This window comes from Defluviimonas sp. SAOS-178_SWC, from assembly GCF_039830135.1.
Classification (GTDB): domain Bacteria; phylum Pseudomonadota; class Alphaproteobacteria; order Rhodobacterales; family Rhodobacteraceae; genus Albidovulum.
Map to the genome: position 1 here is coordinate 3,407,054 of NZ_CP156081.1, position 110,495 is coordinate 3,517,548.

At 65.1% G+C, this 110,495-nt stretch carries 111 protein-coding genes, 3 tRNA genes, 2 pseudogenes and 1 riboswitch (2 of these 117 running past the window's edge); of the genes and pseudogenes, 48 read left to right on the forward strand and 68 right to left on the reverse strand.

Translation table 11 applies throughout. The features are described from left to right. Positions 1 to 688: the 3' portion of a tRNA (guanosine(37)-N1)-methyltransferase TrmD gene (gene trmD / locus V5734_RS17595; RefSeq protein WP_347310909.1), read on the forward strand. It extends 128 nt beyond the left edge of the window; the window shows 688 of its 816 coding nt (coding positions 129-816); its start codon lies off the left edge, out of view; it ends in the stop codon at positions 686 to 688. A 33-nt stretch (positions 689 to 721) separates the two neighbouring features. Here trmD and V5734_RS17600 read toward each other — a convergent pair whose 3' ends face one another. Beyond that, complete coding sequence (locus tag V5734_RS17600; protein ID WP_347310910.1) at positions 722 to 1,018, reverse strand: antibiotic biosynthesis monooxygenase family protein; 297 nt, start codon at positions 1,016 to 1,018, stop codon at positions 722 to 724. Between the two features lie 301 nt (positions 1,019 to 1,319). Between V5734_RS17600 and V5734_RS17605 the strand changes: the two genes are divergently transcribed. The 4 genes from V5734_RS17605 (at position 1,320) to V5734_RS17620 (ending at position 3,519) form a co-directional block, all read left to right on the forward strand. Next, complete coding sequence (locus tag V5734_RS17605; protein WP_347310911.1) at positions 1,320 to 1,715, forward strand: hypothetical protein; 396 nt, start codon at positions 1,320 to 1,322, stop codon at positions 1,713 to 1,715. A gap of 272 nt (positions 1,716 to 1,987) precedes the next feature. Beyond that, the gene (gene rplS / locus V5734_RS17610; protein WP_347310912.1) at positions 1,988 to 2,371 is read left to right on the forward strand and encodes a 50S ribosomal protein L19; all 384 of its coding nucleotides are present in this window, start codon (positions 1,988 to 1,990) and stop codon (positions 2,369 to 2,371) included. Positions 2,372 to 2,382: 11 nt separating this feature from the next. Further along, positions 2,383 to 2,604, forward strand: a complete 222-nt coding sequence (gene rpmE / locus V5734_RS17615) for a 50S ribosomal protein L31 (protein ID WP_347310913.1) — start codon at positions 2,383 to 2,385, stop codon at positions 2,602 to 2,604. Between the two features lie 105 nt (positions 2,605 to 2,709). Next, entirely contained in the window at positions 2,710 to 3,519 is an 810-nt protein-coding gene (locus V5734_RS17620) for a division plane positioning ATPase MipZ (RefSeq protein ID WP_347310914.1), read from the forward strand. A 6-nt stretch (positions 3,520 to 3,525) separates the two neighbouring features. Here V5734_RS17620 and V5734_RS17625 read toward each other — a convergent pair whose 3' ends face one another. The 15 genes from V5734_RS17625 to V5734_RS17695 all read right to left on the reverse strand — a co-directional run bounded on the left by V5734_RS17625 (position 3,526) and on the right by V5734_RS17695 (position 24,023). Further along, entirely contained in the window at positions 3,526 to 3,687 is a 162-nt protein-coding gene (locus V5734_RS17625) for a hypothetical protein (RefSeq protein WP_347310915.1), read from the reverse strand. Between the two features lie 148 nt (positions 3,688 to 3,835). Further along, positions 3,836 to 7,036, reverse strand: coding sequence for an efflux RND transporter permease subunit (locus V5734_RS17630; protein ID WP_347310916.1), 3,201 nt, complete (start codon positions 7,034 to 7,036; stop codon positions 3,836 to 3,838). Next, positions 7,033 to 7,995 (reverse strand): efflux RND transporter periplasmic adaptor subunit, encoded by a 963-nt coding sequence (locus tag V5734_RS17635; protein WP_347310917.1) that lies wholly within the window; start codon positions 7,993 to 7,995, stop codon positions 7,033 to 7,035. The genes V5734_RS17630 and V5734_RS17635 overlap by 4 nt, the downstream gene beginning before the upstream one ends. 13 nt (positions 7,996 to 8,008) lie before the next feature. After that, entirely contained in the window at positions 8,009 to 8,209 is a 201-nt protein-coding gene (locus V5734_RS17640) for a YgaP family membrane protein (protein ID WP_347310918.1), read from the reverse strand. A 136-nt stretch (positions 8,210 to 8,345) separates the two neighbouring features. Continuing rightward, positions 8,346 to 8,903 carry a carboxymuconolactone decarboxylase family protein gene (locus V5734_RS17645; RefSeq protein WP_347310919.1) on the reverse strand — a complete coding sequence of 186 codons (558 nt, stop codon included), beginning with the start codon at positions 8,901 to 8,903 and terminating at the stop codon, positions 8,346 to 8,348. A 26-nt stretch (positions 8,904 to 8,929) separates the two neighbouring features. Continuing rightward, positions 8,930 to 10,600, reverse strand: coding sequence for an FMN-binding glutamate synthase family protein (locus V5734_RS17650; protein WP_347310920.1), 1,671 nt, complete (start codon positions 10,598 to 10,600; stop codon positions 8,930 to 8,932). Between the two features lie 12 nt (positions 10,601 to 10,612). Then, complete coding sequence (locus tag V5734_RS17655; protein WP_347310921.1) at positions 10,613 to 11,932, reverse strand: aspartate aminotransferase family protein; 1,320 nt, start codon at positions 11,930 to 11,932, stop codon at positions 10,613 to 10,615. Between the two features lie 65 nt (positions 11,933 to 11,997). Next, positions 11,998 to 13,404: a magnesium transporter gene (mgtE, locus tag V5734_RS17660; protein ID WP_347310922.1), complete on the reverse strand. Its 1,407-nt coding sequence runs from the start codon at positions 13,402 to 13,404 to the stop codon at positions 11,998 to 12,000. 28 nt (positions 13,405 to 13,432) lie between these two features. Beyond that, positions 13,433 to 14,422, reverse strand: a complete 990-nt coding sequence (locus V5734_RS17665; protein ID WP_347310923.1) for a C45 family peptidase — start codon at positions 14,420 to 14,422, stop codon at positions 13,433 to 13,435. After that, complete coding sequence (locus tag V5734_RS17670) at positions 14,422 to 15,882, reverse strand: biotin carboxylase (RefSeq protein WP_347310924.1); 1,461 nt, start codon at positions 15,880 to 15,882, stop codon at positions 14,422 to 14,424. Before V5734_RS17670 ends, V5734_RS17665 begins: the two co-directional genes overlap by 1 nt. An 11-nt stretch (positions 15,883 to 15,893) precedes the next feature. After that, on the reverse strand, positions 15,894 to 18,626 hold the full coding sequence (locus V5734_RS17675; protein ID WP_347310925.1) for an aminotransferase class I/II-fold pyridoxal phosphate-dependent enzyme: 2,733 nt from the start codon (positions 18,624 to 18,626) through the stop codon (positions 15,894 to 15,896). A gap of 68 nt (positions 18,627 to 18,694) precedes the next feature. Beyond that, complete coding sequence (locus V5734_RS17680; protein ID WP_347310926.1) at positions 18,695 to 19,672, reverse strand: carbon-nitrogen hydrolase family protein; 978 nt, start codon at positions 19,670 to 19,672, stop codon at positions 18,695 to 18,697. A gap of 54 nt (positions 19,673 to 19,726) precedes the next feature. Continuing rightward, on the reverse strand, positions 19,727 to 20,158 hold the full coding sequence (locus V5734_RS17685; RefSeq protein ID WP_347310927.1) for a universal stress protein: 432 nt from the start codon (positions 20,156 to 20,158) through the stop codon (positions 19,727 to 19,729). Between the two features lie 10 nt (positions 20,159 to 20,168). Then, positions 20,169 to 22,931 carry a TRAP transporter permease gene (locus tag V5734_RS17690; RefSeq protein WP_347310928.1) on the reverse strand — a complete coding sequence of 921 codons (2,763 nt, stop codon included), beginning with the start codon at positions 22,929 to 22,931 and terminating at the stop codon, positions 20,169 to 20,171. Positions 22,932 to 23,060: 129 nt separating this feature from the next. Continuing rightward, positions 23,061 to 24,023: a TAXI family TRAP transporter solute-binding subunit gene (locus V5734_RS17695; protein ID WP_432759640.1), complete on the reverse strand. Its 963-nt coding sequence runs from the start codon at positions 24,021 to 24,023 to the stop codon at positions 23,061 to 23,063. Between the two features lie 328 nt (positions 24,024 to 24,351). On the opposite strand from V5734_RS17695, the gene V5734_RS17700 reads away from it, so the two are divergent. Then, on the forward strand, positions 24,352 to 24,969 hold the full coding sequence (locus tag V5734_RS17700) for a cupin domain-containing protein (protein ID WP_432759641.1): 618 nt from the start codon (positions 24,352 to 24,354) through the stop codon (positions 24,967 to 24,969). 23 nt (positions 24,970 to 24,992) lie between these two features. Here V5734_RS17700 and V5734_RS17705 read toward each other — a convergent pair whose 3' ends face one another. From V5734_RS17705 to V5734_RS17725, 5 genes are all read right to left on the reverse strand, one after another. Next, positions 24,993 to 25,556, reverse strand: coding sequence for a PqiC family protein (locus V5734_RS17705; protein WP_347310931.1), 564 nt, complete (start codon positions 25,554 to 25,556; stop codon positions 24,993 to 24,995). A 1-nt stretch (position 25,557) separates the two neighbouring features. Next, positions 25,558 to 27,642, reverse strand: a complete 2,085-nt coding sequence (locus tag V5734_RS17710) for an MlaD family protein (protein WP_347310932.1) — start codon at positions 27,640 to 27,642, stop codon at positions 25,558 to 25,560. Then, entirely contained in the window at positions 27,639 to 28,274 is a 636-nt protein-coding gene (locus V5734_RS17715) for a paraquat-inducible protein A (protein WP_347310933.1), read from the reverse strand. The genes V5734_RS17710 and V5734_RS17715 overlap by 4 nt, the downstream gene beginning before the upstream one ends. Beyond that, positions 28,241 to 28,897, reverse strand: coding sequence for a paraquat-inducible protein A (locus V5734_RS17720; protein WP_347310934.1), 657 nt, complete (start codon positions 28,895 to 28,897; stop codon positions 28,241 to 28,243). Before V5734_RS17720 ends, V5734_RS17715 begins: the two co-directional genes overlap by 34 nt. A 292-nt stretch (positions 28,898 to 29,189) precedes the next feature. Continuing rightward, complete coding sequence (locus V5734_RS17725; protein ID WP_347310935.1) at positions 29,190 to 30,740, reverse strand: caspase family protein; 1,551 nt, start codon at positions 30,738 to 30,740, stop codon at positions 29,190 to 29,192. A gap of 168 nt (positions 30,741 to 30,908) precedes the next feature. On the opposite strand from V5734_RS17725, the gene hisF reads away from it, so the two are divergent. From hisF to V5734_RS17740, 3 genes are read left to right on the forward strand one after another with little or no spacing between them, the layout of a single operon-like run. Then, complete coding sequence (gene hisF / locus V5734_RS17730; RefSeq protein WP_347310936.1) at positions 30,909 to 31,670, forward strand: imidazole glycerol phosphate synthase subunit HisF; 762 nt, start codon at positions 30,909 to 30,911, stop codon at positions 31,668 to 31,670. Further along, on the forward strand, positions 31,667 to 32,209 hold the full coding sequence (locus V5734_RS17735) for a YcxB family protein (RefSeq protein ID WP_347310937.1): 543 nt from the start codon (positions 31,667 to 31,669) through the stop codon (positions 32,207 to 32,209). Before hisF ends, V5734_RS17735 begins: the two co-directional genes overlap by 4 nt. Next, complete coding sequence (locus V5734_RS17740; protein WP_347310938.1) at positions 32,206 to 32,517, forward strand: phosphoribosyl-ATP diphosphatase; 312 nt, start codon at positions 32,206 to 32,208, stop codon at positions 32,515 to 32,517. Before V5734_RS17735 ends, V5734_RS17740 begins: the two co-directional genes overlap by 4 nt. A 60-nt stretch (positions 32,518 to 32,577) precedes the next feature. Here the strand turns inward: V5734_RS17740 and V5734_RS17745 are convergent, their stop codons facing one another. From V5734_RS17745 to rlmB, 3 genes are all read right to left on the reverse strand, one after another. Further along, complete coding sequence (locus V5734_RS17745; protein ID WP_347310939.1) at positions 32,578 to 33,054, reverse strand: CoA-binding protein; 477 nt, start codon at positions 33,052 to 33,054, stop codon at positions 32,578 to 32,580. Positions 33,055 to 33,216: 162 nt separating this feature from the next. Next, positions 33,217 to 33,681, reverse strand: coding sequence for a YHS domain-containing (seleno)protein (locus V5734_RS17750; protein WP_347310940.1), 465 nt, complete (start codon positions 33,679 to 33,681; stop codon positions 33,217 to 33,219). 127 nt (positions 33,682 to 33,808) lie between these two features. Further along, positions 33,809 to 34,618, reverse strand: coding sequence for a 23S rRNA (guanosine(2251)-2'-O)-methyltransferase RlmB (rlmB, locus tag V5734_RS17755; protein ID WP_347310941.1), 810 nt, complete (start codon positions 34,616 to 34,618; stop codon positions 33,809 to 33,811). A gap of 258 nt (positions 34,619 to 34,876) precedes the next feature. Between rlmB and V5734_RS17760 the strand changes: the two genes are divergently transcribed. The 3 genes and pseudogenes from V5734_RS17760 (at position 34,877) to V5734_RS17765 (ending at position 36,338) form a co-directional block, all read left to right on the forward strand. Then, positions 34,877 to 34,960: transfer RNA gene (locus V5734_RS17760), tRNA-Tyr, on the forward strand. 66 nt (positions 34,961 to 35,026) lie between these two features. Continuing rightward, positions 35,027 to 35,383 (forward strand): DUF6538 domain-containing protein, encoded by a 357-nt coding sequence (locus V5734_RS21630; protein WP_432759642.1) that lies wholly within the window; start codon positions 35,027 to 35,029, stop codon positions 35,381 to 35,383. A gap of 23 nt (positions 35,384 to 35,406) precedes the next feature. After that, positions 35,407 to 36,338: pseudogene (locus V5734_RS17765) on the forward strand (IS5 family transposase). On the opposite strand, the gene V5734_RS21635 reads toward V5734_RS17765, so the two are convergent. The 3 genes from V5734_RS21635 to V5734_RS17775 all read right to left on the reverse strand — a co-directional run bounded on the left by V5734_RS21635 (position 36,319) and on the right by V5734_RS17775 (position 38,187). Then, positions 36,319 to 36,543: a DUF6538 domain-containing protein gene (locus tag V5734_RS21635; protein WP_432759643.1), complete on the reverse strand. Its 225-nt coding sequence runs from the start codon at positions 36,541 to 36,543 to the stop codon at positions 36,319 to 36,321. The pseudogene V5734_RS17765 and the gene V5734_RS21635 overlap by 20 nt on opposite strands. A gap of 78 nt (positions 36,544 to 36,621) precedes the next feature. After that, positions 36,622 to 36,698 (reverse strand) — tRNA-Arg (locus V5734_RS17770). 79 nt (positions 36,699 to 36,777) lie between these two features. After that, positions 36,778 to 38,187, reverse strand: a complete 1,410-nt coding sequence (locus V5734_RS17775; RefSeq protein ID WP_347310942.1) for a sensor histidine kinase — start codon at positions 38,185 to 38,187, stop codon at positions 36,778 to 36,780. Between the two features lie 295 nt (positions 38,188 to 38,482). Between V5734_RS17775 and rpmH the strand changes: the two genes are divergently transcribed. The 9 genes from rpmH (at position 38,483) to yihA (ending at position 46,390) form a co-directional block, all read left to right on the forward strand. Then, positions 38,483 to 38,617, forward strand: coding sequence for a 50S ribosomal protein L34 (rpmH, locus tag V5734_RS17780; protein ID WP_073061402.1), 135 nt, complete (start codon positions 38,483 to 38,485; stop codon positions 38,615 to 38,617). A 23-nt stretch (positions 38,618 to 38,640) separates the two neighbouring features. Further along, complete coding sequence (gene rnpA, locus V5734_RS17785) at positions 38,641 to 39,060, forward strand: ribonuclease P protein component (RefSeq protein ID WP_347310943.1); 420 nt, start codon at positions 38,641 to 38,643, stop codon at positions 39,058 to 39,060. After that, entirely contained in the window at positions 39,057 to 39,287 is a 231-nt protein-coding gene (gene yidD / locus V5734_RS17790; protein WP_347310944.1) for a membrane protein insertion efficiency factor YidD, read from the forward strand. The genes rnpA and yidD overlap by 4 nt, the downstream gene beginning before the upstream one ends. A gap of 65 nt (positions 39,288 to 39,352) precedes the next feature. Then, positions 39,353 to 40,447: a PLP-dependent cysteine synthase family protein gene (locus V5734_RS17795; RefSeq protein ID WP_347310945.1), complete on the forward strand. Its 1,095-nt coding sequence runs from the start codon at positions 39,353 to 39,355 to the stop codon at positions 40,445 to 40,447. A gap of 2 nt (positions 40,448 to 40,449) precedes the next feature. Continuing rightward, the gene (ttcA, locus tag V5734_RS17800; RefSeq protein ID WP_347310946.1) at positions 40,450 to 41,328 is read left to right on the forward strand and encodes a tRNA 2-thiocytidine(32) synthetase TtcA; all 879 of its coding nucleotides are present in this window, start codon (positions 40,450 to 40,452) and stop codon (positions 41,326 to 41,328) included. A gap of 74 nt (positions 41,329 to 41,402) precedes the next feature. Next, positions 41,403 to 42,941 carry a putative bifunctional diguanylate cyclase/phosphodiesterase gene (locus tag V5734_RS17805; protein WP_347310947.1) on the forward strand — a complete coding sequence of 513 codons (1,539 nt, stop codon included), beginning with the start codon at positions 41,403 to 41,405 and terminating at the stop codon, positions 42,939 to 42,941. A gap of 226 nt (positions 42,942 to 43,167) precedes the next feature. Further along, on the forward strand, positions 43,168 to 44,991 hold the full coding sequence (yidC, locus tag V5734_RS17810) for a membrane protein insertase YidC (RefSeq protein ID WP_347310948.1): 1,824 nt from the start codon (positions 43,168 to 43,170) through the stop codon (positions 44,989 to 44,991). Continuing rightward, a complete protein-coding gene (locus V5734_RS17815; protein WP_432759644.1) occupies positions 44,988 to 45,743 on the forward strand; it encodes an MOSC domain-containing protein in 756 nt (251 codons plus the stop codon). Before yidC ends, V5734_RS17815 begins: the two co-directional genes overlap by 4 nt. Next, positions 45,740 to 46,390, forward strand: coding sequence for a ribosome biogenesis GTP-binding protein YihA/YsxC (gene yihA / locus V5734_RS17820; protein WP_347310950.1), 651 nt, complete (start codon positions 45,740 to 45,742; stop codon positions 46,388 to 46,390). Before V5734_RS17815 ends, yihA begins: the two co-directional genes overlap by 4 nt. A gap of 50 nt (positions 46,391 to 46,440) precedes the next feature. Here yihA and V5734_RS17825 read toward each other — a convergent pair whose 3' ends face one another. Then, positions 46,441 to 47,175 (reverse strand): SDR family NAD(P)-dependent oxidoreductase, encoded by a 735-nt coding sequence (locus V5734_RS17825; protein ID WP_347310951.1) that lies wholly within the window; start codon positions 47,173 to 47,175, stop codon positions 46,441 to 46,443. Between the two features lie 139 nt (positions 47,176 to 47,314). Here V5734_RS17825 and argB point away from each other — a divergent pair, with 139 nt between their 5' ends. From argB to V5734_RS17840, 3 genes are read left to right on the forward strand one after another with little or no spacing between them, the layout of a single operon-like run. Then, positions 47,315 to 48,193 (forward strand): acetylglutamate kinase, encoded by an 879-nt coding sequence (gene argB, locus V5734_RS17830; protein ID WP_347313661.1) that lies wholly within the window; start codon positions 47,315 to 47,317, stop codon positions 48,191 to 48,193. Beyond that, positions 48,190 to 48,846: a ferredoxin gene (locus tag V5734_RS17835; protein ID WP_347310952.1), complete on the forward strand. Its 657-nt coding sequence runs from the start codon at positions 48,190 to 48,192 to the stop codon at positions 48,844 to 48,846. The genes argB and V5734_RS17835 overlap by 4 nt, the downstream gene beginning before the upstream one ends. After that, a complete protein-coding gene (locus tag V5734_RS17840) occupies positions 48,843 to 49,361 on the forward strand; it encodes a SixA phosphatase family protein (RefSeq protein ID WP_347310953.1) in 519 nt (172 codons plus the stop codon). The genes V5734_RS17835 and V5734_RS17840 overlap by 4 nt, the downstream gene beginning before the upstream one ends. A 60-nt stretch (positions 49,362 to 49,421) precedes the next feature. On the opposite strand, the gene V5734_RS17845 is transcribed toward V5734_RS17840, so the two are convergent. From V5734_RS17845 to V5734_RS17885, 9 genes and pseudogenes are all read right to left on the reverse strand, one after another. Next, positions 49,422 to 50,216: an amino acid ABC transporter ATP-binding protein gene (locus tag V5734_RS17845; protein ID WP_347310954.1), complete on the reverse strand. Its 795-nt coding sequence runs from the start codon at positions 50,214 to 50,216 to the stop codon at positions 49,422 to 49,424. Positions 50,217 to 50,226: 10 nt separating this feature from the next. After that, entirely contained in the window at positions 50,227 to 51,702 is a 1,476-nt protein-coding gene (locus V5734_RS17850; protein ID WP_347310955.1) for an amino acid ABC transporter permease, read from the reverse strand. A gap of 1 nt (position 51,703) precedes the next feature. Next, positions 51,704 to 52,981 (reverse strand): amino acid ABC transporter permease, encoded by a 1,278-nt coding sequence (locus tag V5734_RS17855; RefSeq protein WP_347310956.1) that lies wholly within the window; start codon positions 52,979 to 52,981, stop codon positions 51,704 to 51,706. Positions 52,982 to 53,109: 128 nt separating this feature from the next. After that, on the reverse strand, positions 53,110 to 54,126 hold the full coding sequence (locus V5734_RS17860) for an amino acid ABC transporter substrate-binding protein (RefSeq protein WP_347310957.1): 1,017 nt from the start codon (positions 54,124 to 54,126) through the stop codon (positions 53,110 to 53,112). Between the two features lie 212 nt (positions 54,127 to 54,338). Beyond that, positions 54,339 to 55,055, reverse strand: coding sequence for an ATP12 family chaperone protein (locus tag V5734_RS17865; RefSeq protein WP_347310958.1), 717 nt, complete (start codon positions 55,053 to 55,055; stop codon positions 54,339 to 54,341). Beyond that, positions 55,052 to 55,726: an HAD-IA family hydrolase gene (locus V5734_RS17870; RefSeq protein WP_347310959.1), complete on the reverse strand. Its 675-nt coding sequence runs from the start codon at positions 55,724 to 55,726 to the stop codon at positions 55,052 to 55,054. Before V5734_RS17870 ends, V5734_RS17865 begins: the two co-directional genes overlap by 4 nt. After that, positions 55,723 to 56,769, reverse strand: coding sequence for an RluA family pseudouridine synthase (locus tag V5734_RS17875; RefSeq protein WP_347310960.1), 1,047 nt, complete (start codon positions 56,767 to 56,769; stop codon positions 55,723 to 55,725). Before V5734_RS17875 ends, V5734_RS17870 begins: the two co-directional genes overlap by 4 nt. Next, complete coding sequence (gene crcB, locus V5734_RS17880) at positions 56,766 to 57,143, reverse strand: fluoride efflux transporter CrcB (RefSeq protein ID WP_347310961.1); 378 nt, start codon at positions 57,141 to 57,143, stop codon at positions 56,766 to 56,768. Before crcB ends, V5734_RS17875 begins: the two co-directional genes overlap by 4 nt. A 282-nt stretch (positions 57,144 to 57,425) precedes the next feature. Further along, positions 57,426 to 57,710, reverse strand: a pseudogene (locus V5734_RS17885) (integrase core domain-containing protein); the annotation flags it as partial. Positions 57,711 to 58,052: 342 nt separating this feature from the next. Here V5734_RS17885 and V5734_RS17890 point away from each other — a divergent pair. After that, positions 58,053 to 58,334 (forward strand): hypothetical protein, encoded by a 282-nt coding sequence (locus V5734_RS17890; protein ID WP_347310962.1) that lies wholly within the window; start codon positions 58,053 to 58,055, stop codon positions 58,332 to 58,334. Between the two features lie 312 nt (positions 58,335 to 58,646). On the opposite strand, the gene V5734_RS17895 is transcribed toward V5734_RS17890, so the two are convergent. From V5734_RS17895 to V5734_RS17905, 3 genes are all read right to left on the reverse strand, one after another. Continuing rightward, a complete protein-coding gene (locus V5734_RS17895; RefSeq protein WP_347310963.1) occupies positions 58,647 to 58,919 on the reverse strand; it encodes a hypothetical protein in 273 nt (90 codons plus the stop codon). A gap of 17 nt (positions 58,920 to 58,936) precedes the next feature. Next, positions 58,937 to 59,176 (reverse strand): hypothetical protein, encoded by a 240-nt coding sequence (locus V5734_RS17900; protein WP_347310964.1) that lies wholly within the window; start codon positions 59,174 to 59,176, stop codon positions 58,937 to 58,939. 205 nt (positions 59,177 to 59,381) lie between these two features. Beyond that, positions 59,382 to 59,457, reverse strand: a tRNA-Ala gene (locus V5734_RS17905). A 174-nt stretch (positions 59,458 to 59,631) separates the two neighbouring features. Here V5734_RS17905 and V5734_RS17910 point away from each other — a divergent pair. Together V5734_RS17910 and V5734_RS17915 are read left to right on the forward strand one after the other, a co-directional pair. Then, on the forward strand, positions 59,632 to 60,738 hold the full coding sequence (locus V5734_RS17910; RefSeq protein WP_347310965.1) for a hypothetical protein: 1,107 nt from the start codon (positions 59,632 to 59,634) through the stop codon (positions 60,736 to 60,738). Then, positions 60,735 to 61,040, forward strand: a complete 306-nt coding sequence (locus V5734_RS17915; RefSeq protein ID WP_347310966.1) for a hypothetical protein — start codon at positions 60,735 to 60,737, stop codon at positions 61,038 to 61,040. The genes V5734_RS17910 and V5734_RS17915 overlap by 4 nt, the downstream gene beginning before the upstream one ends. Before the next feature lie 18 nt (positions 61,041 to 61,058). Here V5734_RS17915 and trxC read toward each other — a convergent pair whose 3' ends face one another. The 5 genes from trxC to gcvT form a co-directional block, all read right to left on the reverse strand. Beyond that, positions 61,059 to 61,505, reverse strand: coding sequence for a thioredoxin TrxC (gene trxC / locus V5734_RS17920; protein ID WP_347310967.1), 447 nt, complete (start codon positions 61,503 to 61,505; stop codon positions 61,059 to 61,061). Between the two features lie 60 nt (positions 61,506 to 61,565). Then, positions 61,566 to 61,883: a DUF3775 domain-containing protein gene (locus V5734_RS17925; protein WP_347310968.1), complete on the reverse strand. Its 318-nt coding sequence runs from the start codon at positions 61,881 to 61,883 to the stop codon at positions 61,566 to 61,568. 175 nt (positions 61,884 to 62,058) lie between these two features. Next, entirely contained in the window at positions 62,059 to 64,908 is a 2,850-nt protein-coding gene (gene gcvP, locus V5734_RS17930; protein ID WP_347310969.1) for an aminomethyl-transferring glycine dehydrogenase, read from the reverse strand. A gap of 11 nt (positions 64,909 to 64,919) precedes the next feature. Further along, entirely contained in the window at positions 64,920 to 65,279 is a 360-nt protein-coding gene (gene gcvH, locus V5734_RS17935) for a glycine cleavage system protein GcvH (protein ID WP_347310970.1), read from the reverse strand. An 18-nt stretch (positions 65,280 to 65,297) separates the two neighbouring features. Then, positions 65,298 to 66,422 (reverse strand): glycine cleavage system aminomethyltransferase GcvT, encoded by a 1,125-nt coding sequence (gene gcvT / locus V5734_RS17940; RefSeq protein ID WP_347310971.1) that lies wholly within the window; start codon positions 66,420 to 66,422, stop codon positions 65,298 to 65,300. A 145-nt stretch (positions 66,423 to 66,567) separates the two neighbouring features. After that, positions 66,568 to 66,664: riboswitch (glycine riboswitch) on the reverse strand. A gap of 118 nt (positions 66,665 to 66,782) precedes the next feature. On the opposite strand from gcvT, the gene V5734_RS17945 reads away from it, so the two are divergent. Both V5734_RS17945 and pepT read left to right on the forward strand, forming a co-directional pair. Continuing rightward, complete coding sequence (locus V5734_RS17945; RefSeq protein WP_347310972.1) at positions 66,783 to 67,352, forward strand: gamma-glutamylcyclotransferase family protein; 570 nt, start codon at positions 66,783 to 66,785, stop codon at positions 67,350 to 67,352. 15 nt (positions 67,353 to 67,367) lie between these two features. Beyond that, a complete protein-coding gene (pepT, locus tag V5734_RS17950) occupies positions 67,368 to 68,609 on the forward strand; it encodes a peptidase T (protein WP_347310973.1) in 1,242 nt (413 codons plus the stop codon). Between the two features lie 60 nt (positions 68,610 to 68,669). Here the strand turns inward: pepT and V5734_RS17955 are convergent, their stop codons facing one another. Then, positions 68,670 to 68,957, reverse strand: coding sequence for a hypothetical protein (locus tag V5734_RS17955; protein ID WP_347310974.1), 288 nt, complete (start codon positions 68,955 to 68,957; stop codon positions 68,670 to 68,672). 123 nt (positions 68,958 to 69,080) lie between these two features. Between V5734_RS17955 and V5734_RS17960 the strand changes: the two genes are divergently transcribed. Continuing rightward, entirely contained in the window at positions 69,081 to 70,043 is a 963-nt protein-coding gene (locus V5734_RS17960; RefSeq protein WP_347310975.1) for a LysR family transcriptional regulator, read from the forward strand. Between the two features lie 10 nt (positions 70,044 to 70,053). Here the strand turns inward: V5734_RS17960 and gltX are convergent, their stop codons facing one another. Next, a complete protein-coding gene (gene gltX / locus V5734_RS17965) occupies positions 70,054 to 71,376 on the reverse strand; it encodes a glutamate--tRNA ligase (protein ID WP_347310976.1) in 1,323 nt (440 codons plus the stop codon). 80 nt (positions 71,377 to 71,456) lie between these two features. Here gltX and V5734_RS17970 point away from each other — a divergent pair, with 80 nt between their 5' ends. Then, a complete protein-coding gene (locus V5734_RS17970) occupies positions 71,457 to 71,864 on the forward strand; it encodes a metallopeptidase family protein (RefSeq protein ID WP_347310977.1) in 408 nt (135 codons plus the stop codon). An 8-nt stretch (positions 71,865 to 71,872) separates the two neighbouring features. Here V5734_RS17970 and V5734_RS17975 read toward each other — a convergent pair whose 3' ends face one another. The 9 genes from V5734_RS17975 to V5734_RS18010 all read right to left on the reverse strand — a co-directional run bounded on the left by V5734_RS17975 (position 71,873) and on the right by V5734_RS18010 (position 77,348). Continuing rightward, positions 71,873 to 72,817, reverse strand: a complete 945-nt coding sequence (locus tag V5734_RS17975; RefSeq protein WP_347310978.1) for a 1-phosphofructokinase family hexose kinase — start codon at positions 72,815 to 72,817, stop codon at positions 71,873 to 71,875. Positions 72,818 to 73,010: 193 nt separating this feature from the next. Then, entirely contained in the window at positions 73,011 to 74,225 is a 1,215-nt protein-coding gene (locus tag V5734_RS17980; RefSeq protein ID WP_347310979.1) for an HPP family protein, read from the reverse strand. Between the two features lie 113 nt (positions 74,226 to 74,338). Continuing rightward, entirely contained in the window at positions 74,339 to 75,049 is a 711-nt protein-coding gene (locus tag V5734_RS17985) for an RNA polymerase sigma factor (RefSeq protein WP_347310980.1), read from the reverse strand. Then, the gene (locus V5734_RS17990) at positions 75,046 to 75,576 is read right to left on the reverse strand and encodes a cupredoxin domain-containing protein (RefSeq protein ID WP_347310981.1); all 531 of its coding nucleotides are present in this window, start codon (positions 75,574 to 75,576) and stop codon (positions 75,046 to 75,048) included. The genes V5734_RS17985 and V5734_RS17990 overlap by 4 nt, the downstream gene beginning before the upstream one ends. Further along, positions 75,573 to 75,992 (reverse strand): hypothetical protein, encoded by a 420-nt coding sequence (locus V5734_RS17995; protein ID WP_347310982.1) that lies wholly within the window; start codon positions 75,990 to 75,992, stop codon positions 75,573 to 75,575. The genes V5734_RS17990 and V5734_RS17995 overlap by 4 nt, the downstream gene beginning before the upstream one ends. A gap of 129 nt (positions 75,993 to 76,121) precedes the next feature. Continuing rightward, on the reverse strand, positions 76,122 to 76,394 hold the full coding sequence (locus V5734_RS18000) for a DUF6522 family protein (RefSeq protein WP_347310983.1): 273 nt from the start codon (positions 76,392 to 76,394) through the stop codon (positions 76,122 to 76,124). Further along, entirely contained in the window at positions 76,391 to 76,624 is a 234-nt protein-coding gene (locus tag V5734_RS18005) for a hexameric tyrosine-coordinated heme protein (RefSeq protein WP_347310984.1), read from the reverse strand. Before V5734_RS18005 ends, V5734_RS18000 begins: the two co-directional genes overlap by 4 nt. Continuing rightward, entirely contained in the window at positions 76,621 to 76,809 is a 189-nt protein-coding gene (locus V5734_RS21640) for a DUF2189 domain-containing protein (protein WP_432759645.1), read from the reverse strand. The genes V5734_RS18005 and V5734_RS21640 overlap by 4 nt, the downstream gene beginning before the upstream one ends. Before the next feature lie 122 nt (positions 76,810 to 76,931). Then, entirely contained in the window at positions 76,932 to 77,348 is a 417-nt protein-coding gene (locus tag V5734_RS18010) for an RrF2 family transcriptional regulator (protein ID WP_347309711.1), read from the reverse strand. Between the two features lie 85 nt (positions 77,349 to 77,433). Between V5734_RS18010 and V5734_RS18015 the strand changes: the two genes are divergently transcribed. Beyond that, a complete protein-coding gene (locus tag V5734_RS18015; protein WP_347310985.1) occupies positions 77,434 to 77,715 on the forward strand; it encodes a group III truncated hemoglobin in 282 nt (93 codons plus the stop codon). 2 nt (positions 77,716 to 77,717) lie between these two features. On the opposite strand, the gene V5734_RS18020 is transcribed toward V5734_RS18015, so the two are convergent. Further along, positions 77,718 to 78,509 (reverse strand): IclR family transcriptional regulator, encoded by a 792-nt coding sequence (locus V5734_RS18020; RefSeq protein ID WP_347310986.1) that lies wholly within the window; start codon positions 78,507 to 78,509, stop codon positions 77,718 to 77,720. A 183-nt stretch (positions 78,510 to 78,692) separates the two neighbouring features. On the opposite strand from V5734_RS18020, the gene V5734_RS18025 reads away from it, so the two are divergent. From V5734_RS18025 to V5734_RS18065, 9 genes are all read left to right on the forward strand, one after another. Further along, a complete protein-coding gene (locus V5734_RS18025; protein ID WP_347310987.1) occupies positions 78,693 to 80,669 on the forward strand; it encodes an alpha-ketoacid dehydrogenase subunit alpha/beta in 1,977 nt (658 codons plus the stop codon). Between the two features lie 22 nt (positions 80,670 to 80,691). Beyond that, positions 80,692 to 80,898 (forward strand): tautomerase family protein, encoded by a 207-nt coding sequence (locus tag V5734_RS18030; protein ID WP_347310988.1) that lies wholly within the window; start codon positions 80,692 to 80,694, stop codon positions 80,896 to 80,898. 21 nt (positions 80,899 to 80,919) lie between these two features. Beyond that, the gene (locus V5734_RS18035) at positions 80,920 to 81,825 is read left to right on the forward strand and encodes a sugar phosphate isomerase/epimerase family protein (protein WP_347310989.1); all 906 of its coding nucleotides are present in this window, start codon (positions 80,920 to 80,922) and stop codon (positions 81,823 to 81,825) included. Further along, on the forward strand, positions 81,780 to 82,871 hold the full coding sequence (locus tag V5734_RS18040) for a zinc-dependent alcohol dehydrogenase (protein ID WP_347310990.1): 1,092 nt from the start codon (positions 81,780 to 81,782) through the stop codon (positions 82,869 to 82,871). The genes V5734_RS18035 and V5734_RS18040 overlap by 46 nt, the downstream gene beginning before the upstream one ends. 71 nt (positions 82,872 to 82,942) lie before the next feature. After that, positions 82,943 to 83,716 carry an SDR family NAD(P)-dependent oxidoreductase gene (locus V5734_RS18045; protein ID WP_347310991.1) on the forward strand — a complete coding sequence of 258 codons (774 nt, stop codon included), beginning with the start codon at positions 82,943 to 82,945 and terminating at the stop codon, positions 83,714 to 83,716. A 51-nt stretch (positions 83,717 to 83,767) separates the two neighbouring features. Further along, positions 83,768 to 84,715 (forward strand): Bug family tripartite tricarboxylate transporter substrate binding protein, encoded by a 948-nt coding sequence (locus tag V5734_RS18050; protein ID WP_347310992.1) that lies wholly within the window; start codon positions 83,768 to 83,770, stop codon positions 84,713 to 84,715. A gap of 64 nt (positions 84,716 to 84,779) precedes the next feature. Continuing rightward, positions 84,780 to 85,241 (forward strand): tripartite tricarboxylate transporter TctB family protein, encoded by a 462-nt coding sequence (locus V5734_RS18055; protein WP_347310993.1) that lies wholly within the window; start codon positions 84,780 to 84,782, stop codon positions 85,239 to 85,241. Between the two features lie 10 nt (positions 85,242 to 85,251). Next, positions 85,252 to 86,769, forward strand: coding sequence for a tripartite tricarboxylate transporter permease (locus V5734_RS18060; RefSeq protein ID WP_347310994.1), 1,518 nt, complete (start codon positions 85,252 to 85,254; stop codon positions 86,767 to 86,769). A 391-nt stretch (positions 86,770 to 87,160) separates the two neighbouring features. Next, positions 87,161 to 87,325, forward strand: coding sequence for a helix-turn-helix transcriptional regulator (locus V5734_RS18065; RefSeq protein ID WP_347310995.1), 165 nt, complete (start codon positions 87,161 to 87,163; stop codon positions 87,323 to 87,325). Positions 87,326 to 87,357: 32 nt separating this feature from the next. Here V5734_RS18065 and V5734_RS18070 read toward each other — a convergent pair whose 3' ends face one another. Both V5734_RS18070 and V5734_RS18075 read right to left on the reverse strand, forming a co-directional pair. Then, the gene (locus tag V5734_RS18070; RefSeq protein WP_347313662.1) at positions 87,358 to 88,422 is read right to left on the reverse strand and encodes a hybrid-cluster NAD(P)-dependent oxidoreductase; all 1,065 of its coding nucleotides are present in this window, start codon (positions 88,420 to 88,422) and stop codon (positions 87,358 to 87,360) included. Between the two features lie 13 nt (positions 88,423 to 88,435). Then, positions 88,436 to 89,671, reverse strand: a complete 1,236-nt coding sequence (locus V5734_RS18075) for an aromatic ring-hydroxylating oxygenase subunit alpha (RefSeq protein ID WP_347310996.1) — start codon at positions 89,669 to 89,671, stop codon at positions 88,436 to 88,438. A 361-nt stretch (positions 89,672 to 90,032) separates the two neighbouring features. Between V5734_RS18075 and V5734_RS18080 the strand changes: the two genes are divergently transcribed. The 7 genes from V5734_RS18080 to V5734_RS18110 all read left to right on the forward strand — a co-directional run bounded on the left by V5734_RS18080 (position 90,033) and on the right by V5734_RS18110 (position 102,125). After that, positions 90,033 to 92,435 carry a glycogen/starch/alpha-glucan phosphorylase gene (locus V5734_RS18080; RefSeq protein ID WP_347310997.1) on the forward strand — a complete coding sequence of 801 codons (2,403 nt, stop codon included), beginning with the start codon at positions 90,033 to 90,035 and terminating at the stop codon, positions 92,433 to 92,435. A gap of 18 nt (positions 92,436 to 92,453) precedes the next feature. After that, positions 92,454 to 94,655, forward strand: a complete 2,202-nt coding sequence (gene glgB, locus V5734_RS18085) for a 1,4-alpha-glucan branching protein GlgB (RefSeq protein ID WP_347310998.1) — start codon at positions 92,454 to 92,456, stop codon at positions 94,653 to 94,655. Between the two features lie 22 nt (positions 94,656 to 94,677). Then, a complete protein-coding gene (gene glgC / locus V5734_RS18090; protein ID WP_347310999.1) occupies positions 94,678 to 95,949 on the forward strand; it encodes a glucose-1-phosphate adenylyltransferase in 1,272 nt (423 codons plus the stop codon). Between the two features lie 22 nt (positions 95,950 to 95,971). Beyond that, positions 95,972 to 97,405 carry a glycogen synthase GlgA gene (gene glgA, locus V5734_RS18095; RefSeq protein ID WP_347311000.1) on the forward strand — a complete coding sequence of 478 codons (1,434 nt, stop codon included), beginning with the start codon at positions 95,972 to 95,974 and terminating at the stop codon, positions 97,403 to 97,405. 80 nt (positions 97,406 to 97,485) lie between these two features. Then, a complete protein-coding gene (gene glgX, locus V5734_RS18100) occupies positions 97,486 to 99,519 on the forward strand; it encodes a glycogen debranching protein GlgX (protein ID WP_347313663.1) in 2,034 nt (677 codons plus the stop codon). A 54-nt stretch (positions 99,520 to 99,573) separates the two neighbouring features. Next, entirely contained in the window at positions 99,574 to 101,178 is a 1,605-nt protein-coding gene (locus V5734_RS18105; RefSeq protein WP_347311001.1) for an alpha-amylase family glycosyl hydrolase, read from the forward strand. Positions 101,179 to 101,420: 242 nt separating this feature from the next. Further along, positions 101,421 to 102,125, forward strand: a complete 705-nt coding sequence (locus V5734_RS18110) for a Crp/Fnr family transcriptional regulator (protein WP_347311002.1) — start codon at positions 101,421 to 101,423, stop codon at positions 102,123 to 102,125. 12 nt (positions 102,126 to 102,137) lie between these two features. On the opposite strand, the gene V5734_RS18115 is transcribed toward V5734_RS18110, so the two are convergent. From V5734_RS18115 to V5734_RS18155, 9 genes are all read right to left on the reverse strand, one after another. Continuing rightward, entirely contained in the window at positions 102,138 to 102,404 is a 267-nt protein-coding gene (locus V5734_RS18115; RefSeq protein ID WP_347311003.1) for a hypothetical protein, read from the reverse strand. 3 nt (positions 102,405 to 102,407) lie between these two features. Beyond that, the gene (locus tag V5734_RS18120; protein WP_347311004.1) at positions 102,408 to 102,971 is read right to left on the reverse strand and encodes a cytochrome c oxidase subunit 3; all 564 of its coding nucleotides are present in this window, start codon (positions 102,969 to 102,971) and stop codon (positions 102,408 to 102,410) included. Then, positions 102,968 to 104,920: a nitric oxide reductase activation protein NorD gene (locus V5734_RS18125; RefSeq protein ID WP_347311005.1), complete on the reverse strand. Its 1,953-nt coding sequence runs from the start codon at positions 104,918 to 104,920 to the stop codon at positions 102,968 to 102,970. The genes V5734_RS18120 and V5734_RS18125 overlap by 4 nt, the downstream gene beginning before the upstream one ends. A 9-nt stretch (positions 104,921 to 104,929) precedes the next feature. Next, a complete protein-coding gene (locus tag V5734_RS18130) occupies positions 104,930 to 105,736 on the reverse strand; it encodes a CbbQ/NirQ/NorQ/GpvN family protein (protein ID WP_347311006.1) in 807 nt (268 codons plus the stop codon). Between the two features lie 5 nt (positions 105,737 to 105,741). Then, complete coding sequence (locus V5734_RS18135; RefSeq protein ID WP_347311007.1) at positions 105,742 to 107,139, reverse strand: cbb3-type cytochrome c oxidase subunit I; 1,398 nt, start codon at positions 107,137 to 107,139, stop codon at positions 105,742 to 105,744. A gap of 12 nt (positions 107,140 to 107,151) precedes the next feature. Next, positions 107,152 to 107,604, reverse strand: a complete 453-nt coding sequence (locus V5734_RS18140) for a c-type cytochrome (RefSeq protein ID WP_347311008.1) — start codon at positions 107,602 to 107,604, stop codon at positions 107,152 to 107,154. Positions 107,605 to 107,694: 90 nt separating this feature from the next. After that, positions 107,695 to 108,570 (reverse strand): FAD:protein FMN transferase, encoded by an 876-nt coding sequence (locus V5734_RS18145; RefSeq protein ID WP_347311009.1) that lies wholly within the window; start codon positions 108,568 to 108,570, stop codon positions 107,695 to 107,697. 3 nt (positions 108,571 to 108,573) lie between these two features. Further along, positions 108,574 to 109,749, reverse strand: a complete 1,176-nt coding sequence (locus tag V5734_RS18150; protein ID WP_347311010.1) for an NnrS family protein — start codon at positions 109,747 to 109,749, stop codon at positions 108,574 to 108,576. Further along, positions 109,746 to 110,495 carry the 3' portion of a 4Fe-4S binding protein gene (locus V5734_RS18155; protein ID WP_347311011.1) on the reverse strand. Its footprint extends 1,290 nt past the window's final position, so 750 of the gene's 2,040 nt are visible here — the last part of the coding sequence; the start codon falls outside the window, past its right edge — the gene reads right to left on this strand; it ends in the stop codon at positions 109,746 to 109,748. The genes V5734_RS18150 and V5734_RS18155 overlap by 4 nt, the downstream gene beginning before the upstream one ends.

Sequence of the window (110,495 nt, forward strand, 5' to 3'; positions counted from 1 at the left end):
TCCCGACGCCTTTCCCGGGACATTGGGGCTCAGCCTCACCGGCAAGGCCCTGCAGGAGGGGCTCTGGGCGCTTGAGACCATCGACCTGCGCCCCTTCGGCGTGGGAAAGCACCGCAATGTCGACGACACGCCGGCCGGCGGCGGGGCCGGCATGGTGCTGCGCGCCGATGTCGTGGCGGCAGCCATCGACGAGGCGTCCCTAGGCACGCCCAAGGACCGCACCCGCTGGCCGCTGATCTACCTCTCGCCGCGCGGCCGTCGCTTCGATCAGACCACGGCCCGACGATTGGCCGCGGCGGATGGGATCACGATGCTCTGCGGAAGGTTCGAGGGTGTCGATCAGCGCGTCCTCGATCATTACGCGGTCGAGGAGGTCAGCCTTGGCGACTTCGTGATGACGGGGGGCGAGATCGCCGCGCAGGCGATGATCGACGCCACCGTGCGGCTGATCCCCGGCGTGCTCGGCAACGCCGCCTCGACCGAGGAGGAAAGCCATTCCCACGGCCTTCTGGAGCATCCGCAGTTCACGAAGCCGGCGATCTGGGAAGGGCGCGAAATCCCGCCCGTCCTCATGTCCGGCCATCACGGCGAGATCGGGAAATGGCGTCGGGCCGAAGCGGAACGGTTGACCAGGGAGAGGCGGCCGGATTTGTGGCGCGACTATATCGAAAGAAAAAGCAGCGAGTAGCCGTGCTGATAGCCGGAAGATGGACAGCAACCGCTATCCGTCAACCAGATCATAGTGCTTGATCGTCCGAGACTCGACCAGTTCCTCCTCGGCAGGATCAATATGCGGGCTCTGATAGTCTTCGCCAACGAAAGCCTTCAGGCTGTCGAGGTCCTTCCAGACCATGACAAAGCTGAACTCCCGCGGGCTATCGGGCCGGGGTGCGCCGGGTAGGACGTTCACGATCCCTTTGGTGCCTTTCATCAGGGGAATCGCGGTGTCGTGGAAGAACGTGCCGAACTCCGCCTCCTTGCCCGGGCGGGTGACGACCTGGAATATGCGCATGATCATGGCTGGACCTTTCTATAGGCTGATGTCACAAACTGCCCTGACCGTTACCTGCCACCGCCTACCCTAGCACAGTTTGCCGTTTCCGGGCTGAAACGGCCCGGACTCCCTAGGGCAACTTGGCTTTCCCCGGTGGGAAACCACTGGATCTCAGGGCATTCACCCAATACGCCCCGCCCGTCCGGAGCTCGTCCGAGTCGGCCGGATTTGTGGAGAGAATTTTCATCCTCGGATGACTAAATCACTACCCGAAAACTTGTGCCGGCAAGGGACGGTCCGTTGCCAACAGTTAAGAACGCTGAGAATGAAGATCCGCGACAACATCTCCGAAGTCGTCCTCTACTCGGCATTCGTCTTCCTCTTCGTCGCGGGACTCACCACGGGGCTGAGCGCGAGTGCTTGCCGGAAGCAGACCTATCACGGTGAAAAAAAGCTGAGATTTTGCAGCATCTCGCTGAGCGTCGGATCGTTTTTGCCACATGACGCAGCGAAGCGTTCGATTATTTATGTTGAGCGCGGCATCGCCCTGAGTGAGCTTGGACACGCAGAGGAAGCGGTTTCAGACTTCCGACGCGCCCTCGATGACGTGGCCAGCAGTCGGGCATCTTACCGGCAGCGGATTGTCGAGCGCCTAGAGGCCGAAGAAGCCGGTTCCAAGGCACATAAGAACTTCGCCGCCGCTATGGCCCTCCGCAATTGACAGAGCCCACGCGTTTCGGCACGGAAATAGCTTGATCGCCTACCTCCTTCCCCCTATACCCCGCCCGTCCGGGGCTCGTCCGAGTCGGCCGGATTTGTCGTTTGTTGGCCCATGCCCTTCGTTTTCTTCGGCAAGGGCGGCGAGCAGCGGCAAAAGCAAGGAACGATGACCTGATCTCCGGCGGGCGCGGATGCGGACCCGATGAAGACGCGGAGCTCTGAGGCGCGAACACCATCGCGGAACCACCGCGAGCATTTGGAAAGGATCACGCGATGAACCTGATCGCGCAACTGGAGGCCGAGCAGATCGCCGAGCTTGGCAAGTCCATCCCGGACTTCAAGGCGGGCGACACGATCCGTGTCGGCTACAAGGTGACGGAAGGCACGCGCAGCCGCGTGCAGAACTACGAAGGCGTCTGCATCTCCCGCAAGGGCGGTCAGGGCATCGCCGCCTCGTTCACCGTCCGCAAGATTTCCTTCGGCGAGGGCGTCGAGCGCGTCTTCCCGCTCTACTCGACCAACATCGACTCGATCGAGGTCGTGCGCCGTGGTCGTGTCCGCCGCGCCAAGCTCTACTACCTGCGCGACCGTCGCGGCAAATCCGCCCGGATCGCCGAAGTCACCAACTACAAGCCCAAAGACGCGGCTGAGGCCTGAGGAGCGGGACCATGAAAAAAGACATTCACCCCGACTACCACATGATCGAGGTCAAGATGACCGACGGCACCACCTTCAAGGTCCGCTCGACCTGGGGCAAGGAAGGCGATCAGATGTCGCTCGACATCGACCCGTCCGTGCACCCGGCCTGGACCGGCGGATCGGCCAAGCTGATGGATACCGGCGGCCGCGTGTCGAAGTTCAAGAACAAGTACGCCGGCCTCGGATTCTGAGCCGGTTGCGCTTCCCAACCGGAAGCGCACAACATATAGTAGAGGCGCGCTGGGAACAGCGCGCCTTTTGATTCCGTGGCAGTCGGAAAATACGGGGACAGAGACGTGGCGCATATCATCGTTGTCGGAAACGAGAAGGGCGGGTCCGGGAAATCGACGACCTGCATGCACGTCGCGACCGCCCTCGTCCGCATGGGCCACAAGGTCGGCGCGCTCGACCTCGATCTTCGGCAGCGGAGCTTTGGCCGCTACGTCGAGAACCGCCGCGCGTATTCGCGGAAGGAAGGCCTCGACCTGCCGATGCCGGACTACCGCGACCTGCCCGAAGTGGACCAGGCGAGCCTCGGCGCGGGCGAGAACGTCTATGACCGGCGTCTGTCGGCCGCTGTTGCCGGGCTCGAGAAGGATGCCGAATTCATCATCATCGACTGCCCCGGTTCGCATACAAGGCTGAGCCAGGTCGCGCATTCGCTGGCCGATACGCTGATCACGCCGCTGAACGACAGTTTCATCGACTTCGACCTTCTGGCGCGGGTCGATCCGGATACCAGCCGGGTCATCGGCCCGTCGATCTATTCCGAGATGGTCTGGAACGCCCGGCAGCTGCGGGCGCGGGCCGGATTGCCGCCGATCGACTGGATCGTTCTGAGGAACCGCCTCGGCGCGCAGCAGATGCACAACAAGCGGAAGGTCGGCGGCGCGCTCGAACAACTGTCGAAGCGGATCGGCTTCCGCGTGGCGCCGGGTTTCTCGGAGCGGGTGATCTTCCGCGAACTCTTTCCGCGGGGTCTCACGCTCCTCGATCTGAAGGATGTCGGGGTGGAGCGGCTCAACATCTCCAACGTGGCCGCCCGGCAGGAAGTGCGCGATCTCATGCGCGAACTGCGCCTGCCCGGCGTCGACGTCGCGATCTGAGCAAGATCAGGCGGCGCTGCGCCCGGCGCGGATGAAGAGCGTCGGCAGGACCGTCCTGTTGCGGCGGGAGAACTCGGACCCCATCGACATCAGGCGCGTTTCGAATGCGTCCGGCTGTTCGGCCTTGGAGCGCGAGAAGCGATTGAGGATTGCGGCTGCGATTTTCATTTTTCGACCCTGTGACTTCGTGCCCCGTTGTTAAAACTTGCCCAAGGTCCGTGTCCGAATCGTGGCATGTGCGGGGATTTTCAGAGGATTTCTGGCGACGGATTGGGGGCCGCCCGGCGCGCAGGTGCGCGATCCGGGCGACCGCCGGTCAGGTCCGCAGCACCCGGTAGACCGCCGGGATCACCAACACCGTCAGGAGCGTCGACGACGCCAGGCCGAAGAGGAGCGAGATCGCGAGGCCCTGGAAGATCGGGTCGGTCAGGATCACCGCCGCCCCGATCATAGCGGCGAGCGCGGTCAGGAGGATCGGCTTGAAGCGGATCGCCCCGGCCTCGATCAGCACCTCGGTCAGCGGCCGGTCCGGCCGTTGCGCATGGCGGATGAAATCGACGAGCAGGATCGAGTTCCGGACGATAATCCCGGCAAGTGCGATGAAGCCGATCATGGACGTCGCCGAGAACGGCGCGCCGAAGGCCCAGTGACCGCCGAGGATGCCGATGAAGGTCAGCGGGATCGGCGTCAGGATCACCAGCGGCACCTTGAACGAGCCGAACTGCGCGACAACGAGGATGTAGATCCCGAGAAGGGCAATGCCGAACGCCGCCCCCATGTCGCGGAACGTGACCCAGGTCACCTCCCATTCGCCGTCCCAGAGGAGCGTCGGCACCGTCTCGTCGTCTGGCTGGCCGTGGAGCGAGATCTCGGGCTTCGGCAGCCCGGTCCAGTCCTGCGCGTCGATCGCCTCCTGCACGGCGAGCATGCCGTAGAGCGGCGCTTCGAAATCGCCTGCGAGTTCCGCCGTCACCATCTCGGCAGCGCGGCCATTGTGGCGGAAGACCGGGAAGGACGCGCGCTCCTCGGTCACCTCGACGACGTCGCCAAGCTCGACCACGCCGCGCGCGCCCGGCAAGACGTTGGCGGGGATCGGCGTCGTCAGGAAGCGTTCGTCGAGCGTGCGTTCGCCTTTCGGCCGCTCGATGCGGATCGGTATCGGCGGGCGCCCCTCGCCACGGTGCGAATAGCCGATGGTCGTACCGCCGTTGAGGATGGCGATCGTATCGAACACGTCGCCTTCCTGGACCTGGAAGAACTCTGCCGCGTCGGTCGAGACGGTGGTGCGCAGTCGCCGTGCCGGGTCGCCGTAGGAATTGTCGACGTCGACGATGAAGGGGACGGAGCGGAACGCCTCTTCGACCTTCGCGGCGACGGTGCGGCGGGTTTCCGCGTCAGGGCCGTAGATCTCGGCCAGAAGCGTGGCGAGGACCGGCGGCCCCGGCGGCGGTTCGACGGTCTTGAGGCTGGTGCCCGCGGGCACCGGCAGCGCCATGATCCTTTCGCGGATCTCCAGCGCGATCTCGTGGCTGGTGCGGTCGCGGTCGCCCTTGGGCAGGAGGTTGATCGCCACCTCGCCCATCTCGGGCGATGCCCGCATGTAGGAGTGCCGCACGAGACCGTTGAAGTTGAAGGGTGCCGCCGTGCCGGCATGGGTCTGGACGGAGCGCACTTCGGGCAGGTCGAGGACGGTCTTCGCGACCGCCTGCGCCACCGCGTCCGTCGCCTCGACCGAAGACCCTTCGGGCAGGTCGATGGTCACCGATAGCTCCGACTTGTTGTCGAAGGGCAGGAGCTTGACCGTCACATGCTTGGTGTAAAAGAGCGCGAGCGAGCCGACGGTCAGGACAAGGACGACGCCGATGAAGGCCCAGCTGCGCGCCTTCGACGCAAGGATCGGCCGGGCGACGGCACTGTAGGCGCGGCCGAGCGCGCCCCCATGGCCACCGTCCTCATGCCCGTGCGCGGGCGCCTTGCCGGCGACCTTCAGCATCAGCCAGGGCGTGACCATGACCGCGACGAAGAAGGAAAAGATCATCGCCGCCGAGGCATTGGCGGGGATCGGGCTCATGTAGGGGCCCATCAGACCGGAAACGAAGAGCATCGGCAGAAGCGCCGCGACCACGGTCAGGGTGGCGACGATGGTCGGGTTGCCGACCTCGGCCACGGCGTCGATGGCGGCACTCCGCCGGTCGCGCCCGTCGCCCATGCCCCAGTGGCGGGCGATGTTCTCGATCACCACGATGGCATCGTCGACAAGGATACCGATGGAGAAGATCAGCGCGAAGAGCGAGACGCGGTTCAGCGTGTAGCCCATGAGGTTCGACGCGAAGAGGGTGAGAAGGATCGTCACCGGAATGACGATGGCGACGACAAGCGCCTCGCGGCGGCCGATGGCGACCCAGACGAGCGCGATGATCGATACCGTCGCAAGCGCGAGGTGATAGAGCAGTTCATTCGCCTTCTCGTTCGCGCTTTCGCCATAGTCGCGGGTGACTTCCAGGCCGATCTCCTCGGGGATGAGCGTGCCTTCGAGCGCGTGGGCGCGGTGCAGGACCTCCTCGGCCACCGTCACGGCGTTTGAGCCGGCACGCTTGGCGACAGCGAGCGTCACGGAGGGAATGCGCTCAATTCCCTCTTCAGTCTTTGAGACCGTGGCGACGAGTTGTTCTTCCCCGTCCGGAGCGAAACTCACATCGGCCACGTCGCGGACATAGACGGGCCGGCCATCGCGCGTCGTCAGCAGGAGGTTCGCGATCTCTTCCGGAGAGCGCAGCGTTTCGCCAGCAACCAGCATGATCTGCTCGCCCGCGTCGCGGACCTGCCCGGTCGGGAAAGTGGTGTTGGCGCCGGTGACCTTACCCGCAAGCTGCTGAAGCGTGACGCCGTAAAGCGCCAGGCGCTCCGGGTCGGGCGCGATCCGCAGCCGCTCGCTGGTTTCGCCGACGATATAGGTCAGGCCGACATCGGAGATCTTCGCGATCTCGGTCCGAAGCTCGCGGGCGATGCGGGTGAGGTCGTTGGCGGTGACACGGCCCGTCGCGTCCGGTTTCGGCGCCAGGGTCAGCGACAGGATCGCCACGTCGTCAATACCGCGCCCGACGATCTGCGGTTCGGGGATGCCGACCGGGATGCGGTCCGCGTTTGCCCGGACCTTGTCATGGACACGCAGGATCGCGGCGTCGGACGGGGTGCCGACGAGGAACCGCGCGGTGACCATGACCCGGTCGTCCGAGGTCTGCGAATAGACATGCTCGACCCCGTCGATACCCTTGACGATGGTCTCCAGGGGCTCGGTGATCAGCTTCACCGCGTCCTCCGCCCTCAGCCCATTGGCCTGAACGTGGATATCGACCATCGGGACGGAAATCTGCGGCTCCTCCTCCCGCGGAAGCGAGATGAGCGCCACGATGCCAAAGACGAAGGCCGCCATCAGGAACAAGGGCGTCAGCGGCGAGGCGATAAAGGCCCGCGTGAGCCCCCCGGCAATGCCGAGTTTCTGCGCTTCGCCGCTCACGGTGCGACCACCTTGTCGCCGGCATTGAGGCCGCTCAGCACCTCGATCAGGTCCGCGCCGTCCTTCGTGACCACTTCTCCGAGCACCACGGCGCGCTGCGCCTCACCCTCCGCCGTCTCGACCGCGACGAAGTCGAGGCCGGACCGCGTGGTGACGGCACCCGCCGGAACGAGAAGCGCCATGCGTTCGCCGACGGGCAATTCCACGAGAACACGGGCATCTACATAGGCTGTCGCAAGGCCTTCGACCTCCACATCCGCAACGACGCGGCCGTTCGAGATTTGCGGGTAGAGTTTGGCGATCCTGCCCGATTCCGCCTCGCCCGCCGACGTGATGCGGATCTCTGCCCCCTCGCTCAGCGCTTCGGCATGCCGTTCGGGCACCGCGAGGCGCAGGAAGAAGCCGCCGCCGCCGATGGTAGCCACCGCCTCACCGGGAAGGATCACGGCGCCGAGCGTGACCGGCACGGTCAGGACCAGTCCATCCCCCGGCGCGAAGACGCGGCCTTCGGACGCCTGCTGGACCGAGATGTTGCGCTGCGCTTCCGTTGCGGAGATCTGACCGCGCACGACGTCGACATTGGTGCGAAGCTGGTCGAGCCGCTGCACCGTCGCCACGCCCCGTTCCACCAGCGCCTGGCCACGCTCAAGCTCGGTCTCTGCGGTCGCGAGCTGCGCTTGCAGCGATTCGATCTGCGCATCGAGTGCCGCGATCTGGAACGCGATCTTGTCGTCGTGGATGACCGCGATTTCCTGCCCGGCCGTCACCGTATCGCCCTCGCTGACCGAAAGCGACTGAACGACCCCGCCGATCCGTGCCCTCGCGGGCACGGTTTCACGCGTCTCGACCCGCCCGTAGACCGATTTCCATTCGGTCACCGGGGACGGTTCGAGCGTGATCGTCTCAGCCAGAAGCGGACCGGACGCCAGAAGGCTGGTGATCAGCAGGACTGCGCGCATGGCAAGCGGCCTTTCAGAATGCGCAGCCGGGTTTCACGCCGAGCTTGCGGAAGATCGAGGCGGCCGGGCAGAAGCCCGTGAAGGCCGACTGTAACAGGTTCAGGCCGATGAAGACCGTGAACCAGACGAAGTAGGGCGACACCCACTGGGTGAGCGCGACCGACAGAAGAACCATGGCGCCGGCGAAGGCGAGGATAGTACGATCGAGAGACATGACGACCTCCGGGTTTGTTATACATTCACATTTATGAATGTAATGAAGGGAAATCAAGCTCCCTTCTTCGGAATTGTCCGATTCATCCCAGACCGGGGCATGAAGGCCATGACCCAGATCAATTTTCGCGGGGCGTTCAGCCTGGATCGAAGGGCTTTTCGGCCAGTTCTGCGGCGATATCGTCGTCGAGAGGCGTGGCGAAGGTATTGAGGATGAAGCCCAGCGTCGAATAGAAGCCGACGGTCGCCATCAGGTCGAGCACACCCTCCTTGCCGACGGCCCCGGCCATTTCCGCCGCCGTCGCGGAGGTCAGGCGGGCCATGTCGAAGAGTTCGTCCACCGCCTTGGCGATGAGCCCGTCTGTCGGCGCCATTGCCGAGGGGTCCCCACGGATCGTTCCGATGCGCGCATCGGTGAGACCGCATTTCCGCGCCCGCGCGACGTGCTGGTTCCATTCGTAGGACGAACCGAGCCTTACCCCTGTACGCAGGATCGCCACCTCGGAAAGTTCGCGGCCGAGGGTCGTCTGCACAACCACATGATCACGAAGTCCCGCCCAGGCGCGCAATAGCGCGGGATGATGCGCCATTGTCCGGTAGACGTTCAGCCCGCCCGCGAATCCCTTTCGCATATCGGCCACGGCCTCCGGCCAAGATGCATCGTCGAGCGGCGGAAGGTGCAGGCTATCGGCCATCTTTGTCTCCGGATCAGGTGCCCAGGTCATGCCGATGCCGGTCCGGCGGCTTTCGCGGCGGTCTGAAAGCCACGCTTGCGGCCTCCGCTCGGCATCAGCGGCGGGGCGACGAAGGGCGAGAAGCTTTCCGCCCGCGACCGGCGCCAACGCATGAGATAGCCGAACTCGTCCTCTTCCTCGCGCAGAAGGAAGCCTTCGGGCATGTAGGGGTAGACTTCGTCACCTGTCACCATGTTGCGGTCGGTCTCGCGCATGATCAGGTGATGGGGCAGGAACTCACCGGGGTGGGAAAGGCCGGCCGCCCCGGTCATCTCGGCCAGCGCCTTGAGGGTGTTCTGGTGGAAGCGGAAGACCCGCTCGGCCTTGTCGACGGGGTCCAGCGCGCGCTGGCGGAGCGGATCCTGCGTCGCCACGCCCACGGGGCAGCGGTTGGTGTGGCAGGCCTGGGCCTGGATGCAGCCGATGGAGAACATGAAGCCCCGCGCCGAATTCGCCCAGTCGGCGCCCAGCGCCAGCGCCCGCGCAAGGTCGAAGGAGGTGATGAGCTTGCCCGACGCCCCAAGCTTCAGCCGGTCACGCAAACCCGCGCCCCGAAGGGTGTTGTGCGCAAAGGTCAGCCCCTCGACAAGCGGCATCCCCATATGGTTGGCGAATTCCAGCGGCGCCGCCCCGGTCCCCCCTTCCTTTCCGTCGATGACGATGAAGTCCGGAACGATACCGGTTTCCAGCATCGCCTTGACGACACACATGAATTCCCGACGGTGCCCGATACAGAGCTTGATGCCGACCGGCTTTCCGCCTGAAAGGTCGCGCAGCCGGCCGATGAACTCGATGAGCCCGACAGGCGTCGAAAACTCCGGATGGGCGGAGGGCGAGATGCAGTCGACGCCGATCGGCACGCCTCGCGCCTCGGCGATCTCGGGCGAGACCTTCGAGGCTGGAAGCACCCCGCCATGACCGGGCTTCGCACCCTGGCTCAGTTTCAGTTCGATCATCCTGACCTGCGGATCGGCGGCCTGATCGCGAAACCGCTCCGGATCGAAGCGCCCGTCGGGCGTGCGGCAGCCGAAATATCCCGAACCGACCTCGTAGATGAGATCGCCGCCGCCCTGCCGATGATAGCGGCTGATGCCGCCCTCGCCGGTGTCATGGGCGAAACCGCCTTTCTTCGCGCCGGTATTGAGGGCGAGGATCGCGTTTGCGGACAGCGCGCCGAAACTCATCGCCGAGATGTTGTAAAGCGACGCGTCATAGGGCTGGCGGCAGTCGGGGCCACCAACTCGGACCCGGAAGTCGTGGTCGGCAATGTGCAGGGGAAGCATCGAGTGGGTAATCCACTCGTAGCCCGCGTCGTAGACGCGTTGCCGCGTGCCGAAGGGCCGCTTGTCTTCCACCCCCTTGGCGCGCTGGTAGACGAGCGACCTGTCGTCACGAGAGAACGGTTCCTCGTCCTGATCGCTTTCGATCAGGTACTGGCGGATTTCGGGCCGTATCCCTTCGAAAAGGAACCGCATGTGACCGATGACGGGGTAGTTGCGCAGGATCGAGTGCCGGCGCTGGCTGAGATCGTGCACCCCGAGCGCGGAGAGAGCGCCGAAGACCAGGAGCGGCAAGAGGAACCAGCCGCTCCAGACCAGCCCGAATAGCGACAAGATCGCGAGCGCGACGACAAGCGCCAATGGCATGTACCGTTCCATCACCCCCTCCCCTCAGATCACCGCGCTGATGGCTCGGGAAAGCTTGTCGGTCAGTTCGCCGATCTGCGCATCCTCGATGATGAAAGGCGGCGCGAGGAGGATGTGGTCGCCCGACCGTCCGTCGATCGTGCCCGACATCGGGTAGCAGATCAGCCCCTCCTCGAACGCCGCCTTCTTGATCTTGGCCGCGACGCCGCGCGAGGGATCGAATGGCGCTTTGGTCGCCCGGTCTTCAACCAGTTCGATCCCCCGGAAGAGGCCCCTGCCGCGCAAATCGCCGACATGCGGATGCTGGCCGAAGCGTGCCTCAAGCGCGGCGGCGAGCTTGTCGCCCTGTTCCCGCACGCGGGGCAGAAGCCCGCGATTCAGGATCGCCGAGACGACGGCATGGCCCGCCGCCGTCGCGGTCGGGTGGCCAATATAGGTGTGACCATGCTGGAAGAAGCCCGAGCCGTTGGCGATGGCGTCGTAGATCTCGGCCGAGCAGAGCATGGCACCGATGGGCTGATACCCGGCGCCAAGACCCTTGGCGATGCAGACAATGTCCGGGCGCACCTCGTCCTGCTCGCTGGCGAAGAGCGTGCCGGTACGCCCCATGCCGCACATCACCTCGTCGAGGATCAGGAGAATGCCGTACCTGTCGCAGATCTCGCGGATGCGGCGGAAATAGCCCGGCGCGGGCGTCAGCGCCCCGGCCGTCGCGCCGACGACAGGTTCGGCCATGAAGGCCATGACCGTCTCGGGACCGACGCGCAGCAGTTCCGCCTCCAGCGCGTCGGCGGCGCGGCGGCCGTATTCCTCAAGGCTCTCGCCCTCTTCCCTGAGCCGGTATTCATAGCAGGGGTCGATATGGCTGACATCGAGGAGAAGCGGCCCGAACTGCGCACGCCGCCATTCGTTGCCACCCGCCGAGAGGGCGCCAATCGTATTGCCGTGGTAGCTCTGCTTGCGGGCAATGAGGCGGCCGCGCTGCGGCTCGCCCTTCTCGACCCAATACTGGCGGGCTAGCTTGATCGCCGCCTCGGTCGCCTCGGACCCGCCCGAGACGAAGTAGACCCGGTCAATCCCCTCGGGCGCGTGGGCGATCAGGAGATCAGCCAGCGCCTCGGCCGGTTCGGAGGTGAAAAAGCCGGTATGGGCGAACGCCACCTTGTCGAGTTGGGCCTTGATCGCCGCCGTCACTTCCACGTCGCCGTGGCCGAGGCAGGACACCGCCGCGCCCCCCGAGCCGTCGAGATAGCGCTTGCCGGACGCGTCGATCATATAGCAGCCTTCGCCGCCGACGGCGACCGGAGGCTGCGCTTTGGTGTGGCGCGGAAAGACATGGGACATGGGTCTGCTCCTTTCGTATCAGGCGGGCTGGCACCCCGATAGGCGCACATTCCCGTTGTTCGGCTTCATACCAGATAAGGCATCATCAGGCTGGCAAGGCTGAGGACGAGGAAGAACCCCGCCATGTCGGTGATCGTCGTCAGAAGCGGCCCGGACGCGGCCGCAGGATCCTGCCCCAGCCGTTTCAGCAGCAGGGGCACCACACCCCCGATCGACACCGCGAGAACGGTGTTGAGCGCCAGTGCCACGCCGATCACCACGCCGAGCCAGGGATTTCCCTTCCAGGCCCAGGCCACTGCCGCGATCAGGAGGCCGAGAGCAATGCCGTTGATCGCACCCACCGAGACCTCCTTGAGCCAGACCCTGAACGCATCCTTGGGCTGGACGACGCCAAGCGAAAGCTCCCGCATCGTCACGCCTACCGCCTGATTTCCAGAACAACCCGACATATCCGACACCATCGGCAGGAAAACCGCGATGGCAATGACAGCCGTCAATGTCGCCTCGTAAGCCGAGATCACCGAGGCCGCGATGACGTTGAGCACGATATTGGCCGACAGCCACATCAACCGCCGGCGCGAGCGCAGCCAGAGCGGCATGGAGCGAAGCTCGTCGCCGACCTGCTGGCGCTTCAGGCTGTCGCTCTCGGCCCGTTCGAGGGCGGCGTCGCGCACGGCGTCGCGGCCCACGACACCGACGAGCCGGCCGTCCGCTTCGACCACTGGCAGGCCGAGGAAGGATTCAGCGTCGAAGATATCCTCAAGCATGTCGAGCGTGGCCGAAACGGGTACCGTCATCGGTTCGACCATGATCGTCGTCAGCTTGGTATTCTTGCGCGCGGTCAGGAGCGCACGAAGCGAGACGACGCCAATCGGCCGCCCCCCGGCATCCGTCACGTAAGGATGCTGGCCACGGTAGCGCTCGAAATCCTCGTCGCCTTCGACCACCATGCGCAGGACATCGCCCACCGTGGCGGTGTCGGCAAACGCGAATGCCTCGGCCACCATGAGGCCGCCCGCCGTGTCGTCCTCGTATTCGACGAGGCGGCGGACATCGGCGGCGTCCTCCGGCTCCATCTCGGCGAGGATCGCCTCCGCGTCCTCGGCGTCGAGATCGCCGATGAGGTCGGCCTGAAGGTCGCTGTCGAGTTCGTCGATGATCTCGGCCGCCCGGTCGCTGTCGAGCCGCTCCACAAGTTCGGTCGCGGCGGCATGCGGCGCTTCCTCGACAAGGGCGGCGGCAAGTTCCGTCGGCACGAGTTCGAGAAGGACGTCGCGATCCTCGGCCGAGAGCGCGAGGAGTTGGCGCAGGGCAGCTGAGGGGGCAAGCGGATCGAGAAGGTCCGTCAGCCGGTCGCCATCACGGTCGTCGACGGCGGCCTTGACCCGATCGCGCATCGACGCGCCCGGCGCGTCCTGCGGATCCGGCGCATCGTGCCGGGCCTCCTCGGGATCGGGCTTCGTCTCGGTCACAGGTCCCTCCCTGTCCCGCATAACCCCGTCACGAAACGCGGCTCTGCGGCTCCGGCGTTGCGATGCAGCGCGTTCCTTCGGCGAAGTTCTTCATGTCGAAGCTCCAGGCGCCGCGCGGCCAGCGCAGCTCCATCTCGCCCTTCCGGGGTCGGTAGACCGCCGTATAGAGCGTGCCGAACCCCCGCTCGAACGCGGTGGAATAAAGCGGCGGGCGCAGGAAGGCGGCGATGAATTTCTCTTCCGGTTCCACATGAAGGGTCAGCCGCTGAAGAAGGAAGCGTTCGCGTTCCACCGAGGCGGTCATGCGGGCATGGGCATCCCATTCGACCTTTTCCTGATGGTTCGTCGCCACCGCCGCATGGGTCAGGACCGCCGGCCGGTCCGGCGCCATGAAAGCGGTCAGGAAATGCCGCTTCCGGTCCAGAACCGTGACATTGTAGCTCATATGCGTCGGAATGCGGGCCAGCGCCTTGCCGGCCTCTTCCGTCGTTGCGCAGGTCTGGAGCACGTAGCGCAGGATCAGCGGCACCCCGAATCCATCGCCGACGACCCGGCGCCCGCCGAAGGTGAGGGACACCGCAAGGCCCGCATCATTCATCCCGTCGACGAGCCCCCAGAGCCCGTCCGAGGTGCCCATCACCTTCCGCCCCTGCCAGGACGAGTGCAGGACGACGCATTCGAACGCACGCGGATCATAGTCGTAGTTGCGCACGAGGACCGGAGCCTTTCCGGGCCAGATCGCCTGGCTGCATCCCGAGAGGTAGGGTGGCGGGCGATAGAAGCTGAGGAACCGCGCCGCCAGGTCGCCGCCGCCGGCCAGATCGCAAAGACGCTCATAAAGCGGCACGATTTCCGGCATGTGGGTTTCGAGCGCCCGCAGGCTTTCGAGATAGGTCGGTCGCGCATCGGCCCCTTCGCGCAGCCACCACGCCTTGTAGGCGGGCCACAACTCGGCGAAGAGCCCAGCCCATTTCGGGCCGGGCTCCGCCTCCGATATGGCGCGCCACCATAGATCCATCACATGATCTTGAAAGCCGGTTCCGCGAGGGCCGGGCCCGCCTCGGCCACCGGCAGCGGGTTGGCGGAGAACGCGGACTTGATGCCGTGGATCCAGCGCTTGGCCCGTTCATTGAGCTGGAAGCCGTTGGTCATCGACCGGCCGCGCGTGACGAGGATTCCAAGATCGGCGCCTTCGTAGCGGTAGTCGCCCGGTTTCAGGATGCGCAGGAAGAACGCCTCGTTCTCCGACTCGACCGCACGGCGGTGATAGTCGAAGCGGTCGAAGACGACACGGCCGTCCTCCAGCATCTTGTAGATGCCGGTCTGCGGCGCGTGTGACAGGATATCGACCGTATCCTCGGTGTGTTTCACGACCATCTGGCTCCAGCCGTCGATCATGTCGGGATCGGCCCAGCGCGCGTTGAGTTCGTCCACGTCGAGCTTGAACTTCGCCTTCGAAAACTCCAGCAGATGGAACAGGAACAAAGGCGCGTCGGCATGGGCGAAGGCCGCATGGTTGGTCATCGACGAGGCGCCGGTGATGCGCGGATTGAGTTCGCCGAGCCAGATGTCGCCGGTCTTCTTGTCGATGAGGAAATCGAGCTCGAAATAACCGCGATAACCTTCCTTCCTGAGCTGCTCCCCGAATTTGAAGGTCAGGTCGCGCGCCTTCTGGCGCACTTTCGGCGAGAAGGCTGTCGAGAAGATTTCATTCCCGCACCAGCCGCCGCGATAAGGCGTGAGCTCCTTGAAGCCGACAAGCTCGGTCATCAAGGGTCCGACGATCGTGCCCTGGCTCGTGGCGCACGCCTCGATGGCGGAGCCACGGCAGTCGATCCGCTTCATGATCTTGATTTCGCCCTCTCCGACGATCTCATGCTCGTGCCGGCGGAAATCGGCCTCGGACTTGATGAAGAAGGTGGTGTGGCCGCTATCGCCAAACGCCGATTGCAGCACGAGGTCATGGCCCAGCCCCGCCTTGTCGCAAGTCTTCTTCAGGTCCTCGTAGGATTTCACCTCGGCCAGCGTGTTCGGCACCGAAGGCACGCCCGCCTTGTTGCCGACGCGCACGGTCTCGATCTTGTTGTCCATCTTCGTCCTGAGCTTCGCCTTCGGGAACCAGACATCGGCGCCCAGTTCCTTGGCCAGCCGCTCGGTCTCCTCGTCGAACATGAGGAAGACAAATTTCGGCTTGCCGCCGCGGCGCTTCACGAGGTCGATCACCTCCTTGTGCTGGAGGAGGTAGTTGTTGATGTCCTCGATCGACTGGAACTCCGCATGCGGCTGCTCGGAGGGGCAGAAGACGTTCGGGTGCCGGCCGTCATAGCAATCGATGTAGCAGATATACTTGAAATTCTTGCACCATTCGTCGATGCCCAGAAGATTGAAGTTGGTCGCGGAGATGAAATAGATCGGATCCTCGTTCCGGTGGAAGAAGCGGCGGATCTCGGAAATGTTCTTCAGGTCTCTCTTGCTCATTCTTCTCTCCCCTATTCCGCCGCAGTGGCGAGTTTCTTCGTCTGTTGGGCCAGCGCCTCTTCCGTGAACACCCTGAGCCCAAGATCGGCGCGGTAGCCGTGGATCTCGCTCACGTCGAGCGCGCGCATGAAGGCGAGGATCTCGCGGCTGACCACCTGCCCCGGCACGAGGATCGGGAAGCCCGGCGGATAGGGGATGATGAACGAGGCCGACACGACCTCGCGCCCCTTTTCCATCTGCGCTTCGATCCCGCCGTCGAGCTCCAGGTAGTCGCAGTTGTTTTCGTCGTAGGCGAGGAAGAACGGCGTGCGGATATCGCCCTCGCCAGTCGCGGCATCGGCGCAGAAGGCGCGGTGGAAATAGGAAAAGTCAGGTAGCGGCGGCAGATCCTGCATCAGGTTCTTCACGCGCCGCTCGAATGCCAGACGCTCCATCTTGGAGGCGTCGTCAAGCCGGTCGTCCAACTCCTTCGCGATCTCCACCAGCACCTCGATCAGGTAGGCGACCGAGGATCGCGTGGTGCCGATATTGGTCATGAAAAGGACGGTGTTGCGCGAGGTCTTGTTGATCTGGATCCCGTACTTGTCCATCAGGACGTCGGTCTTGAACGTGTCGCCGTCCCAGCCGGTGCCGCCGACCGCGAGCGTCACCCGCGTCGCGTCGAGGACGAATTCATCCTTCTCCCAGCAGTTCCAGATATCGGTCCAGCCCTGTTCGGGATCATAGTAGCTCTCGACCCCGCTTTCGCGGAAATCGTCGGGGATCATGTCGCCCGCCGTCAGCACCTTGAAGTATTTCTGCAAAAGCGGGTGGGTGGAGATCGCCCGGCGCATCGACATCGCCGCCTCGACCTGGCGCTGGACGAATTCGAACCCTTCAAGCTCCACCTGCCGCCGCCCGACATCGAGCGAGGCGATGATCTGGTAGTTCGGGCTCGTCGAGGTGTGGGTCATGTAGGCTTCGTGGAACGAGGCCTCGACCTCCCCTTTGAAATCCTGGTCGTTCACATGGATCATCGAGCCCTGGCGGAGCGAGGTCAGCGTCTTGTGCGTGGACTGGGTCGTATAGACCCGCACCCGCGCGTTCGGCGGCGGGAGAAGCCGCGTCTTGAGGAGCGTGGCCTCATCCGCATCCTTCAGCTTTTCGGTCTGTTTCGCATACGCCTTTGCATGCGCCTCTGATTTCAGCCGTTCCCGCAGCACGCCGGCGGCGTGCATCCCGGTTCGCTGCCGGTAGGTCGGCCCGAAGCGGGCGAAGGCGAACCAAGCCTCGTCCCACAGGAAGATCAGGTCGGGCTTGATGGCGAGGCATTCCTCCATCACCCGCTCGACGTTGTAGACGATGCCGTCGAAGGTGCAGTTGGTCAGGAGGAGCATCCGGACCTGGCCGAGCTTTCCCGCCGCCTTCAGCTTCAGAAGCTGGTGCTTGATCTCATGCAGCGGCACCGCGCCATACATCGAGTATTCGTTCAGGGGATAGCTGTCGAGGTAGCGCACCTGCGCGCCTGCCAGAACCATGCCGTAATGGTGCGACTTGTGGCAGTCGCGGTCGACCAGCACGATGTCGCCGGGCCGCACCAGCGCCTGCACGACGATCTTGTTGCAGGTCGAGGTTCCGTTCGTCGCGAAGAAGGTCTGCTTGGCGCCGAAGGCACGGGCGGCAAGCTCCTGCGCCTCCTTGATCGGGCCGTGCGGTTCCAGAAGGCTGTCGAGGCCGCCCGAGGTCGCAGAGGTTTCCGCGAGGAAGATGTTCGGCCCGTAAAAGGCGCCCATGTCCTGGATCCAGTGCGACCGCGTGATCGACTTCCCGCGGCTGATCGGCATGGCGTGGAAGACGCCCGTGGGCTGCTTGGAATATTCCTTGAGCGCGGTGAAGAACGGCGTCTTGTAGCGGGCCTGAACGCCCCGAAGGATGTTCAGGTGCAACTCCATGAAGTCTTCCTGATTGTAGAAGACCCGCCGGCAGATGCCGAGGTCGAGCCCGGCAATATCCTCGACCGAGCGGTCGGTGACGAGATAGGCGTCAAGCTCGGGGCGCACCCGGCCGATCAGGCGGCAGAGTTCCGGTCCGTAATCCTCTGGCGGAATATCCTCGATCGTCTCCTCTCCGCCGGCGCGGTTGAGGTAGCGCGTCAGGATCGGCAGATCGACGTCGCTTTCCATGCGCAGACCGGGACGGACGACAATGGCCTGGATGTTGTGGTTGAACAGAACGCCGATCAGCGCGTCCTTGAGGCTTGGCACGACGACCGGCTCGTAGATGAACGCGTCCTCCGAACGGCGCATCGAGGTCATGTTGGCCTTGAGCCAACGCTCCTGATGCTCGTTCACGTCATCGACGATCATCACTTCGAAATAGGGCTTTGTCAGCGCCCGCGCCTCGGGCGGCAAAAGCGCCTCCTCGTCGTGGTCCTCGTCGAAGCCGTCGCGGTCGAGCGGGATCAGCCGGCGCCGGTAGGCGCCCGTCGTCAGGGCCCGCGTCGCGCGGCGGACGGCGAAGACCAGTTCGGCCATGTGCCCGGTCTCGAACTGCCGTCGCATGTGCTCGAAGGCCGCCACCCCCGGAAAGGCCCAATAACGTTCGATGACCGCGAGCGACTCGAACAGTATTCCGGCCTCGGCATGAACGGATTTGACGCGTTTGCCCTCTGGTTCCCGATGCAGGAGTTCGAGCTTTTCCCGAAGGGCGCTCCAGCGGTCCGCGCGCAGTTGCACGGCCGAGTAGTAATCGCTCATCGACTGCATCGGTCCTACCTTTCGTAGCGGCCGGCAGACAGATCAACGAGCGCCCGGGGGCGGTCCCTGCCGTCGGCTCAGCCCGTGGATATCCGGCCCGCCAGCGGTGGCGTGCCATCGTCGTCGCGGAACGGCGGCCCCATCGTCTTGTGAAGGGCACCCGTTGCCGAGGTGTCGCGAAGGTTGATCCCGGCCCGCGAGCCCTGCCGCGGCATCTCAAGCGGCCCGAGGTCCTGCAGATAGGCGTCCGCCCCGCTCGTCCGGTCGTAGACCGAGAAATCGACGGAGCGGTCGCGGAAGCTTTTCAGCACCTGGCCGAGGCCCTTGATGCCGGTCTCGCGCTGGCGCCGGACGAGGTCGAGATCGACTTCGATGGGGAACATGTCCTCCTGCCCCGCCGACTGGTGCAGCACGGTGGCCGAGGGATCGACGACGCAGGAACGACCGTTGCCGCCGGCACCAAGACCGTTCACGTCGAAGACATAGCACTGGAACTGCGCCGCCGTCGCCCGCGCGATCGCCAGCTCCGCGTCGCGATCGGTCGTGCCGGTCAGGACCGGATGCAGAAGCACCTCGACCCCCTGCGCGGTCAGCTGCCGCGTGGTTTCCGGAAACCAGATGTCGTAGCAGATCGACAGGCCGAAGCGGCCGACATCGGGCACATCGAAGACACAGAATTCGGTGCCCGCCTCGACCTCGGTCTCGTAGGGCCGGAACGGGAACATCTTGCGATAGCTCGCGACGATCTCGCCGTCGGGATTGATGACACTCGCGGTGTTGTAGATCCGGCCATCCTCGGCCTTCTCGAACATCGAGCCCGGGATCAGCCAGACATTGTGCCTGCGCGCGGCCGCTTGCAGCCGGGAGAGGCTGTCGTTGCGGAAAGGCAGCGCGAATTTCGGCAGGGGTCCGAACGCGGCCAGCTCCGAGAACAGCACCATCTGTGTCCACGGGAAACGCGCCATCAGGATGTCGAGCCGGTGCAGCATGCCGTCAGTGTTCGGCTGCAGCGCGTTGACGTACATCTGCACGCCGGCGATTGCGAAAGGAGTCATATGCGGTCCTGATTCGATTTCCCTACAGCCCGTCGGCGGGCCGCCTCCTGTTGCCTAGCACCGCACAACGAGGACTGAAACAGGCGAACGCCGGACGACGCGGTCCGCCTGGGAGCCGATGAGAAACTCGCGCATCTTGTCGGGCGCATGGCTGGCCATCACCACAAGGTCGGCACCGACCGCGTCGATCGCATGCAGGATCTCGTCGTGGACCGTGCCGTAGCGGATGTGGGATTCCGCCTTCAACTCGGCCGGCACCTCCGCCGCCACGAGCTTTTCGAGCGCCTCGCCTCCGTGGCGGATCGCCTTTTCGCGGAAATCGACCGGGAAGAACCCCTCGACCACCGGCAGGCCGTAATCCGGCACCACGCTGAGGACGTGCAGCCTGGAGCCCCAGCCGGTTGCCAGTTCCACCGCGCGCGGCAGCGCGTCTTTCCAGGATGCGGGTTCATTGACGTCGATCGTCAGGAGGATGGTCTTGTACATGGCGGCCTCCTCAGGCTTCGGCCCGGCGCGCGCCGGGCGCCCGTCCGCGTTGCAGCATCACCACCAGCGCCAGAAGCAGCAGCGCCGGGATGAACATCCAGTATTTCGACGGGGCCGAAACCGGCTGGAGAACGCGCAACACCTCCTGGTCCCAGTCGAGCCCGGCCTTCTGCGCGGCGGAATCGTAGGCCACGTCGTCGATGATCATCTTCTCGCCGTCCTGCCGGAAGGCGAGTCCTGCCCCGGCAAGCCGCTCCTCTCCGGTCGCACCTTCGCCCATCGGCACCAGCGCGACGAATTCGATCGGGTCGCCAAGGTCGTTGACGCCGGCGACGCGCAGCCGCAGATCCTCGCCCGCGGGTGTGCTGCCCGCCGCCTCGGCGATATTGGCCGGCGCCGCTTCGGCGAAGGGCGGGAAGACCATGTCCATCCAGAATCCCGGCCGGAAGAGCGTGAAGGCCACGAGCAGAAGCGCCACCGTTTCGTAGATACGGTTCCTGGCGAGGAACCAGCCCTGCGTCGCGGCCGCGAAGAGAAGCATGGCGATCGTCGCGATGATGAAGACGAAGACGCCTTGCGCCCAGGTCACGTCGATGAGCAGAAGCTCGGTGTTGAAGATGAACAAGAACGGCAGCGCGGCGGTCCTGAGCGAATAGAAGAACGCTACGACCCCGGTCTTGATCGGATCGCCCCCGGACACGGCGGCGGCGGCGAAACTCGCGAGCCCCACTGGCGGCGTCACATCCGCCATGATGCCGAAGTAGAAGACGAAGAGGTGCACCGCGATCAGCGGAACGATCAGCCCGTTCTGCTGGCCGAGCGTCACGATCACCGGGGCCAGCAGCGCCGAGACGACGATGTAGTTCGCCGTGGTCGGCAGGCCCATCCCGAGGATCAGCGACAGGACGGCGGTGAGGACAAGGATGGCGAGAATATTGCCGCCCGACAGAACCTCGACCACATCGGCAAGGGCCGAACCCACGCCGGTCTGGCTGACCGCCCCGACGATGATGCCGGCGGTCGCGGTGGCGATGCCGATGCCGATCATGTTGCGTGCGCCGGTCACGAGGCCGTCGATCAGGTCCGTAACCCCTTCACGGGCCGCCTCCCCCAGTTCGCCCGCCCCACGCAACATCGCCATCAGCGGACGTTGCGTCAGCAGAATGAACACCATGTAGGCCGTTGCCCAGAACGCGGAGAGACCCGGCGACAGGCGGTCGACCATCAGCGCCCAGACCAGCACCACCACCGGGAGGATGTAGTGCAGACCCGCGCGGATCGTCGGCCCCGGCAGCGGCAGCGACGTCACCGGCGCATTCGGATCGTCGAGATGCAACGGCTCCTCGCGCGACGCGACCCAGAGAAGGCCCACATAGACCGCCGTCAGGAAGGCGAAGATGATGTAGCCCGCCGTCGCCGGGAAGGCCGGGCGGATCCAGCCCATGCCATAGTAGACGGCCAGCGAGATCGCGCAGATCGCGGCGATGGTGAAGGCGATACCGATCAGCCGCTGCACGATGGGCTTCGGCGTATAGGCACGCGGCAAGCCCTCCATCCCGGCCTTCATCGCCTCGAGATGCACGATGTAGACAAGCGCGATGTAGGAAATCACCGCCGGCACGAAGGCATGGCGGACAACGTCGAAATAGGGGATGCCCACGTATTCGACCATCAGGAACGCGGCCGCGCCCATCACCGGCGGCATGATCTGGCCATTGACGGAACTGGCTACCTCGACCGCGCCCGCCTTTTCGGACGAGAAGCCGACTTTCTTCATCAGCGGAATGGTGAAGGTGCCGGTCGTCACCACGTTGGCGATGGAGGAGCCCGAGATGAGGCCGGTCATCGCCGACGACACGACCGCTGCCTTCGCCGGCCCGCCGCGCATGTGGCCCATGAGGCTGAAGGCGACCTGGATGAAGTAGTTCCCGGCCCCGGCCTTGTCGAGGAGCGAACCGAAGAGCACGAAGAGGAAGACGAACGAGGTCGAGACGCCGAGCGCGATGCCGAAGACGCCCTCGGTCGTGATCCACTGGTGGTTCACGATCTCGGACAGGTTGTTGCCCTTGTGGGCGATGATCGACGGCATCCAGGGGCCAAGGATCGTATAGACGAGGAAAACCGACGCGACGATCATCAGCGCAGGGCCAAGGGCGCGGCGGGTCGCCTCCAGAAGGATGGTGATGCCCGCGACGGCGACGATGAAATCCTGCAGGATCGGCGCACCAACGCGCGAGGAGATGTCCTTGTAGTAGATGTAGAGGTAAAGCGCGGTCAGCGCACCGACGACCGCGAGCGCCCATTCCCAGGCCGGGATGCGGTCCTTCGGCGAACCGAGCAGGATCGCGGCCACAACGGCGAGGGAGATCAGCGGAATCCACCAGACCGACGTCCCCTCCTTCGCCGAGATGAAGAAGAGGATGCCGAGGATCACGGGGACCGCAATCCCGAGGCCAAGTTGCACCGGGGTGCGGGCGGCGGGAAAGGCGGCGAAGGCGAGGAAGATCGCGAAGGCGAGGTGGATAGACCGCGCCTCGGTGTCGTTGAAGACGCCGAAACCGACCATGAACGGAACGGGCGAGGCGATCCACAGCTGAAAGAGAGACCAGGCAAGGGCAACGATGGTGATGAACAAGCCGACGTTGCCCGTGGTGCCGCGCGCACCGGTGTCGGACGACGCGACGAGTTCGTCGAGTTCGGTTTGGCTCAGCCCGCCCCTGTCAGCGGCTTCCATCTCGCCGGCGGCGGCCTGCTGCTGGTCCTTGTCTGCCATGATGTCCCCCCTGGTCGCTGACGCGAGCCACTGATCCGGTCGGAGATTGAATGCGTCCGGCGACGGGCGGACACGCTGTCCGCGCCGGAGGCGGGCCGTTCCGCGCCGGGCACGGAACGGCGGAGCGGCTTACATCCAGCCGCGTTCCTTGTAATACTTCTCGGCGCCCGGATGCAGCGGGGCAGAAAGCCCGTCCTTGATCATGTCCTCTTCCTTGAGGTTCGCGAAGGCCGGGTGCAGGCCCTTGAAGCGGTCGAAATTGTCGAAGACCGCCTTGACGACCTCATAGACCACATCGTCCGGAACGTCGGCCGAGGTCACGAAGGTCGCCTTCACGCCGAAGGTTTCGACATCGTTGTCGGTGCCGGCATACATGCCGCCCGGGATCACCGCCTTGGCGTAATAGGCATTGTCGGCGACGAGCTTGTCGATCGCCTCGCCCGTGACGGGCAACAGGATGGCATCGACCGTCGAGGTCGCCTCCTGGATCGAGCCGTTCGGGTGGCCGACCGTGTAGATGATGGCATCGACCTTGTTGTCGCCGAGTGCCGCGGCCTGCTCGGCTGGCTTCAGCTCGGAGGCCAGTGCAAAGTCGGCGTCCGACTTGCCCATCGCGTTCAGCACGACTTCCATCGTCGCGCGCTGGCCCGAGCCGGGATTGCCGACATTCACGCGCTTGCCGAAGAGGTCGTCGAAGGTGGTCGCGCCGCTGTCCTTGCGGGCGACGACGGTGAAGGGCTCCCCATGCACCGAGAAGACGGCGCGGAGCTTGTCGACCTTCTTGCCCTCGAATTCCGACGATCCGTTATAGGCGTGGTACTGCCAGTCCGACTGGGCAACGCCCATGTCCATGTCACCCGCCGCGATCGCGTTGATGTTGGCGATGGACCCGCCGGTCGATGGCGCGGTGCATTTCAGGCCGGTGGTGGCGGTATCGCGGTTTACCAGCCGGCAGATCGACTGGCCGACGACGAAATAGACGCCGGTCTGGCCTCCTGTGCCGATGGTGATGAACCGCTCCTCTGCGGCGGCACCCGTCGCCAGCGCCATCGCGCCAACGAGGGATAGGGTCTTGAGGTAGGTCATCGTCATTCTCCCTGTCACGAATCCTGTGATGCTCGATGACTCCCGGGATCTTTGTGCCCCGGCTGGTCGCCTTGTTCAGCCCTCGGGCCTTCCGAACGCACTTCCTTTCAGGCGCGGCGCTTGCCACATCCCGTTGTCGGGCCGGACGCCCGGATTTCGATTTTGCCCTTGAACGCCTGCCCCGGGCCGACCCTGGCCGCGCATGCGCGAACCGTCGAATTCAACGTGCAGACTCTTAACATCCTCGTTACGGTAGCCTCGTTTAAAATTATTATCAACCTTGTTTAGCCGAACCGTTCAGGACTAAAATTCCGCGGTGCGGCCAATTGGATCGATGACCGACAGGAAGGCACAAGTGTCCGAAAATGCGACACAACCGAAGATCGACATCGGCGCACGCCTGAAGGCCGTCCGCACGTCGCGGCGGTTGTCGCAACGCGAGCTTGCGCGCAAGTCCGGCGTCACCAACGGCCTGATTTCGCAGATCGAACAGAATCACTCATCGCCGTCCGTCGCGTCGCTGAAACGCATTCTCGACGCGATCCCGCTCAGCCTTTCGGAGTTCTTCGCCCCTGAATTCGCCGACCGCGAACAGATCTTCTTCCGCGCGACCGAGCTGCGCGAACTGAACCCCCAGAAGGTGTTCCGGAGCTTTGTCGCCTCAGACGGCATCTCGCTCCGGCAGGTCGGCGATACCGCCCACCACGCGATCCAGATGCTGCACGAATGCTACGATCCCGGCGCCGATACAGGTGTGGAGCGGTACACGCATGACAGCGAAGAGGCCGGCATCGTCATCTCCGGCCTGATCGAGATAACCGTTGGCGATCAGGTTGCCGTTCTCGGCCCCGGCGACGCCTACCTGTTCGACAGCCGCGTCCCACACCGCTTCCGCAATACCGGCGACGAGCCCTGCACCATCGTCTCGGCCTGCACCCCGCCATCGTTCTGACACGCGGGGCGCCCGCGTCCGGCTTACCGCGAGAGCGTTGCGATGATGTCGTCCGCCAGCGCGGCGATCCCCTGCCCGGTCGCCGCCGCGATAGCGGAGGCGTCGGCAGCTTTCAGCGGAATGCGAATGTCGAAGCGCACCAGCCGTTCGCGCACCACCCCGTCCGGCGCGGCGATCGCACATTGGCCCGATAGCGTGAAATGCCCGTCGGCACCGGCAACCATACGTTCGACCCGAACCGTCAACTGGACATCGGCGGGCGTGTCGAGCGGCCAGGGCTCTGCCGCAACGGTTGCAGAAGATCCGATATCGAGGCTGCGGGCCAATTCGGCGGTGATGCCGCGCACCGGTTCGTCCGCCCAGAGCGTGTCGGGGACGTTGCGCAGCGCGCCGGTCTCGTCCTGCTGCGCGATCTCGATCGCGGCGGCATAGGCGGGAAGCACAACGTCGCGGACCTCGATACTCCGCACCCTGACGTTGCGAACGCCGTCGCTCGCCGGGGCATCGACCAGGTAGCGCGCGGAATTGTTCCCGCCGCAAGCGGCGAGAAGGAGGGCGAGAAGGAGGAGACTGGCACGCATCATCATGTTACCGACCTGTCAGAAGGGAATTGGGGTTGCGTTCGATCGCGCGGGCAAGCTGGCTCACCGAACGGGCCGCGGCGCGCACCTCGCGGAGCGCCGAGACAGTCTCGTCGTTGAAATCGGAACGCTCGCCATAGGTCGCGATAAGGCCCTCGGCCTGCCGCACCAACCGCTCCAGCCGCGACGAAAGCTCCGGAAGCCCTTCTGCGGCCTCCGCGACCGCATCGGCGGCGTCGCGGGCCGAAGCCATCGTGGCATTGGCGTTTTCCACCGCGCCGCCGTCGCGAAGCTCCGCCAGCGTGGCACGAACCTGGTCGAGCGCAGAGTTCAACGCCGGCGGCAGTTCGCGCGCCGCCTCGGTGCCGATCACCCGGTCAGCGCTGTCGAGGACGCGGGTCGCGGCCGCCATCAGCTCTTCTGCTTCAAGCGCGTTCGCCTTCCTGGCCACCGCCCGCAGGTCGTCGACGAGCGCCGGGAAATCGGCCGATGCGGTTTCGAGATTGGCCGCGATCGCATCCGCCCGCTCCAGCGCCGAGGCAAGGGTCGTCAGTGTCCCGCCTTCCCTGAGTTCGGTCACGACCGAACGCAATTCGGCGACCGCGGCGCGGATGTCGCCGGGCAAAGCGCGCGTCGCCTCGTCATTCACGAGCGCGCGGGTGTCTTCCAGAAGCGCAACGACGGCATCCGGCGTTGCCCGCGTGCTTTCGGAACTCGCCAGCGTCTCGACACTCGCCATCAGGCGGATGGCCTGATCAATAAGCTCTTCGATGGGCAACTGATTGATCCGCTCCAGCACGCCCTCGGCCGTCGCGGTAAAATCGGGCAGGTTCGAGGGCACCGAAGGCAGAACCGGCAGCGGTTCGGCCGCGCGGTCGAAGCTTGCCGGATCGGCGTCCGGCACCTCGACCAGTTCGACGACCAGCGCCGAACTGAAGAGGCTCGCCGTCGCCAGCCGGGCCCTGAGCCCGTTCGCGACGGCAGAGTCGAAGAAATCGAGCACATCCTCTGATCCGGCGCCCTGCGGCAACCCGAGGCGCGAAGGGTCGATGGCGAGATTGGCCATGATCCGGATGTCGGTGCCCGCCCCCGTTTCCTGAACCTGCGCCGAGATCGCAGAGACTTCGCCTACCAGAAGCCCACGATACTGGACGGCGGCTCCGGGTTCGAGGCCGCTGACCGATTCACCGAACTCGGCCGCGATCGGCACCGTATCGGCGAATGACCGCGCAAAGAGGCTTCTGCGCGCCTCCGCCTCGTCGGGATAGATGTTGAAGACATGACCGGGGCTCACCGCCTCCCCGCCCTCGTAGACCGAGTCGAACTCGACCCCGCCGGCGACGACCGACGCGAGGCTGTCGAAGTCGAGCGTCAGCCCGGCACCGCCGAGCGAGACGGAGAAACCGGACGTGTCCCAGAACCGAGTGGCGGCGTTCAACCGGCGATCATGCGGGGCCTCGATGAAGGCATCGACGACGATGGCGTCGGAGGACACGGTCAGGCGCGGCCGCTCCAGCCGGCCGACCTCGATCCCGTGATAGAAGACCGGCGCCCCTTCGGAGATGAGGCTGCCATCGTCGGTGACAAGCGTGATGCGCTTTCCGGCGCGGCCCGGCTGGACCAGAGGCGGCTCTTCCAGCCCGTCGAACTGCCATCTCTGTTCGCCCAGTTCCTGATCCCAGGCGCCCGCGATGTAGACACCGGAAAGAACCGTCGAGAGGCCGGAGATGCCGCGTGTGCTGACCTTGGGACGGACTACCCAGAAATCGGTGGCCGCATCGAGGAAGGGTGCGACGTCCTTGTTCACCCGCGCCCGAACCAGAACCTTGCTCAGGTCTGGCGTGAAGGTCACGTCCTCCACGGTTCCGATAACCACATCGCGATAGCGCAGCGTGGTTTCCCCCGGCGTCACACCCGACGCGTTCTGGAACGTAATCTCGATCAGGACCCCGCGCTGCGAAAAGCTCTGCCACGCCAGCCCGAGCGAAATGACCAGCGCCAGGAGGGGCACCGCCCAGACGAACGACAGATTGCGCCACGGCGAACGCCTCGCGAAGGTCACGTCAAGCTCGGAGGGATGCGGTTCGGTCACGTATCGTCAGCCTCGTATGCGTCCCAGAGCAATCTGGGGTCGAAGTTCTGCGCCGAGAGCATGGTGAATGCAACCGAAAGCGCGAAGCTGACGGCGGCGATTCCGGGATTCACGTTCACCACGAAACTGAGATGCACCAATGCCGACAGGATCGCCACGACGAACACGTCGATCATCGACCAGCGGCCAATGAACTCGACGATTTCGTAAAGGCGCTGCCGCCCATGTCCGCGAATCGTCACCGGAAATCGCGTCGACAATGCGAGATAGGCGATGGTGATAAACTTCCCGATGGGGATGATCACGCTCGCGGTGAACACGATCGCCGCCACCCCCCAGGAGCCGTGCTCGAACAGTTCGATGACGCCGCCGATGATGGTGCTTTCGCGCGTCGTGCCGAAGGTCGACGTCACGAGCATCGGGTAGAGATTTGCCGGCACATAGGCGACGAGCCCGGCAACGAGCCAGGCCCAGACGCGCTGCAGGCTTGCCTCGTCGCGGCTCGAGAGTGCGCCGCCGCAGCGCCGGCAATCGCCGACGCCCGGCGCGTGCACGGCGCCGCAGCGGGTGCAGGCGACGAGACCGGCGCGGCGCGCGGTCAGGAAGTTCTGCGTTCTTCGAGCGTTTTCCATACCGTGAACTTGCACATGAGGTTGTCCTTGAGGACGGTGACGAGAACGAGCGCCGCGAACGCCCAGAAGGCCGGCCCCGGCGTGACCTTCGCGAGTCCCGCGACCTTGACCAGCGCCACCGCGACGCCGACGATGAAGATCTCGGCCATCGCCCAGGGCCGGACCGCCTCGGCCCAGCGCATGGCGGTCGCCGCGTGGGCGGCGGGAGGGGCCCCGAAGACCATCGGCGCCAGCGCGTAGGCAATCGCACAGAGGCGCGCGAAGGGCAGAACCACGATCAGCGCGCCGACGGCGACCGAAAGCGGCACCATCATCCCCTCGGAAAAGGCCAGGACCGCGTCGAAGACCGAGCTTTGCCGGCTAAGCCCGCCCGCCTGCAGTTCGAGGAAGGGAAAGAAGATCGCGGCGACCATCAGGATGGCGGCCGTCGCCGCCAGCATCACGATCTGCGTCATCGCGCTCCGGCGCGGTGCGTAAAGAAGTGTGCCACAGCGCCGACACCGGGCCCGCGCGCCCTCGGCGATCCCCACCTCGTGGTGCAGAACGTCGCAGACCGGGCAGGCGACCAGCCCCTCGCCCGAAGCGGGCAGGGGATCGGGCCGGGCCGTTGATGACGTGTGCATAGCCAGCTTCAGTCTCCGGAAAAGGATCACCCCGGCGGCACGGCACCGAATCGGCGGCCAAATTAGGCGAAGCAGCGGCCGCTTTCCAATCACGCTGCCCGACCGATCCGAAACAATCCGAATTCCCGACGCGCCCCGGCCTGGGCAACCAATCATTCCGTTGCGAGGATCCGGGCACACCAACGCCCTTGCCGGGGAGCCAACATACCGATCGGACGTCGCACTGCGCAGGGGGCAACCTTAAGGACTTGAAGCAGCGCGTTCCGGCCGACAGGCGCTGCGTTTCGCCACGTCACATCCGGTTGGCGGCGACCCTGCACCCCATCGTCGACGTCGACGTGTAGCTCTGTCCGTCCGCGCTGACGGTCCCCGTCTCCGAGAACGGCACGAGCCCGACGCTGCCCTTCACGAGGAAGGTCCGTCCCGATTGCGTGCCCCTGCTCGTGCCCCGCTGGTCAATGGAATCGTTCCAGTTGCCGATGACACCGTTTCCGCCACTGGCACGGTATGTCACCGAGCCGATCGTCTTCACGAAAAGTGGGCAGGTCGCGACGTACGCCCAGCTTCCAACGAGGCTGAGCTGCGGCGCCGTGGCCGGAGCCGGCTGCGCGGGCGCGGCCTGCGGGGGGGCCGCCCTGAGCATGGCCAGGGCCTTGTCACTGCTCAGATCGCGCTGCGCGAGCGCCGCACTGGTCTGCGCGATGAAACGCGCGAATGCGGCCTGCGTCCGCCGCCCGGCAATCCCGTCCACACCGCCGGCGTAGCACCCGAGGCGGTTCAGTTCCGCCTGGGTCGCGCGCATGACCTCGCGGCGATCGTCCGCTGACGGCTGAACGGGAGCGGGTTTCGGGGCCGGATCTGCCGTGGCCACCCGTTCCGGTGCCTCCGTGACGGACGTCTCCTCCAGCATCCGCTCAGCGAGCTGAACCGAGAAATCATCCTTACGGTCGGCATATGTTGAGAGGAACGCGCGCAAGGCCGCCTCCGTGCCGACCTGCCGCGCCAGATCGAAATCCACCCGGATCGAGGCGCTCTCGGTGAGCGGCGCGGCATGTGCTGCCAGAGCGGCACCGGTGCTGAAATAGCACTCTCCCAGCAGCTCGTCGTAATAGGCCGGAAACTGCGCGTGGTTCTCGCCAAGCGCAAGGTTGCGCACCTCGACCCGGACCTCGGAGATCATCTGCCTGAGCTCCAGCCCGGGCGCGCCGATCTTCGGCAGAAGGCTGCGCGTGAAGACGGAGTTGGTGTTACCGTCACCCGCGTTCAGCCGGTCGAGCGCCTGCTGCCCGGCCCCGGCGGAGAAAACGACGAACGTCCCCTCCGGCGCCGCGATCCGGCCAAGGCCGCGCGCACTTCCAATCGAGCGCCCGGTGCTTTCGGCGAAAGGGTTGTCCCGGCAGGCGTCAATCACCGCCAGCGTCGTGCGTGCGCCGGTGGCGCGGATTCGGTCCAGAAGCCGGGAAAGCGCGATCGATTCGCCCTCGATATAGGCCGGTCCTACCTCACTCGGCGCCGAAATATCCGCCGGCAGCAGATAGTTCTCGCCGTCGATCTCCACCCCGTGACCGGCATAGAAGACGACGGCGGTGTCGCCCGGCTGCAGCCGCGCCGTGAACTCGGCCACCGCGAGGTTCATCTCGCGCCGCCCCGCATCGGTGACGAGCTGTGTCCTGAACCCCACCCCCGACAGCCGCGCGGCCATCGCGGTCGCGTCGGCCACCGCCTTTTCCAGCATCGGCACCTCGGCATAACGGTCGTTTCCGATGACGAGGGCAACGCGGTTCTCGGCACGAAGAACCGACGGACAGAGAAGGAGCGCGAGGAGGAGGACAAGGCGGAACATGGCAATTCCGGTTTTGGGGCGATTTTCCACACTGAACCTCAGCCGTCCCGCGCACGGGGTGATGTCGTTTCAAATGCGCGGCCGGCGGGCGCAACGCTCCGGGGCGTCGTCGTTCAATCTGGCGCTGCCCCCCTGCCCGCGTTATGTAGGCGCCGAAGGAGCCCGCTCATGCTCAAGACCCGCATCATCCCCTGCCTCGACGTGGCCGATGGCCGCGTGGTCAAGGGCGTGAACTTCGTCAACCTGATCGACGCGGGCGACCCGGTCGAGGCCGCGAAAGCCTATGACGCGGCCGGCGCGGACGAGCTTTGCTTCCTCGACATCCACGCCACACACGAGAACCGTGGCACGATGTACGACCTCGTCACCCGCACGGCCGAGCAGTGCTACATCCCGCTCACCGTCGGCGGTGGGGTGCGGACGCAGGAGGATGTCCGCGCCCTCCTTCTCGCCGGCGCCGACAAGGTCAGCTTCAACTCCGCCGCCGTCGCCAACCCCGAAGTCGTGGCCGAGGCCGCCGACCGCTTCGGCAGCCAATGCATCGTCGTCGCGATCGACGCCAAGACCGTCAGCCCCGGCAAGTGGGAGATCTTCACCCATGGCGGCCGGCGCCCGACCGGCACCGACGCCGTCGAATTCGCCCGGACCGTTGCCGCAAAGGGCGCGGGCGAGATCCTCCTGACCTCGATGGACCGCGACGGCACCCGCGCCGGCTTCAACCTGCCGCTGACCCGCGCCATCGTCGATGCGGTCGATATCCCCGTGATCGCGAGCGGCGGCGTCGGCACGCTCGACCACCTTGTCGAAGGCGTCACCATCGGCGGCGCCTCCGCCGTCCTCGCCGCCTCGATATTCCATTTCGGCGATTACACGATCCGCGAGGCGAAGGAACACATGGCCGCCGCCGGCATACCGATGAGGCTCGAATGACGGAATCGCCGCTCAAACTGAGCTACCCTCTCGCCGGCTACGACTACGGCGCCGCTTGCGGCCTCCTGACCCGGAGGCTCCTGCCCGCCCGCCACCAACGCCACGCATTTCTGATCCTTCTGGCCGTCTTGCTCCTCTTCTGGGTCGGCCAGTTAATAGGAGCGCGCCTCGGATACAGCGTGGGCGGCTACGCTGTCGCGGCCTTTCTGGCAGCGGTTCTCGTCGTCTGGATCGCCGCATTCCGGCGGCGTCAGGCTCGGCTCTGGGCTGCCTTTGCGGACGCACCCGCTCGGAGGGGTACGACGACTCTGACTGTCGATGACGAGGGCATGACCTTCTCGACCGACGGTTCGCGCTCGACCCTCTTCTGGTCCGGCATCGCCGATATAGTCGAGGGCAAGGACGGACTTCTTGTCCTTCCGGGCGATATGGAATTCATCCCCATTCCGGACAGGGCCTTCGCGAGCGAAGCCGACAAACGGGCATTGCTCGCGGATCTGCGCTCGCGCCTTGCCCGCGACAAGGCAGACGTCGAATGACCCAGCTTGAAACCCTCGCCGCCACCATCGCCGCCCGCAAGGGCGCCGACCCGGACACCTCCTGGACAGCGAAGCTCCTCGCCAGGGGCCCCGAGAAATGTGCCGAGAAGTTCGGCGAGGAGGCGGTCGAGGCGATCATCGAGGCGGTGAAGGGCGACCGCGCCCGCCTCGCGTCCGAAGCCGCCGACGTCCTCTACCACCTCCTCGTCATGTGCGCTGCACGGGACGTGACACTGGCCGATATCGAGGCGGAACTTGCCCGCCGCGAAGGCCAGTCGGGCCTCGCCGAGAAAGCCGCGCGCGGCTGAATCTCCCTTCATCTTGCCGGAAATATCCCCGCCGGAGGCATCCGGCGGCGACGGCTTGGCTCAGAGTTTCGAGGAAATCAAACCGGTCGCGAATCCGCCCATCCGCAATTCGCCGAACAGCCGCTGATACTCGATCTTCGGGCAGTGGTTCTGGATGACCCTGATCCCCCGCGCCTCGGCCCTTGCCGCCGCTTCAGGATGGCTGACGCCGATCTGCATCCAGATCGTCCTGAGGTCCGGAAGCTCGGCCAGCGCCTCTTCCACGATCCCCGGCACCGCCTCGGAGCGGCGGAAGATGTCGACCATGTCCACCTTCATCCCTTTCGGAATGGACGCGAGATCGGCATAGACCTTGTGCCCGAGGATCTCCTGCCCCGCGTGGCCGGGATTGACGGGGATCACGGTGAACCCCTTCAGCGCCAGATAGCGCGCGACATAATAGGAGGGCCGCACCGGATTGGGCGACACGCCCACGACCGCGATCACGCGGGTCGTCGTCAGGATGTCACGCAGGAGAGTATCGGAATAGTCTGTCATGGCGCCATGACTTGCCAGAAAAAGGCGCCCGAACCAAGAGGCCGGGCGCCAGTGCGGAACGAGGGACAGTGAATTGAAGCGCGGCGGTTCCGAAGCCGTGCTTCCGTATCTTGATGTGGGAATGTAAAGACCACGTGAAAAGGCCGGGTCGCGGTTTTGTGATCACTTAGTGTTCAGAGCCGCCGGCCAGAAGCCGTCCGCGAGCGCGACGTTCTTCGCGACATCCTCGCTCCAGATCGCCCGCACCTCGGTCGAATAGTTGAGATAGAGACGCCCGCCCGTGACCGTGAACGCCTCCGGCGCGGTCGACGCGATGGCCCCCTTCGTCATCGCATAGGCGCAATAGCCGCCATATTGCGGCGCATAGGCGGCGGGGTTCATCTCGAATGCTTCCATCGTTTCGGCGCTCGCGAAATACCACGTCGCGCCGCGCCACATCAGCGCGTGGTCCATCTGGCCGGGAACCGGCTTGCCTTCGGTGAAATAGGCAACCGGGTCGTAGCCTGAAATCGCCACGCCGCCCGGCGCGAAGACCTCCGGTTCGTTCGCGAAGGCAGGCCGCAGGATCGTGCCCGCGACCGGAATCGCGAGCGCGGCAACGAAAAAGGCACGTCGGGTCAGGCTCATCATAACTCCATTCCGGTCGAAGGCCGGTTCTCGGGGCGGCCTCCTTGAGCAACATGACACCGCCCTGCCCGCTGCGAAAGATACCTCCCGCAAGCGTGATCCGGCGTGGGCAAAGGATGACCGACCGTCAGCGCGTCGACGCGGCGTAAAGGCCCACCACCGCGGCGTTTGACACGTTCAGCGATCCGAACGCGCCGGCGAAGGGGATCTTCACGAGCCGGTCGCAGGTCTCGCGCGTCTTCTCGCGCAGTCCCGGCCCCTCGGCGCCAAGGACGAGCGCCACAGGCCGTGTGCCGGCCTCGGCCAGCGCACCGGCGAGCGTGACGTCCGCCTCGCCGTCGAGGCCAAGAAGGACATAGCCCATCGCCCGAAGCCGCTCCATCGCCTCGGCAAGGTTGCCGACCCGGAGATAGGGCTGGCGTTCGAGGGCCCCGCTCGCGGTCTTGGCCAGGGCACCGGTCTCCGGCGCGGAATGCCGCGCCGGCGCGATGACGGCGCGCGCGCCGAAGACCTCGGCCGAGCGCAAGATCGCGCCCACATTGTGCGGGTCCGTCACCCGGTCGAGGAGAACCACCAGCGCCGCCCCTTCGCCGCCCGCGCAGACCTCTTCAAGTCCACCCCAGGCCAGCGGCTTTACCTCCAGCGCGGCGCCCTGGTGGACACTGTCCGGCGCGAGCGGCGCATGGGTGTCGAACTTCCGGGGATCGACGATCTCGGGCGCCGGTCCCAGCGAGAGCACATCCGGCCCCAATCGGTCTGCCGCATTCTTGGTCAGGACGAGCCGCAATTTATCGCGCGCCGGGTTCGTCAGCGCATCGCGCACCGCATGAAGCCCGAAAAGCCAGACCGTTTCCGCCGCGGCGGCGCGCTTGGCGCGCTCCTTCTCGATCACCCAGGTGGGTTTCTTCAACTGACCGGCCTTTCGGTTGCCAAGCATGCACGCCTCCACCTACGCGCAACTCTTGGGAATTCCAAGCCGCGCAAGCGGAACCCACCCCGGCACGGCTTACGCACGGGCCGGCATCGGGCCGTCTCGTCCTCCTCAAAGCACACAATCTCGCCACTTGTTCCGCGCAGGTTTCAAACGGATCAAGCCACGTGAAAGGCGAAGTGCCCTCGCCCGCGCCACAACCGTTTCGGATCGGTGATTCGCGGTTGACGCGTCGCGGCTGGCACAGTAATCAGCCCCGGCGTCGGGCGACGTGCTGCAAGGTGCGGCAGCGGACTGTAACTCCGCCGGGGAGACCCATGCCTGGTTCGATTCCAGGGTCGCCCACCATTCCCTTTAAGATCAAGTGCTTATAGCGTTCATCTCGCCGGTGCGACAAACTGGTGAGACAATGGCATGCGCCTTTCCGCGTATCTAAGCCCTTCCCGGCACGGCATATTCTACTTCCGCTGGCCCCTTCCGCCCGACCTTCATCCGGCAGGCAAGTGGTCGGACGTGAAGGTCTCTCTCGGGACACGTTGCCCGGAGGCAGTACGGCGCCTCGCCCGGCGCCTCGCCCTTGCTGGACAAAGGCAAACAACCGAAGCATCACTCCAACGCATTCGGTACGATGAAATCCGAGAACACGTCCGAGAGCACTTCCGACACCTCCGGCAAGACACACAGGCAAGGATTGCCAGTGACGGCCCGATGACGCCCGAAAGGCTGGATGCGGCTTTGTTGCAGAGATCGGTTGAGGGATTCACTGCGTGAATCCAGTGTGATAGCTGGATCGCATGAGCAGTTGGGCCCCGACGAAGTACAAGACCACGAACTGGTCGGCTTACAATGAGGCGCTGAAGCGACGCGGGTCGCTTACGGTCTGGTTTGATCCCGAGATGATATGGCGGCCGCCCCCAACCGGGAAGCGTGGCCGGCAGCGAAGCTTCAGCGATGCCGCGATCCAGACGTGCCTGACGATGAAGGTGCTCGTCGGTATGCCGCCGAGGCAGACGACCGGATTCGTGCAGAGCCTCCTGCGGCTGGTCGGGCTGGACTGGACCGTGCCGGACTTCAGCACCTTGTGCCGCCGCCAGCGGAAGCTGAATGTGAGCATCCCGTACCGTGGCGGCACGGGCCCGCTGAACCTGCTGATCGACAGCACCGGCATCAAGGCCGAGGGCGAAGGCGCGTGGAACGCTCGCAAGCACGGCGGCCCCAAGCGTCGCATCTGGCGCAAGATACACATCGGGATCGACGAAGAAACGCTGGAGGTGCGGGCCGTCGAAGTCACCGGCAGCAACATCGGCGATGCGCCCATTCTGCCTGACCTTCTGGATCAGATCCCCGCAAACGAGCAGATCGGGTCCGTGACAGCCGACGGCGCCTACGACACCCGCAAATGCCATGAGGCGATCGCGGCCCGAAGCGCGGTCGCAGTCATCCCTCCGCGCAAGAACGCCAAACCGTGGAAACCGACGAGCCCGGGGGCCGTCGCACGAACGAAGCGCTACGCGCTTCGAACTACCTGGGCCGTGCCATCTGGCGACGATGGAGCGGCTACCACCGCCGGAGCCGGGTCGCGTCAAAGATGAACTGCATCAAGCTGCTCGGCCAATCCCTCATGGCCCGAGACTTCGAGCGCCAGGTCGCTGAGCTGCAGGTGCGTATCGCCGTGCTCAACGGCTACACCGCCCTTGGCATACCTGTCACAGTGCCCGTAGGATAGGTCCGTCTGGGGAAAGGGAAACTGCGCAAAGACCCGGATTTGGGCAACAGCGCCTCAGCGAGACGAAAATCTGAAGCGGCTTGTTCGGATAGTAGCCTCGGATGTCGGCGGGGATTCTGCGTCTGATGTACCAGGTGTTGTCCCTGAGTTCGAGGTATTTGGCGTTCAACAAGTAAGCTCCGGATTCGCGGATCGTGACGCCCATGTGTAACCCCTTGCGTCACCCCAGCAACACAAACGAGCCATCAAGAATCTGAAAATACTAGATTATTTCAGAGATTAGTGGCGCACCCGAAGAGATTCGAACTCCTGACCCCCAGATTCGTAGTCTGGTGCTCTATCCAGCTGAGCTACGGGTGCGTCGGGTGGCATTTAGCGGCCCCCGTGGCGCATTGCAAGGGCAAAACCTGACGGCGCGTTACGCGGGCCGCCGTGGATGTCAGGCGGGATGCGCGGCGTCTGCCGGCATCAGTTCGCGCGGCAGGTGGATGATGAACTCGGTGCCCCCGGTATCGGTTTTCAGAAGCTCCAGCCGGCCGCCGTGGCCGCGCACGAGTTCCGCGGCGATCGCAAGGCCGAGCCCGGTCCCGCCCTTGCGGTACCCGCCCTGGAACGGCTGGAAGAGATGCTCGCGCGCGCGCTCCGGCAGGCCCGGGCCGGTATCGCCGACGCGGATCCACCAGCCCTGATCCTCCTCGCCGGCGCCGATTTCGATCGTGCCGGGCGCATGGGTCGCCTCGATCGCCTGGCGGGCATTGCGGACGAGGTTCGTCAGCACGCGGTGCAACTGCTCGTGATCGGCCCGGATCGAGAGCGAGCCGGGAATGTCGCTGATGAACTCGACCTCGGCATCGCCGACGGCCAGCCGTTCGCTTTCCACCACGTCGCGGACAAGGCCCGCCAGCATGAAACGCGCAAGGGACGGCGGCGGCTCCTCCGCCTTGCCGAAGGCGAGCGTGGATTCGCACAAGCCGACGGCGCGGCTGATCGAGCCGACGAGCTTCGGCGCCGCGCGCTTGACCATGGGATCGTCGCTCCGCTCCATCCGGTCGGCCAGCAACTGGGCCGTGGTGAGGATGTTGCGCAGATCGTGGCTGATCTTGGCGACACCCCCGCCCAGCTGGGCCAGGCGTTCCTTCTGCCGTAACGCTCCGGTCAGCTGGCGCTGCATGCTTTGCAGCGCCTCCTCGGCGTCTCGAAGTTCCACTACTCGGGCCTGTGGCTCGATGACGCGCCGGGCATCTTCGGGTGCCTCGGCATAGGCGCTCATGTGTTTGACGACCCGACGGATCGGCACCACCAGAAGCCGTCGCACGGCCAGGAAGAGAAGCACCGCCGTCACCGCCGAGATCAGCGCCGACAGCCCGAGAATCCTGAGCCCGTAGTCGATCATCGCCGCCCGGAGCGGCGCCGTCGCCATCGTCGCCTCGATCAGAAGTCCCGCCCGCTTCACCGGATCGCCGATCACCCGGATCACGCGGTCCTCCGGATCGACGAGGCATGCCACGGCGTCACGAATCAGCTCCCAGGCGGGGGCGTCACGCAGATCGTAGCTGCGATAGATCGGCGCCGGAATCGGAGAGGAGAGAACGAGTTGCCGCACCTCGTCCCGGCGCAGGACGACGTTGTAGACCTCGGCATTGGCGAGAAGCTCTTTCTCGAGCGTCTCGTCGATCATCTCGTCGGTGGCCAGAAGCGCGAGCGAGGCGATCTGCGCGCGCTCCAGACGCGACAGGATGTAATCCTCGCGAAACCGCGCGACCGAGGGCACGAAGATCAGCACTTCGGCCAGCATGACGAACAGCATCGTCAGAAGCAGGAAGCGGCCGGACAGTGTATTGAAGAGCATCAATTTCCCATCCCGGCGGGCGGGCGTCCCGTCACCCGGCCCATTGCAAACCCGTCTGTCCTTGCGGAGAATAATCACTCGGCTCCGGCAGTTAAACCTTCTTCGCGCGTTCGTCCGCAAACGCTGCATGAAATTCCCGGCCGCCGGGCCATGCGATCGGGACTGCAGGAGAATGCAAAAATCCGCGCTCCGACGAGTTGACTTGGCAGGCGGGCCCGTCTAATAGCCGGGCTTCGAATGACAGCGGCCTTCGAATCCGTAAGGGTTTGGGCTGCCCGAACCCGGAGTTGAAGCGATGAAGCGCACGTTCCAACCGTCGAACCTCGTTCGCGCCCGCCGGCACGGCTTCCGTGCCCGCATGGCGACCAAGGGCGGCCGCAGGGTGCTCAACGCACGCCGCGCGAAGGGCCGCAAGGTTCTCTCGGCCTAAGGCCGAAGACCGAGGCACACGGCATGACACCGCCGGAGGCGACCGTGCAAGGCCAGGATGGCCTGGGTACGGAAACGCCTCCGGCGGTTTCCGTTTGCCTGACGCTGACAAAGCGCGCTGACTTCCTGCGCGCCGCCCAGGCCCGCCGTCAGGGCATGCCCGGCTTCCTTCTGCAAGCGCGGCGCCGCCGCCCGGACGAAGCAGACGCGGACGCGATCCGCATCGGCTATACCTGTTCGAAGAAACTCGGCAACGCGGTGGCCCGCAACCGCGCCAAAAGACGCCTGCGTGAGATTGCCCGGCTGATCCTGCGCCTTCACGGACGCCCCGGCTGGGACTATGTCCTTGTCGGGCGCCCCGACGCGACGGCAACACGCGACTTCGTCGATCTGCAGTCCGACCTCGTCCGCGCCCTCGAACGCATCCACGCGGACAAGACATGAGCCCGCTCGCCCATATCGTCGCCCTGCCCGTCCGGGCCTACCGACTCATTCTCAGCCCGTGGGTCGGGCATGGCTGCCGCTATCAGCCCACCTGCTCGGCCTACGCGCTGGAGGCACTGGAAAAGCACGGCGCGTTCAGGGGCAGCTGGCTCGCCGCACGGCGCATCGGGCGCTGTCATCCGCTCGGCGGCCGCGGCTATGACCCGGTGCCCGAGCGGAAACGCTGACGCAAGTCTTGCGGCGGCGGCGCCCAAGGCTTCCAATGGCGGGCAAACCATAGGGGGAGGACCGAATGCACGCCTGGATGAACAAGGCGATCGCCAGGATCGAGGCGGATTTCCAACGCTCCGCCGACACTCATCTTTTTCGGCTCGACGTGCCGGGCATCACCGGTGTCGACATCTACCTTAAGGACGAAAGCACGCATCCGACCGGCAGCCTCAAGCATCGCCTCGCGCGGTCGCTCTTTCTCTATGCGCTCTGCAACGGCAAGCTGAAGGAAGGCCGCCCGGTGATCGAGGCATCTTCGGGCAGCACCGCCGTGTCCGAGGCCTATTTCGCGCGCATGCTCGGCCTGCCCTTCATCGCGGTGATGCCGAAATCCACGGCGCGCAGCAAGATCGCCATGATCGAGTTCTATGGCGGCCAGTGCCACTTCGTCGACAGCGCGCCCGAGATGCATGACGCGGCTGTCGCCCTCGCCGACCAGCTCGGCGGTCATTTCATGGACCAGTTCACCTATGCCGAGCGCGCCACAGACTGGCGCGGCAACAACAATATCGCCGACAGCATCTTCAGCCAGATGGCACGCGAGCCGCACCCGATCCCCGCCGCCATCGTCATGAGTGCCGGGACCGGCGGCACATCGGCAACCCTCGGCCGCTATGTCCGCTATCGCTGTCACCCGACCGAGCTTGTCGTCGTCGATCCCGAAAATTCCGTCTTCTTCGACAGCTACCGGACCGGCGACATGACGCTGCGCCGCGCCTGCTCCAGCCGGATCGAGGGGATCGGCCGGCCAAAGGTCGAGGCGTCGTTCCAGCATGACGTCGTCGATCGGATGATCCAGGTTGCGGACGCCGACAGTGTCGCGACGATCCTCTGGCTGGAGGAGGTCATCGGCCGCAAGGCCGGCGCATCCACCGGCACCAACCTCTGGGGCGCGTTTATCGTCGCGCAGGAGATGATGGCGGCGGGCCGACAAGGCTCCATCGTCACGCTGATGTGCGACAGCGGCCGGCGCTATCTCGACACCTATTACGACCCCGACTGGGTTGCACGCTGCATCGGCGACGTCGCGCCCGCGCTCGACCGGCTCCGTCACCTGGGCGACCGGCCGCTCGCCGCGGACAGCTTGCCCGTGGCGCGGCGCTCCAGTATGGCGTGAGCATGCTCGACGAGGCCGATGACATCCACCCGCTCTTCCACGGAGCACCCGCGACAACGGAGTTCAAGAAGCTCCGCAAACGCCTCGTGCGCGAGGTGCGCGAGGCGATCGACGCCTATGGCATGATCGAACGCGGCGCGCGCTGGCTCGTCTGCCTTTCGGGCGGCAAGGACAGCTACACGCTCCTGGCCGTCCTGCACGAGTTGAAATGGCGCGGGCTTCTGCCGGTCGATCTTCTCGCCTGCAACCTCGATCAGGGCCAGCCCGGCTTTCCGGCAACGGTGCTGCCGGAGTTCCTGACAAAGATGGGTGTCGACCACCGGATCGAATATGCCGACACCTATTCCATCGTCACCGACAAGATCGCGCCGGGCGGCACGATGTGCTCGCTCTGCTCGCGGCTCCGGCGCGGCAATCTCTACCGCATCGCGCGCGAAGAGGGGTGTTCGGCGGTCGTCCTCGGCCATCACCGCGACGACATCCTCGAGACGTTCTTCATGAACCTCTTTCACGGTGGGCGCCTTGCCACGATGCCGCCGAAGCTGGTGAACGAGGACGGCGACCTCTTCGTCTACCGGCCACTGGCCTTCGTGGCAGAGGCGGATTGCGAGAGGTTCGCGCGCGCGATGAACTACCCGATCATCCCCTGCGATCTCTGCGGCTCGCAGGACGGGCTTCAGCGGCAACAGGTCAAGCAGATCCTCGACGGCTGGGAAGCGCGGAGTCCCGGGCGCCGCCAGGTGATGTTCCGTGCCCTGATGAACGCCCGGCCCTCGCACCTTCTCGACCCGAGGCTTTTTGATTTCGCCGGCTTGGCCACCGGACCGGCAAACCGTGCGGATTTTAGTGAAATTCCGCGGCTGGCGCGCGACGAGGATTAACCTTCCGGTCATGACGAGACCCTAGCGTTCAGGCGACGGGGTCGGATTGCGGCCCGCACAGGAAGGGGTCCGCCATGCTCAGGCAAGACATCGCTGCCGCTCTTCACCGCGAGGCCCTGCGGCTGATCCAGCCGGAATTCCTGGCGCTTTATCCGGCGCTGGCATTCGCGCTTCTGTGGTTCGGTCCGCGCGGCGCGATCGTCGCGGGGGTCGCGGGGGTTCCGCTGGCCATTCTGGCGCAGAGACGCCGCAGCCTGGCGGGACCGATCGCTTTCCACGAAGGCGAGTATGCCGTGCCGGTGCCTCCCCGCCACCTCGTGACCGCGGCGCTCGACCGGAGCCATGAGACGCAGGAGGATACCGGGCGAAGCTCTGCCTGCCTCGTCATCGGCCTCGACGAACCGACGAAGCTGATCGAGACCTATGGCCAGGAGGCCTATGACAAGACTTTGGCGAAGGTCGGAGAGCGACTCTCCGGCGTCCTGCGCGAACGCGACGTCCTCGGCCGTGTCGATGGCGCACTGTTCGCCATCGCCCTCGCGCCGGCGCGGCGCATGGATCTCGAGGCGGTCATCCAGATTGCCGGACGGCTGAAGGCGGCAGTGGGGGAGCCGTTCAGCATCGACGCGATGACGGTCTATGTCAGCGCCTCCGTCGGCTTCTGCCTGACCGGCCGGGCGCCGGAGCACACGGGCGAGAGCGCCTTCGAGGCTGCGAGCCTTGCCTACGAGGACGCGCGGCGCAACGGACCCGGCGGCATCCGCGCGTTCTCCGCCGACATCGCCCGCGCCGCGACCGAACGCGACAAACTGCGCGACCAGGTCGAAGCCGCGCTCGAACGCGGAGAGATTGTCGCCTATTTCCAGCCTCAGCTCTCGACAGATACCGGCGACGTGGCCGGGTTCGAAGCGCTGGCGCGCTGGCAGCACCCGGAACGTGGCGTTCTGACACCCTGCCATTTCCTTCCCTCGATCCTTTCCGCCGGTCTTGGCGAGCGTCTCGGCGAAATCATTCTCGGACAAGCGCTGGCCGCCTTGTGCGGCTGGGACCGGGCGGCGCTCCGCGTGCCCTCCATTTCCGTCAACTTCTCGGGCGTGGAGCTGCGCAACCCGAACCTCGCCGCGAAACTGAAATGGGAACTCGACCGCTTCGACCTCACACCCGACCGGCTGACGGTGGAGATCCTCGAGTCGGTCGTGGCCGAGACGGACAACGACGTCGTCGTGCGCAACATAAACGCGCTCGCGAAACTTGGTTGCGGAATCGATCTCGACGATTTCGGCACCGGGCACGCCTCCCTGTCCTCGATCCGCCGCTTCGCCGTCGGACGGATCAAGATCGACCGCTCCTATGTCACGCGGGTCGACACCGACCAGTCGCAGCAGCGCATGGTCGCGGCGATCCTGTCGATGGCCGAGCGGCTGGGCCTTCAGACCCTCGCCGAGGGCGTGGAAACGATCGGCGAGCACGCGCATCTCGCGCAGCTTGGCTGCACCCATGTCCAGGGTTTCGCGATCGCCCGGCCGATGCCGCTCGCGGCAACGGAGGACTGGCTCGGAAAGCACCGTGCCAAGCTGGGCGCGACACCGGACCTCGCGCGTCGCGCGGGCTGATCGCTTCCCCCCCAAGGAATTGCTGCCAGCTGTGGGGCGCGCGCGCCGTCAAGGGGACGAAAAGCCCGCACGGCGGCATAACACCTGTTCCACGTCGCCGGTCACCGCCACGACGACGCATTCCAGCGGCCCCGCCCGGCCCCGCTCACGGGAAAACCGCTTGACCTTTCGCTGCCCGTTCTGTTGAACCTGCCCTGACTTCGGCAGGACGGGTGGTAAGTCCCTCATGGACGATCAGAACAAGAATCTCATACTGGCGACGGTGCTGTCGTTCCTCGTGATCCTGATCTGGTTCACGCTCTTCCCGCCGCCCGAGACGACGAGCGATCCCAACACGCCAGCCGCAACCACGCAAAGCGCCGATGCGCCCGCGCCCGCCGTTGGAAATGTCGAAACCGCCGCACCGGCGCCCGCAGTCGACGCCGCCGCGGCCGAGCTTGCCGCCGCGCCGCGCATCGCCATCGACACGCCGCGCCTCGGCGGCTCCATCTCGCTTCTTGGCGGCCGGATCGACGACCTGTCGCTCAAGGACTACAAGGTCTCGCTCGGCGCAGGCTCGCCGAACGTGCGCCTCCTCGCCCCCATCGGCGGAACCGAGCTGAATGCCGCCCGTCCGTACTATGCCGTTTATGGATGGCTGCCCGCAGGCGGGCTCGACGCGGCCCTCGTGCCGAACGCGAGGACGATGTGGGAGGTCGAGGCCGGAACCACCCTCGGCCCCGGTCAGCCGGTCACGCTGCGGTGGGACAACGGCGCCGGCCTGGTCTTCCACCGCCGCATCGAGGTCGACGACACCTATCTCTTCACCGTCGCCCAGTCGGTAGAGAACACGACAGGCGCTGCGGTACGGCTCGCCCCCTACGGCATCGTCGCCCGCCACGGCATTCCCGACGAGCGCCGCATCTACGTTCTGCATGAAGGTATCGTGCGACAGTCCGACGGAACGCTTGAGGAGATCAAGTACAAGGATATCCCCAAACTCGACACCGACCCGCGCGAGGGGACACCGGCCGAGAGTGTCGCCGTCGCGAGCGATGGCTGGATCGGCTTCACCGACAAGTACTGGATGACGACGCTCGTCGCCGCGCCCGGCCAGGCGTTCACGTCCGTCGCGAAATACGTTCCCGGCGCCGATATCTACCAGACCGAAGCGCGTTTTCCCGTGATGGAGGTCGCCCCCGGCACCTCTGCCGAAGCGACGACCATGCTCTTCGCCGGCGCCAAGGAATGGGAGGTCATCAAGCGCTATCAGGACGTGACCGGCATCAAGAGCTTCATCGAATCGATCGACTGGGGCTGGTTCTTCTTCCTCACGAAGCCGATGTTCCGGCTTCTTCACTGGCTCCACGGCGCCATCGGCAACATGGGCTGGGCGATCATCGCGCTCACCGTCATCATCAAGCTCATCGTCTTCCCGCTGGCGCGCAAATCCTACATCTCCATGGCGAAGATGAAGGAACTCCAGCCCGAGATGGAGGCCCTGAAGGAAGCCGCCGGCGACGACCGGCAGAAGATGCAGAAAGGGATGATGGACCTTTACAAGAAGAACAAGGTCAACCCCGCCTCCGGATGCCTGCCGATCCTTCTCCAGATCCCCATCTTCTTCTCGCTCTACAAGGTGATCTACGTCACGATCGAACTTTACCACGCACCGTGGTTCGGCTGGATCAAGGATCTGTCGGCGCCCGATCCGTCCTCCATCCTCAACCTCTTCGGGCTCCTGCCCTACGCCACGCCCGAACACGGTTCGATCTTCTTCATCTTCTCGCTCGGTGTGCTGCCGATTCTCCTCGGCATCTCGATGTGGTTCCAGCAGAAGCTGAACCCGGCGCCGACTGATCCGACCCAACAGGCGATCTTCGCCTGGATGCCGTGGATCTTCATGTTCATGCTGGGATCGTTCGCATCCGGCCTCGTCCTTTACTGGATCGCCAACAACACGATCACCTTCATCCAGCAGTACACGATCATGTCGATGCACGGGAAACGCCCCGACCTCTTCGGCAATATCCGGGCCGGCTTCAAACGTAAAAAGCCGGCGGCGAAGTGACGCCGTCGGTCGCCTCCATTCAGCGGCATCCGTTGAAGGCGCACGGACGCGAGGCGCTTTCCGCAGTTACCCTCGTGCCGGGCCGGGGCTTGCCCTGGGACCGGCACTGGGCGGTCGCGCACGAGGCGGCGAAGCTGACCGAAGGCGAATGGGGCCCTTGCGCGAATTTCTCGATCGGATCGAAGGCGCCGAAACTGACGGCGATCGACGCGCGGCTCGACGAGGCGACAGGGACGCTGACGCTCCACCACCCGGATGCGGCAGAGATCGTCTTCCGCCCGGACGACGCCGAGGATGCCGCGCGTTTCCTCGATTGGGTCGGGCCGCTCTGCCCGCCCGAGCGCGCGCGCCCGGCGCGGATCTACTCGGTTGCGGATCGCGGCATGACCGATACCGACTACCCTTCGATTTCGCTTATCTCGCTCGCGTCGAACCGGGCGCTTGGCGAATATATGGGGCTCGACCTCTCGCCGCTGCGATGGCGGGCGAACTTCTGGATCGAAGGCTCCAGGCCGTTCGAGGAACGCGGCTGGATCGGACGCCGGCTGCGGCTTGGGACCGCCGTGATCGAGGTCGTGGAACCGCAGGTTCGCTGCCTCGCAACGACAGCCAACCCCGCGACCGGGGCGCGCGATGCCGACACGCTGAAGGCGCTCCGCGCCCTGCACGACGATCAGGATTTCGGGGTCTACGCCAAGGTGATCGAGGCGGGCACGGTCTCAGCCGGCGACGTGGTGGAGCTTTTGCCGTGACCCAACCCTTCCCGCTCGCGCCGGAGCCTGAAACCGCTGCCCGCGAAGCCGGACGGCTGATGTTCGCGGGGCCGGTCGACTTTCTCAAGGGCGTCGTCGCGATGGAGGGGCTGCCGCCCGCCGACCGGCTCGAAGTCTGTTTCGCCGGGCGGTCGAATGTCGGGAAATCCTCCCTCATCAACGCGCTCACCGGCCGCAAGGCGCTCGCCCGGGCCTCGAACACGCCGGGCCGGACCCAGGAAATCAACTTCTTCGCCGCAGGTGACAGCCATTACCTCGTCGACCTGCCCGGCTACGGCTTTGCCGAGGCGCCGGTTGCGGTCGTCGCGAAGTGGCAGCGGTTGCTCAAATCCTACCTTGCCGGCCGCTCGACCCTGCGCCGGGCTTTCGTGCTGATCGACATGCGCCATGGCATCAAGGCGGTGGACGAGGAGATCCTGACCCTGCTCGACCGCTCCGCCGTGACCTTTCAGGTGATTCTGACCAAGGCCGACAAGGTGAAGAGCGCCGATCAGGAAAAAACCATCGCCCAAGTTCGCGCAGCGCTCCAGAAGCATCCCGCCGCCTTCCCCGAGCTTGTCGTCACCTCGTCCGAAAAGGGCGACGGAATCGAGACGCTGCGCGCCATCATCGCGACGCTCGAATAGCCACTCACCCTTGCGGTCGACGCACCTCGGAAGCGGCCGGGGCGAAAGCGTCAGACATGCTGCCCGGCATTCACCTCGATCTCGGTCCCGGTGACATAGGACGAGGCGTCGGAGCAGAGGAACCAGATCACGTCAGCGACCTCGGACGGCTGGCCGAGCCGGCGCAGGGGCAGGCCTTCGACGATCTTCTCCGTCCCCGGCGACAGGATCGAGGTCTCGATCTCGCCCGGCGCTATCGCATTGACGCGCACCCCCAGGGGCCCGAAATCATGCGCCATCTCGCGCGTGAGCGCCTTCAGGGCGGCCTTGGACGTCGCATAGGCGGCACCCGCGAATGGATGCACCCGCGACCCAGCGATGGAGGTGACGTTGACGACCGCTCCCTTTGCCGCCGACAGCTCCTCCCTCAGCCCCCGGGCGAGGACGATGGAGGCGAAGAAATTGACGTGGAAGACATGGCCCCAGGTCTTGAGATCCGTGTCCAGTGTGTTGAGCCGCCCGCCTCCCGGTGCCTTGGGTGAGATGCCGGCATTGTTCACGAGCGCATCGAGCCTGCCGTTCAGCTTGGCGCGGATCACCTCGATCGCCGCGATCGTCCGACTCGGATCGGCCAGATCGATCTGGATGTGATCTTCCCGCCCGCCGCCCCAGGGGCATTCCTCGGGGAAGGGCTGGCGCGAACAGGTGATTACCCGCCAGCCCGCGCGCGCGAAACGCATCACCGTGGCATGGCCGATCCCGCGCGACGCGCCGGTCAGCAGAAGGGTTTTCGTCTCGCTTGTCATCGGCTCGGCCTCCGGTCGCTTGCGGCTGAAGCTAAGCCTTCGGCGGCGGAAGGCAACAGCGCACGGGCCTTGGCAGGGGCCGGCCGAGCGGATAACACGGAAACCGCAACGAGGACCCCGCGCGATGAGAAAGCAAGACATGAACCGTGACTGGATCGCCACCGCCAAGACACTGTCCGAAGCCTTGCCCTACTTGCAGCGCTACGCCGGGGCCGTCGTCGTCGTGAAGTTCGGCGGCAATGCGATGGGCGACGAGGAAGCGATGGCCGAGTTCGCCCGCGACATCGTTCTCATGCGCCAGGTCGGCGTGAACCCTGTCGTCGTCCACGGCGGCGGGCCGATGATCAACGATCTCCTGTCCCGGCTCGGCATCAAGTCGGAATTCGTGCGCGGCAAGCGGGTGACGGACAAAGCCACCGTCGAGGTCGTCGAAATGGTGCTGACGGGCCTCGTCAACAAGCGGATCGTCCAGGCGATCATGGACGAGGGCGGACGTGCCGTCGGCCTGTCGGGCAAGGACGACGACCTCATGGTCTGTGTCGCAGACGATCCGGAGCTCGGCTTCGTCGGCAAGCCGGTGGAGATGAACGTGCAGGTCCTGCGCGATCTCTTCGCGGCCGGAATCATCCCGGTCGTGGCCCCCGTCGCCACCGGCATGGAGGCGAACGAGACGTTCAACGTCAACGGCGACACGGCCGCAGGCGCCATTGCGGCGGCGCTGAAGGCGGATCGCCTTCTGCTACTGACCGACGTGTCGGGCGTGAAGAACGAAAACGGCGAGGTCGTGACCCAGCTCACCCCCGCCGACGTGCGCGACATGATCGCGAAGGGCGCGATCTCGGGCGGCATGATCCCCAAGGTCGAAACCGCGCTCGCCGCCGTCGAGGGCGGGGTGCGCGCGACGGTCATCCTCGACGGGCGCCAGCCCAATGCGTGCCTTCTGGAACTTTTCACCGACCACGGCGCCGGCTCGATCATCCGCTCGACCGAACCGCGCGTGAAGCCGCGCGGAAAGTGACGGCTCTTGCCGAGGTCGAGGCGAAAGCCGCGCCGCACCGGCTCGCGGTCTTCGGCGGCTTTCATCCCGGGGCCGGCGACAGCCTGCCACCCGGAACCGGAACGGTCCTCCTCCTCGGCCCGGCCGAACCCGGCTTCTGGCCGCATGTGACGGCAACGCCGGAATGGCTGGACGGGCGGTCCGATCCGCTCGACCGCTGGTCGGCGCGGGTGATCGGCGATCTCGCCACGACTTTCGGCGGCTCCGCGCTCTTTCCCTTCGGCGGTCCTCCCTATCATCCCTTCTACCGCTGGGCGCTCCGGTCGGGGCGGGCCTGGGCGTCGCCGGTGACATTGCTCGTCCATGACCGGGCGGGGCTGTTCGCCTCGTACAGGGGCGCCCTCCTCTTGCCGGCGCAAATCGACCTGCCACCGCCGCCGCCGGCCTCGCCCTGCGCCAGTTGCCCCGGTCAACCCTGCCGTTCCGCCTGCCCCGCGGGCGCGCTTTCCGCGAAAGGATACGACGTTCCTGCCTGCCACGCCTTTCTGGACACTGCGCGAGGCGAAGATTGCCTTTCTTCCGGCTGCCTCGTTCGTCGCGCTTGCCCGGTGTCGCAGGCCTATGGCAGGCTGCCGGAACAATCCGCCTATCATATGAGGCTCTTTCACACATGACCCCTGCCGGCCACCGCCGACTGATCCTGACCCGCCATGCGAAGTCCTCCTGGGACGACCCGACGACCGCCGACCATGACCGGCCGCTGAACGGGCGGGGGCGCCGGGCCGCGCTCGAGCTCGGCGAATGGTTGGGGTCGCGCGGCTATGAGCCGGACCAGGTGCTCTGCTCCACCGCCAACCGGACTCGTGAAACCTGGACACGGATCGCCGCCGCCCCGCTGGAAGTCACGCCCGAGGTGGACTTTGTCGATGCGCTCTATCATGCCTCGCCGGATGTGATGCTGAACATCCTTCGAGGCGCGACCGGGGACTGTGTGCTGATGCTCGGGCATAATCCCGGCATCGCGGAATTCGCCGCGCTCTTGCCGGCGCGCCGGCCGGTCGATCCGGATTTCCAGCGCTATCCCACCGCCGCGACTCTGGTCGTCGATTTCGAGATCGCGAGCTGGTCTGACCTGCGGCCGGGCGCCGGCAGCGTTCTGGACTTCTTCGTTCCGTCGGGCCGAGACTGAGCGCCCCGGAAAGGACAAGGCCCCGGCAATGCCGGGGCCTTTCGCGTTCGCCAAGTGCCGTCAGTGACCGAGGATCTGGCTGAGGAACAGCTTCGTCCGGTCCGACTGCGGGTTGTTGAAGAACTCCTTCGGCTCGTTCTGCTCGACGACCTGGCCCTGGTCCATGAAGATCACCCGGTTCGCCACGGCCTGGGCGAAGCCCATCTCGTGGGTCACGCAAAGCATCGTCATCCCCTCTTCGGCAAGCTCGATCATCGTGTCGAGCACTTCCTTGATCATCTCTGGATCGAGCGCCGACGTCGGCTCGTCGAAAAGCATGATCCGCGGCTTCATGCAGAGCGAGCGCGCGATCGCCACCCGCTGCTGCTGACCGCCGGAAAGCTGGCCGGGATACTTGTTGGCCTGTTCCGGGATCTTCACCTTTTCAAGAAAGTGCATCGCCGTCGCCTCGGCTTCCTTCTTCGGCACCTTGCGCACCCAGATCGGCGCCAGCGTGCAGTTTTCGAGGATCGTCAGATGCGGGAAGAGGTTGAAGTGCTGGAACACCATCCCGACCTCGGAGCGCACCTTGTCGATGTTCTTGAGGTCGTTGGTCAGCTCGATTCCGTCGACGACGATCTTGCCCTGCTGGTGCTCCTCCAGCCGGTTGATGCAGCGGATCAGCGTCGACTTGCCCGAACCTGACGGGCCGCAGATGACGATCCGTTCGCCCCGGTTCACCGTCATGTTGATGTCGCGGAGCACGTGGAAACTCCCGTACCACTTGTTCATGTTGGTGATCTGGATCGCGACCTCGTCGCTGACCTGCATCTGGCTGCGGTCGATTTCACGGGTGACGGCATGTGGGTCCGACATGGGGCACTCCTTAACGGTGTTCACGCTTCAGCTTGTTTTCGAGGAACATGGAGTACCTCGACATGCTGAAGCAGATGATGAAGAAGATGGCGCCGACGAAGATGTACGGCTCCCAGTAGATGCCCTTCCACTCGATGGAAGCGCGGACGGCGTCGGTGATGCCTTTCAGGGGATCGAGGAGCGCCACGAACACCACAAGCGTCGTGTCCTTGAAGAGACCGATGAAGGACGACACGATGCCGGGGATGGAGATCTTCAATGCCTGCGGCATGATGATCAGCCGCTGTGCCTTCCAGTAGTCGAGGCCGAGCGCGTCGGCCGCCTCGTACTGCCCGCGCGGCAGGGCGGCGAGGCCGCCCCGGATCACCTCTGCGATATAGGCCGCCGAGAAAAGCGTGACCATGATGATGACCCGCAGGATGATGTCGAAGTTGGTCCCCGGCGGCAGGAAGTAGTTCAAGAGCAGCGACGCCGTGAAGAGAAGCGTGATCAGCGGCACGCCCCGGATGAACTCGATGAAGCCCACGCAAAGCGCCTTCACGAGAAGCATGTCGGACTGCCGGCCCAGCGCCAGCACGATGCCCATCGGCAACGAAATGGCGATACCGGACAGGCCGATGGTGAACGCCAGGACGAAGCCCCCGAACTCATCGGAATTCACGACGTGAAGCCAGAACGGCTGACTGCGGCCGGTCATGCCTGTCAGCGCATCGGTCAACGGCGCGGCGGCGAAGTACCACCAGAGGAAAGCGGCCACGACCCCGACCGCGAGTGCCGGCATGAGCCCGATCGCCGGCGTGGCGAACCTCAGGACAAGGCCCGCGACGACGAAGCCCAGAAGGGCCACAATCGGCAGCCAGATCGAGCCGCCCCAGAGCAGCCAGAAGGCCAGCGCCGGAAAGACCAGCGAGAACCACATCAGATTATGGGGCCAGTGGCTGCCCCTCGAGCCCATGAGCGCGGTGACGCCCGCAACGATGACCAGGATCGCCACCGGCATCCATTGACCGTTGTCGGCCGCCAGCCACAAGACCAGCGCCGCGACGACGCCGATCGCGACCATCAGTTTCTTCGACATCTCGTCGAAGAGCACAGGCGCAAGGGCGTAGAAGAGAAGCAGCAGCGCGAGGATCGGCCGCCAGTACTCGCTCGACGGATAGAAGCCGAACAGGAACTGGTTCCAGCGCTCGCGGATCATCGCCCAGCAGGCGCCATGCGCCCCCTCGCCCCAGGTCGCCGCGATGATGCTGCGGCATTCGCCGAGCGAGTTTGCGTTCCAGACCCCGTGCAGGAACCAGGGCAGCGCGAGTTGCAGCAGGTAGACCACCGCCAGAAGGCCGAGAACGGTCAGGACCGAGTTGAACACACCGGAAAAGAGATTTTCCCGGAGCCATTTGAGCGCCCCGGATTCGAGGGCCGGCGGGGCCTCGGGCGGAAGCATGCTGTCGCGGACATAGCGCGCGGAATGCGCGTGCAGATCACTCATCTCAGCGCTCCTTCAGCTTGACGGCGTTGTTGTAGACGTTCATCGCGGACGAGATCATCAGGCTGAGCGCCAGGTAGATCAGCATAAGGATGAGCATGCATTCCAGTTCGCGCCCCGTCTGGTTCAGCGTGATGCCGCCCAGCGTGCCGCGAAGGTCCATGTAGCTGACCGCGATGGCGAGCGACGAGTTCTTCGTCAGGTTCAGGTACTGGGAAATGAGTGGCGGAATGATGACACGCAGTGCCTGCGGCAGGATCACGAGGCTCATCGTGCGGCCGGGACGCAGGCCCAACGCATAGGAAGCCTCGGTCTGCCCCTTCGAGATCGCCATGATCCCGGCCCGCACGATCTCGGCGATAAAGGCCGCTGTGTAGAGCGTCAGGCCAAGCCACAAAGCCATCAGCGAGTTCGAGACGAGAATGCCGCCGGAAAAGTTGAAGCCGCCGAGCGTCGGGATTTCGAGATGGAAACCCAAGGCGAGGAGCAGCACGACGATCGGGCCGAAAATCACCAGTAGGCTCTTCCACCAGGTCGTGGGACGGACGCCGGTCGCTTCCTGCACCGCCGTCGCGTTTCGCTTGATCGCACGGTAGCCAAGGATGCTGCCGACGATGACGGCCAGAATGGCGATCGTGTTCAGGCTGATCGGCAGGAACCCGACATTGAACTCACCCAGCGACCGATCATAAAGCGCCTTCGGAATGAAGGTGCCGCGATTGGTGATGGCAACGGAATCGAAGAGAACCATCGAGGCGGCCGGTTCCTGCCCGGCCGCGATCATCTCGTCCGTCACCTTGAAGTCGCGCGGCGCCGGCGTGATCTCGGTAAAGACCGCGAAAGCGACGAGGATCCAGAGGAGCACCGGCACGTTGCGGAACGTCTCCACATAGACCGTCATAAGTTTCGAGACGAGCCAGTTCTTCGAAAGCCGGAGAACGCCGACCAGAACCCCGATCACCGTCGCGCCGATGCAGCCGAGAACTGCAACGAGGATGGTGTTGACGAGACCGACGAGCATCGCGCGGAAATGCGTGTCGTCGTTGGTATAGGGGATGAGCGTCTGGTTGATGTCGTAGCCGGCCCGATTCCACAGGAACGAGAAACTCAGATCCTTGCCACGATCCGCGAGGTTGCTGAACAGGTTGTCCAGAAGCCACCAGAGTCCGAGCAGAAAGAGGACGAGCACGATGATCTGGATCGTGATCGACCGATACCGCGTATCGTAGATAAGCATCCCGAGCCGAAAGGATTCCCTCGGCGTGTCCGCGACTATTGCCATTGCTATATCCCCATTGCCGAAGGCGTGTGCGGCTTTGCCGTCTCTTGAGGGTTGTGGCCCCCGCCTTCAGATCATTCCAGGCTGCAAAAGAGGCGCGCGGGATCCCGCGCGCCTCGAATGGTTCCAGATCAGCGGAAGGGCGGCGTGTAGAGCAGCCCGCCTTGGGTCCACTGCGCGTTCAGGCCGCGTGCCAGACCGATCGGGGTGGATTCGCCGATATTGGCGGCAAAGACCTCGCCGTAGTTGCCGGAGGCCGCGATCGCGCGCTTCGCCCACTCCTTGTCGAGCCCGAGCATCGCGCCGAGATCACCTTCGGAGCCGAGCATGCGGTTGACTTCCGGGTTGTTCGTGCCCTTGGCCAGTTCTTCGATATTGGCCGAGGTGATGCCGTACTCTTCCGCGGCGATCAGAGCGTTCAGCGTCCAGCGGGCGATATCGGCCCACTGATCGTCGCCCTGACGGACGAGCGGCCCGAGCGGCTCTTTCGAGATGATCTCCGGCAGAATGATGTGGTTTTCCGGGTCGGCGAAGATCGCGCGCGTCGCGGCAAGGCCCGAAGCGTCCGTGGTATAGGCGTCGCAGGCCCCGGCAAGATACTGCTGTTCCCCTTCCGCGTTGGTCTGGATCGCAACCGGCTGGTAGGCCATGTTGTTGACCTTGAAGTAGTCCGCCAGGTTCAACTCGGTCGTGGTGCCGGTCTGGATGCAGACCGTGGCGCCGTCGAGTTCTTTCGCGGAGGACACACCAAGATCCTTGCGGACCATGAAGCCCTGACCGTCGTAGTAGTTCACGCCGACGAAGGTGAACTTGAGGTCGGCGTCGCGCGAGAAGGTCCAGGTCGTGTTTCGCGCCAGGAGGTCGATCTCGCCCGAGGCGAGCGCGGTGAAGCGGGTCTCGCCCGTGGTCGGCACGTACTTGACCTTCGAGGCATCACCGAGAACGGCAGCCGCCACGGCCTTGCAGATGGCGACGTCGAAGCCTTGCCAGTTGCCGTTCGCGTCCGGCGCGGCAAAGCCTACGAGACCGGTGTTCACGCCGCAAACCAGTTCGCCGCGGGCCTTGACGTCATCGAGCGTCGCGGCCGCCGCGAAGCCGGCCAGCAGGGCGCTCGCCGCAAGCGTCCCGAGGAATACGGATTTTTTCATGCTTACCTCTTCCTGAGTTACCGCCCGTCCCCGGGCGGTGTGTGAGGGCCAGGTGGTCCTGGCGCTGATTTTCGGGTTTGGTCCCCAGTGGACGCAGTGTTGACAGATGAACCCTGAACGTCAAGAACGCATTCGCGGGGCGCAAGGACGCCTTCTGGAGCGCCCGGATCGGTTTCCAGACAGCGCATTTCCGCCAGCCCGACGAAATTTTGTTAGGCCCGGAGCGCGGAAATTTCCCAGAAATGACGGGCGTGTAGGAACGCATCGTGTTTCCGCGCCGCAGCATGCGCGGCTTCCTCGTCCTCGCCCCATTGCGCGGCCTGCCAGTCCTCGTCGATTCGAGACAGCCGCCAGATCGTTTCCGGCTCAAAAGCGTCGCATGTCGCGGCGAGCCCGAGGACGAGCGAACCGGTCAGGCTGACAAGATCGTGAAGCGCCGTCAGTTCGAATGCCGATGCCGAGAAGAGCGGCGCGGAGAGCCGTGTGAGGCTTTCGGGCGACTGTGCGACCGGTATGACCCCGACCGTGGTGACGAGCGGTGCGCCATAGGTGTCCGACGCCCAGTCGAGCAGCGGATCCCACGCTTCGGCTTGCGCACGGACCAGTTCTTCGGGCCCCTCAGCGCGGTAGCAGAGAAGATCGGAACCGCCATAGGCGGCGATCAGCGCCGCCACCTCGCCGAACTGGACAGCAACCTTGTCGATGGCGGCATTTGCGGAGCGGGTGACCGGCATCACGCCCGGATCGACGACCTTGTCGACCGCCGCCCATTCCGCCGCGACCGCTTCGGCCATCGCCACGGTTGGCAAGACAAGCGGACGCTTCGCGGGGCTGCGGATCGGACGCGCATCAAGATAGACGGCATAGCCGCCCTCGACCGCCTCGGTGCGCACATCCTTCCAGAACCGCTTCGCCGTCCAGCCGCTCATGCAACCTCCCATACCCGGTCGAGCGCGGGAAGCAGCGCCTCGAAGTCGTGGATCACCTGCCCGGCACCGGCGGCGATCAGGGCCTCGGCCCGGTGATACCCCCAGCTGACGCCGATCGTCGCCATTCCGGCGGCACGCCCCATCTCGATGTCGTAGGTGGTGTCGCCGATCATCACCGCGTTCGTCGCTCGGGCCCCGGTCTCGGCGAGCGCGGACAGGAGCATCGCCGGATGCGGCTTCGACGGATGATCGTCCGCCACCTGCGCGGTCGCGAAATACCCGGCGAGGTCATGCGCCGCCAGGATATGGTCGAGCCCTCGCCTCGACTTTCCGGTCGCAATGCCAAGCAAGAAGTCGGGCCGCCCCAGAAGGCGACCGAGCGCGTCGGCGGCGCCGGGGAAGAGCGGCGAGAGCGTCCCGGCCCGCAGCTTCCCGAAACTCTGCTTGTAGGCGGCGACGATGCCCGACTGCGCCTCTGCCGGCAGGTCCGGCACCAGCTGCGCCACCGCCTCCGGCAGCGACAGCCCGACGATGGAGAGGACCACGTCGCGCGGCGGCAGGACGTGACCGCCTGCGTCGAAAGCGTATTGCATCGCCGCGACGATGTGGTTCTGGCTGTCGATCAGCGTTCCGTCGACATCGAAGACGACGAGCCTCGGGTGGTCCGTCATGCCCCGTCCTCGAAGGGATCGGCGGGTACGTCCGCCTCCGACCAGCCGAGCGTCTTCCAGGTGCGCTTCATGTGATCGGGCAAGGGCGCCGTGAGCGTGATGCGCTTGCCGGTAATCGGATGGTCGAAAGAGATCGAGCGGGCATGGAGATGCAGCTTGCGGCTGATCTCACCGCCCAGTTGGGCGCCCCAGCCGTCGCCAAGGTTCTCCTGACCCGATCCGCCGTACTTGCCGTCGCCAACGATCGGGTGACCGATTTCGGCCATGTGGGCGCGCAACTGGTGAGTGCGCCCGGTGATCGGCACCAGCGCCACCCAGGCGGCGCGCGTGCCGAGCGCGTCGAGGACGGCATAGTCGGTCGTCGCGCGCTTGGCGCCTGCGGTCACATCGACCTTCGACGGGTGGACGGCGATCATCTTCTCGCCCTCGCCGCCGCCGCCGTGTCCCGGCGCCTTGACGAGGCCGAAGCGGATCGTGCCCATCTTGGGTGACGGCACCCCGGCAACCGCGGCCCAGTAGATCTTGCGGGTCGTGCGAGCCCGGAACGCCTCCGACAGGGCGCGGGCGATGCGCGAGGTGCGGGCGAGGAGCAATACCCCGGACGTGTCCTTGTCGAGCCGGTGGACGAGCTTCGGCGGGTCCTTGTAGCCGAACATCAGCGCCCCGGTCAGCCCATCCACATGGCGGTTGCCCTGGCCTGATCCGCCCTGCGACGGCAGGCCCGGCGGCTTGTTCAGCGCAATGATATGCTCGTCCTTCCAGAGGACCGCCGCCTGGATCATCTTCGCGTCGGCCGCGCTGATCCCGGGTTCGGGCTTCGGCGCCTGCGCATCGGCTTTCGGCAGCGGCGGCACCCGCACCTGCATCCCGGGTGTCACCCGGGTCGAGGCCTTGACCCGCCCGCCATCCACGCGGATCTGGCCGGTGCGGCAGAGCTTCTCGACCTGGCCCTGGGTGATCTCGGGAAAGCGCCGCTTCAGCCAGCGGTCGAGCCGGCTTTCGCCTTCGTCCACCGAAACCGTCAGGGTCTTGACGCCGCTCATGCGAACGCCCCCCGCGCCGCGGCCATTCCCGCAACAATGGCGGCCAGCGACAGGATCACCGAGCCGGCGACATAGGCGGCGGCAACCGTGGTCTGCCCCCGTTCCCAGAGGGTGAGCGCGTCGAGCGAGAAGGCCGAGAATGTGGTAAAACCGCCAAGAACGCCGGTCATCAGGAACGGTGCCATCCGCGTCGCATCCTTGTGGGCGAGGACGACGACGAGCGCGCCCATCAGGAACGACCCCGCGATGTTGACCGCGACGGTACCCCAGGGAAAGCCGGGGCCGATCAGCCGCATCGCGGCCACGTTCGTCATGTACCGGGCCGAGGCGCCGAGCGCGCCGCCGAGGGCCACCTGAAGCAGGGTCTGGATCATGGCGCCTTCCTCATCCGCGCCGCGCCCAAAGTCAACCGGGCAAGGGGCCGTTGGCCCCCTCTGCGTCCTTCGGAGCGCATTCACCCCGAGGATATTTCCGGCATTATGTATCAAGCGCAACAAGCATAACGCGCTAAAATCCTGTAGTGAATCCCCATGCAGGACGGAACAATAAACAACGCGCTGATTGTGACCTGAGCCCTGTCTTCCCTCCGGGGATCGGGAGAGTCCTTGGGGTGATTTCTGGTCCTAAGCTGCCAGCATTTCCAGTCTGATCTTCATGGCAAATTCAGCCGGTGGGATGTTCCCGAGGACGGAATGGGGTCTGTGACGGTTGTAGCCCTCCTTCCAGGTGGCAATCCGGGTGCGGGCGTCGGTCAGGGTCGAGAACAGGACCCCGTTCAGGAATTCATCGCGGAACCGGCCATTGAAGCTCTCGATGAACCCGTTCTGCATGGGCTTTCCGGGCGCGATATAGTGGCATTGGGTGGCCGTCCGCTGACACCAGGACAGGATCGCCGTTGAAGTGAACTCTGTCCCATTGTCGCTGACGATGGTGGTCGGCTGCGTCAATGGGCTCGTTGCTCTGGCGCGGGATTTCGACGGTTTGAATTGCCCCGACAGAGAGGCCAACAGCATCGTCAGCCTGATCCATGTTGTCGAGGAAGGCCTCGCGCGGCTGGCTGCGACCCGAGCATCAGAACCATGCCCGGAGTCACTACTTTACCGTCCCATCCGCCGAGCGGTGGAATTCCGGACTACGTGGCTTACAGCCTGTCTGATACGATTCGAGTACGCGCAAATGAGTCTCCGCCTCTTGAGCGAGACCATCACGGGACGGGTTAGACGTAACCGGTTTTCTCTTGTTTTTTTAGGTTTTTCCCGCCCCTCATCAACAGTGAGGGCACCATGCAAGATTTTCTTTTCCTCCTCGCATTCTATTACGGCTGCGACCTCGCGGTGATCGAGAACCGCCTCAGCGGGTCCGAACTCGCAGCCTGCCTCGCGGCCTACGAGACCGTGAAGTTGAGCTTCCTGACCGACGAGGAGCGCGACGCCTTCGAGATCCGCCCCCCCGCCGAACGGCTTTCCCTGAGCCAGGCCGGATACCGCCGGTTCAAGGCCTGGGAGCGGGACAATTCCGGTATCGTCGCAGAGCTGCACCCGGACCGCGCGCTTGCGTTGAACTAGGTGCTTGATCCCATGGTTTGATGGTGCGATCCATTCGCGGGAATGGAAGCAAGCAAAATGGGACAGGTTCGTCGCGGTTGCGCCACGACATCACGAGGTGCCCCCTTGCCGTCAGCCGTTCGATCGCTTGTCATCCTTCATGCACGGATAGGAAAGGCCGCGCCCGGTAGTGAGCGCGGCCAGATCCTCACACAATCATGCTAGTCGGGAAAGCGGGGTTTCATTACCCAAGGCGGCCGGCGATTCCGCCATTCGTGCGCTGGTGTCGAGGGCACCCAACGCGGCGCCGGGCGTCCTCCGTCTCGATGGCCCCTACCGAGCCTTGTTCCGCTGCATCATCTCCAAGCGCTCCAAGCCGTCCTTCAGTTGCTCCGCCTTCTCCGCAGCGACGTGAATAAGCGCATGGGTCGCGTTCGCCGCAGGTGACAGCGAGAGCGTCACGCTGTCCATCAATTCTTCGATGCCTTGCATCAGGCCGTGAAGGTAGATGGCATCGGTTTGGCAGTCGGAAAGCGATTTGGTTTGCGTTGCCGGGATGCCCGACATTCCTTGTGCTGCCAGCGTGGTCGTATCAGACGTAGCCATCCTTCATCCTCCTTTGATCAGACTTTGTTTGCCGGCAAGCCCAGCGCCGCCAGCGCCTCGCGAGCCAGTTTGGCCGCGTGCGTCATGTCGGTTGCCTCTGGCGCGTCCAGCACCATGACAATCTTTCGGTAGAGATCGAGAACCGTGGCCGGCGGCTTTCCCAGCGCATCGCCTTCGAGAACGCGGATCAGATCGCAGGCCGCATCCAGCTCATCGTCCGTGACCTGCGCCGTTGGATCAGAGAACTCCGTGACCATGTGGCCCAGGCTTCAAAGGTCGACTCGATCGCTGTTTGTTGGGTGTGCATTCCAAACTCCGTGTTGCGATGGCCGGTCGCACGAGCGCTACCGGAGGATGACACGAAAGATTGAAACGATGCGCCGCATGGTGGGCTGGATGGTGGGACAGCCGAAACCATGAGTTTGGTTTCTCCGTCTTTTCATCATCTTAGCTTGAGAGATTTGGTGGAGCAGAGGGGGATCGAACCCCTGACCTCGTCATTGCGAACGACGCGCTCTCCCAACTGAGCTACTGCCCCGCACCGGGTGCTCATGTGGCCCAGCGACGCGATATTGTCAAGCGGACTTGGCCGACATTTTTTTGAACTTCGCGCCGGCGCGGGACACGCGCCGGGGCCGTCGTGCTCGTGGCGGCGAATCTCGCCTTGTGGTAGACTGCGCGCATTTTCATGACGTCATTGGAGTTGCCTATCATGACCGCCGATCTCAACACCGCAGAATTCCTCACATTCGCCGAAGAGGCGCAAGCGCTCGAACTCACGCCGCGCCGCCAGATGGCGCAGGTCTTCCACGAATACGGCCGCCTCGCCATCGCGGAGGGCGGCGAGACCGAAGCCCCCGCCGGCGCGCCCGAGCGCGAGCCGGACCTCGCCGGGGCGCCGACGCTGACCGAAACCCTCGGCCGCGCCGCCTTCGATCTGCGCAACGCGCCCGAGACCCGCGCGCGGAAGCTCGACCGGCCCTATCAGGGCCTGACCTGGGGCGCGGAAACCGCCGGGGGGCCGATGCCCGTCCATCTACCTGGCGACGAGATCGCCGAAGCCGGCGACCAGGAAGGCCCGGCCCCGGCGGCCGAGGCCGGGGCGGAGCCGCCCTTGTCGGCCCGGCTCACCGGTCGTGTCGCTGTCGGGCTCATCCTCGTCAGCGGCGACAAGCCGAGCCTCAGGCTCAGCCAGCAGGACCAGACGCTGGTCGTGTCCGAGGTGCAGAACGGCCTGTCGTTCCTCGCCAGCCAGTCACCGGCCCGCGACGTGACCTTCGTGCACGACATCCGGGTCGTGACGGTCGACGTGCCGGAAGTGACCAGCGGCACCACCTATGAGGATTTCGAGGCGCCGTGGCGCGACGCCGCGCTGCAACAGCTCGGCCTGCCGACCGGCATCGCGGGCGCGCGCCGCCACGCGCGAAACCTGCGCACCCAGCTTGGCACCAACTGGGCCTATGTTGCCTTCTTCACGAAATACAAGCTCAAGCATTTTGCCTATGCCGGGCTTGGCGGGCCGAAGCTCGTCATGCATTTCGGCAATGACGGCTGGGGCTCCAACCAGATCGACCGGGTCTTCGCGCATGAGACCGGGCACATCTTCAACGCCCCCGATGAATACGCCTCGTCGAATTGCAACTGCGGCGGGTCCTGGGGCGTCTTCGGGGCGCCGAATGCCAACTGCGCGGTCTGCGCGCCGGGCGGCGGTGTCGACTGCATCATGAAGTCGAACGACTGGTCGATGTGCGCCTCGACGCTTCTGCATCTGGGCTACAATGGCGTCCCGCATGGCGGCGCGGTGGCCGGAACCACATGACGGAAGAGGTCCTCGTCTTCCTGCCGGGCGGCGAGGACCCCGCCGGCGCGCGGGCGCGGCTAGAGCGCGGGGCGATCCAGTCGGCGGGCGGGCGGCTCTTCATCGTCGCGCCGACGCTTCTGGCGGACGAACCTGGCCTCAATGCGCTTCGGAGCGAAGAGGATCTTCGCGCCGTCGCGGCAGAGTTGTCAGAGGCGGAGCAGCTTTTCGCCCGCGCCTTCCTCGCCCGACGCCAAGCCGGGGAGGAAGAGCGCCCCGGCGAAGGCCTGCCCTGGGACACGCCCGGCTACGAAGCGCCCTGAGGGCGATGTGGCGCGGGATCAGACGGCCGCGCCGGCCTTCGAGCGGACGAACGCCTCGATCTCGGCCGCCGGACGGGCGCCGGGCAGACGCGCCACTTCGCGGCCCTTGTGCCAGAGGATCAGAAGCGGAATGCCCCGAATGCCAAGCCGCTGCGACACGGCCGGATGATCCTGCGTGTCGATCTTGGCAAAGCGCGCCCGACCCTTCAGCGCCTGCGCGGCCTTGGCGAATTCCGGCGCCATCATCCGGCAGGGCCCGCACCAGGGCGCCCAGTAATCGACGATCAGCGGCAACTCGTCGCCGCGCGTCAGCTTGTCGTGGCCCGCGAGATCGAGTTCCGCCACCTTGCCCGTCACCAACGGATCCCCGCAAGAGCCGCATTTCGGCCCCTCGGCAAGCCGCGCCGCCGGCACGCGGTTGGCCTGCCCGCAGGTCGCGCAGATCAGTTTCACGGCTTCCGCCATCGGATCACCTCATATTCGATTTGAGGAATATATTGGGTGCCCGCCCCCGCCCCGCAAGGGTCAGAGGAGATCCTCTTCCTCGCCCGTGACATCTATACCCAGCGCCTCGAGGCCGGCCTCCAGATTCTCGGCCAGATGCGGCATCCCCATCAGGTAATCCTCGGTCGGGGTCGTCGCCTCGGTCGCCGCGGTTTCAACCGCGTCGTCGAACTCCTCCGCCTCGAAAGAGCCGCGCCCGACCCAAGCGATGGCGGTCAGTTGCGCCTTCTCGTCGGTGTTGAGGCCGGCGATGAACTCGTGCAACTGCGCTTCCGCGACGGATCCTTCACGGGCCAGAAGGATGACCTGAACGACCGTGGCCGGGGCGATGTCCAACATCGGCGCTGTTCCTTTGCTTTTCCTGCCCGCCAAGAAAATCATGACGGCGCGGCCCGCACCTTGTCCAAGATCAACTTCGGATCACCGGGCGGTGGTGCTGTCCGCATCCGCCCCTACGCATGAAGGGACGGATGCACTACGGAAAAACTACACGAAAACTACGGCGGTGGGACCGCTATTCCGCCGCGTCGGCATAGCTTTCGACCGGCGGGCAGATACAGACGAGGTGACGGTCGCCATAGACGTTGTCCACCCGCCCGACCGGCGGCCAGTATTTGTCCACCCGGAACGCGCCCGGCGGGAAGCAGCCCTGTTCGCGGCTGTAGGGCCGGTCCCAGTCCCCGATCAGCGCGTTGACCGTGTGGGGGGCGTGTTTCAGCGGGTTGTTCTCGGGGTCGATCTCGCCCTTCTCGATCGCCGCGATCTCGTCGCGGATCGACAGCATCGCGGTGACGAAACGATCCAGCTCGGCCTTGGTCTCCGATTCCGTCGGCTCCACCATCAGCGTGCCGGCGACCGGCCAGCTCATCGTCGGGGCGTGGAAACCGTTGTCGATCAGGCGCTTGGCGATGTCGTCGACGGTGACATGGGCACTGTCCGCGAAGGGCCGCGTGTCGAGAATGCATTCATGCGCCACCCGTCCGTTCCGCCCCTTGAAGAGGACGCCGTAGGCCCCTTCGAGGCGCTTCGCGATGTAGTTGGCGTTGAGGATCGCCACCTTCGTCGCCTGGGTCAGCCCGGCCCCGCCCATCATCAGGATGTACGCCCAGGAGATCGGCAGGATCGAGGCGGAGCCGTGCGGCGCCGCACTCACCGGCCCTTCGGTGCCGCCGGTCTCGGGATGGCCCGGCAGATGCGGCGCGAGATGCGCCTTCACGCCGATCGGCCCCATGCCGGGTCCGCCGCCGCCATGCGGGATGCAGAAGGTCTTGTGGAGGTTCAGGTGGCTGACATCGCCCCCCAGATCGCCGGGCCGGACGAGCCCGACCATCGCATTCATGTTGGCGCCGTCGATATACACCTGACCGCCGAATTTGTGCGTGATTTCACAAACTTCGCGCACCGTCTCCTCGAAGACGCCGTGGGTTGAGGGATAGGTGATCATGCAGGCGGCAAGGTTGTCGCCCGCGGCTTCGGCCTTGGCGCGGAAATCCTCGACGTCGATATCGCCGTTCTCGGCCGACTTCACCACGACCACCTTCATCCCCGCCATCTGGGCCGAGGCCGGGTTGGTGCCGTGGGCCGAGACCGGGATGAGGCAGATGTCGCGGTGCCCGTGCCCCCTCGCCTCGTGATAGGCCTGAATGGTCAGAAGCCCGGCATATTCACCTTGCGCGCCCGAATTGGGCTGAAGGCTCATCGCATCGTAGCCGGTGATCTCGCACAGTTTGTCCGACAGGTCGTGGAAAAGCTCGGCATAGCCCTGCGCCTGCTCGGCCGGCGCGAAGGGATGCAGGTTGGAGAATTCCGGCCAGGTGATCGGCATCATCTCGGCAGCCGCGTTGAGCTTCATGGTGCACGAGCCAAGCGGAATCATCGCCCGGTCCAATGCAAGGTCGCGGTCGGCGAGGCGGCGCATGTAGCGCATCATCTCGGTCTCGGCCCGGTTCATGTGGAAGACCGGATGGGCCAGGTAGCCGCTCTGACGCAGAAGCGCTTCGGGGATGCGGTAGCGCGGCGTGTAGTCGTCGTCCTTCCGGTCGATCCCGAAGGCCCGCCACAGCCGCTCGACGGTATCGCGCCGCGTGGTCTCGTCGAGCGAGATGCCGATCTTCGTCTCACCCACCTTGCGCAGGTTGATTCGCTCCTTGCGCGCGGCCTTGATGATCACGCCCTGCATCGGCCCGACATCGACGGTGATCGTGTCGAAGAAGTGCTTCGGGCTGATCTTGTAGCCCGCCTCCTCCAGCCCGCGCGCGACGCGCACGGCCTTGCGGTGTACACGCTGGGCGATGGCCTTCAGCCCCTCGGGGCCGTGGAAGACCGCGTAGAACGACGCCATGTTCGCCAGAAGCGCCTGCGCCGTGCAGACGTTCGACGTGGCCTTTTCACGGCGGATATGTTGTTCGCGGGTCTGGAGGCTGAGGCGATAGGCCTTGCCGCCCTGCGCGTCGATGGAGACGCCGACGATCCGGCCGGGCATCGACCTTTTGTGCTCGTCCTTGCAGGCCATGTAGGCCGCCGACGGGCCGCCGAAACCCATCGGCACGCCGAAACGCTGGGTCGAGCCCACCGCGATATCCGCCCCCATCGCGCCCGGCTCCTTGAGGATGGTCAGGGCGAGCGGGTCGGCGATGACGATGCCGACGGCGTTGGCGGCATGGAGCCTCGCGATATGATCGGAGAAGTCGGTCAGGTGACCATAGGTGCCGGGATACTGGAAGATCGCGCCGAAGACCGTCTCCGCGTCGATCTTGTCGGGATTGCCGACGATCACCTCGATCCCGAGGGGCTTAGCCCGCGTTTCGATCACCGCGATGTTCTGCGGGTGGCAGTTCTCGTCGACGAAGAAGGCGGTCGCTTTCGATTTCGCCACGCGCTGCGCCATCGTCATCGCCTCGGCCGCCGCCGTCGCCTCGTCCAGAAGCGAGGCATTGGCGATCTCGAGCCCGGTGAGGTCGCAGACCATCGTCTGGTAGTTCAGAAGCGCCTCGAGCCGGCCCTGGCTGATCTCGGGCTGATAAGGGGTGTAGGCCGTGTACCAGGCGGGATTTTCAAGGATATTCCGCTGGATCGCCGGCGGGCATACGGTGCCGTAGAAGCCCTGCCCGATCATCGTGGTGAAGACCTTGTTCTTCTTCGCCACCTGCCGCATGAACCACAAGAGTTCGCGCTCGGACTTCGGCTTGCCGAAATCGAGCGGCTTGTCCTGCCTCAGGCTCTTGGGGACGGTCTGGTCGATCAGTTCGTCAAGATCCTTCACCCCCAGCACCTTGAACATCTCCTCCATCTCGGCCGGGGACGGGCCGATATGGCGGCGGTTGGCGAAGTCGTAGGGAAGATAGCCGGTGGGGGTGAAGGGCATGGGTTTCGTCCTTATCCGATCAGGTCCTTGTACGCGGCTTCGTCCATCATTCCGTCGAGCGCGGAGAGGTCGGCCACCTTCATCTTGAAGAACCAGGCCTTGCCGGTCGGATCCTCGTTCACCATGCTGGGATTGTCGGCAAGATCGCCGTTGACCTCGACGATCTCCCCGTCGAGGGGCGCCCGGATGTCGGAGGCGGCCTTGACGCTTTCGATCACGCAGATCTCATCGTCCTTCGACACCGCCTTGCCCGGTTCGGGCAGTTCGACGAAGACAACGTCGCCAAGCTGCTCGGACGCATGATCTGTGATGCCGACGACGACCAGATCGCCTTCGACGCGGAGCCATTCATGATCTTCGGTATATTTCATCGGTCTCTTTCCTGTTGACTAGCGTTTGTAGTTGTTCGGCTGGAACGGCATCGGGGAAATGACAGCCGGCAGACGCTTGCCGCGCACTTCGCCGTAGACCATCGTCCCCTCGCTCAGGCCGGCAGGCAAGTAGCCCATCGCCATCGGCGCCTCGATCGACGGCCCGAAACCGCCCGACGTGACAATGCCGATCGCCGCCCCGCCTTCGGGTTCGGCAAAGATCTCCGTTCCCTCGCGCATCGGTGCGCGGCCTTCGGGGCGCAGACCGACGCGACGGCGCGACGGACCTTCGGCGAGTTCCTTCAGAATGCGCTTCGCCCCCGGGAAGCCGCCTTCGCGCGCGCCGCCGGCGCGGCGCGCCTTCTGGATCGCCCAGGTGAGGTTACCCTCCACCGGAGAGGTGCTTTCGTCGATGTCATGGCCGTAAAGGCACATGCCGGCTTCGAGCCGCAGGCTGTCGCGGGCTCCAAGACCGATCGGCGCAACCTCCGCCATATCGAGAAGCCGGCGGACGAAGGTTTCGGCAAATGCCTCGGGCACGGAAATCTCGAACCCGTCCTCGCCGGTATAGCCCGACCGCGAGATCCAGAGCTCGACCGTGTCCCATTGCCGGATCGCCACATCCATGAAGCTGAGGTCCGCGACATCCGGTACCAGCCGGGCAAGCGCCGTTTCGGCCTTCGGCCCCTGAAGCGCGACGAGCGCGCGCCCCTCGACCATGCCGACGTCGCAATCGGGAAGACCGGATTTCAGATGCGCGAGGTCGGCGTCCTTGCAGGCGGCGTTAACCACCAGGAAGAGGTGATCGCCGCGGTTCGCCACCATCAGGTCGTCGAGAATTCCGCCCGCGTCGTTGGTGAACATCGCATAGCGCTGGCGGCCTTCCTTGAGGCCGAGGATATCGACAGGCACCAGCCGCTCAAGCGCCAGCGCCGCGTCCTCGACCCGTCCCGACTTCGCGGTCAGAAGGATCTGGCCCATATGGCTGACATCGAACAGCCCCGCTTCGGAGCGGGTGTGAAGATGTTCCTTCAACACCCCCATCGGGTATTGCACCGGCATCTCGTACCCAGCGAAGGGGACCATCTTGCCGCCGAGACTTACATGCAGATCGTATAGAACCGTCCGTTCCAGGTCGGCCATTGCCGTCCTCCCCTAATCCTGGCCGGTCCTGAAAGTCCGGCATCGCCAAGGGCGGCCGAAGCCTCCCATTCCGACGCCCCCTCTGTCCTTTCGCCTGAGATCGTTATCCCTTCGGCGGGCCGCATGGCCTCTCTCCAGAGTTTCGCTGTCAGGACGGTCCTTGCGCCTGAGAGTTTACCGGGGCGGTTGCTCCTTCGGCACCGGAAGGGCGTTCGCCCGCCGGATTCTCCCGATCCTGACGGGATCTGGTTAGCGCGGATCGACCTGTCTAGGCAAGAGGGTATGCAATGGGATACGACACTTTGCCGTGCGGGTCCGACACCTCTTGCGCTGCTTCCCCCACCACGCGAAGAAGGAAGGATGACCGCCGACCGCCATCCCGCCTTCTTCGGCTACGGCTCGCTCGTCAACCGGGCGACGCATGATTACGCGCCCGGCGAACCGGCGCGCCTTTCGGGGTGGCGGCGGGTCTGGCGGCACACAAATTTGCGCGACTGGCCCTATCTTTCGGCCGAGCCGGCAACGGCGGAGATCGACGGCCTCGTCGCCGCCGTCCCGCGCGACGACTGGGCGCTCCTCGACCGGCGCGAGGCGGCGTACCGGCGCCACGCGCTCTCCCATGACAGGATAACGACCGCGCCGCACTGGGCGCACCGGGTCGAGATCTACGCGGTGGACGACGGTCACGCCCTGCCGGCGAACGCGCATCCGATCCTTCTTAGCTATCTCGATACCGTGGTGCAGGGGTTCCTGAGAGAATTCGGAGAGGCGGGCGTCACGCGCTTCTTCGCGACGACGGCAGATTGGGCGCCGCTTCTCGATGACCGCGCCGCGCCGCACTATCCCCGTCACCAGCCCACCAGCGCCGTCGAGCGGCGGCTGGTCGACGACCACACCGCCGCCCTTGGCCTGACGCGCCGCAAGGCCTGATCCCGGAGATACGAGATGAGAACGGATTTCGACCGTGAACTGGAAGAGCGCCTCGTGCGCTACACCGCCATCGACACGCAGAGCGACGAGAACACCGGGTCGAAACCGAGCACCGCGACCCAGCTCGATCTACAGCGTCTTCTCGTGGCGGAACTGGCCGAGATCGGCGCCTCGGAGGTGCGGCTGACCGATTATGGCGCGGTTCTCGCGACGATCCCGGCAACTGCCGACAACGCCCCGACGATCGGCTTTCTCGCCCATGTCGACACCGCTCCGCAATTCAACGCGACGGGCGTGAAACCGGTGGTTCACCGCAGCTACAACGGCGGCGCGATCAGCTTCGCAGACGCGCCGGCGCTGACGCTCTCGCCCGAGATCTCGCCGCGTCTCGGCGAAAAGACCGGCCATGACATCATCACGGCAAGCGGCACCACGCTGCTTGGCGCCGACGACAAGGCCGGCGTCGCAGTGATCATGAGCGCGGCGCGGCACCTTCTGGCCCATCCCACGGTCCCGCACGGCAAGATCCGCGTCGCCTTCACGCCGGACGAGGAAATCGGCCAGGGCGTCGACGAACGGCTGCCCGCCGATCTCGGCGTCGATTTCGCCTATACGTTCGATGGCGCCGCGGTGGGGGAGGTCGAGTACGAAAGCTTTTCCGCCAACGGGGCTGTCGTGACGATCAAGGGCGTCTCGATCCATCCCGGCACGGCGAAAGACAAGCTCGTCAACGCGCTTCACCTCGGCGCGAAGATCGTCCAGACCCTGCCGCACGTCACCATGACGCCGGAGACGACCGAGGATCGCGACGGTTTCATCCACGTCTACGAGATGAAGGGGTCGGCGGCAGAGGTCGTGCTGAAGTTCATCCTGCGGGATTTCGAACTCGATGGCCTTGCGGCCAAGGGCGATCTTCTGCGGCAGGTCTGCGCGACGGTGCAGGCGACCGAGCCGCGCGCGGAGATCGCCTGCGCGATCCGCGCCCAATACCGGAACATGCGCTATTGGCTGGAAAAGGACATGGCGCCGGTGGACCTTGCCCGCAATGCCTGCCGGGATCTCGGGGTGGAGCCTATCTCGGTCCCGATCCGCGGCGGCACCGACGGATCGCGGCTGACCGAGATGGGGGTGCCCTGCCCCAACCTATTCACCGGGATGCAGGAAATCCACGGGCCGCTGGAATGGATCAGCGTTCAGGACATGGCGGTGGCGACGCAGCTTTGCCTGAAGATCGCGGAGCGGGCGACGAGGCGCTAGGGCCTCGCATGTGCGCCGCGCCCGGCGGTGTGCGGGCGCGACCAAGACGCGACGGGACGTTCAGCCGCGAAGCGGGAAGAGAAGCTCGTGGATTCCGACATTTGGCGCCCCGACGATCTTGTAGACAGACGGAATCGTCTTCGCGAGGTCGCTTTGGCGGAACTCGGCGATGGCCTCGGCGGAGTCCCAGAGGTAGAGCCCGCCGTAATGGTTCGGCTTCGCGGATTTCAGGTAGAATTTCTGCACCAGCGAGGGCAGCGCGCGGAACTCGGGCGAGCGTGCTTCCGCGATGTTGAGAACCTCACGCTCGGTGAGTGACGTTTCGAACTGGACGAACTGCATAAACATCTTCTCTCTCCTAGGTTGGTGGTTCCGGGATCGGCCTTCCGATCTGGATTCACCCTAACCTGTTCCTTTTCGCATTAAGATCCGCCAATATGGCTGGATGATTTTGCAAAAACGGACAGGATGATGCCTGAGATCCTGCGCGAGCGCCTGCCCCCCCAGACGCGACTGGAATGGAACGATCTGGAACTGATCCTCGCCATCTGCCGGGCGGAAAGCCTGTCGGGGGCGGCGCGGATCCTCGGCCAGACCCATTCGACGATCTTCCGCCGGATCAATGCGGTCGAGGCGCGGACCGGCGTCCGGTTCTTCGACCGATTCCCGCATGGCTATGTGATGACCGATGCCGGGCGCGCGGCGATGGCGACGGCCGAACGGGTCGAAAACGAGGTGCTGGCCCTCGGCCGCGAGGTCCTGGGCCAGGACGAGCGCCTGCGCGGCCGCATCCGCGTGACCTGCCCGGAAGCCTTTGCCGAAGAACACGCCCCCGGGATCGTCGCGCGTTTCTGCCGGGACCATCCCGAGATCCAGATCGACCTTGTCCCCGGCCACGGGGCCGTCGACCTCAACCGGCGCGAGGCCGAGGTGGCGATCCGCGCGACACGGGCCGCGCCCGACACCGCCTTCGGGCGCCGGATCTGCGAATTCCGCTTCGCGCTTTACGCATCAGAAGGCTATCTGGCGACAGCCGGCGACCTGCCGTTGCAGGCCCACAGCTACTGCCTGATCGAGGGCACGCTCGGCTGGCTTGTGCCGCATATCTGGAAGACGAAGGAGGCCGGAGAGCCGCAAGTCGTGTTCCAGTGCCGCGCCTCCCGCGCCGTCCAGAACGCGGGGGCCGAGGGGCTCGGGATCACGTTCCTGCCGTGCTATGTCGGCGATGCGGATGACCGGCTTCTCAGGGTATCCGACCCCATCGCGGCGCTCGACCTCGATCTCTGGGTCCTGACGCATCGTGATCTGACGAATACCGCGCGGGTCCGGGCGCTGATGACCCATCTTTACGGGGAACTGAGCGCGCGGGCCTACCTCTTCGGCGGCGACATGAAGCCGCCGACGACCGTCAACTTTCTGAAACGCGGGGCCTAGGCGCGCTGCCTCAACCCTTCGCGCGCACTTTCTGCAGAAGCGGCATCAGGTCGGCCATTTCCGGCCCGTGCGGCTGGCCGGTCAGCGCATGGCGAAGCGGCATGAACAGCCCCTTGCCCTTGCGGCCGGTCTTTTCCTTGACCGCTTGGGTCCACTCTGCCCAGGTCGCCTCGGTGAAGGGCGGTTCGGGCAGGAGCGCCATCGCCTCTTTCACAAATTCCACGTCCTCCGGCGCGATCACCGGCTCTGCCCCGTCGCGGCAGAGCGTCCACCAGGCGCCGAGGTCGTCGAGCGTGGTGATGTTCTGCGAGGCGACGCGCCAGAAGCGCTCGGCCATCTCGGCCGGCACGCCCAAGGCCGCGATGCGGTCCTTCACCGCGTCGAACGGAAGCGCTTGGTTCCGGGCGCGCGTGAGGGGCCAGAGGTCCTCAGCGTCGAACTTCGTCGGGGCAGCGCCGAACTGCGACAGATCGAAGCCCTCGGCGATCTCGTCGAGCGACATCTTCAGCTCAACAGGCTGCGAGGAACCGAGCCGCGCCATCAGGCTCAGAAGCGCTTCCTTCGCCACGCCCTGCGCGCGAAGGTCTCGCAAGCTGAGCGTTCCGAGCCGCTTCGACAGCCCCTCGCCCTGCGGGCCGGTCAGGAGCGAATGGTGCGCGAAGGCCGGCGGGGTGCCGCCCATGGCCTTCATGATCTGCACCTGCGTCGCGGTATTGGTGACGTGGTCGGCGCCGCGCACGATATGGGTGATCCCCATGTCGACGTCGTCGACCGACGAGGCGAAGGTGTAAAGCACCTGCCCGTCCGCCCGGATCAGGACGGGATCGGAGACTGAGGCCGTGTCGATCGACACATCGCCGAGGATGCCGTCGGTCCATTCGGTCCGCTGCTGGTCGAGCTTGAAGCGCCAGTATCCGTCGCGCTCGGCCCGAAGCTTGTCCTTTTCCGCTGACGACAGCGCCAGCCCGGCGCGGTCATAGACCGGCGGCCGCCCCATGTTCAGAAGCTTCTTGCGCTTGAGGTCGAGTTCCGTCGGCGTCTCGAACACCTCGTAGAGGTCGCCGGACTGGCGCAGTTCGTCGGCGACCTCGGCATAACGTTCGAGCCGGAGAGATTGCCGCTCGATCCGGTCCCAGTGCAGGCCGAGCCAGTCGAGATCTTCCTTGATCCCGTCCGCATATTCCTGCTTCGAGCGTTCCTGATCGGTATCGTCGAGGCGCAGGATGAACGTGCCGCCGGTCTTGCGTGCGATCAGGTAGTTCATCAGCGCGGTGCGCAGGTTGCCCACGTGGATAAAGCCGGTGGGCGACGGGGCGAAACGGGTCACGGTCATGGGAAGTCTCCTCGGGCGCGCCCCCCTCTTTCACAGCACACGCATTTTGTCCATATGATGGGCCGGGCAAGGAGAACGGAATGAACGATTGGCTGGGGCGCACGGCGCCCGATCTCGACACGATCGAAACCATGGCCCGTGCGACGGTCGCGGACCTGCCGCCGCAATTCGCGGGCCCGGCCGGCGCGATCCTTCTGCGCATCGCCGATTTCCCGCCCGATGACATCCTCGACGATATGAACATCGAGAATGCATTCGATCTCACCGGCCTCTACGACGGCATTCCCATGACCGAGAAGTCGGTGATGGATGTCGTCGACCGGCCCGACACGATCTGGCTGTTCCGCCGGCCGATCCTCGACGAATGGGCGGAACGGGGCGACGTGACGCTCGGGCAGCTCGTTGCCCATGTGATGATCCACGAGCTTGCCCACCATTTCGGCTGGTCGGACGAGGAGATCGCCGAAATCGACCGCTGGTGGGAATAGGCCAGAGGTCAGACCGGGCTGACCGGGCAAGCGTCGACAAGTTTGAGGGCATCGTCACGGCTGCATAGCTCGGTCGCTTCCGTCATCACGGTCGCGCTCGCCGCCGCCATACCGTGCTGAAGCGCCTCGGACAGCGCCGCATCGCGCGCAAGCGCCAGCGTGAAGGCCGCGAGAAAGCTGTCGCCGGCGCCGACCTTGCTTTTCACCGGCACATCGGCGGCCTTGGCGAACCAGCGGTCGTCCGCCGTGGCGAGGACGGAGCCATCGGCGCCACGCGCGATGATGACGATCCGGGCGGCGCCCTGCCGGACGAGCTGTTCGGCGAAATCGGCCGTGTCGCCACGGGTCCTGAGCCGGCTGCCCGCCAGCGCCTCGGCCTCCGCCTCGTCCATGCGCAGGACGTGGACCGGGCGCCTGGGCCGCGCCGCTCGGGACAGGGTCGCACCGGACGTATCGAGAAGAAGCAGGGCGGAACGGGGCGCAAGCTGGTCGGCAAGCGTGGCCGGAAGATCATCGGGCAATCCGGGCGGGAGGCTGCCCGACAGGACGACAAGCGCATCTGGCTCGACCGTGTCGGCGATCGACGCAATGGCCCGCTCCCCGTCCGCCGCGGTCCAGTCGGGCCCGGGCAGAACAAAGCGGTATTGCTTTCCGGTGCCGCGATCCGTGACGGCGAGGCTTTCGCGCGTCTCGCCCCGGGCCGGAAAGGCCACCGTCGGCACCCCCTCCGCCGCGAGGGCCCCGGCAAGCCGTGTGCCGGTCGCACCGCCCAAAGCGACGAAGGCGCGCGCCGCGCCGCCGAACCGGGTGATGACGCGGGCCACGTTGATGCCACCCCCGCCGGGATCGACCCGAAGCCCCTCGCACCGGAGCTTTGGGCCGGGGCGCACACTTCCGACCGATGTGGTGAGATCAAGCGCGGGGTTCAGCGTGACGGTCAGGATCGGGCGCATCGGCTTTCGCGGTCGGAACGGTTACCCCCGACCCTGACAGGAAATCCGCGCCCGGGAAAGGGCGTGCTGTCAATCTCGCGCCTCGCGGGACCGGGGCGCCCGAACGGGCCGGACGACGCGCTCTTCGGCCATAGGCCCCAGATACGCCGCGTGACGGCCGTCAGAGCCCCGGACAAGAACCCGGCCAGGTGTTCTAGGACGTTGTCGACCGAGCGGCGTTGCGGGCCAGCGCCGACACCAGGTCGGATCTGGTGACGATGCCGACAATGCGGGCGCCGTCCATGACGGGGACGGCTTCGGCGCGCCCATCTTCGAGCATGGGCAGCAATGTGCCGACCGGGGTATCCTTCGTCACGGCAGGAAGGCCCACCGACATGATATCGCGGGCGCGCGGCGCCGTGCGACTGGCCGCGCCGCTCAACTCCGTCAGGGCCGCGAAGAAGCCGCTATGATGGCGCTGGGCCGCGCGGCGGGCGCTGCGGATCAGGTCGATCTGGAAGATGACGCCTTCCAGCCGGTCGCCATCTGTCACAACCGGAATCGACGTGAAGCCGTGCTTTCGAAAAAGCGCGGCAACGCGGCCGGCAGGCGTGCCGGGAGAAACCGTCACCAGATCGACCGACATGAACTCCTCGCATTTCTGCGCATCCATGTGGTGCGCGGCCGCCAGTTGTTCCGCCGCGGCGATCAGCCGGCCAAGATCCGCGACGCCGAGGTTGCTCGACTGGCGGTTGGCATCGAGGATTTGCCGCAGATCATCCGTATCAAGACCGAGCCGCTGCCCAGGAATCTTGTCCGTGGTGCCGTGGGGGCCGAGGGCATCCGGTTGTCGAAAGGGGTACACCCGTCCGGTCAGTCGATGCCAGATGATCGCGAGCCCGACGAGCACAGCCGTCCCCGCAAGGACCGGCGCAAGCACGAACCCGTATCCCAGGCGATCGACCAGATGCGGATCGAGCGCCGCGACCAGGGCCACCGCGCCTCCCGGCGGGTGAAGTGACCTCGACAGCAGCATTGCGCATATCGCGAGGGATAGCGAAAGCGCCGCGGCGCTGACAGGCTCTCTGACGAATGAAAGCACCAGAACGGCCATGAAGGCGGAAATACCGTTCCCCACAATGGCCGACCAGGGCTGGGCGAGCGGACTGTTGGGAACCGCGAAGAGCAGGACCGCCGACGCTCCGAAAGGCGCGATCAGGAAGAGCCCGTCCCAATGATGGAGCGACGGCAGGAGCAGCGCCGACCCGACGATGACGAATGCCAGGCCCGCCCCGAGCGGCCCGCGCGCGAGATCGAGGAGAGCGCCCCGGCCAATCGCCGGACCAAACGCCGAGATCCGGCGGTGCCACCGTGATGTTTGGTTTCCCTGATGTGGCATGTTCCGGCCCGTTTCGCGCGGGCGCGACACAGACTGCATCTGGGAGAAAAAGTCCAGACGGGATCCGCGTGCGAAACGGATACGTCACGCCCGATGCGCGAAACGCGGCATCCCGAGGCGCTGGTGTGGCATGCGTTTCGGGTTTAGAACATGCCCCGGGCCTGCAACCCCGAAACGACCCGGTCTGCCATATCCCGGCACCGCGCGCCGTCGAAGGGAAAGATCGCCTCGAACCCTCCTTGAACTTGCCGTTCCAGTGCCTGGCGCAAGCGGCGCCTGGCGCGAAAGAGGCGTGTCTTGACAGTGATCGCATTCAGCGACAAGTCGCGTGCGATGTCCTTTATGCTCATGCTCTCGGCGTGATGCAGCAGGAAGGGCAGCCGGAGATCGGGCGGAAGGTCCGCGACGGCCCTTTCCAGAAGGCTGCGGATCTGTGCCCGGGCCAAGGCGGCGTCCGGCATTTCCGGGCGTTGGCCGGGAAAGGCGAGAACGTGCGATGTGTCGGTCTCGGTCACTGTATCATAGTCCTCTTGGGGATGGGTGCGGCGGTTCCGCATGAGCGCCGCGTTGATGGCGATCCGCGTGATCCAGGTCGAGAAGGTTGAGGCCCCGCCGAACTGGTCAAGGCGGGTAAAGGCCGCGAGGTAGCTTTCCTGAACGACCTCCTCGGCCTCCGCATCGCTCGGGACGATCCCGCGGGCGACCCTGAAGAGCCGCGGGTTGAGCCGCCGGATCAGCTCGCGTACCGCCGCTTCGCTGCCCGATCGCGCCAGGGCGACGAGATCCGCTTCGGCGGTCGCCGGGCCGGCGGCCGCGTCGCGCCCGAGATCGCGGGTCCGGGTCCGGGCCGTCATTCCTCCACCTCCGCATCGACGCGCCCGAGCCGCAGGATATCCGCGACCGCCGGAAACGCCGCCAGAACCTCGGGCAAGACATCCTCCGTGTCGTCGCTCGGGCCGTCCCAACCGGGATCGCCCGGTCGTCCGACGACGATCCGGCCCACCATGCCCGCCATCTCGTGCGGCTGGCAGTAGAAATCATACACGCCTGGAACCGTGAGGTCGATCTCGAAGCTCTCGCCCGGCATCAGGAAGTCGCTGTCCCAGGGTTGCGCGCCCTCGGGAATACGCGGCTTCCGGTCGAGGAAGTCGGGGTGATAGGCCGTGCTCGTGTGGCTCATGCCCGGGTCGCGGTTCACGAAGCGGATCGTCGTGCCGGGCGCGACGGCAAGGCCGGACGGCGCGAACCAGACCCGTTCGCCGCGCGCCGTGCCGTGCATCTCGATGATCTCCGAGGGTGCGGCCGTGACACGGACGGACATCGTGAGGGTGGCGAGCGCGCCACCCCCGAGGGTCAGAACCATGCGTCGGGACGTCTTCATTCCGCAAGCCGCCCCTTCGCCTCGTCGTCGTGGTAGAGCACGACATGGGCATGCGGCTTTTCCACGCCGGGATGGCCGGCGTTGTAGTAGATGTCGACACCCGCCACGGTGTGCGCCCCCACGCCGAGACCGTCATAGGCGGTCCCGCCCTGAAGATCCTCCAGCGGCGTCATGTAGACGGTCGCCGACAGCTTGCCATCGTGGTCGTAGGCAAGGAACGGGCCGGCCGGCAGGGTCGCGGGATCGACGAACAATGTCCCGAGGCCCGGGATGAATTCCGGCAGCGGAAGCGCATCGCTCACCTGAACGTAGGGCGCGCCCGGAGGCGACTGCTCCAGCGCCTTTTCGTCATGCGCAACGGAAACGCCCGTGGTCGCGACAAGCATCGCGGCGGCCAGCGGCAGTAGTTTTTTCATGTCTCGTCCTTTCCTGAACAGGGCAGCCCCCATCGGCGCTACCTGACCCATTGGATGCGAAGGGTCGGGAAAGGTTCCCACGAACGGGAAATTTTTCGCGGGCAAGGGACATGCCGCAGCGGCAGCGTGTCAGGGCATGATCGACGGAACCGGGGCGACATCGAAGACCGACCGCTTCAAAAGCGCGCCCTCCGCGTTGACGGTCAGGCGCAGGGCGCGTCCCTCGTGGTAGAAGGTCAGCCGCCATCGCCCGGCATCGGCGCCGCTGCCGGTCTCGCAGCGCGAGGTGATGCGGCCGTCCCGCATCGACGCCCTGATCTCGGGCGCCGGACGGCCGAACGCGGCGGAGAGGATCGTCGCGTCCACCACGAAGCCGTCGCCGTCGCGTTCGATGCCGTTCATCCGGGGATCTTCCAGTAGTCGTTGGCCGCGGCAACGGTGGCGAAATGCGTGGCCACGACCTGACTGACGGCGATCAGCGCTTCGGCATCCTCGGCGTATTCGGGCCTTAGCCGGTCGCGCACCGCCGCGTCGGGCTGTGTCGCCTTGACCGCGACGCGCGCGAGCTTGATGGCAAGGTCATAGCCTTCCTCCGGTGTCGCGGTTCTGAGTGTCGGGAGCCAGCCGGTCATGGGAACCTCCTTCGTTGTTCCGTGGAAATCTCGCGGCTTGAGCCCATCGCGGCCCGCGCATCGGTCCGCCGCGACACGAGCATGGGAACGGAAAAGACGCTGACCGCGAAGGCGAAGGCCGCGAACAGCCCGCCCACCAGCGTGCCTGTCGCGATCAGCGTCCATCCCCGGGGCGTCGTCAACACGTTCGTCAACGCATCGGCGGCGCCCGGGAAAGGGGTGAGTCCGAAGAAGCGCGGCGAGCAGGAGGGCGGCCTGCCGTTCGGGGATGCTCAGGGTTCCGGTCATCTCTCCGCGTCCTCCCGCATCACGCGGCCTCCCGGACGGGAAGCGCGATGTCGCTCAGGGTCGAGCGGTTGAGATCCTCCAGGAACCGCGCCTCGGCGTGGCGCAGCCGCGCCTTGAGCCGGCAACAGCCCTCGATCGCGCAGTCGCCGCCGGTGCGTCCGAAGCATTCGACCAGGGCCTGGCCGTCCTCGAGCAGCCGCACGACATCGCCAAGGCGCACCTCGGCGGGCTCCTTGCACAGGACCGCCCCGCCGCCGCCGCCGCGCCGGGTCTCGACAATGCCGCCGCGCGCGAGCTGCTGCATGATCTTGGTCAGATGGTTGCGCGACAGCCCGAACTCCGCGGCCAGATCGGCGGTCGAGAAGGCGGTTCCCGGCGCGCTCGCCATGCGCATCAGCATGCGCAGCCCGTAATCGGTGAAGGATGTCAGGCGCATGTCGGGCGGCCCCCGCTAATCGGTATTTACAATACCTATTAACAGGTCTACACAGAATTGCAAGCCGAACAGCGGGAGGCCCACGATGCACGACGCCGCCGAAGATCGAACGGTCGCGCGATCCGCCCGCCCGGCGATGACCGCGGCGCTGATGGAGCGGACCGGCCTCGACGACGACATCCTGACCACGCTCGTCCACCGCTTCTACACCCGGGTGCGCGCCGACGCGGCACTCGGCCCCATCTTCGAGGACCGGATCGCCGACTGGCCTCCGCATCTCGACCGGATGGCGGCGTTCTGGTCGTCCGTCGCCCTGATGACCGGCCGATCCGGTTCTTATAATGTGACCCCAGTCTCCCGCATGTGAAGTCACTCTGCCAGAGCCAAGCCCCCTGATGCATTGGCTGCGGAAAGCATCTTGCTCAGAATCGTGTCGAGATTGTGCTGATACTGCTTTGCGGGCATGGAGGTACAAAGAGCGTAGACTTCACCGGCAATCCTGATCGGAACGGCGACGCAGCACAATTCGTCAAGGTACTCTTCCTCGTCCAAAGCGTAGCCCCTGGCGCGCACCTTGTCGATTTCCTCCAGGAGTCCTTCCCTGGTTGCGATCGTCCGCGCGGTTCTTTTTCTAAAGTCTATTGTGTTTATCACTTTGTTCAGTTCGGACGGGTCGAGGTAGCTCATCAAGAGCTTGGCGGACGCCCTGGCGTGCAGATCGCCGCCCCGAACGCTCATGTCCGTTGACGCATGGATAGGGTTGGTTCCCGGCTCCATGGCGAAGGACACGACATCCTTGTCGATCCAGCGACCGGCATAACTTGTCTCGCCAGTCCTCCGCGCCAGATCGCGCACGAGTTGCTGGAGGTAGTCCGGTCCCGAAAACTGGCGGGCGAAGCCGTCGGCGATGTTCCCTGCCCGAATCCCCAGCGTGATCCGGTCTTGCTCGTTCTTGCGCAACAGCCCTGTTTCTCTGAGCGTGTGCAGTAGGTGATAGGTCGCCTGCAGCGGCAGGCCAAGTGCCTCGCGTATCTCGGCGACGCGCAGACCGTCGCGGCTCGCCGCCACGGCCAGAACAATATCCACGGCCCTGGCAACCGACTGAACTCTTGGTTTTCCGTCCTCTTTGCTGCCACGCTGGGTGGTGGATGAACCGTTCATGACTTCTCCCTTTTCCCCCTCATTTTCTGACATCAGACCAGTCGCAAGGGGCTTTGGCCCGACGCAGGAAGACAGCATTCGGTTGCGAAGTCAAAGCCCGCCAAAAGTGGCTTGATCTTATTTTCCATTTGTGACAAATATCACAATAAGACACTATTATCACTATATGATACGCGAGAGACGATGAAACAAGATGTCCAGGCCGGTGCGGCACAAGACCTCTATCGCCGCATGCAGCTTATTCGCGGCTGCGAGCAGATCAGTCAGGATCTTTCTTCCGGCGAGGGTGCCCTCGTGGCAGGCTCGGTACATCTGTGCGCCGGGCAGGAGGCCGTGCCGGTAGGTGTTTGCGCGGCGCTGGAAGAGGGCGACTGTATTTCCGCGACCTATAGGGGGCACGGCTGGGCCATTGAGGCCGGCCTTGACCCCTTCGAGGTGCTGAGCGAGATCGCCCATCGCTCGACCGGTGTGAATGGCGGCCGTTCTGGTTCGGCTCTGATGATGGCGCCGGAGCGCGACTTCATCGGCGAAAACTCGATCGTCGGGGCGGGCACGACGATCGCCGACGGCGTCGCCATGGCGCTGAAACATGCTGGGGGCCGGAACATATCGGTCGTCAGCATCGGCGATGGCGCCATGAACCAAGGGGCGGTACACGAAGCGCTGGTTTTCGCAAGCCTGCGCAAGCTGCCTGTCCTCTTCATCTGTGAAAACAACGGCTGGGCCGAAATGACGCCGGGCGCTGCGGTTTCCCCGGTGGAGCGGCAGGCAAAGCGCTTGTCCGGATATGGGATCACTGCGGCGACCGTCGACGGTAAGGATCCGATTTCGGTGCGCACCAGCGTCTCGGCCGCGCGCGACGAGATTCTGCGAAGCGGCAAGCCCGTCTTTCTCGAATTCAATGTTCCACGCCTGTGGGGGCACTACAACAAAGACCTTCAGCATTATCGCACCAAAGAGGAATGGGACGCAGCGCAGGCGGCCGACCCCCTGCCGCTGTTCCGTTCGCGGCTTCTGAAGGACGGGCTGGCATCCGAGGCGGATCTTGTCCGTATAGAAGCGGATACCGAGCGCACCCTCGCCGATCTTCGCGCCCGGGTGATTGCGGCTGCGGCGCCCGATCCCGCCGATGCACGCGCGCATATCTATGGCGCACCTTCGGCACCGTTGCCGTCCGGCACGGGCGCGCTTGTCGAAATCGACACCACCTACGGCAAGGCCATTGGCGAAGCTCTGGCGGTCGAACTGGAGACACGGGACAACCTCGTCGTTTACGGCGAGGATGTTGGCGGCGGCGGGATATTCGGCTGCACGAGAGGGCTGCAAAAGCGATTTGGCGACGATCGTGTCTTCGATACGCCGATCTCGGAAAACGCGATCCTGGGCTCGGCGCTCGGCGCATCCATGAAGGGTTTGCGTCCGGTTGTCGAGATCATGTGGGGCGACTTCGTCCTGGTGGCGCTTGATCAGATCGTCAACCAGATGAGCAACCTGCGCTACCTCACCGGCAGCAAGAGCTGCGCCCCGCTGGTGGTGCGGATGCAGCAGGGCGTAACGCCCGGCTCATGCGCGCAGCACTCCCAGTCGCTCGAGGCGCTGTTCTTCCATGTGCCGGGCATCCGGATCGGGTTGCCGTCCACGGCGCAGGACGTCTATGATATGCTGCGGTCGGCCATCGCGGATGACGATCCGGTCATTCTCATAGAATCCCGCACGTTCTATCAGGAGCCGGCGAAGATCGTTACCGGCGGCCCGGTCCAGCCGATCGGAGGGCTGGCGCTGCGGCGCACGGGACGCGACGTTGCCCTGATCAGCTGGAGCACGGGGATGCCCGTAGTGGAGCGCGCCGCTAAGGCATTGGCGGCCGAGGGTGTGGATGCAAGCGTCATCGACATGCGCTGGCTGTCGCCGCTGCCGATGGACGAGCTTGTCGCAGCGGTCGAGGCTTCGGGACGGGCCGCCCTCGTCGTGCACGAGGCCAACATGACCGGCGGTGTCGGGGCAGAACTTGCGCTCAGGCTGCGCGAGGCCGGGATCGACCGTGTCGCCCGACTTGCGACGCCCGATGTGCGGATGCCGGCCTCGCCGGTTCTGCAGGCGGCCTTGCTGCCGTCGCCTGACAATGTCGTGGCCGCCGTGCGCGATCTTCTGAACACCTGAGACAAATCAAGGAAACCACGTAATGCCATATGTATCCATCCGCCTTGCCGGACCCGGACCGAACGACGAGCAGTGCGAAGTGCTGATCGAAGGCGTCACCGACCTGATCGCGACCACGCTGAATAAGCCGCGCGAGATGGTCATGGTGGTCATCGATGACATCGCGCCCACCCACTACGGGGTCGGAGGACAGTCCGTTCGCCGGATGCGGCAAAGATCTTCTAGCTGACGCCGGGGAGGAACCGCCGTGATGCCCTCGCACAGGTTTTCGGATTTGTCCCGGCGCGGACCCTATAATCTGGTCATGTGCCCCCAATGCCTGGGCGAGGTCGATTTCCGGACCCGGGTGCAATCAGCCGCAGCCGCTGGTTTTCGCGGCATATCCTACCGCACGACCGACTATCTTCAGGACCGGGCGGCGGGCTTCTCGGACGCCGAAATGCAGGCCATGTTGACCGAGCATGACGTTGAAATGACCGCTATAGGGCTTGCGGATGGTTGGAGCACCGGGCTTGACGGGTTGCGAGACGCCGAAGCCTTCCGCCACATGGCAAACATTTTCCGGCCGTGCACGGTAAATGCCGCTCTTCTCGATCCAGTGGCGGATTTCGATCTGGCCATCACCGGATTTCGCCAGCTATGTCAAATGGCGCGGGATCTGTGCGATGCCGACTGCGCGCTGGAGTTTCTTCTGTTCGGCGGCATTTCCGGGCTTGAGGATGCCCTGAGGATCGTTTGCGGTGCGGCCGCCGCAAACGGGGGACTAATTATCGACCTGTGGCAAATGCATCGTACCGGCGTCACGCCTGCCGATCTCGATGCGGTACCCGGCCGCTTGGTCAAGACCGTGCAGATATCGGACGCGCGAGCCGACAAGTTCGACAGCGTGCGCGAGGAATCGCGTTCGGGCCGTTGCCTGCCGGGTGACGGCGAAGCCGATCTTCTCGGCTATCTGGCCTCAATTCGTGCCATGGGAGCAGATCCGTTCTTCGAGGTGGAGGTGCTCAGCGCCGATTTGCGCGCACAAGGCCCGCTTGCCGCCGCGCAAGCCATGGTGAGCGGTTCCGCGCGTTTGATCGAAGAAGCCGGGATCAGTGCCGGCTGGCCCAGTTGGCGGCGGCACGAAAGCCGCACCGTGGAGACTTCACTATGTTGAGTGCGCTGAGAAAGATCCAGGCTGGACCTGGCATCGCAATCACCCCGGTTGCCGCCCCGGTGCCGGCGGCCGGTGAGGTGCTGCTGGACGTAACGGCGGCCGGTGTCTGCGGCAGTGATCTGCATGTCGACGAGTGGACATCCAACTACGGGTTCATGGCCGATCGACTGCCGGTGACACTTGGCCACGAATTCGGCGGCACCGTCATAGCGGCGGGGCCTGACAAACCGGGTCGGGCAGCGACACCGGCGCCAGGCAGCCGTGTCGTGGTCGTGCCGTTCCGATCCTGCGGCGATTGCCCCGACTGCGCTCGTGGCGATGCGGGAGCGTGCCAGAAGAAACAGGCCTATCTGGGTTTTGTCCGCGATGGCGGCTTTTGCAGTCGTGTCACGGTTCCCGTGGAAAACTGTTTGATCGTACCCACCTCGCTAGATGACGAGGCGTTGGCACTGATCGAACCGCTGACGATCGGTGCGCAGGCAGTCGCGCGGAGCAACCTGTCGAAGGGCGCGCGGGTGCTGGTAGTCGGTCCCGGACCGATCGGGCACTCGATCGCGCTGATGGCCGAGGCGGCCGGCGCCGCAATGGTGGCGATTGCCGGCAAGGACGATGCGGTCCGCCTTTCTTCGCTGAACGCCAACGGCTTCGACGCCACGATCGACATTGGGACAGAGACCCTCGATGGCGCGGTCCGGGCTCGCATGGGGGATGCGCCTTTCGATGTCGTCTTCGATGCGGTCGGCGCCCCCCAGATCTTCGAGCCGGCCTTGCGGCTTCTTGCGAATGGCGGGTGCCTTGTGACCGCCGGTTTGCCTGCGCGAGCCGTTCCGCTGGACCTGACAACCCTGTCGCGCAATCAGCAATCCATCATCGGCAGCCACCGCGCGCCGCCAGCCATATGGAAACAGGTGATCGCCACCGTTGCCGCGAGCCCGGAACGGTTTACCGCGATGATCTCGCACAGGGTTCCGCTGCGCGAGGGGGCGCGGGCCTTTGAACTGAGCCGGAGCCGACAGTCATCGAAAGTGATCCTGACAATGCCCTGACGCGATGGCGATCGGGCGATGAAGAGTGCCGGGGCCAAGCCGGGCCCGGCAAACCTGGGTGGGAGGAATAAATGAAACTAGACGATGCACAGCTTCCCGCCGAACTCGTTCGGGGCAAGGTGGTCGTGATCACCGGGGCCGGTGCGGGTATCGGCGCTGCCCTTGCCAGGTGTTTCGCCGCCGACGGTGCGCACGTCGCGGGATGCGACCTGCCTCACGCCCTTTCGGCGGCCAAGGACAATTGCCACCTCGCGGCTTCCTGCGATGTGACCAAGCCTGATGAACTGGCCACCTTTGTCGAGGCCGTGATGGCCAAATTCGGCCGGATCGACGGGCTGGTCGCCAACGCGGGAATTGCCGTCGATGGCCGGTTCGATGCGATTGCCTGGGAGGACATCGAAAAGGTGTTCCGGGTGAATATCTTCGGAGTTCTGCACGCGATCCGCGCTGTCGCGCCGATCATGCGCGCGCAGAAATATGGGCGCATCGCCGTCGCCGCGTCGCGGAATGCGCAAACCTGCAAGATCGGGCGGATTGGCTACAATGCCTCCAAGGCTGCCGTGGTCAGCGCTGTTGGCACCATCGCCCGAGAACTCGAGGGCAGTGGCGTGCTGATTAACAGCTACATTCCCGGTCTGACCATAACCGCCATGCGGCCGCTGCCGGATGGGCAACCTCCTGAAGCCTGCTATCCGACCGTGCGCCGGCTTGTGAGCCTGTCTGCGGATGGCCCGAACGGGCGTACTTTCTTCCGCGAGGACGAAATCCACATTCTCCAGCCGCTATCGGACGCGCTGCGGCGCGAGATCGACGAAACCGCCAGGGGTACGCCCACGCCATCCTGAGGGACGTAACTGGCACCGTGAAACACGACGACTTAAAAGGGAGAAAATGTCATGAAATCTAGATTCTTGGGAGCCTTGGGCGCGCTGAGCCTGTTTCTCGCGCCGGGCTTGGCCAGTGCCGAATATCCTGAAAGGCCGGTCACCATCATCGTTCCGTGGTCGGCCGGCGGTGCGACCGATCTGGTGGCACGGACGATCGAGCCGGTTCTGAGCGAGAAACTCGGCGCGACGATGGTGGTCAGCAATATTGCCGGTGCCGCGGGTACGATCGGTGCGTCCGAGGCGGCGACGGCCAAACCCGACGGCTATACCATCTTCTTCACGCCCCAGGGCGTTCTGACAGTTCAGCCGCAACTGCGCCAGGTACCGTATTCTCTGGACAACTTCACCGCGATCGGCCGCGCCTCCTCGGCGGCGTATATGTCGATGGTCACGCAAGATTCCGAATACGGGTCGATGGAAGAGCTTATGGCGGCGACCAAGGCCGATCCCGGCAAGATCGCCTATGCCACGACCGGCATCGGAACCTTGCCGCATCTGGCCGTCGCGGCGCTCGAGCAACACCTCGGCGTCAAGGTCAAGCAGGTCCCCTACAAGGCCGCAGCGGAAGTCGGCAAGGCCGTGCTGGGCGGTGAATCGCAGGTCATGACCGAACAGGTCCAGTCCGCCGAACAGTTCGGACTTCGCCCCCTCGGCTGCTGGGGCGCGCAAGCATGCGCCTATTATCCGGATGTGCCCTTGATGAAGGACCTCGGCATCGAAACCGTCGTCGAGGTGTCGATGGGGTTCTATGCGCCGGCCGGTACGCCGGAAGAGGTTGTGAACAAGCTGTCCTCGGCTTTGGAGCAGGCAATGAGCGATCCTGAACTGCTTGCCGCGCTTGAGAAGCAGAAGATCACGGCAGCCTATCTTCCTCCCGCCGACTTCGACGCTACGATGCGGACCGAGGTGGTCAACAACCGCAAGGTTCTGGAAGCAGTCGGACTGCTGGCCAAGTAAAACGAGGCGGCCGCTGTCCTGCCCGGAAACGGCGGCCGCACATTCACCGAAAGGATGGGCCAGGATGAGACGATCCAGGGATCTTGTGTTTTCAATCGGGGCGCTAGCGGTTGCCGCAGTATTCTGGGTCGAAGCCTCCAACTCGCGCTATGAATCTGCCTTGTTCGAGGGCTTCGGCCTGAACGCGTTGCAGTTTCCGCGCGCGCTTCTGACGCTCTGGACCGTACTCGCCGGGATCTTGCTGCTTGGTGCGTTGCTCAAGCCGGCGGCAAGTGGCGGGCCTGTCGACTGGAAACCGGCCATGTTCACGATCGCCGGAACCTTCGCCTACTTCTTCCTGATGGTCTATCTCGGCTTTATTCTGGCCAGTGTGGTCTTCGTCCTCGTGATGCCGTTCCTGCTGGGCTACCGAAATGTGCCCGTGATCCTGATCATGTCGATTGCCGTTCCGGTCGCCGTTTGGCTGACCTTCGTCCATCTTCTGCAAATCCAGCTGCCGCGTTCGCCGTGGTTCGCGATATTCTAGAGGGTTCCGAATGGATCAAGTAGCTTCAGCGCTGATGCTCGTCGCCGACCCCTGGGTCGCGGTCGCCCTGACGGTCGGAACCGTATTCGGTATCGTGGTCGGCGCCCTGCCGGGGCTGGGCTCGATCCTGGCAATTACGATGGTTCTGCCCTTCACTTTCGCAATGGGGCAGGTTCCGGCGATAGCACTCATACTTGCGGTATATTGTTCGTCCGTCTTCGGCGGCTCGATCACTGCGATCCTGATCAACACGCCCGGCACACCGCAATCGGCGGCGACGGTGCTTGACGGGTTCGCAATGACCCGCAGAGGCGAGGCAAGCATGGCGATCGGCTGGGCCACGCTGGCATCCTTTCTGGGGGGCGTGTTCTCGGCCATAGTGCTGATCGTCGCCGCGCCGCGGCTCGCGGCCTTCGCGTTGCGCTTCGGCTCGATCGAGACCTTCGCCCTGATATGCCTGTCGCTCACCTGTATCGTCAGCGTTTCGCATGGCAGCCTGCTGAAGGGATTGCTGGCCGGTGTCTTCGGCCTGTTCATTGCGACGATCGGACCGGACCAAATGACCGGCATGGTGCGGCTGAACTTTGACATTTTCGCACTGTCGAACGGCTTTCAGCTGGTGCCGGTCGTCGTGGGGCTTTTCGCATTCGCAGAGGTGTTCGTCCGGGTTGCCGAACGCAGGTTCCAGTCGGCTCCGTCCCCTTCGGCCGCCGGTTTTCGCTTTCCGCGCCCGATCGAAGTCGCACGTCGATGGAAGACGACGCTGAAAAGCGCCGCGATCGGCACCTTTGTCGGGATTTTGCCGGGCACGGGCGCAGCCACCGCCAGCTTCATGGCCTATGCCGAGGCGAAACGCTCGGGCCGTTACCGCGATCGGCTTGGAACAGGAGAGCCGGAGGGGATCGTGGCCGCCGAAACCGCCAACAACGCCGTGACCGGCGGTGCGCTCGTGCCGACACTCGCCCTTGGCATTCCCGGTGACCCTGTGACGGCCGTGATGATGACGGCATTGATCATGCAGGGAATTCAGCCTGGCGTCCGGCTTTTTGCGGACAATCCCGAACTGATGGATGCCGCCTTTCTGACCCTGATCCTCGCCAATTTCGCGCTACTCATCATTGCGGTGCTTGCGACGCCGTTCATCACGCGCATCCTGCGCATGCCAGAGCCGGTTCTGCTCACGGTCGTCCTGGTTCTTTCGACGGTCGGCGCCTATTCGGCCTCGGGCCGTATGCTCGACGTGCTGATAAGCATGGGATTCGGACTGCTTGGGTTCGCGCTGCGCATCGTGTCTGTCCCGATCGCCCCGATCGTCATCGGTATCGTGCTCGGGCCGATATTCGAGGAAAGCTTGCGCCAAGGTCTGATCCTGACGGATGGCAATTTCCTGGCGTTCTGGTCGTCGGAACATCCCATCGCCCTGACGCTGATCCTCGTGACAGTGCTTCTGCTCGTCCTTCCGATCGTCAATGACCTTCGCGCGTCTCGCCGGCAGAGCGCATTTCTGGGGACTGGAGAGGATAGCTGATTGCGCCTGTATGGGTAAACGGATCCGTTCGCCCATGAATTTACCAGTGGGAAACTGGCCAGATAGCGGATTGCAGGAACGATAACGGTTGGGGTGGCGGCCGACGCTGGTGCCACAGAACTCCGCGGGACCACCGACGCCCGGCAAGGCCGCCCCGGGTCGAGCGGGTCTCCGGCAGAGCCGGGAGGAGACCCTCCGCCCGCCTGTGCCTCGGTCGCCTTCCTGCGCAAGGCGCTCGACCACGAGGTGCAAGTGAAGCGGCATGGTGAGGAGGCCCCCGTTTCCTAAACACCTGCCTGTTTCAGTTTCTGCTGTCTGATCTCGAAATCAACGGGCGACAGCATGCCGTTTATTCGGCAAATACCTCAATACCTCACCGAAGCGCTACATCATGGAAATGCGGCTGCATCGGGCCCGCAACCTGATCGTTCAGACCGAACAGTCGATCTCGGAGATCGCGATGGCTTGCGGGTTCAACTCCACATCGCATTTTTCGAAGGTCTTTCGGAGCCACTTCGGTGTCTCGCCGATCGGCCACCGAACGACACTATCTTGAACGACTGCGGGCCGATGCAACTCCGTCCGCATTCAGGCGTCGACCTCGACCGTGCCGATGGGTTTCGAACAGCAGGCAAGGATGTAGCCGGCCTCGATGTCGTCCTCGCTGATGCCGCCGTTGTGGACCATCAGCACCTCGCCCGAGATCTTCTTGACCTTGCAGGTGCCGCAGATGCCGAAGTTGCATCCCGAGGGGACCGGCAGGCCCGAACCTTTGGCGACCTGAAGCACGGTGTCGGTCTCGGTGCAGTCGACCGTGATGCCGGCGCGCGCGAAGCGGATTTCGGCGCGTGCCTCGTCGGCCGGGACGAAGTCGTCGAACACGGTGATTTCCTCGACCGTCTCGGCGGGCGCGGCGAAGCTTTCCTGGTGATAACGCCCCATGTCGTAGCCGAGCGAGATCAGGATCTCGCGAACCGAGGTCATGAAGCCCTCGGGCCCGCAGCAATAGACGTCGCGGTCAAGGTAGTCCTGGCACATCAGGCCCAACATCAGCTGGTTGAACGTGCCGCGATAGCCGGTCCAGACCTCGTAGGGGTCGCTCATCCCGACGACGAAATGCAGTTGGAGCCCGCTGATCCGGCCCGCCATGAATTCCAGCTTGCGGCGGAAGATCAGTTCCACCGGCCGTTTGGCACACTGGATGAAGCAGATGTCCGGATCTTCGCCGCGCTCGAAGAGCGTGGCGGCCATCGACATCATTGGCGTGACGCCGGAACCGGCCGAGATGAACAGGTACTTGCCGTCCGGCTGGCGCGGCAGATGGAAGAGACCCGCCGGCCCGAAGGCCCTGATCTGCATCCCCGGCTTGAGATGATCCAGCATCCACCGAGTCGCGACCGAACCCGGCTGCGCCTTGACCGTGACGGTGACATAGGCGTTCGATACCGGAGACGAGGAGATCGTGTAGGTGCGCTGGATGTTCCCCCCCGGCACCGGCAGGTCCAGCGTGATGAACTGGCCTGCGCGGTAGACGAATGTCGCGCCCGATGGCGGACGGAAGGAAAAAGTCTTCACGTCCGGCGCCTCGGGGATCACCATCACGCATTCCAGAGGCTCGCTGTCCTTCCAGACCGGCGTATCTTCGCGGGGCATCGGGATCATCGGGTCACTCCGCAGCGATGGCGGCACGGCCGACGAGGCCGGCCTGGAGCGACCGGCAATACCAGTCGACGAACTGATTCACGCCGCCTTCCTCGACCTGGCTGTACGGGCCGGGGATATAAGCCGGGGTGTTGATGCCCTTCTGGTTCTCCTCGACGATGCGGCGGTCTTCGTCATTGGTCGCGACCCAGACCTCGGTCAGGCGCTTGAGGTCGTAGTCGGTGCCTTCGACGGCCTCCTTGTGAACCATCCACGTGGTCGTCACCTCGGTTTCCTCGGGGCCGATCGGCAATACGCGGAAGGTCAGCACTGAATCGGACAGGAAGTGGTTCCAGGTGTTCGGGTAGTGGAAGAAGAGGCACGACCCGGCATTGTTGAACGGCACGGTGCCGACTCGCCTGGAGACCGCCGCCTTGCCGTCCATCGTGTAGCTGACCCCCTCGCCCAGGAACGGGATGCGCACAAAGCGCCACTGTTCGGACGGGGCGATCACGTATTTCGACGGCAGGCCGGCAGCCTCGCAGCGATCGACATGCGCCTTGCCGAGGTTGGAACTGGTCGAGTCGTCCGCGCCCACAAGGTTCGGATCGTCGGGGAAGGTCACGCAGAGCGACGGGTGGTTGGCGCTGCAATGGTAGCATTCGCGGTTGTTCTCGAGGACGAGCTTCCAGTTCGCCTTCTCGATGATCTTCGACTGGTGCGCGACCTTCAGGTTCGCCACGTCGTGCGGGGCGAGGTAGCGCTTGGCTTCCGCCTCGAGCGCGCTGATGTCGGGCGCCTCCTGGCCGAGGCAGATGAAGATCATGCCCTGGATCTCGCGGCAATGGACCGCGCCAAGGCCATGATCCGCCGGGTTGAAGTCCGGTCCCATCTCGCGCGCCCAAAGAAGGCGGCCGTCCAGTTCGTAGGTCCACTGGTGATAGGGGCAGACGAGTTTCGCTGCATTGCCCTTTTCGGCCGAGCAGATGCGGCTGCCCCGGTGGCGGCAGGAATTGTGGAACGCCCGCGCCACTCCGTCGGCACCGCGCACGACGATGACCGAATAGGTTCCGACCTGAACGGTCACGTAATTGCCGGTCTTCGGCACTTCCGGGCCGGCAACGGCATAGATCCAGTCCTTGTACCAGATGTTGGCCAGGTCGGCCTCATGGACCGCATGGTCCCTGTAGAAAGCCTGTGGGAGGGAATGCCATGGGCGGCGGGTCAGCAGCAGGGATAGCACGTCGGAGGAGGACATCATGCTCGGCAAACCTAAGTTGAAGGTGAGAATTCGCGCGGGAGAATGCCGTCGAAACCGAAAACGCACCATTCAAAATGCGTCACATTTCCTATCTCGAGAGACATCTCGCGATGCCCGAAACCGGAACGGAGCAGACGACAAGCGGAACGACATAGCTTTGATGGCGTTATTGACCGCGCCAACGCGTCTGAATCCGAGATATTACGTGAGAACCGTGTGCCCGATCTATGAGCGCTTCGACCTGAATTTGCCGATTTCCACGGCATGCCGCCCGCGCTACCGGATGCCGCGCCTGAAAGGGCGACTGCGGTTTGCCGCAATGGCTTTTTTCCAACGCTCGAGTTGAATAGAGTTGCCTCCCATGAACGCTTTCGTACCCGCATCCGTCACAACGGACGGCTTCCGGTCGGACATCCTCCGGCATTTGTCGTACACAGTCGGCAAGGATGCCGCCCACGCCTCCCTCTACGACTGGCGAATGGCGCTTTCCTATGCCCTGCGCGATCGAATCATCACGCCGTGGTTCCAGGCCACCCGGCGCACATGGGCGGAAGACCACAAGCGGGTCTATTATCTTTCGATGGAGTTCCTGATCGGTCGTATCCTGGAGGATGCCGCGATCAATATCGGGCTGCGAGAGGTGGCTGCTGCGGCGCTCTCCGATCTTGGCCAGGACTTCGACCTCATCGCCGATACTGAACCCGACGCGGCACTGGGGAACGGCGGCCTGGGTCGTCTCGCGGCGTGCTACATGGAGAGCATGGCAACGCTCGGCTGCCCGGCCTATGGTTACGGCATCCGCTACGAGCACGGGCTGTTCCGGCAGGAATTCGAACATGGGCAACAGGTCGAACTGGCGGAAGACTGGCTGTCCCAGAAGCACCCATTCGAGTTCGAGCGCCCGGAATGCGCATATACGATCGGTTTCAATGGCAACGTCGAGACAACCGGCGGGCGCACCGTCTGGCGGCCGGACGAAAGCGTTCTGGCATCTGCATATGACATGCCGGTCATCGGCTGGTCGGGCCGGTGGGCGAACACGCTGAGGCTCTGGAGCGCGCTCCCCTCCTCTCGGTTTGACCTGGCGCGGTTCAATCGGGGCGACTACACTGCGGCGGCGGAATCCGAAACGCTCGCGCGGACCATCAGCCGCGTCCTCTATCCCGACGACACGACGCATCAGGGCAAGGAACTGCGCCTGAAGCAGGAATTCTTCCTGACCTCTGCAACGCTCCAGGACATTCTGCGGCGTTACCTCGACTCGCATTCCGACCTGCGTGCGCTGCCGTCAAAGGTCGCGATCCAGATGAACGACACCCACCCCGCGCTGGCCGGGCCCGAACTGATCCGCCTTCTGACGGACCACCACGGGATCGAGTTTGCCGAAGCGATGGAGATCGCCCGGGCCTGTCTGGGTTACACGAACCACACGCTCCTACCGGAGGCATTGGAGCGTTGGTCAACCTGGCTGATGGGAAGCGTCCTGCCCCGGCATATGCAGATCATCGAGCGCATTGATGACCATCACCTCAAGGCCCACCCAAAGCGGCCGCACTACGTCGGCATCGTGAAGCACCACGAGGTCCGCATGGGCGAGCTTGCCTTCATCATGTCGCACCGCGTGAACGGCGTATCGGCGCTTCACACGGATCTCGTGAAGCAGCGGCTTTTCCCGGAACTCGATGCACTGCATCCGGGCCGGATCATCAACCAGACGAACGGAATCGCGCCCCGCCGCTGGCTGCGCATGGCCAATCCCAGGCTTTCAGCGCTGATCAGCGAAACCATCGGAGCGGGCTGGGAAGACCATCTCGACCGGCTGAGCGAGCTTGAGCCGCATATCGAGGACAAAGGCTTCCGTGACGCGTTTGCGGCTGCCAAGCGCGCCAACAAGGTATCGACGGCCCGTTGGATCAAGGAAGCAACCGGCGTCGCCGTCAGTCCGGACGCCTTGTTCGATGTGCAGATCAAGCGAATCCACGAGTACAAGCGCCAGCTGCTGAACATCCTTCAGACGATCGCGGAATGGCACACGATACGCGAAACGCCGAGTGGCAACCATGTGCCCCGCGTGAAGATCTTCGGCGGCAAGGCGGCGCCCGGCTATGCAGTCGCGAAGGAGATCATCCACCTCATCAACGATGTGGCCCGTGTCATCAACGCCGATCCGAAGGTGGGCGACCTTCTGAAGGTCATCTTTCCGCCCAACTACAATGTCTCGATGGCTGAACGGCTTGTCCCGGCCGCGGACCTGTCCGAACAGATCTCGACGGCCGGCAAGGAGGCGTCGGGGACGGGCAACATGAAGCTCTCGCTCAACGGGGCGCTGACCATCGGCACACTCGACGGTGCGAATGTTGAAATCCGTGATCATGTCGGGCCCGAGAACTTCTTCCTGTTCGGCATGACGGCCGACGAGGCAATCGCCCGCCGCGCCATCGACGACCATGCGCGCGAGGCGATCCTGAGCAGTCAGGCCCTTCAAGACGTGCTTCAGATGCTGGCGGAGGGTCGCTTCAGCCCCGACCAGCCCGACCGGTACCACGGTGTCGTGAACCGGGTCTGGCACCATGACTACTTCCTGGTCGCATCCGACTTCGCGGCCTATTGCGATGCGCAGGGTGAGGTCGACAAGGCCTACCGCGACGGAGACGGCTGGGCGAGAAAGGCGGCATTGAATACCGCCCGCATGGGATATTTCTCCTCTGATCGCGCAATTCGAGGTTACATGAAGGAGATTTGGAACACCGACTCGATGCTCTGAGCATCGGGAAAGGGAGGAATGGTGGCCGCGTCGAAGCGAACGAGGTCGGTCGTTCACTGGCCAGATGAGAGCGCGCTCTCCGCGCTTGCTTCGGCCCGGCACGGTGATCCGTTTTCCTTGCTCGGCCCTCACGACGGCCATGTTCTGGCTCTGGTCCCGGACGCCACGTCCTTGTGGCTGCTTCGTGAGCGCGCAAACCCGGTCGAGATGCAACGCCATCCGACGTTCGGCGACTTGTTCATTGCGGAGAAGATTCCGGACGGGCCGTACCGATTGCGCGCGCGCTGCGGCGACGGCCAGGAGCGGGATTTTGACGATCCCTTTCGGTTCGGGCCGGTGCTGGGCGAGATCGACGAATATCTGCTCGGCGAAGGCAACCATCGCGAGCTTTGGCGCGTACTCGGCGCGCACATGATCCGTCATGAAGCGGTAGAGGGGACAAATTTCGCGGTTTGGGCACCGAATGCCACGAGCGTCTCGGTCGTCGGCGACTTCAACCGGTGGGACGGCCGCGTCCACCCGATGCGGCGCAGGGGTGCCACCGGCGTCTGGGAGATCTTCCTGCCCGGGATCGGAGAGGGCACGGTCTACAAGTTCGAGATTCGTGGAATCGGCGGGGTTCGTTTGCCCCTGAAAGCCGACCCGGTGGGGTTCGGATCCGAACATCCGCCGCAGACCGGATCCGTCGTTCGGCGACCAGGCGCCTCCCGATGGGACGATCAGGCATGGATGGCGGGCCGCGCGGGCCGGAACGGGATCGACGCCCCCATCTCGATCTACGAAGTTCACCTTGGAAGCTGGCGTCGCACCGATGGCGGCACCAGGCCCCTGTCCTACCACGAACTCGCCGACGAGCTGGTCGGTTACGCCGACTGGATGGGCTTCACCCACATCGAGCTTCTGCCGGTCAGCGAGCATCCTTTCGACGGGTCCTGGGGCTATCAGCCCATCGGGCTCTATGCCCCGACGATCCGCCACGGAACGCCCGAGGAATTCGCGGCATTCGTGGATGCCGCCCATCGTCGCGGGCTCGGCGTTCTGTTCGACTGGGTGCCGGGGCACTTTCCCACCGATGAACACGGCCTCGGCCGGTTCGACGGGACGGCCCTTTACGAACATGCCGATCCGAAGGAAGGCTTTCACGTCGACTGGAACACGCTCATCTACAACTACGGGCGCGCAGAGGTCAGCAACTACCTGATCGCCAACGCGCTTTACTGGCTTGAGGAATATCATCTCGACGGCCTGCGGGTGGATGCCGTCGCCTCCATGCTCTACCGCGATTATTCCCGCCGCGCGGGTGAATGGGTGCCGAACCGCGACGGCGGGCGCGAGAACTACGAGGCGATCGAGTTCCTCAAGAACATGAACCTGCTCGCATACGGCGCCAATCCCGGGATCATGACGGTGGCCGAGGAATCAACCGCCTTTCCTTCGGTCTCACGCCCTGTGGACAGCGGCGGGCTCGGTTTCGGCTACAAATGGAACATGGGCTGGATGAATGACACGCTCAGCTACATCCAGATGGACCCCGTCCACCGGCAGTATCATCACAACAAGATGACCTTCGCGCTGACCTATGCGTGGTCCGAGAACTTCATCCTGCCGATCAGCCACGACGAAGTCGTGCATGGCAAGGGATCCATGCTCGGCAAGATGCCGGGCCAGGCCTGGGAAAAGTTCGCCAACCTGCGCGCCTACTACAGCTTCATGTGGACTCATCCCGGCAAGAAGCTTCTCTTCATGGGGCAGGAGTTCGCCCAAGGCCGTGAATGGAACCACTCTGCCGGCCTCGACTGGCACCAGTGCGACGATCCGCAGCATCGCGGCGTCCAGCTTCTGGTACGCGACCTCAACCGTCTCTATCGCGAGACGCCGGCGCTCTATCGCAACGATTGCCGGCCCGACGGGTTCGAGTGGCTGGAGCCTGACGACGCCCAACGGTCGGTCTATGCCTTCATAAGGCGCGGCGCGGGCGACGACCCCGTCGTGGTCGTGGCGATAAACTTCACGCCGGTGGAACGCCGCGGCTACCGCCTCGGCTTCCCATCGCCCGGCACCTGGACGGAAATATTGAACAGCGACGCGGCGGTCTATGGTGGAGGCGACCGCGGCAACGCTGGTGCCGTGACCACAGAAGCGGTGGGATGGCACAGGCAGTCCCAGTCCGCGCCGATCACTCTGCCGCCACTGAGCGCCGTCGTTTTCAGACAGGCATGACCTGCTATCGAGGGAGGACGAAATGAAGCCAAGACCCAACCAGCGCCTTTCGTCGCAGGCGATGGCCTTCGTTCTCGCAGGGGGGCGCGGCAGTCGATTGAAGGAACTGACCGACAAGCGCGCCAAGCCGGCGGTCTATTTCGGAGGCAAAACGAGGATCATCGACTTCGCACTGTCGAATGCCCTGAATTCCGGCATCCGCAAGATGGCAATCGCCACCCAGTACAAGGCGCACTCGCTGATCCGTCACATGCAGCGCGGCTGGGGGTTCTTCCGGGCGGAGCGGAACGAATACCTCGATATCCTGCCCGCCTCGCAGCGCGTCGACGAAACGAAGTGGTATCTCGGAACGGCCGATGCCGTGACCCAGAATATCGACATCGTCGACAGCTACGACGTGAAATACGTGATCATCCTTGCAGGCGACCATATCTACAAGATGGACTACGAGATCATGCTGCGCCAGCATGTCGAAACCGGGGCGGATGTGACGATAGGTTGCCTCACCGTTCCCCGCCAGGAGGCCACCGCCTTCGGCGTGATGGACGTGGACAAGAACGGTCGCATCACGGCATTCCTCGAAAAGCCGAAGAACCCGCCGTCAATTCCCGGCGACGCCGATCATTCGCTTGCCTCAATGGGGATCTATGTCTTCGACTGGCAGTTCCTGCGCGACCTTCTGATCCGCGATGCCAGCGATCCCAATTCCTCGCATGATTTCGGGAACGATCTGATTCCCCAGATCGTGAAGAACGGCAAGGCGATGGCGCATCGCTTTTCAGACAGCTGCGTCTTCTCCGGGCTGGAAAAGGAACCATACTGGCGGGACGTTGGAACGATCGACGCCTTCTGGCAGGCCAATATCGACCTGACCGATTTCATTCCCAAGCTCGATCTCTACGACAACGCCTGGCCCATCTGGACCTATGCCGAAATCGTGCCGCCCGCGAAGTTCATCCATGACGAGGACGGCCGGCGCGGGTCGGCGGTGTCGTCCCTTGTATCAGGCGATTGCATCGTCTCCGGCGCCGAGGTGAAGAACTCGCTCCTGTTCACGGGCGTTCGCGCGCATTCCTTCTCGACGCTCGAATACACGGTTCTCCTCCCCTACGTGACGGTCAACCGGCGCTGCGACCTTCGCAATTGCGTCGTGGATCGAGGGGTCGTCATTCCCGAGGGCCTTGTGGTTGGCGCAGACCCCGAGGAGGATGCGAAGTGGTTTCGCCGGACGGATGCGGGCATCGTGCTTGTCACGCAAGAGATGCTGGACCGCCGGGCGGCGAAAGTGAGCTAGATTTGACGGGAAGGCTGAGGGCTTGGGCAAGGTTCTTTCGGTAGCGTCGGAATGTGTGCCGTTCGTGAAGACGGGTGGGCTTGCGGATGTGGTCGGCGCCCTTCCGAAGGCTTTGTCGCCACTGGGCTGGGAGATGCGCGTCCTGCTGCCGGCCTATCCCGGACTCGAGGCACGACTGGCCAACCGCAAAAAGATCTGGGAGGAGGAGGACCTTTTCGGCGGCCCGGCCCATGTCGTCCGGGGAACCGTCGACGGCACGACGATGTTGCTTCTCGTCGCGCCCCATCTCTACGACCGTCCCGGCGGCATCTATTCCGTCGACGGCAAGGACCATCCCGACAATCCCGAACGCTTTGCCGCGCTGTCCTGGGCTGCGGCCGAACTCGCGAAGGGTGGCGGAACCGACGGCTGGCGGCCAAGCGTGCTGCACGCGCATGACTGGCAAGCGGGGCTTGCCCCGGCCTATCTGAACTACGCCGGGACAACGGATATCCGCACGGTGATCACCATCCACAACGTCGCGTTTCAGGGGATTGCTCCGGCGTCCCGATTGGCTGCGCTGCGGCTTCCGGGCCATGCGTTCACGAGCGACGGGCTGGAATACTACGGCAACATCTCGACCCTGAAAGCCGGTCTGGTGACAGCCGACCGGATCACGACAGTGTCGCCGACTTACGCGGAAGAACTCATGCGGCCGGAATTCGGTCTGGGTCTGGAAGGTGTTCTGGCCGCCCGCGCGGGCGATCTTACCGGAATTCTCAATGGCGTCGACGAAAGCGTCTGGTCGCCGGAAGATGACCCAGAGTGCGCGCCCTATTCGAAGCGCAGCCTGAAGGGCAAGGCTGCGAACCGCGAGCGGCTGTGCGCGGAACTGGGACTTGGTGACATCGGCGGACCACTGGCGATCGTCGTAAGCCGCCTGACAGCGCAAAAGGGGATCGACCTTCTGGCGACTGCGACCGATGACTTCATCTCCGCTGGCGGCGGACTCGCGCTGCTCGGGACCGGCGACCATGCGCTTGAGGCGGCAATGCAGGCGGCCGAGGCGCGCTGGCCCGGAAGGGTAGCCGTCCGCATCGGCTATGACGAGGGGCTCGCCCACCGGATGTTCGCCGGGGGAGATGCCGTGCTCGTCCCGTCCCGGTTCGAACCTTGCGGGCTGACCCAGATGTACGGGCTCCGCTACGGCACGATCCCGGTCGTCGCCGCGACGGGCGGGTTGAACGACACCGTCATCGGGGCGACGCCGGCCAGCATCAGAGCTGCTGCCGCGACCGGGATCACCTTTCATCCGGTGGACGGAATAGCATTGGCCGGCGCCCTGCGTCGTCTGGTGCAGCTTCATGCGGATCGCCGGACCTGGAGCGCGATGATACGCGCGGCGATGAAGGCGGACGTGAGTTGGACCGGGCCGGCCCGCGCCTACGCAGACCTCTACCGGAGCCTCGTGGCGTGACCAAACCCCTATCCGCGAAAGCGCCCAGCCGGCTGGCTCATCGCGCGGTCACAGCGGGCCGGGCCTGGCCCCTCGGGGCCATGTTCGACGGGGCGGGCGTCAACTTCGCCGTGTTTTCCGCCCACGCGACGAAGGTCGAGATCTGCCTCTTCACGGCCGATGGCCGCCGTGAGATCGCGCGGATGAGCCTGCCCGAGCGTGACGGCGACATCTGGCACGGCCATATCGAGGGGCTCACGCCCGGAACGATTTACGGCCTTCGCGTGCATGGCCCTTACGACCCGGAAAACGGTCATCGCTTCAACCCGAACAAGTTGCTTCTGGACCCCTACGCCCGCCAGATCGTCGGGCGCCTGAAATGGTCCGATGCGCTGATGGGATACCGCGCCGGCGGAGCGGCGAGCGATCTGTCGTTCGACACCCGCGACAGCGCCTTCGCGATGCCGAAATGCGTCGTCGCCGACACCAGCTTCGATTGGGGCGACGATCGGCCGCCACTCCGCGACCAGCGCGAAACCGTGATCTACGAAGCGAATGTCCGCGGTCAGACCATGATGCACCCGGACGTGGACCCGGCCCTTCGCGGCACGTTCCTGGGCATGAGTTCAGAGCCGATGATCGAACATCTGACCAGGCTCGGCGTGACGGCTGTCGAGCTCTTGCCGGTTCAGACGTTCCTGAATGACCGCTTTCTCGAAACCCGTGGTCTGCGCAACTACTGGGGCTACCAGACCATCGGTTTCTTTGCGCCCGAGCCACGCTACATGAGTCGGGGCGCCGTCTGGGAATTCCAGGCGATGGTCCGGCGGTTCCACGCCGCGGGCATCGAGGTGCTGCTCGACGTCGTCTACAACCACACCGGCGAAGGCGACGAGCTGGGACCAACCCTCAGCTTTCGCGGCATCGACAACCGCAGCTATTACCGCCTTCTGGGGGCGGGCCGGCACTACGAGAACGTGACCGGCACGGGCAACACCCTGAACCTCGATCATCCGATGGTGCTGCGCATGGTCATGGATTCGCTGCGCTATTGGGTAGAGGTGATGCATGTCGACGGTTTTCGCTTCGACCTCGCAAGCGCACTGGCCCGCGGCCCGCACGGATTCGAACCGCAATCCGCATTCCTCGACGCCACGCGCCAGGACCCGATCCTGTCCCGCGTGAAACTGATCGCGGAACCCTGGGACGTCGGGCCGGGCGGATACCGTCTCGGCCGGTTCCCCTACCCTTTCCTCGAATGGAACGACAGGTTCCGGGACGACGTTCGGCGCTATTGGCGTGGTGATCCGAACGGCGCGGCGCACCTCGCCAAGCGCCTGCTCGGCTCGGCAGAGCTTTTCGATCATTGCGGGCGCGGCGCGGCGACATCGGTCAATTTCGTCACCTGCCACGACGGATTCACGCTTTCCGACCTCGTGAGTTATGCCCACAAACACAATACTGCGAATGGTGAAGACAATCGGGACGGGCACAACGCCAACTATTCCGACAACTTCGGAGTAGAGGGGCCAAGCGATGATCCGAAGGTCATCGCGCAGCGCGACAAGCGACGCCGCAACCTGCTGGGGACGCTGTTCCTTTCGCAGGGCACGCCGATGGTCCTTGGCGGTGATGAGGTTGGGAACAGTCAGTCTGGCAACAACAACTGCTACGCGCAGGACAACGAAATCGGTTGGATCGACTGGCGCGGGGCCTCGCCCGAGTTTCTCAATTTCGTTTCGCGCCTGACGGAGCTGCGGCGAAAGTTCCCGGTGCTCGCGCAACGGCGTTTCCTTCACGGCAAGCGCCGGGACGAGGATGATCTGCCGGACATCGAATGGCGACGGGCCGATGGCGCGCCACCCGATGACGCGGATTGGCATGATCCCGATTGGAAGGCTTTTGGTCTGCACCTTCGAGAATCTGCCGAGAAGGCTGTCGTTCGCGGAGAACGGGAAGTCTTCATCTTCTTCAACGCAGGCTCCGACATCACGATCCGTTTGCCCGCCGGCCGCTGGTCGCGTGTGCTGGATACCCGAGCGCCTTCGGGCGGCGGCTCGGGTGTAGAACAGGGGATGGTGGCGCTGGGGGAACAGTCGGTCGCCGTCTTCGTCACACCCGAGGAAGACGGATGAAGACATGGGGCAACGGCAATTGTTTAACCGCAGGCAGGCGAGGATGGATCCAAGATGACGAGGGAGTGGTGGCGCGGAGCGGTGACCTATCAGGTCTATCCGCGGTCATTTCAGGACGACAACGGCGATGGAATCGGGGATCTGCCGGGCATTACGCGCCGGCTGCCCTATCTGGCCGATCTAGGTGTCGATGTCGTCTGGCTGTCGCCGGTCTGCAGGTCACCGATGAAGGACATGGGCTACGATGTCTCGGACTACCGTGACATTGATCCGGTCTTCGGCACACTTGGCGATTTCGACCGGATGATCGAGCACGCTCACGCACTCGGGCTGAAAGTCATCATAGATCAGGTAATTTCGCATTCCTCGAACCTGCACCCCGCCTTCGCTCAAAGCCGGTCAGGCCGGACCGGACCGAAGGCCGACTGGTATGTCTGGGCCGATCCGCGCCCCGACGGCACACCGCCGAACAACTGGCTTGCAGTATTCGGCGGCAGCGCCTGGACATGGGACGCGCGCAGGCATCAGTACTACCTTCACAACTTCCTGCCGGAACAGCCGGATTTCAATTTCCACAACCCCGAGGTTCAGGACTGGCATCTGGAAAACATGGCCTTCTGGCTCGACCGGGGGGTCGACGGATTCCGCCTCGATACGGTGAATTACTATTTCCACGACCGCCTGTTGCGCGACAACGCTGCGGATTTCCGGGTCAAGACCAAGCCCGAAACCAATCCCTACAACATGCAGTACCACCTCTTCTCGAAAAACCAGCCCGAGAACATCGCGTTCCTCGAACGCATGCGCGCGCTGACCGACCGGTATGATGGGCGGATGCTTGTCGGCGAGATGGGCGAAAGCCACCATGCGATCCGCATGATGGGCGAATACACGACCGGCGCGCGGCTCCATCAATGCTATTCCTTCGAACTGCTCGGGCCGGAATTCTCGGCCAGCCATTTCCGGTCGAAGATCGAGGAGTTCTTTGCGGGCGCTCCGATGGGCTGGCCCTGTTGGGCATTTTCGAACCATGACGTGAACCGCCATGTCAGCCGATGGGCAAAGCATGCCGCAGGGCGTGAGGCAATCGCGAAGCAGGCGGCGGCCCTTCTCCTTTCGATGCAGGGGTCGATCTGCCTTTACCAGGGCGAAGAGCTTGGGCAGACCGAGACGGAGCTGACCTTCGAAGAACTGACGGATCCTGCGGGCATCAATTTCTGGCCCGAGGAGAAGGGCCGCGACGGATGCCGGACGCCGATGGTCTGGGAAAGGGGGGCGCCGAATGCCGGTTTCTCGACGGCGGCCAAGACCTGGCTCCCGGTTCGGAACGAACAACGGGCCGTTGCCGTCGATACCCAAGGCGAAGGGTCGATCCTTTCCTTCTACCGCGACATGCTGGCCTACCGGAAAGGCAGCGCGGACCTCATGGAAGGCGCGACCGAGTTTCTGGCTTTGCCGGAGCCGATCCTGGGATTCCGTCGGGGCGGGAACCTGCTTTGCCTGTTCAACCTGTCACGCCAAACGCACGACCTGGCGTGCGCCGGCGGTGACATCCGCATCGGCCCGGCCAAACGGGCGGGTGATCTCCTGACCCTTGGCCCGAACGGGTTTGCCCTAATCGAGGGGGCAGACAAGGTCACGCCACACTTGGCAGGATAGCGGGTGGGGCACCGCTGGCGGGCGACGGATCGAAAGGTGCAGCATGCAGCGAATGAAGGCCGGGGTTCGGACAACCGCCAAATGCCGCGACTCCGAGCGCCCGAACCTGCCGGGGTCCCAATATGGGCATACGAGCCGACTTCGACGCAGCCCTTACACGAGCCCGGTCCGAACGGAATGGCTGGCCGTCGGCGGCAGGCTGTGGCACTGATGGACAACACCAGTGAGAGACGGGGCCGGAGATGACGCCGAAACACGCCGAGATCGCGCGCAAATCCTTGATTCTGAGAGGTGCTTCGGATCAGGTGGCCGCCCGTCTTCTCGCGACGGCCCGCCTGCGGAGCTTCGACAGGGGCGCCACGATCTTCCTTCAGGGCGAACGGGCGAGCGCGATCTACATCGTCGTCGACGGCTGGGTAAAGCTTTACCGGATCGCGCCGAACGGAGCCGAGGCGGTGATGGGCGTCTTCACCAAGGGGCGGAGCATCGGCGAGGCGGTCGCCTTCCGCGATGATGTCTATCCCGTGGCCGCCGAAGCCGCGACCGATTGCGAGTTGATCCGGATCGAGGCAGACGCCTTCCTGCGGCTCATTCGTGAAGATCCGGGGGTCGCCCTGTCGATCCTGTCCTCGACCTTCGCCCATCTGCACGGCCTGGTCGAGCAGATCGAGCAGTTGAAGGCGCAGACAGGCGCGCAGCGGCTGGCCGAGTTCATGCTGGAACTCGCGCCCTGCACGACCGGCCGGTGTGATGTGACCCTGCCCTACGACAAGGTGCTCATCGCCGGCCGGCTGGGCATGAAACCGGAAAGCCTGAGCCGGGCCATCGCCAAACTCAGAGAATATGGCGTGACCGTCCGTCAGAACCACGCCGAGATCGCCGATATCGACACCTTGCGCGACTACGCCGAGGAGGATCCCGCGGCGGCCTGGAACCGCAATGCCTGAGACCGGGCGGCGTCAGGCGGACAGGTAGAGGCCAAGCAGGAGAAGCGCGTAGAGGCCGAGGGCAAGGCCGAAACCGCGGCGGAAGGCGGGCGCTTCCGAAAGGCGGAGATAGGCGTTGAGGATCGTCCGCGCCTTGGCCCAGGCCAAGGTCAGGATCGCGGCCCCGCCGAGGCTCGCCATCGCTCCCGACAGCCCGCCGCGCGCGACCGCGACCGAAAGGATGGTCGACGCACCCGACAGCGCGAGAAGGAGGAGCCAGGCCTTGGTCACGCGCGTCATCGGCTACCTCAGAAGATAGATCACGGGGAAGACGAGAACCCAGACAAGGTCGACCATGTGCCAGAACGCGACACCCGCCTCGACCTCGCGCGGACGGGCGCGCGCGGCCGTCAGCAGGAGGACGACGACCCCGGCCGCGACATGGGCCGCGTGAAAGCCGGTAATCAGGTAGTAGAAGGTGAAGAAGGGATGGGTCTCCACCCCGATCCCCTGCCCCGCCTTGTCGGCATATTCCACCCCCTTGACCACCAGGAAGACGAGCCCGAGCATCGCGGCGGCGGCGAGGCGCGCGCGGCCGCGCCCGATCCGGCCCCGCTCCACCTCGGCGGCACCAAGGGCGGCAAGCCAGCCGGAGGTCACGAGGATCACGGTGTTGATCCCGGCGGCGGCGCGGTGGAGGTGATCCTGCGCGGCGGCGAAGCCCGCGGGGTCGGTGATCCGCACGGCAAGGAAGGCGGCAAGGCCGGCGCCGAAGACCAGAAGCTCTGAGACGATCAGCACCCAGATCATCAGATCTCCGGGCAGATCGTCGAACGGACCGCGATTGACCTCTGCCCTGTCCGTCATGCGCCCACGAGCTGCCGGTAGATCTCCGGCAGCGCCTGCGTCAGCTTTTCCGGATGCGGGATGACAGCGTAGCCCCCCTGGCCGAACAGGCGCGGGAACCAGGACTTGCCGTCGCGATCGACGGTGATGCCAAAGACGGCGTGGCCGGCGCGGCGCGCCTCCTCGACGGCCTTGCGGCTGTCCTCGATCCCGTGGCGGCCCTCGTAATGATCGAGGTCGTTGGGCTTGCCGTCGGTGATGACGAGAAGCAGCCTGCGCCGACGCGCCTCGCGCGTCAGCCCGGCCGAGGCATGGCGTATCGCGGCGCCGAGGCGGGTGTAGAAGCCGGGCTTGAGGCCGGCGATGCGGGATTCGACCTCTGCACTCATCGGTTCGCCGAAGCGCTTCGCGGTCTGGACATAGACCCGGTCGCGCTTCAGCGAGGAAAAGGCATGGATGGCGAAATCGTCACCGCAGGCGTCAAGACCCCAGGCCAGGGCCGCAAGCGCCTCGCGCTCGATGTCGATCACCGCGCGGCCGTCATGGCCGTGGCCGGGCACGGCGGCCTCCGTCGAACGCGAGACGTCGAGGAGGATCGAGACGGCGAGGTCGCGCTTCTCGGTCCGGTTCTGGAGCCAGACGCGGTCATCGCCCTCGCCCGTCGCGACAAGGTCGATCCGGGAACGGATCGCGCGGTCGGTGTCGAGCTCGTCCCCGTCGCGGTGACCGGACGTCAGGATACGGGCGGGGCGCAGCGCCTCGAACTGGCGCTTGACCGCCCGGATGCGTTTGGCGGCCCTGGGATCGCTGCGGAAGGCCGGCTCCTCCTCGCTCGCCTCGACGGAGGAGGTCAGGACACGGGCATGGGCCGGCAGGTAGGCGCCGCTGCGGGCGTCCCATTCGGGATAGGTCGCCTCGCCCGACAGCGCCTCGCGGTCGACATCCTCGGGCGCGAGGTCGAGATGCAGCTTGAGCCGGGTCGCCGGGGCCTTGGAAATCTGGCCGAGGCCGATCTCGTCCAGATCGTCGGCCGCCTTCTTGGCGTCGTCGTTCTCGTCCTCCTCGACCCTCCGGTTGAGGTTGATGAACTCGGCCCAGCTCAGGATCGCCTCGAACTTGTGGAGAATGAAACTGTCGTTGCGCTCGATCTGGTCGGCCTTGCGCCGCCGCGCCCGGTGGGTGCGGCCTTCGCCCGCCTCGGGCGTGCCCTCGGTCGCGCGGCTTTCGACGGCGGTCGCGGCCGAGAAGGCGAGCGGACGAAGATCGGGCCAGAGCGGCACGGGGCGGAACGGCCGGTAGCCGCGCGGGGCGCGGTAAGCGGACAGATCACCTGTCTCGACCGCCTTTGCCATGCGCGCGGCTTTGGGCGAAAGCGGCGCCGGATCGCCCAGAAGATCACGGATCACGGCTTCGACCGTGCGCTCGGCCTCGGGAAGCAGGGGAACGCGGCGAAGCGCCAGATGGGCCGCGCAAAGATCGGCATGAAGTCCCGCGAAGCCGGGCGCATCGGCGAGCGCCGCGCGGGTCATCGCCTGCGCCGCGATCAACGCGGCGAGGTCGGCGCGCAGCGGATCGTCCTCGACGCGCGGCGCGCCGGCATGGGCGGCGGCGGCGGTCAGCCAGACATAGAGCGCGGCGTTGGCTTCGCGCGCCGGAAAGAGCGCGAGCGTCTCGGGCAGGCGCAATGCCTCGCCATCGAAGCTCGCGCGCGGCGTGGTCTCGGTCTCCGCCCCGAGACGGCGGCGAAGCGACAGCCGGTGGGCGGAGTGTTCCGGCGCCACCGGCTTGATCTCCACCGCCGGCGACCCTCCGAGGCCGCGAAATAGAATTGCCAGCCGTCCGCCGACCTCATGAAGGCCGACACGGGCTCCGTCGTGGACGCTTGGCGCGTCGAGACGGCTGGCATAGGCGTGCCACAGTTTCCCGACGGTTTCCTCGGGTTCCCATGGCTCGATTTCGATCCCGGACATCTGCCGGCCTCACCCGAAAACGGCGGTGACGAGATCGAGGAGCCCGCGCTTGGTGTCGTCGTCGTCTGTCAACGGCTCGATCATCGCGACGCGGATGGCCCGATCGGGCGTCATCCCTTGCGCGATGAGCGTTGCCGCGTAGACGACGAGGCGGGTGGAGGTGCCTTCCTCCAGATCCTGGCCCTTGAGCGCGCGGAACTTGTTCGCGAGCCGCACGAGGGGCTTCACGCGATCCTCCGAAAGGCCGCTTTCGCGGGCGACGACGGGGATTTCGTGCTCCGGCTTGGGGAAGGTGAAGTCAAGGCTGACGAAGCGCTGCCGGGTGGACGGTTTCAGCGTCTTCAGGATGTTCTGGTAGCCGGGGTTGTAGGAGGCGACCAGCATGAAGCCCGGCGCGGCCTCCAGTTCCTCTCCCGTCCGGTCGATCGGCAGGATGCGCCGGTCATCGGTCAGGGGATGGAGGACGACGGTCACGTCCTTCCGCGCCTCCACCACCTCGTCGAGATAGCAGATCGCCCCCTCGCGCACCGCGCGGGTCAGAGGACCGTCGACCCACACCGTCTCGCCGCCCTTCAAGAGGTAGCGGCCGATGAGGTCGGCGGCCGAGAGGTCGTCATGGCAGGCGACGGTATAAAGCGGCCGGCCGAGCGTCGCGGCCATATGGGCCACGAAGCGGGTCTTGCCGCAGCCCGTCGGGCCCTTCAGCAGCATCGGCAGGCTGTTCTGGAAGGCCGCCGTGAACACGGCGCATTCGTCGCCTTGGGGCAGGTAGAAGGGGGCGTCCGCCGCCCCCTTGATGTCATATGTGCCGTCCATGGTCGTCACTCCGCCGCCACATGGTCTGCGTCATGCTCGATGCGATCCCGCTCAAGCGGGCCGGGCTCGATGATCTCGCGCCGCGGCATCAGGATCGCGTAGATGAAGAGTACCGCGCCAAGGACCACCGCCACGCCCGAGCCGAAGCGCATGGCGAAGAAGATCCACAGCTGGTCCTGGACGTCCATGTACGCTTCGCCCATCACCCGCTGGAGGTGGGTCTGCACGGTTCCGGCGAAGGTCAGCGTGAAGGTCATGAAGACCATGCCGCCCGACATCAGCCAGAACGAGGCCATGTTGAGTACCTGGTTGTAGGGATCGCGCCCCTTCAGGACCGGCATCGCGTAGGAGATGATCGCGAGGTTCAGCGCGACATACGCGCCAAAGAAGGCGAGGTGACCGTGCGCTGCCGTGATTTGCGTGCCATGCGTGTAGTAGTTCACCCCGTGCAGCGTGTGAAGGAAGCCCCAGACGCCCGCGCCGAAGAAGGCCAGCGTGGCACAGCCGAGCGCCCAGAGAAGTGCTGCCTTGTTCGGGTGGTCGCGGCGGCCCTTCCAGACCATGACGAAGGCGAAGGCCATCATCCCGAAGAAGGGAACGACTTCGAGCGCGGAGAAGATCGAGCCGATCCACTGCCAGTAGCCGGGCGCGCCGATCCAGTAGTAGTGGTGCCCGGTGCCGAGGATGCCCGAGAAGAGCGCGGCGGCGACGATGACGTAGAGCCATTTCTCCACCACCTCGCGGTCGACGCCGGTCAGCTTCAGCATCAGGAAGGCCAGGATCGAGGCCATCACCAGTTCCCATGTGCCCTCGACCCAGAGATGGACGACGTACCACCAGTAAAGCTTGTCGAGCGCCAGGTTCGACGGGTTCACGAAGGCGAAGAGGAACAGCAGCGCGAGGCCCCAGAGGCCGAGAAGCAGGATGTTGGTGATGGCCGTCTTCTTGCCGGCAAGCACGGTCATGGTGATGTTGTAGAGGAAGATCAGCGCCGCGACGACGATGCCGACCTTGACCCATTTCGGCTGTTCGAGGAATTCGCGCCCCTCCTTGCCAAGCAGGAAGTTCCCCTCGAAGAGGTTGAAGAAGTAGGTCACGACGACGCCCGCCGTGCCGAGAACGAAGATCGCCAGTTGAAGGTAGGCGAGCTTCGGCGAGTAGATCTCGCGCTCCGATTCCTCCGGGATGAGGTAATAGGCGGCGCCGAAGAAGCCGAGAAGCAGCCAGACGATCAGGCTGTTGGTGTGCAGCATCCGGCCGATATTGAAAGGCAGGAATTCGGACAGGAAGTTCGGGCTGACATAGATCCAGCCGAGGACGAGCCCCAGCGAGACCTGCACCGCGAAGAGCGCCATCGCCACGACGAAGTAGGCGAGCGCGATTTTCTGCGTTTGGTATTTCATGATTCTGTCTCCTCAGCCGGCATCGTTCGGCGGCCAGTCCTGGGCACGGATCTTGTTCGTCCACAGGAGGAAATCGGCAAGCTCGCGGTATTCCTGATCGCTCAGGTTGAACTGCGGCATCTGGCGGCGGCCCTCGATGCCGCTCGGCATGGCATCCATCCAGCCCTTCAGCGCGTCGAAGGCGGCTTCCGGGTCGTCGGCCACGCCCCAGCGGGTCATGACGTTGGCCAGTTCCGGCGCGAAGTAGGCGCCTTCACCGAGGATCGTGTGGCAGTTGATGCAGGCATGCTTTTCCCAGATGTGCTTGCCCGCCGCGACGCTGTCGGTGAGCCCGGCAGTGTCGGTTGAAGTGGTCGTGATGTAGCGGTGGCTGTGCACCGTCAACCCGACGAAGATGAGGATGAAGAACAGGGATCCGCCATAAAATATGTTACGGGCCATGCTCTTGGTCATGACTTCGCGCATTGCGCTTTATCCTTCCCGGAGCGGTTGATTGTGGCCGCACTCTGGCGCGGGGAGGTGGCTGGCTCCTTAACCTAAGTCAAATGGTCATGATTAGATCATCGCTTCTATCCGCGCCTCCGGAAATTCCGAAAGCGCGCGCTGGATTGCCGCTGGTTCCATGAGGCAGAAGGCCGTGGAAAGTGCGTCGGCAATGGCCGCGCTGCCGGCCGAGACCGAGATCGTCGACCAGCGGGCCGGTGCGCCCTTCGGGTGCAGGATGTGCCCGGCACCGCCGCCGATCGTCGTGCCCATCGGCGAGGACGTGGCAAGCGCGCGGTTCCTGAGCCCGACGCGGCCAAGTTCCGCCCCGTCCGGCGCGGCGATGGCGGCCTGCCAGTCCCGGGCGTCGTTGGTCCCTAGCGCCATGACCTCACCCATGTCGATCAGCACGTCGCCGAATCCTTCGGCCCGTAGCAGCGCCGCGATCCGGTCGGCGGCATGGCCTTGTGCGATTCCGTTGAATGTCAGCGCCATGCCGGGGTCGAGGGCGATTTCGTCCGCCCCCACCCGCACGCGCGACCAGCCGACGGCCTGACGCGCGGCCACGGTATCGCAGCCTGTCGCCACCGCCAGCCAGAGCGGCTGGATCGTCGGATCGAAGGCGCCGCCCGTTGCCTGATGCACCCGATCCGAAAGGTGAAAGACCGCAAGCACCTCCGGCGCCGGATACGACAGACGACCGTCGCGGTTCAGCCGCCGCAACTCCGATTCGGCATGAAGCGAGAAATGCCGCTCCACCCGCCCAAGCTCGGCCTCCACCCGGCCGAAAACGTGCCGCGCCCGCGTCGGGTCGGCACCGTGGAGGACGATCCGCGCATCCGCCCCCATCGCGCGCCCGGTCCAGATCGCCGGCATCGCCGCGTCTGCGCCCCGCGCGGATGCGGCAAGCGTGGCGGCGGCGACGGTGAGGAAGCGACGACGGTTCATGACCTACTCCGGGGATTGGGCCAGGCGTGGCCCCCATAAGGCGGGCCAGAGTGCCGTTACGTAAAGCAGAAAGGCGAGCATCCAGGCCGCCCCGGCCGCCAGCGTCGCGGCACGGAAGACGTCGGGAACGGTCGCGGCGACCCAGCGCAGGAGCGCCGCGACGGGAAGAAGCCCGTAGGCGATCGCGAGCGGAGCGGGCGCGACGAGCGGCCGGCCGCTATGGCCGAGACTTGCCCGCGACATGACCGCGAGCGTCATGCCCCCGACCCCGCCGATGGCGACGACATGAAGCGCGCCGACGGGGTCGCCGATACCGAAGGCGGCAAGGCCGGCAAGAACGAGGCCGATGCCGATCAGGGCAAACGACAGGTGAAGCGACCAGAGGATCGGCTGGCCAAGCGTGTATCCGCCGCGCCAGAAGGCAAGCCGCGCGATCTGGCCCGCGCCCGCGAGCAGCGCAACGATGCCGACAATCCTGTCGGGCGCGCCCGCGAGTGTCGCGAGCACGAGCGCGATCGCCGCCGCGATCGCCGCCGCGTCAAGGCGCGGGAATGACCGCGGCAGGCCGGTCTCGCGGCCCGAGCGCCTCATCGCGTTGCGCGTGAAGGCCGGCGTGACCCGCCCGCCGAGGACCGCGATCATCGCGACCAGCCCGTAGAGCCCGGCGTAAAGCCCGACGCGCGCGGTGCCGGTGGCGAGGCCGGTCCAGTCCAGATGGACGAAGAGGTTCGCCGTCCAGATGAGGGCGAGCAGGCCGAGGAACATGACGTTCTGCGGCTTCGGCCGGCGGATGAACTGGGTGGCGATCTTTGCCGCCAGAACCGGCAGGAAGGCGAGATCGGTCACGGCGACGAGGACGGGGGACAGCATGTCCGAAAACCCGACGGCGAGTCGCCCGGCAAGCCAGAGACCCGCAGCCACCACAATGAAGACGTGCCGCGCCGCCCGCGCACCGGTCCAGTTCGGAACGGCGGTCAGCAGGAACCCGCCAAGCGCGGCGGCGCCGAAGCCGAAGATCAGTTCGTGGGCATGCCACTCCACCGAAGGAACGCGGGACGGCAGCGGCACCGGCATGACGAGGGACACGGTCCAGAGACCGACCGCGAGAAGGGCGTAGAGCCCGGCCGACAGGAAGAACACCCGGAAGCCCTCGCCGAAAAAACGCCGCACCGCCGTCATTGCCCGCCCCCTGGCGCTTCCGCGCGGGCCCGGCGCTTCAGGACCGGACAGGTGCCGGGATCGTTCATGACGACCTGGCAGCGCAGGCACAGGACGCATTCGTTGGCGTTGATCCGGCCGAGGGGGTCGATGGCGCCGACCGTGCATTTCGTCTCGCAGAGACGGCATTCCCGGCCGCATTGCGGGCGCCGCTTCAGCCAGTCGAAGATCTTCAGTTTCGCCGGAATCGCGATCCCCGCGCCGAGCGGGCAGAGATAGCGGCAGAAGAACCGCTCGACGAAAAGACCGGCGCCGAGAAGGACGAGGACGAAGGCCACGAAGGGCCAGGCGCGCATCATGCGAAGCGAGATGGCGGTCTTGAACGGTTCCGCCTCGGCCAGCACCAGCGCATCGTGCATCGAGTAGAACGACAGCGCGAGGATCGCCATGAAGAGCGTATACTTGATCACCCAGAGCCGCTCGTGCAGCGCCTGCGGCACGGCGACCTGCTTCACGCCAAGCCGGCGCGCGGCGAGGTTCGTCAGCTCCTGCAACGCGCCGAACGGGCAGAGCCAGCCGCAATAGACCCCCCGCCCCCAGAAAAGCATGCCGAGCGCCGTGAAAGACCAAAGGAGGAAGATCACCGGCTCGATCAGGAAGGTCTCCCACCGGAAGCCGGTCAGGAGAGAGTGGACGAAGGCCACGACCTGAACCACCGACAACTGGCCGTTCAGCCCCCAGCCGAGGACGAAGAGCGTCGTCGCGAG

Excerpts from the sequence above, each read along its gene's own strand:
- V5734_RS17805 (WP_347310947.1), top strand. The coding sequence starts at position 41,403 with ATGCTCAGGCAAGACATCGCTGCCGCTCTTCACCGCGAGGCCCTGCGG.
- V5734_RS18120 (WP_347311004.1), bottom strand. The coding sequence starts at position 102,971 with ATGACGGACAGGGCAGAGGTCAATCGCGGTCCGTTCGACGATCTGCCC.
- V5734_RS17750 (WP_347310940.1), bottom strand. The coding sequence starts at position 33,681 with ATGAGCCTGACCCGACGTGCCTTTTTCGTTGCCGCGCTCGCGATTCCG.
- V5734_RS17600 (WP_347310910.1), bottom strand. The coding sequence starts at position 1,018 with ATGATCATGCGCATATTCCAGGTCGTCACCCGCCCGGGCAAGGAGGCG.
- yidC (WP_347310948.1), top strand. The coding sequence starts at position 43,168 with ATGGACGATCAGAACAAGAATCTCATACTGGCGACGGTGCTGTCGTTC.
- V5734_RS17690 (WP_347310928.1), bottom strand. The coding sequence starts at position 22,931 with ATGGCAGACAAGGACCAGCAGCAGGCCGCCGCCGGCGAGATGGAAGCC.
- V5734_RS18035 (WP_347310989.1), top strand. The coding sequence starts at position 80,920 with ATGCCCTCGCACAGGTTTTCGGATTTGTCCCGGCGCGGACCCTATAAT.
- V5734_RS18110 (WP_347311002.1), top strand. The coding sequence starts at position 101,421 with ATGACGCCGAAACACGCCGAGATCGCGCGCAAATCCTTGATTCTGAGA.
- V5734_RS17645 (WP_347310919.1), bottom strand. The coding sequence starts at position 8,903 with ATGGCCGATAGCCTGCACCTTCCGCCGCTCGACGATGCATCTTGGCCG.
- V5734_RS17900 (WP_347310964.1), bottom strand. The coding sequence starts at position 59,176 with ATGGTCACGGAGTTCTCTGATCCAACGGCGCAGGTCACGGACGATGAG.
- V5734_RS17870 (WP_347310959.1), bottom strand. The coding sequence starts at position 55,726 with ATGACGGACCACCCGAGGCTCGTCGTCTTCGATGTCGACGGAACGCTG.
- V5734_RS17775 (WP_347310942.1), bottom strand. The coding sequence starts at position 38,187 with ATGCTCTTCAATACACTGTCCGGCCGCTTCCTGCTTCTGACGATGCTG.
- V5734_RS17825 (WP_347310951.1), bottom strand. The coding sequence starts at position 47,175 with ATGACAAGCGAGACGAAAACCCTTCTGCTGACCGGCGCGTCGCGCGGG.
- V5734_RS18045 (WP_347310991.1), top strand. The coding sequence starts at position 82,943 with ATGAAACTAGACGATGCACAGCTTCCCGCCGAACTCGTTCGGGGCAAG.
- V5734_RS17745 (WP_347310939.1), bottom strand. The coding sequence starts at position 33,054 with ATGACAGACTATTCCGATACTCTCCTGCGTGACATCCTGACGACGACC.
- gcvP (WP_347310969.1), bottom strand. The coding sequence starts at position 64,908 with ATGCCCTTCACCCCCACCGGCTATCTTCCCTACGACTTCGCCAACCGC.
- V5734_RS17705 (WP_347310931.1), bottom strand. The coding sequence starts at position 25,556 with ATGATGATGCGTGCCAGTCTCCTCCTTCTCGCCCTCCTTCTCGCCGCT.
- V5734_RS17640 (WP_347310918.1), bottom strand. The coding sequence starts at position 8,209 with ATGTCTCTCGATCGTACTATCCTCGCCTTCGCCGGCGCCATGGTTCTT.
- V5734_RS17740 (WP_347310938.1), top strand. The coding sequence starts at position 32,206 with ATGACCCAGCTTGAAACCCTCGCCGCCACCATCGCCGCCCGCAAGGGC.
- V5734_RS18130 (WP_347311006.1), bottom strand. The coding sequence starts at position 105,736 with ATGGACGGCACATATGACATCAAGGGGGCGGCGGACGCCCCCTTCTAC.
- V5734_RS17840 (WP_347310953.1), top strand. The coding sequence starts at position 48,843 with ATGACCCCTGCCGGCCACCGCCGACTGATCCTGACCCGCCATGCGAAG.
- V5734_RS18075 (WP_347310996.1), bottom strand. The coding sequence starts at position 89,671 with ATGATGTCCTCCTCCGACGTGCTATCCCTGCTGCTGACCCGCCGCCCA.
- V5734_RS17915 (WP_347310966.1), top strand. The coding sequence starts at position 60,735 with ATGACGGAAGAGGTCCTCGTCTTCCTGCCGGGCGGCGAGGACCCCGCC.
- V5734_RS18105 (WP_347311001.1), top strand. The coding sequence starts at position 99,574 with ATGACGAGGGAGTGGTGGCGCGGAGCGGTGACCTATCAGGTCTATCCG.
- V5734_RS18140 (WP_347311008.1), bottom strand. The coding sequence starts at position 107,604 with ATGCGCGAAGTCATGACCAAGAGCATGGCCCGTAACATATTTTATGGC.
- V5734_RS17605 (WP_347310911.1), top strand. The coding sequence starts at position 1,320 with ATGAAGATCCGCGACAACATCTCCGAAGTCGTCCTCTACTCGGCATTC.
- V5734_RS18065 (WP_347310995.1), top strand. The coding sequence starts at position 87,161 with ATGGAAATGCGGCTGCATCGGGCCCGCAACCTGATCGTTCAGACCGAA.
- V5734_RS17845 (WP_347310954.1), bottom strand. The coding sequence starts at position 50,216 with ATGTCGGACCCACATGCCGTCACCCGTGAAATCGACCGCAGCCAGATG.
- V5734_RS17975 (WP_347310978.1), bottom strand. The coding sequence starts at position 72,817 with ATGCGCCCGATCCTGACCGTCACGCTGAACCCCGCGCTTGATCTCACC.
- V5734_RS17895 (WP_347310963.1), bottom strand. The coding sequence starts at position 58,919 with ATGGCTACGTCTGATACGACCACGCTGGCAGCACAAGGAATGTCGGGC.
- V5734_RS17650 (WP_347310920.1), bottom strand. The coding sequence starts at position 10,600 with ATGGAACGGTACATGCCATTGGCGCTTGTCGTCGCGCTCGCGATCTTG.
- V5734_RS18060 (WP_347310994.1), top strand. The coding sequence starts at position 85,252 with ATGGATCAAGTAGCTTCAGCGCTGATGCTCGTCGCCGACCCCTGGGTC.
- V5734_RS21635 (WP_432759643.1), bottom strand. The coding sequence starts at position 36,543 with ATGGGCGTCACGATCCGCGAATCCGGAGCTTACTTGTTGAACGCCAAA.
- V5734_RS17970 (WP_347310977.1), top strand. The coding sequence starts at position 71,457 with ATGAACGATTGGCTGGGGCGCACGGCGCCCGATCTCGACACGATCGAA.
- V5734_RS17850 (WP_347310955.1), bottom strand. The coding sequence starts at position 51,702 with ATGAGTGATCTGCACGCGCATTCCGCGCGCTATGTCCGCGACAGCATG.
- ttcA (WP_347310946.1), top strand. The coding sequence starts at position 40,450 with ATGCTCGACGAGGCCGATGACATCCACCCGCTCTTCCACGGAGCACCC.
- V5734_RS17960 (WP_347310975.1), top strand. The coding sequence starts at position 69,081 with ATGCCTGAGATCCTGCGCGAGCGCCTGCCCCCCCAGACGCGACTGGAA.
- V5734_RS17925 (WP_347310968.1), bottom strand. The coding sequence starts at position 61,883 with ATGTTGGACATCGCCCCGGCCACGGTCGTTCAGGTCATCCTTCTGGCC.
- V5734_RS17625 (WP_347310915.1), bottom strand. The coding sequence starts at position 3,687 with ATGAAAATCGCAGCCGCAATCCTCAATCGCTTCTCGCGCTCCAAGGCC.
- hisF (WP_347310936.1), top strand. The coding sequence starts at position 30,909 with ATGCTCAAGACCCGCATCATCCCCTGCCTCGACGTGGCCGATGGCCGC.
- V5734_RS17865 (WP_347310958.1), bottom strand. The coding sequence starts at position 55,055 with ATGAGCGGCTGGACGGCGAAGCGGTTCTGGAAGGATGTGCGCACCGAG.
- V5734_RS18125 (WP_347311005.1), bottom strand. The coding sequence starts at position 104,920 with ATGTCCGGGATCGAAATCGAGCCATGGGAACCCGAGGAAACCGTCGGG.
- V5734_RS17955 (WP_347310974.1), bottom strand. The coding sequence starts at position 68,957 with ATGTTTATGCAGTTCGTCCAGTTCGAAACGTCACTCACCGAGCGTGAG.
- V5734_RS18055 (WP_347310993.1), top strand. The coding sequence starts at position 84,780 with ATGAGACGATCCAGGGATCTTGTGTTTTCAATCGGGGCGCTAGCGGTT.
- V5734_RS18000 (WP_347310983.1), bottom strand. The coding sequence starts at position 76,394 with ATGAACGGCATCGAACGCGACGGCGACGGCTTCGTGGTGGACGCGACG.
- pepT (WP_347310973.1), top strand. The coding sequence starts at position 67,368 with ATGAGAACGGATTTCGACCGTGAACTGGAAGAGCGCCTCGTGCGCTAC.
- V5734_RS18080 (WP_347310997.1), top strand. The coding sequence starts at position 90,033 with ATGAACGCTTTCGTACCCGCATCCGTCACAACGGACGGCTTCCGGTCG.
- V5734_RS17675 (WP_347310925.1), bottom strand. The coding sequence starts at position 18,626 with ATGCAGTCGATGAGCGATTACTACTCGGCCGTGCAACTGCGCGCGGAC.
- V5734_RS17985 (WP_347310980.1), bottom strand. The coding sequence starts at position 75,049 with ATGACGGCCCGGACCCGGACCCGCGATCTCGGGCGCGACGCGGCCGCC.
- V5734_RS17695 (WP_432759640.1), bottom strand. The coding sequence starts at position 24,023 with ATGACGATGACCTACCTCAAGACCCTATCCCTCGTTGGCGCGATGGCG.
- V5734_RS18135 (WP_347311007.1), bottom strand. The coding sequence starts at position 107,139 with ATGAAATACCAAACGCAGAAAATCGCGCTCGCCTACTTCGTCGTGGCG.
- crcB (WP_347310961.1), bottom strand. The coding sequence starts at position 57,143 with ATGATCCAGACCCTGCTTCAGGTGGCCCTCGGCGGCGCGCTCGGCGCC.
- V5734_RS21630 (WP_432759642.1), top strand. The coding sequence starts at position 35,027 with ATGCGCCTTTCCGCGTATCTAAGCCCTTCCCGGCACGGCATATTCTAC.
- V5734_RS18070 (WP_347313662.1), bottom strand. The coding sequence starts at position 88,422 with ATGCCCCGCGAAGATACGCCGGTCTGGAAGGACAGCGAGCCTCTGGAA.
- V5734_RS17795 (WP_347310945.1), top strand. The coding sequence starts at position 39,353 with ATGCACGCCTGGATGAACAAGGCGATCGCCAGGATCGAGGCGGATTTC.
- V5734_RS18025 (WP_347310987.1), top strand. The coding sequence starts at position 78,693 with ATGAAACAAGATGTCCAGGCCGGTGCGGCACAAGACCTCTATCGCCGC.
- V5734_RS17655 (WP_347310921.1), bottom strand. The coding sequence starts at position 11,932 with ATGTCCCATGTCTTTCCGCGCCACACCAAAGCGCAGCCTCCGGTCGCC.
- V5734_RS17875 (WP_347310960.1), bottom strand. The coding sequence starts at position 56,769 with ATGAGCGGCGTCAAGACCCTGACGGTTTCGGTGGACGAAGGCGAAAGC.
- rplS (WP_347310912.1), top strand. The coding sequence starts at position 1,988 with ATGAACCTGATCGCGCAACTGGAGGCCGAGCAGATCGCCGAGCTTGGC.
- V5734_RS18005 (WP_347310984.1), bottom strand. The coding sequence starts at position 76,624 with ATGACCGGCTGGCTCCCGACACTCAGAACCGCGACACCGGAGGAAGGC.
- gcvT (WP_347310971.1), bottom strand. The coding sequence starts at position 66,422 with ATGGCCGACCTGGAACGGACGGTTCTATACGATCTGCATGTAAGTCTC.
- V5734_RS18015 (WP_347310985.1), top strand. The coding sequence starts at position 77,434 with ATGCACGACGCCGCCGAAGATCGAACGGTCGCGCGATCCGCCCGCCCG.
- V5734_RS17635 (WP_347310917.1), bottom strand. The coding sequence starts at position 7,995 with ATGCGCGCAGTCCTGCTGATCACCAGCCTTCTGGCGTCCGGTCCGCTT.
- argB (WP_347313661.1), top strand. The coding sequence starts at position 47,315 with ATGAACCGTGACTGGATCGCCACCGCCAAGACACTGTCCGAAGCCTTG.
- rnpA (WP_347310943.1), top strand. The coding sequence starts at position 38,641 with ATGACACCGCCGGAGGCGACCGTGCAAGGCCAGGATGGCCTGGGTACG.
- V5734_RS17910 (WP_347310965.1), top strand. The coding sequence starts at position 59,632 with ATGACCGCCGATCTCAACACCGCAGAATTCCTCACATTCGCCGAAGAG.
- V5734_RS17855 (WP_347310956.1), bottom strand. The coding sequence starts at position 52,981 with ATGGCAATAGTCGCGGACACGCCGAGGGAATCCTTTCGGCTCGGGATG.
- V5734_RS17990 (WP_347310981.1), bottom strand. The coding sequence starts at position 75,576 with ATGAAGACGTCCCGACGCATGGTTCTGACCCTCGGGGGTGGCGCGCTC.
- V5734_RS17725 (WP_347310935.1), bottom strand. The coding sequence starts at position 30,740 with ATGTTCCGCCTTGTCCTCCTCCTCGCGCTCCTTCTCTGTCCGTCGGTT.
- V5734_RS17700 (WP_432759641.1), top strand. The coding sequence starts at position 24,352 with ATGACCGACAGGAAGGCACAAGTGTCCGAAAATGCGACACAACCGAAG.
- V5734_RS17665 (WP_347310923.1), bottom strand. The coding sequence starts at position 14,422 with ATGGATCTATGGTGGCGCGCCATATCGGAGGCGGAGCCCGGCCCGAAA.
- V5734_RS17680 (WP_347310926.1), bottom strand. The coding sequence starts at position 19,672 with ATGACTCCTTTCGCAATCGCCGGCGTGCAGATGTACGTCAACGCGCTG.
- V5734_RS17720 (WP_347310934.1), bottom strand. The coding sequence starts at position 28,897 with ATGCACACGTCATCAACGGCCCGGCCCGATCCCCTGCCCGCTTCGGGC.
- gltX (WP_347310976.1), bottom strand. The coding sequence starts at position 71,376 with ATGACCGTGACCCGTTTCGCCCCGTCGCCCACCGGCTTTATCCACGTG.
- trxC (WP_347310967.1), bottom strand. The coding sequence starts at position 61,505 with ATGGCGGAAGCCGTGAAACTGATCTGCGCGACCTGCGGGCAGGCCAAC.
- V5734_RS18145 (WP_347311009.1), bottom strand. The coding sequence starts at position 108,570 with ATGAACCGTCGTCGCTTCCTCACCGTCGCCGCCGCCACGCTTGCCGCA.
- yidD (WP_347310944.1), top strand. The coding sequence starts at position 39,057 with ATGAGCCCGCTCGCCCATATCGTCGCCCTGCCCGTCCGGGCCTACCGA.
- V5734_RS17995 (WP_347310982.1), bottom strand. The coding sequence starts at position 75,992 with ATGAAAAAACTACTGCCGCTGGCCGCCGCGATGCTTGTCGCGACCACG.
- V5734_RS17715 (WP_347310933.1), bottom strand. The coding sequence starts at position 28,274 with ATGGAAAACGCTCGAAGAACGCAGAACTTCCTGACCGCGCGCCGCGCC.
- V5734_RS17735 (WP_347310937.1), top strand. The coding sequence starts at position 31,667 with ATGACGGAATCGCCGCTCAAACTGAGCTACCCTCTCGCCGGCTACGAC.
- V5734_RS18010 (WP_347309711.1), bottom strand. The coding sequence starts at position 77,348 with ATGCGCCTGACATCCTTCACCGATTACGGGCTGCGCATGCTGATGCGC.
- V5734_RS17670 (WP_347310924.1), bottom strand. The coding sequence starts at position 15,882 with ATGAGCAAGAGAGACCTGAAGAACATTTCCGAGATCCGCCGCTTCTTC.
- V5734_RS18115 (WP_347311003.1), bottom strand. The coding sequence starts at position 102,404 with ATGACGCGCGTGACCAAGGCCTGGCTCCTCCTTCTCGCGCTGTCGGGT.
- V5734_RS17685 (WP_347310927.1), bottom strand. The coding sequence starts at position 20,158 with ATGTACAAGACCATCCTCCTGACGATCGACGTCAATGAACCCGCATCC.
- rlmB (WP_347310941.1), bottom strand. The coding sequence starts at position 34,618 with ATGCTTGGCAACCGAAAGGCCGGTCAGTTGAAGAAACCCACCTGGGTG.
- glgC (WP_347310999.1), top strand. The coding sequence starts at position 94,678 with ATGAAGCCAAGACCCAACCAGCGCCTTTCGTCGCAGGCGATGGCCTTC.
- V5734_RS17945 (WP_347310972.1), top strand. The coding sequence starts at position 66,783 with ATGACCGCCGACCGCCATCCCGCCTTCTTCGGCTACGGCTCGCTCGTC.
- rpmH (WP_073061402.1), top strand. The coding sequence starts at position 38,483 with ATGAAGCGCACGTTCCAACCGTCGAACCTCGTTCGCGCCCGCCGGCAC.
- gcvH (WP_347310970.1), bottom strand. The coding sequence starts at position 65,279 with ATGAAATATACCGAAGATCATGAATGGCTCCGCGTCGAAGGCGATCTG.
- V5734_RS17890 (WP_347310962.1), top strand. The coding sequence starts at position 58,053 with ATGCAAGATTTTCTTTTCCTCCTCGCATTCTATTACGGCTGCGACCTC.
- V5734_RS18050 (WP_347310992.1), top strand. The coding sequence starts at position 83,768 with ATGAAATCTAGATTCTTGGGAGCCTTGGGCGCGCTGAGCCTGTTTCTC.
- V5734_RS17860 (WP_347310957.1), bottom strand. The coding sequence starts at position 54,126 with ATGAAAAAATCCGTATTCCTCGGGACGCTTGCGGCGAGCGCCCTGCTG.
- V5734_RS18020 (WP_347310986.1), bottom strand. The coding sequence starts at position 78,509 with ATGAACGGTTCATCCACCACCCAGCGTGGCAGCAAAGAGGACGGAAAA.
- V5734_RS18030 (WP_347310988.1), top strand. The coding sequence starts at position 80,692 with ATGCCATATGTATCCATCCGCCTTGCCGGACCCGGACCGAACGACGAG.
- V5734_RS18150 (WP_347311010.1), bottom strand. The coding sequence starts at position 109,749 with ATGACGGCGGTGCGGCGTTTTTTCGGCGAGGGCTTCCGGGTGTTCTTC.
- glgB (WP_347310998.1), top strand. The coding sequence starts at position 92,454 with ATGGTGGCCGCGTCGAAGCGAACGAGGTCGGTCGTTCACTGGCCAGAT.
- glgX (WP_347313663.1), top strand. The coding sequence starts at position 97,486 with ATGTTCGACGGGGCGGGCGTCAACTTCGCCGTGTTTTCCGCCCACGCG.
- rpmE (WP_347310913.1), top strand. The coding sequence starts at position 2,383 with ATGAAAAAAGACATTCACCCCGACTACCACATGATCGAGGTCAAGATG.